This is a genomic window from Candidatus Enterococcus murrayae, assembly GCF_017315985.1.
GTDB classification, from domain to species: Bacteria; Bacillota; Bacilli; order Lactobacillales; family Enterococcaceae; genus Enterococcus_A; species Enterococcus_A murrayae.
Genome location: NZ_JAFLVR010000020.1, coordinates 57,397 through 172,739, shown reverse-complemented (window position 1 = coordinate 172,739; position 115,343 = coordinate 57,397). Strand labels below are relative to the sequence as shown.

At 41.3% G+C, this 115,343-nt stretch carries 116 protein-coding genes (2 of these 116 only partly in view); 27 read left to right on the top strand and 89 right to left on the bottom strand.

Annotated elements, in window-relative coordinates:
* On the bottom strand, positions 1-291 hold the 5' portion of the coding sequence (locus tag JZO85_RS09055) for a cyclic nucleotide-binding domain-containing protein (protein WP_207108187.1). It extends 390 nt beyond the left edge of the window; only the first 291 of its 681 coding nucleotides appear in the window; the start codon lies at positions 289-291; its stop codon lies beyond the left edge, outside the window.
* A 194-nt stretch (positions 292-485) separates the two neighbouring features.
* On the opposite strand from JZO85_RS09055, the gene JZO85_RS09050 reads away from it, so the two are divergent.
* The 6 genes from JZO85_RS09050 to JZO85_RS09025 all read left to right on the top strand — a co-directional run bounded on the left by JZO85_RS09050 (position 486) and on the right by JZO85_RS09025 (position 6,241).
* Positions 486-1,415, top strand: a complete 930-nt coding sequence (locus JZO85_RS09050; RefSeq protein ID WP_207108186.1) for a phosphate/phosphite/phosphonate ABC transporter substrate-binding protein — start codon at positions 486-488, stop codon at positions 1,413-1,415.
* 59 nt (positions 1,416-1,474) lie between these two features.
* Positions 1,475-2,266, top strand: a complete 792-nt coding sequence (gene phnC, locus JZO85_RS09045; RefSeq protein WP_207108185.1) for a phosphonate ABC transporter ATP-binding protein — start codon at positions 1,475-1,477, stop codon at positions 2,264-2,266.
* The gene (gene phnE, locus JZO85_RS09040) at positions 2,238-3,017 is read left to right on the top strand and encodes a phosphonate ABC transporter, permease protein PhnE (RefSeq protein ID WP_207108184.1); all 780 of its coding nucleotides are present in this window, start codon (positions 2,238-2,240) and stop codon (positions 3,015-3,017) included. Before phnC ends, phnE (JZO85_RS09040) begins: the two co-directional genes overlap by 29 nt.
* The gene (phnE, locus tag JZO85_RS09035) at positions 3,014-3,796 is read left to right on the top strand and encodes a phosphonate ABC transporter, permease protein PhnE (protein WP_207108183.1); all 783 of its coding nucleotides are present in this window, start codon (positions 3,014-3,016) and stop codon (positions 3,794-3,796) included. Before phnE (JZO85_RS09040) ends, phnE (JZO85_RS09035) begins: the two co-directional genes overlap by 4 nt.
* 2 nt (positions 3,797-3,798) lie before the next feature.
* Positions 3,799-4,602 carry a metallophosphoesterase family protein gene (locus JZO85_RS09030; protein ID WP_207108182.1) on the top strand — a complete coding sequence of 268 codons (804 nt, stop codon included), beginning with the start codon at positions 3,799-3,801 and terminating at the stop codon, positions 4,600-4,602.
* Positions 4,603-4,693: 91 nt separating this feature from the next.
* A complete protein-coding gene (locus JZO85_RS09025) occupies positions 4,694-6,241 on the top strand; it encodes a bifunctional metallophosphatase/5'-nucleotidase (RefSeq protein ID WP_207108181.1) in 1,548 nt (515 codons plus the stop codon).
* A 54-nt stretch (positions 6,242-6,295) separates the two neighbouring features.
* On the opposite strand, the gene JZO85_RS09020 is transcribed toward JZO85_RS09025, so the two are convergent.
* The 4 genes from JZO85_RS09020 to JZO85_RS09005 all read right to left on the bottom strand — a co-directional run bounded on the left by JZO85_RS09020 (position 6,296) and on the right by JZO85_RS09005 (position 11,013).
* Positions 6,296-8,011 (bottom strand): ABC transporter ATP-binding protein, encoded by a 1,716-nt coding sequence (locus JZO85_RS09020; protein WP_207108180.1) that lies wholly within the window; start codon positions 8,009-8,011, stop codon positions 6,296-6,298.
* A 34-nt stretch (positions 8,012-8,045) separates the two neighbouring features.
* Entirely contained in the window at positions 8,046-8,441 is a 396-nt protein-coding gene (locus JZO85_RS09015) for a hypothetical protein (RefSeq protein WP_207108179.1), read from the bottom strand.
* Between the two features lie 77 nt (positions 8,442-8,518).
* Positions 8,519-9,457 (bottom strand): alpha/beta fold hydrolase, encoded by a 939-nt coding sequence (locus tag JZO85_RS09010; RefSeq protein ID WP_207108178.1) that lies wholly within the window; start codon positions 9,455-9,457, stop codon positions 8,519-8,521.
* A 104-nt stretch (positions 9,458-9,561) separates the two neighbouring features.
* On the bottom strand, positions 9,562-11,013 hold the full coding sequence (locus tag JZO85_RS09005; RefSeq protein WP_207108177.1) for a sensor histidine kinase: 1,452 nt from the start codon (positions 11,011-11,013) through the stop codon (positions 9,562-9,564).
* A 227-nt stretch (positions 11,014-11,240) separates the two neighbouring features.
* Between JZO85_RS09005 and JZO85_RS09000 the strand changes: the two genes are divergently transcribed.
* Positions 11,241-12,143, top strand: a complete 903-nt coding sequence (locus JZO85_RS09000) for a hypothetical protein (RefSeq protein ID WP_207108176.1) — start codon at positions 11,241-11,243, stop codon at positions 12,141-12,143.
* 60 nt (positions 12,144-12,203) lie between these two features.
* Here JZO85_RS09000 and pnuC read toward each other — a convergent pair whose 3' ends face one another.
* From pnuC to JZO85_RS08940, 12 genes are all read right to left on the bottom strand, one after another.
* Positions 12,204-12,947, bottom strand: a complete 744-nt coding sequence (gene pnuC / locus JZO85_RS08995) for a nicotinamide riboside transporter PnuC (protein WP_207108175.1) — start codon at positions 12,945-12,947, stop codon at positions 12,204-12,206.
* Between the two features lie 55 nt (positions 12,948-13,002).
* Positions 13,003-13,710: a deoxynucleoside kinase gene (locus JZO85_RS08990; RefSeq protein ID WP_207108174.1), complete on the bottom strand. Its 708-nt coding sequence runs from the start codon at positions 13,708-13,710 to the stop codon at positions 13,003-13,005.
* Positions 13,711-13,989: 279 nt separating this feature from the next.
* Complete coding sequence (locus JZO85_RS08985) at positions 13,990-14,994, bottom strand: SIS domain-containing protein (protein ID WP_207108173.1); 1,005 nt, start codon at positions 14,992-14,994, stop codon at positions 13,990-13,992.
* Between the two features lie 19 nt (positions 14,995-15,013).
* Positions 15,014-16,069: an SIS domain-containing protein gene (locus JZO85_RS08980; RefSeq protein ID WP_207108172.1), complete on the bottom strand. Its 1,056-nt coding sequence runs from the start codon at positions 16,067-16,069 to the stop codon at positions 15,014-15,016.
* A gap of 15 nt (positions 16,070-16,084) precedes the next feature.
* Positions 16,085-16,912 carry a PTS system mannose/fructose/sorbose family transporter subunit IID gene (locus JZO85_RS08975; RefSeq protein ID WP_430732913.1) on the bottom strand — a complete coding sequence of 276 codons (828 nt, stop codon included), beginning with the start codon at positions 16,910-16,912 and terminating at the stop codon, positions 16,085-16,087.
* Entirely contained in the window at positions 16,896-17,684 is a 789-nt protein-coding gene (locus tag JZO85_RS08970) for a PTS mannose/fructose/sorbose/N-acetylgalactosamine transporter subunit IIC (RefSeq protein WP_207108171.1), read from the bottom strand. Before JZO85_RS08970 ends, JZO85_RS08975 begins: the two co-directional genes overlap by 17 nt.
* Before the next feature lie 20 nt (positions 17,685-17,704).
* Positions 17,705-18,175, bottom strand: coding sequence for a PTS sugar transporter subunit IIB (locus tag JZO85_RS08965; RefSeq protein ID WP_207108170.1), 471 nt, complete (start codon positions 18,173-18,175; stop codon positions 17,705-17,707).
* A gap of 25 nt (positions 18,176-18,200) precedes the next feature.
* Positions 18,201-18,620 carry a PTS sugar transporter subunit IIA domain-containing protein gene (locus JZO85_RS08960; RefSeq protein ID WP_207108169.1) on the bottom strand — a complete coding sequence of 140 codons (420 nt, stop codon included), beginning with the start codon at positions 18,618-18,620 and terminating at the stop codon, positions 18,201-18,203.
* Between the two features lie 80 nt (positions 18,621-18,700).
* Positions 18,701-21,472, bottom strand: coding sequence for a sigma-54-dependent transcriptional regulator (locus JZO85_RS08955; RefSeq protein ID WP_207108168.1), 2,772 nt, complete (start codon positions 21,470-21,472; stop codon positions 18,701-18,703).
* Between the two features lie 305 nt (positions 21,473-21,777).
* Complete coding sequence (locus JZO85_RS08950; protein ID WP_207108167.1) at positions 21,778-22,434, bottom strand: ABC-2 transporter permease; 657 nt, start codon at positions 22,432-22,434, stop codon at positions 21,778-21,780.
* Between the two features lies 1 nt (position 22,435).
* Entirely contained in the window at positions 22,436-23,281 is an 846-nt protein-coding gene (locus JZO85_RS08945; protein WP_207108166.1) for an ABC transporter ATP-binding protein, read from the bottom strand.
* On the bottom strand, positions 23,281-23,655 hold the full coding sequence (locus JZO85_RS08940) for a GntR family transcriptional regulator (RefSeq protein ID WP_207108165.1): 375 nt from the start codon (positions 23,653-23,655) through the stop codon (positions 23,281-23,283). Before JZO85_RS08940 ends, JZO85_RS08945 begins: the two co-directional genes overlap by 1 nt.
* Before the next feature lie 195 nt (positions 23,656-23,850).
* On the opposite strand from JZO85_RS08940, the gene JZO85_RS08935 reads away from it, so the two are divergent.
* Positions 23,851-24,705 carry an RNA polymerase sigma factor gene (locus JZO85_RS08935; RefSeq protein ID WP_207108164.1) on the top strand — a complete coding sequence of 285 codons (855 nt, stop codon included), beginning with the start codon at positions 23,851-23,853 and terminating at the stop codon, positions 24,703-24,705.
* A complete protein-coding gene (locus JZO85_RS08930; RefSeq protein ID WP_207108163.1) occupies positions 24,695-25,387 on the top strand; it encodes a DUF2461 domain-containing protein in 693 nt (230 codons plus the stop codon). Before JZO85_RS08935 ends, JZO85_RS08930 begins: the two co-directional genes overlap by 11 nt.
* 115 nt (positions 25,388-25,502) lie before the next feature.
* Here JZO85_RS08930 and dhaM read toward each other — a convergent pair whose 3' ends face one another.
* The 7 genes from dhaM to glpO all read right to left on the bottom strand — a co-directional run bounded on the left by dhaM (position 25,503) and on the right by glpO (position 32,291).
* Positions 25,503-25,871, bottom strand: a complete 369-nt coding sequence (gene dhaM / locus JZO85_RS08925) for a dihydroxyacetone kinase phosphoryl donor subunit DhaM (protein ID WP_207108162.1) — start codon at positions 25,869-25,871, stop codon at positions 25,503-25,505.
* Positions 25,864-26,442 (bottom strand): dihydroxyacetone kinase subunit DhaL, encoded by a 579-nt coding sequence (dhaL, locus tag JZO85_RS08920; RefSeq protein WP_207108161.1) that lies wholly within the window; start codon positions 26,440-26,442, stop codon positions 25,864-25,866. The genes dhaM and dhaL overlap by 8 nt, the downstream gene beginning before the upstream one ends.
* Positions 26,443-26,515: 73 nt before the next feature.
* Positions 26,516-27,499: a dihydroxyacetone kinase subunit DhaK gene (gene dhaK / locus JZO85_RS08915; RefSeq protein ID WP_207108160.1), complete on the bottom strand. Its 984-nt coding sequence runs from the start codon at positions 27,497-27,499 to the stop codon at positions 26,516-26,518.
* Between the two features lie 47 nt (positions 27,500-27,546).
* Positions 27,547-28,074, bottom strand: a complete 528-nt coding sequence (locus tag JZO85_RS08910) for a GNAT family N-acetyltransferase (protein ID WP_207108159.1) — start codon at positions 28,072-28,074, stop codon at positions 27,547-27,549.
* Positions 28,075-28,133: 59 nt separating this feature from the next.
* The gene (locus JZO85_RS08905) at positions 28,134-28,856 is read right to left on the bottom strand and encodes an MIP/aquaporin family protein (protein WP_207108158.1); all 723 of its coding nucleotides are present in this window, start codon (positions 28,854-28,856) and stop codon (positions 28,134-28,136) included.
* Between the two features lie 96 nt (positions 28,857-28,952).
* A complete protein-coding gene (gene glpK, locus JZO85_RS08900) occupies positions 28,953-30,461 on the bottom strand; it encodes a glycerol kinase GlpK (protein ID WP_207108157.1) in 1,509 nt (502 codons plus the stop codon).
* An 18-nt stretch (positions 30,462-30,479) separates the two neighbouring features.
* Positions 30,480-32,291, bottom strand: a complete 1,812-nt coding sequence (gene glpO, locus JZO85_RS08895; RefSeq protein ID WP_207108156.1) for a type 1 glycerol-3-phosphate oxidase — start codon at positions 32,289-32,291, stop codon at positions 30,480-30,482.
* Between the two features lie 358 nt (positions 32,292-32,649).
* On the opposite strand from glpO, the gene JZO85_RS08890 reads away from it, so the two are divergent.
* The 3 genes from JZO85_RS08890 to JZO85_RS08880 are packed head-to-tail and all read left to right on the top strand — an operon-like array spanning position 32,650 to position 35,530.
* A complete protein-coding gene (locus JZO85_RS08890; protein WP_207108155.1) occupies positions 32,650-33,333 on the top strand; it encodes a response regulator transcription factor in 684 nt (227 codons plus the stop codon).
* The gene (locus JZO85_RS08885) at positions 33,330-34,766 is read left to right on the top strand and encodes a sensor histidine kinase (RefSeq protein WP_207108154.1); all 1,437 of its coding nucleotides are present in this window, start codon (positions 33,330-33,332) and stop codon (positions 34,764-34,766) included. The genes JZO85_RS08890 and JZO85_RS08885 overlap by 4 nt, the downstream gene beginning before the upstream one ends.
* Positions 34,767-34,825: 59 nt before the next feature.
* Complete coding sequence (locus tag JZO85_RS08880; RefSeq protein ID WP_207108153.1) at positions 34,826-35,530, top strand: hypothetical protein; 705 nt, start codon at positions 34,826-34,828, stop codon at positions 35,528-35,530.
* A gap of 130 nt (positions 35,531-35,660) precedes the next feature.
* Here JZO85_RS08880 and JZO85_RS08875 read toward each other — a convergent pair whose 3' ends face one another.
* From JZO85_RS08875 to JZO85_RS08825, 11 genes are all read right to left on the bottom strand, one after another.
* Positions 35,661-37,457 carry a heavy metal translocating P-type ATPase gene (locus JZO85_RS08875; protein ID WP_207108317.1) on the bottom strand — a complete coding sequence of 599 codons (1,797 nt, stop codon included), beginning with the start codon at positions 37,455-37,457 and terminating at the stop codon, positions 35,661-35,663.
* Between the two features lie 238 nt (positions 37,458-37,695).
* Positions 37,696-38,385: a response regulator transcription factor gene (locus JZO85_RS08870; protein ID WP_207108152.1), complete on the bottom strand. Its 690-nt coding sequence runs from the start codon at positions 38,383-38,385 to the stop codon at positions 37,696-37,698.
* A gap of 11 nt (positions 38,386-38,396) precedes the next feature.
* Positions 38,397-40,964, bottom strand: a complete 2,568-nt coding sequence (locus JZO85_RS08865) for a sensor histidine kinase (protein WP_207108151.1) — start codon at positions 40,962-40,964, stop codon at positions 38,397-38,399.
* 69 nt (positions 40,965-41,033) lie between these two features.
* Positions 41,034-41,564 (bottom strand): potassium-transporting ATPase subunit C, encoded by a 531-nt coding sequence (locus JZO85_RS08860; RefSeq protein ID WP_207108150.1) that lies wholly within the window; start codon positions 41,562-41,564, stop codon positions 41,034-41,036.
* A 13-nt stretch (positions 41,565-41,577) separates the two neighbouring features.
* Positions 41,578-43,608 carry a potassium-transporting ATPase subunit KdpB gene (gene kdpB, locus JZO85_RS08855; RefSeq protein WP_207108149.1) on the bottom strand — a complete coding sequence of 677 codons (2,031 nt, stop codon included), beginning with the start codon at positions 43,606-43,608 and terminating at the stop codon, positions 41,578-41,580.
* Between the two features lie 15 nt (positions 43,609-43,623).
* Positions 43,624-45,300, bottom strand: coding sequence for a potassium-transporting ATPase subunit KdpA (gene kdpA, locus JZO85_RS08850; RefSeq protein WP_207108148.1), 1,677 nt, complete (start codon positions 45,298-45,300; stop codon positions 43,624-43,626).
* Positions 45,301-45,501: 201 nt separating this feature from the next.
* A complete protein-coding gene (locus JZO85_RS08845) occupies positions 45,502-45,906 on the bottom strand; it encodes a pyridoxamine 5'-phosphate oxidase family protein (protein WP_207108147.1) in 405 nt (134 codons plus the stop codon).
* Positions 45,907-46,045: 139 nt separating this feature from the next.
* Positions 46,046-47,293, bottom strand: a complete 1,248-nt coding sequence (locus tag JZO85_RS08840; RefSeq protein ID WP_207108146.1) for an MFS transporter — start codon at positions 47,291-47,293, stop codon at positions 46,046-46,048.
* Between the two features lie 93 nt (positions 47,294-47,386).
* Entirely contained in the window at positions 47,387-48,157 is a 771-nt protein-coding gene (locus JZO85_RS08835) for an HAD family hydrolase (RefSeq protein WP_207108145.1), read from the bottom strand.
* 281 nt (positions 48,158-48,438) lie between these two features.
* Positions 48,439-48,840 carry a VOC family protein gene (locus tag JZO85_RS08830; protein WP_207108144.1) on the bottom strand — a complete coding sequence of 134 codons (402 nt, stop codon included), beginning with the start codon at positions 48,838-48,840 and terminating at the stop codon, positions 48,439-48,441.
* Between the two features lie 130 nt (positions 48,841-48,970).
* Complete coding sequence (locus JZO85_RS08825; RefSeq protein ID WP_242550282.1) at positions 48,971-49,945, bottom strand: AraC family transcriptional regulator; 975 nt, start codon at positions 49,943-49,945, stop codon at positions 48,971-48,973.
* A 140-nt stretch (positions 49,946-50,085) separates the two neighbouring features.
* On the opposite strand from JZO85_RS08825, the gene JZO85_RS08820 reads away from it, so the two are divergent.
* Positions 50,086-52,122, top strand: coding sequence for an FAD-dependent oxidoreductase (locus JZO85_RS08820; RefSeq protein ID WP_207108142.1), 2,037 nt, complete (start codon positions 50,086-50,088; stop codon positions 52,120-52,122).
* 119 nt (positions 52,123-52,241) lie between these two features.
* Here JZO85_RS08820 and JZO85_RS08815 read toward each other — a convergent pair whose 3' ends face one another.
* The 5 genes from JZO85_RS08815 to JZO85_RS08795 all read right to left on the bottom strand — a co-directional run bounded on the left by JZO85_RS08815 (position 52,242) and on the right by JZO85_RS08795 (position 59,084).
* Positions 52,242-53,666, bottom strand: a complete 1,425-nt coding sequence (locus JZO85_RS08815) for a glycoside hydrolase family 1 protein (protein WP_207108141.1) — start codon at positions 53,664-53,666, stop codon at positions 52,242-52,244.
* Positions 53,667-53,857: 191 nt separating this feature from the next.
* Positions 53,858-54,601: a MerR family transcriptional regulator gene (locus JZO85_RS08810; RefSeq protein ID WP_207108140.1), complete on the bottom strand. Its 744-nt coding sequence runs from the start codon at positions 54,599-54,601 to the stop codon at positions 53,858-53,860.
* 10 nt (positions 54,602-54,611) lie between these two features.
* Complete coding sequence (locus JZO85_RS08805) at positions 54,612-56,585, bottom strand: HelD family protein (protein ID WP_207108139.1); 1,974 nt, start codon at positions 56,583-56,585, stop codon at positions 54,612-54,614.
* A gap of 257 nt (positions 56,586-56,842) precedes the next feature.
* A complete protein-coding gene (locus JZO85_RS08800) occupies positions 56,843-57,814 on the bottom strand; it encodes a glycoside hydrolase family 43 protein (protein WP_207108138.1) in 972 nt (323 codons plus the stop codon).
* 13 nt (positions 57,815-57,827) lie between these two features.
* Positions 57,828-59,084: an oligosaccharide MFS transporter gene (locus tag JZO85_RS08795; RefSeq protein WP_207108137.1), complete on the bottom strand. Its 1,257-nt coding sequence runs from the start codon at positions 59,082-59,084 to the stop codon at positions 57,828-57,830.
* Between the two features lie 222 nt (positions 59,085-59,306).
* On the opposite strand from JZO85_RS08795, the gene JZO85_RS08790 reads away from it, so the two are divergent.
* Together JZO85_RS08790 and JZO85_RS08785 are read left to right on the top strand one after the other, a co-directional pair.
* Positions 59,307-60,200 (top strand): ArsR/SmtB family transcription factor, encoded by an 894-nt coding sequence (locus JZO85_RS08790; RefSeq protein WP_207108136.1) that lies wholly within the window; start codon positions 59,307-59,309, stop codon positions 60,198-60,200.
* A 177-nt stretch (positions 60,201-60,377) separates the two neighbouring features.
* Entirely contained in the window at positions 60,378-60,971 is a 594-nt protein-coding gene (locus JZO85_RS08785) for a histidine phosphatase family protein (protein WP_207108135.1), read from the top strand.
* Positions 60,972-61,080: 109 nt separating this feature from the next.
* On the opposite strand, the gene JZO85_RS08780 is transcribed toward JZO85_RS08785, so the two are convergent.
* Genes JZO85_RS08780 through JZO85_RS08770 form a run of 3 tightly spaced genes read right to left on the bottom strand, consistent with a single transcriptional unit; the run spans position 61,081 to position 63,055 of the window.
* Positions 61,081-61,956 carry an aldo/keto reductase gene (locus JZO85_RS08780; RefSeq protein WP_207108134.1) on the bottom strand — a complete coding sequence of 292 codons (876 nt, stop codon included), beginning with the start codon at positions 61,954-61,956 and terminating at the stop codon, positions 61,081-61,083.
* Between the two features lie 17 nt (positions 61,957-61,973).
* Positions 61,974-62,453 carry a cyclophilin-like fold protein gene (locus JZO85_RS08775; protein ID WP_207108133.1) on the bottom strand — a complete coding sequence of 160 codons (480 nt, stop codon included), beginning with the start codon at positions 62,451-62,453 and terminating at the stop codon, positions 61,974-61,976.
* A 41-nt stretch (positions 62,454-62,494) separates the two neighbouring features.
* Entirely contained in the window at positions 62,495-63,055 is a 561-nt protein-coding gene (locus JZO85_RS08770) for a DapH/DapD/GlmU-related protein (RefSeq protein ID WP_207108132.1), read from the bottom strand.
* Positions 63,056-63,179: 124 nt separating this feature from the next.
* Between JZO85_RS08770 and JZO85_RS08765 the strand changes: the two genes are divergently transcribed.
* Entirely contained in the window at positions 63,180-63,662 is a 483-nt protein-coding gene (locus JZO85_RS08765; protein ID WP_347401795.1) for a LysR family transcriptional regulator substrate-binding protein, read from the top strand.
* A 52-nt stretch (positions 63,663-63,714) separates the two neighbouring features.
* A complete protein-coding gene (locus JZO85_RS08760) occupies positions 63,715-64,332 on the top strand; it encodes an isochorismatase family protein (RefSeq protein WP_207108130.1) in 618 nt (205 codons plus the stop codon).
* Positions 64,333-64,461: 129 nt separating this feature from the next.
* Here the strand turns inward: JZO85_RS08760 and JZO85_RS08755 are convergent, their stop codons facing one another.
* The 24 genes from JZO85_RS08755 to JZO85_RS08640 form a co-directional block, all read right to left on the bottom strand.
* On the bottom strand, positions 64,462-65,241 hold the full coding sequence (locus tag JZO85_RS08755) for a histidine phosphatase family protein (RefSeq protein ID WP_207108129.1): 780 nt from the start codon (positions 65,239-65,241) through the stop codon (positions 64,462-64,464).
* A 2-nt stretch (positions 65,242-65,243) separates the two neighbouring features.
* The gene (locus JZO85_RS08750) at positions 65,244-66,692 is read right to left on the bottom strand and encodes a family 1 glycosylhydrolase (protein ID WP_207108128.1); all 1,449 of its coding nucleotides are present in this window, start codon (positions 66,690-66,692) and stop codon (positions 65,244-65,246) included.
* A gap of 3 nt (positions 66,693-66,695) precedes the next feature.
* Entirely contained in the window at positions 66,696-68,540 is a 1,845-nt protein-coding gene (locus JZO85_RS08745; protein ID WP_207108127.1) for a beta-glucoside-specific PTS transporter subunit IIABC, read from the bottom strand.
* A gap of 1 nt (position 68,541) precedes the next feature.
* Complete coding sequence (locus tag JZO85_RS08740; RefSeq protein WP_207108126.1) at positions 68,542-69,402, bottom strand: PRD domain-containing protein; 861 nt, start codon at positions 69,400-69,402, stop codon at positions 68,542-68,544.
* 272 nt (positions 69,403-69,674) lie between these two features.
* Positions 69,675-70,055: a hypothetical protein gene (locus JZO85_RS23120; protein WP_242550281.1), complete on the bottom strand. Its 381-nt coding sequence runs from the start codon at positions 70,053-70,055 to the stop codon at positions 69,675-69,677.
* Positions 70,056-70,248: 193 nt separating this feature from the next.
* A complete protein-coding gene (locus JZO85_RS08730) occupies positions 70,249-71,670 on the bottom strand; it encodes a PASTA domain-containing protein (RefSeq protein WP_207108125.1) in 1,422 nt (473 codons plus the stop codon).
* On the bottom strand, positions 71,663-72,337 hold the full coding sequence (locus JZO85_RS08725; protein WP_207108124.1) for an ABC transporter ATP-binding protein: 675 nt from the start codon (positions 72,335-72,337) through the stop codon (positions 71,663-71,665). The genes JZO85_RS08730 and JZO85_RS08725 overlap by 8 nt, the downstream gene beginning before the upstream one ends.
* A gap of 12 nt (positions 72,338-72,349) precedes the next feature.
* Positions 72,350-73,822, bottom strand: coding sequence for an ABC transporter permease (locus tag JZO85_RS08720; protein WP_207108123.1), 1,473 nt, complete (start codon positions 73,820-73,822; stop codon positions 72,350-72,352).
* Between the two features lie 53 nt (positions 73,823-73,875).
* Complete coding sequence (locus JZO85_RS08715; protein ID WP_207108122.1) at positions 73,876-74,547, bottom strand: ATP-binding cassette domain-containing protein; 672 nt, start codon at positions 74,545-74,547, stop codon at positions 73,876-73,878.
* The gene (locus JZO85_RS23115; RefSeq protein WP_242550280.1) at positions 74,544-75,809 is read right to left on the bottom strand and encodes an ABC transporter permease; all 1,266 of its coding nucleotides are present in this window, start codon (positions 75,807-75,809) and stop codon (positions 74,544-74,546) included. Before JZO85_RS23115 ends, JZO85_RS08715 begins: the two co-directional genes overlap by 4 nt.
* A 53-nt stretch (positions 75,810-75,862) precedes the next feature.
* Entirely contained in the window at positions 75,863-76,957 is a 1,095-nt protein-coding gene (locus JZO85_RS08705; protein WP_207108121.1) for a sensor histidine kinase, read from the bottom strand.
* A complete protein-coding gene (locus tag JZO85_RS08700) occupies positions 76,948-77,616 on the bottom strand; it encodes a response regulator transcription factor (RefSeq protein ID WP_207108120.1) in 669 nt (222 codons plus the stop codon). Before JZO85_RS08700 ends, JZO85_RS08705 begins: the two co-directional genes overlap by 10 nt.
* 293 nt (positions 77,617-77,909) lie before the next feature.
* The gene (gene hxlB, locus JZO85_RS08695; RefSeq protein ID WP_207108119.1) at positions 77,910-78,488 is read right to left on the bottom strand and encodes a 6-phospho-3-hexuloisomerase; all 579 of its coding nucleotides are present in this window, start codon (positions 78,486-78,488) and stop codon (positions 77,910-77,912) included.
* A gap of 135 nt (positions 78,489-78,623) precedes the next feature.
* Positions 78,624-79,376: an SDR family NAD(P)-dependent oxidoreductase gene (locus tag JZO85_RS08690; protein ID WP_207108118.1), complete on the bottom strand. Its 753-nt coding sequence runs from the start codon at positions 79,374-79,376 to the stop codon at positions 78,624-78,626.
* A 63-nt stretch (positions 79,377-79,439) separates the two neighbouring features.
* Positions 79,440-80,084 (bottom strand): ribulose-phosphate 3-epimerase, encoded by a 645-nt coding sequence (gene rpe, locus JZO85_RS08685; protein ID WP_207108117.1) that lies wholly within the window; start codon positions 80,082-80,084, stop codon positions 79,440-79,442.
* Positions 80,085-80,119: 35 nt separating this feature from the next.
* Complete coding sequence (locus tag JZO85_RS08680) at positions 80,120-81,373, bottom strand: PTS transporter subunit IIC (protein WP_207108116.1); 1,254 nt, start codon at positions 81,371-81,373, stop codon at positions 80,120-80,122.
* Between the two features lie 165 nt (positions 81,374-81,538).
* Positions 81,539-81,835 (bottom strand): PTS sugar transporter subunit IIB, encoded by a 297-nt coding sequence (locus JZO85_RS08675; protein WP_207108115.1) that lies wholly within the window; start codon positions 81,833-81,835, stop codon positions 81,539-81,541.
* Between the two features lie 15 nt (positions 81,836-81,850).
* The gene (locus JZO85_RS08670; RefSeq protein WP_207108114.1) at positions 81,851-82,318 is read right to left on the bottom strand and encodes a PTS sugar transporter subunit IIA; all 468 of its coding nucleotides are present in this window, start codon (positions 82,316-82,318) and stop codon (positions 81,851-81,853) included.
* Positions 82,319-82,559: 241 nt separating this feature from the next.
* The gene (locus JZO85_RS08665) at positions 82,560-84,617 is read right to left on the bottom strand and encodes a PRD domain-containing protein (protein WP_207108113.1); all 2,058 of its coding nucleotides are present in this window, start codon (positions 84,615-84,617) and stop codon (positions 82,560-82,562) included.
* Positions 84,618-84,892: 275 nt separating this feature from the next.
* Positions 84,893-85,879, bottom strand: coding sequence for a tagatose-bisphosphate aldolase (lacD, locus tag JZO85_RS08660; protein ID WP_207108112.1), 987 nt, complete (start codon positions 85,877-85,879; stop codon positions 84,893-84,895).
* A 15-nt stretch (positions 85,880-85,894) separates the two neighbouring features.
* Positions 85,895-86,821 carry a tagatose-6-phosphate kinase gene (gene lacC, locus JZO85_RS08655; RefSeq protein WP_207108111.1) on the bottom strand — a complete coding sequence of 309 codons (927 nt, stop codon included), beginning with the start codon at positions 86,819-86,821 and terminating at the stop codon, positions 85,895-85,897.
* A 12-nt stretch (positions 86,822-86,833) separates the two neighbouring features.
* Positions 86,834-87,349 carry a galactose-6-phosphate isomerase subunit LacB gene (lacB, locus tag JZO85_RS08650; protein WP_207108110.1) on the bottom strand — a complete coding sequence of 172 codons (516 nt, stop codon included), beginning with the start codon at positions 87,347-87,349 and terminating at the stop codon, positions 86,834-86,836.
* An 18-nt stretch (positions 87,350-87,367) separates the two neighbouring features.
* The gene (lacA, locus tag JZO85_RS08645) at positions 87,368-87,796 is read right to left on the bottom strand and encodes a galactose-6-phosphate isomerase subunit LacA (RefSeq protein WP_207108109.1); all 429 of its coding nucleotides are present in this window, start codon (positions 87,794-87,796) and stop codon (positions 87,368-87,370) included.
* A gap of 34 nt (positions 87,797-87,830) precedes the next feature.
* Positions 87,831-88,607, bottom strand: a complete 777-nt coding sequence (locus JZO85_RS08640; RefSeq protein ID WP_207108108.1) for a DeoR/GlpR family DNA-binding transcription regulator — start codon at positions 88,605-88,607, stop codon at positions 87,831-87,833.
* A gap of 155 nt (positions 88,608-88,762) precedes the next feature.
* On the opposite strand from JZO85_RS08640, the gene JZO85_RS08635 reads away from it, so the two are divergent.
* The 3 genes from JZO85_RS08635 to JZO85_RS08625 all read left to right on the top strand — a co-directional run bounded on the left by JZO85_RS08635 (position 88,763) and on the right by JZO85_RS08625 (position 91,195).
* Entirely contained in the window at positions 88,763-89,254 is a 492-nt protein-coding gene (locus JZO85_RS08635) for a PTS sugar transporter subunit IIA (RefSeq protein WP_207108107.1), read from the top strand.
* Between the two features lie 41 nt (positions 89,255-89,295).
* Positions 89,296-89,598 carry a PTS sugar transporter subunit IIB gene (locus JZO85_RS08630; RefSeq protein ID WP_207108106.1) on the top strand — a complete coding sequence of 101 codons (303 nt, stop codon included), beginning with the start codon at positions 89,296-89,298 and terminating at the stop codon, positions 89,596-89,598.
* 136 nt (positions 89,599-89,734) lie between these two features.
* Positions 89,735-91,195, top strand: coding sequence for a PTS galactitol transporter subunit IIC (locus JZO85_RS08625; RefSeq protein ID WP_207108105.1), 1,461 nt, complete (start codon positions 89,735-89,737; stop codon positions 91,193-91,195).
* A gap of 43 nt (positions 91,196-91,238) precedes the next feature.
* Here JZO85_RS08625 and JZO85_RS08620 read toward each other — a convergent pair whose 3' ends face one another.
* From JZO85_RS08620 to JZO85_RS08565, 12 genes are all read right to left on the bottom strand, one after another.
* Positions 91,239-91,991, bottom strand: coding sequence for a DeoR/GlpR family DNA-binding transcription regulator (locus tag JZO85_RS08620; protein WP_207108104.1), 753 nt, complete (start codon positions 91,989-91,991; stop codon positions 91,239-91,241).
* Between the two features lie 140 nt (positions 91,992-92,131).
* Positions 92,132-93,814, bottom strand: a complete 1,683-nt coding sequence (locus JZO85_RS08615; RefSeq protein ID WP_207108103.1) for a lactose/cellobiose PTS transporter subunit IIB — start codon at positions 93,812-93,814, stop codon at positions 92,132-92,134.
* Between the two features lie 24 nt (positions 93,815-93,838).
* Positions 93,839-94,159, bottom strand: coding sequence for a PTS lactose/cellobiose transporter subunit IIA (locus JZO85_RS08610; RefSeq protein ID WP_207108102.1), 321 nt, complete (start codon positions 94,157-94,159; stop codon positions 93,839-93,841).
* A gap of 86 nt (positions 94,160-94,245) precedes the next feature.
* Positions 94,246-95,646 (bottom strand): 6-phospho-beta-galactosidase, encoded by a 1,401-nt coding sequence (gene lacG / locus JZO85_RS08605; RefSeq protein ID WP_207108101.1) that lies wholly within the window; start codon positions 95,644-95,646, stop codon positions 94,246-94,248.
* A gap of 21 nt (positions 95,647-95,667) precedes the next feature.
* The gene (locus JZO85_RS08600) at positions 95,668-96,504 is read right to left on the bottom strand and encodes a PRD domain-containing protein (RefSeq protein WP_207108100.1); all 837 of its coding nucleotides are present in this window, start codon (positions 96,502-96,504) and stop codon (positions 95,668-95,670) included.
* Between the two features lie 415 nt (positions 96,505-96,919).
* The gene (locus JZO85_RS08595) at positions 96,920-97,672 is read right to left on the bottom strand and encodes a DeoR/GlpR family DNA-binding transcription regulator (protein WP_207108099.1); all 753 of its coding nucleotides are present in this window, start codon (positions 97,670-97,672) and stop codon (positions 96,920-96,922) included.
* Positions 97,673-97,815: 143 nt separating this feature from the next.
* Positions 97,816-98,526, bottom strand: a complete 711-nt coding sequence (locus JZO85_RS08590; protein ID WP_207108098.1) for a GntR family transcriptional regulator — start codon at positions 98,524-98,526, stop codon at positions 97,816-97,818.
* A 42-nt stretch (positions 98,527-98,568) separates the two neighbouring features.
* Positions 98,569-99,471, bottom strand: coding sequence for a class I mannose-6-phosphate isomerase (locus tag JZO85_RS08585; RefSeq protein WP_207108097.1), 903 nt, complete (start codon positions 99,469-99,471; stop codon positions 98,569-98,571).
* 72 nt (positions 99,472-99,543) lie between these two features.
* Positions 99,544-100,353 carry a PTS system mannose/fructose/sorbose family transporter subunit IID gene (locus JZO85_RS08580; RefSeq protein ID WP_207108096.1) on the bottom strand — a complete coding sequence of 270 codons (810 nt, stop codon included), beginning with the start codon at positions 100,351-100,353 and terminating at the stop codon, positions 99,544-99,546.
* A gap of 14 nt (positions 100,354-100,367) precedes the next feature.
* The gene (locus tag JZO85_RS08575; RefSeq protein ID WP_207108095.1) at positions 100,368-101,213 is read right to left on the bottom strand and encodes a PTS mannose/fructose/sorbose/N-acetylgalactosamine transporter subunit IIC; all 846 of its coding nucleotides are present in this window, start codon (positions 101,211-101,213) and stop codon (positions 100,368-100,370) included.
* Positions 101,214-101,822: 609 nt separating this feature from the next.
* Positions 101,823-102,320 carry a PTS sugar transporter subunit IIB gene (locus tag JZO85_RS08570; RefSeq protein WP_207108094.1) on the bottom strand — a complete coding sequence of 166 codons (498 nt, stop codon included), beginning with the start codon at positions 102,318-102,320 and terminating at the stop codon, positions 101,823-101,825.
* Positions 102,321-102,395: 75 nt separating this feature from the next.
* On the bottom strand, positions 102,396-102,806 hold the full coding sequence (locus JZO85_RS08565; RefSeq protein WP_207108093.1) for a PTS sugar transporter subunit IIA: 411 nt from the start codon (positions 102,804-102,806) through the stop codon (positions 102,396-102,398).
* Positions 102,807-102,959: 153 nt separating this feature from the next.
* Between JZO85_RS08565 and deoC the strand changes: the two genes are divergently transcribed.
* Together deoC and JZO85_RS08555 are read left to right on the top strand one after the other, a co-directional pair.
* Positions 102,960-103,661: a deoxyribose-phosphate aldolase gene (gene deoC, locus JZO85_RS08560; protein WP_207108092.1), complete on the top strand. Its 702-nt coding sequence runs from the start codon at positions 102,960-102,962 to the stop codon at positions 103,659-103,661.
* A gap of 12 nt (positions 103,662-103,673) precedes the next feature.
* Positions 103,674-104,543, top strand: a complete 870-nt coding sequence (locus JZO85_RS08555; protein ID WP_207108091.1) for an SDR family oxidoreductase — start codon at positions 103,674-103,676, stop codon at positions 104,541-104,543.
* A 143-nt stretch (positions 104,544-104,686) separates the two neighbouring features.
* On the opposite strand, the gene JZO85_RS08550 is transcribed toward JZO85_RS08555, so the two are convergent.
* From JZO85_RS08550 to JZO85_RS08530, 5 genes are read right to left on the bottom strand one after another with little or no spacing between them, the layout of a single operon-like run.
* On the bottom strand, positions 104,687-105,439 hold the full coding sequence (locus JZO85_RS08550) for a class II aldolase/adducin family protein (RefSeq protein WP_207108090.1): 753 nt from the start codon (positions 105,437-105,439) through the stop codon (positions 104,687-104,689).
* A 17-nt stretch (positions 105,440-105,456) separates the two neighbouring features.
* The gene (locus tag JZO85_RS08545; protein ID WP_207108089.1) at positions 105,457-105,723 is read right to left on the bottom strand and encodes a hypothetical protein; all 267 of its coding nucleotides are present in this window, start codon (positions 105,721-105,723) and stop codon (positions 105,457-105,459) included.
* Positions 105,724-105,751: 28 nt separating this feature from the next.
* Positions 105,752-107,143: a PTS transporter subunit IIC gene (locus JZO85_RS08540; protein ID WP_207108088.1), complete on the bottom strand. Its 1,392-nt coding sequence runs from the start codon at positions 107,141-107,143 to the stop codon at positions 105,752-105,754.
* Positions 107,144-107,179: 36 nt separating this feature from the next.
* A complete protein-coding gene (locus JZO85_RS08535) occupies positions 107,180-107,479 on the bottom strand; it encodes a PTS sugar transporter subunit IIB (protein ID WP_207108087.1) in 300 nt (99 codons plus the stop codon).
* 46 nt (positions 107,480-107,525) lie between these two features.
* The gene (locus JZO85_RS08530) at positions 107,526-107,984 is read right to left on the bottom strand and encodes a PTS sugar transporter subunit IIA (RefSeq protein WP_207108086.1); all 459 of its coding nucleotides are present in this window, start codon (positions 107,982-107,984) and stop codon (positions 107,526-107,528) included.
* Positions 107,985-108,278: 294 nt separating this feature from the next.
* Between JZO85_RS08530 and JZO85_RS08525 the strand changes: the two genes are divergently transcribed.
* A complete protein-coding gene (locus tag JZO85_RS08525; RefSeq protein WP_207108085.1) occupies positions 108,279-109,040 on the top strand; it encodes a DeoR/GlpR family DNA-binding transcription regulator in 762 nt (253 codons plus the stop codon).
* Entirely contained in the window at positions 109,037-110,008 is a 972-nt protein-coding gene (locus tag JZO85_RS08520; RefSeq protein WP_207108084.1) for a 1-phosphofructokinase family hexose kinase, read from the top strand. Before JZO85_RS08525 ends, JZO85_RS08520 begins: the two co-directional genes overlap by 4 nt.
* Before the next feature lie 137 nt (positions 110,009-110,145).
* Here JZO85_RS08520 and JZO85_RS08515 read toward each other — a convergent pair whose 3' ends face one another.
* Both JZO85_RS08515 and JZO85_RS08510 read right to left on the bottom strand, forming a co-directional pair.
* Positions 110,146-111,006 (bottom strand): AraC family transcriptional regulator, encoded by an 861-nt coding sequence (locus tag JZO85_RS08515; protein WP_207108083.1) that lies wholly within the window; start codon positions 111,004-111,006, stop codon positions 110,146-110,148.
* Between the two features lie 267 nt (positions 111,007-111,273).
* Positions 111,274-111,636 (bottom strand): MoaF-related domain-containing protein, encoded by a 363-nt coding sequence (locus JZO85_RS08510; protein WP_207108082.1) that lies wholly within the window; start codon positions 111,634-111,636, stop codon positions 111,274-111,276.
* Between the two features lie 152 nt (positions 111,637-111,788).
* Here JZO85_RS08510 and JZO85_RS08505 point away from each other — a divergent pair, with 152 nt between their 5' ends.
* Positions 111,789-112,643, top strand: coding sequence for a hypothetical protein (locus JZO85_RS08505; RefSeq protein WP_242550279.1), 855 nt, complete (start codon positions 111,789-111,791; stop codon positions 112,641-112,643).
* Between the two features lie 325 nt (positions 112,644-112,968).
* Here JZO85_RS08505 and JZO85_RS08500 read toward each other — a convergent pair whose 3' ends face one another.
* On the bottom strand, positions 112,969-113,439 hold the full coding sequence (locus tag JZO85_RS08500; protein WP_207108081.1) for a VOC family protein: 471 nt from the start codon (positions 113,437-113,439) through the stop codon (positions 112,969-112,971).
* A gap of 11 nt (positions 113,440-113,450) precedes the next feature.
* Positions 113,451-113,867 carry a GNAT family N-acetyltransferase gene (locus JZO85_RS08495; RefSeq protein ID WP_207108080.1) on the bottom strand — a complete coding sequence of 139 codons (417 nt, stop codon included), beginning with the start codon at positions 113,865-113,867 and terminating at the stop codon, positions 113,451-113,453.
* Positions 113,868-114,058: 191 nt separating this feature from the next.
* Between JZO85_RS08495 and JZO85_RS08490 the strand changes: the two genes are divergently transcribed.
* Together JZO85_RS08490 and JZO85_RS08485 are read left to right on the top strand one after the other, a co-directional pair.
* Positions 114,059-114,679, top strand: a complete 621-nt coding sequence (locus tag JZO85_RS08490) for a dehydroquinate synthase/iron-containing alcohol dehydrogenase family protein (RefSeq protein WP_207108079.1) — start codon at positions 114,059-114,061, stop codon at positions 114,677-114,679.
* A 49-nt stretch (positions 114,680-114,728) separates the two neighbouring features.
* On the top strand, positions 114,729-115,109 hold the full coding sequence (locus tag JZO85_RS08485) for a MerR family transcriptional regulator (RefSeq protein WP_207108078.1): 381 nt from the start codon (positions 114,729-114,731) through the stop codon (positions 115,107-115,109).
* 53 nt (positions 115,110-115,162) lie between these two features.
* On the opposite strand, the gene JZO85_RS08480 is transcribed toward JZO85_RS08485, so the two are convergent.
* On the bottom strand, positions 115,163-115,343 hold the 3' portion of the coding sequence (locus JZO85_RS08480; RefSeq protein WP_207108077.1) for a glycoside hydrolase family 13 protein. The gene runs 1,487 nt beyond the window's last position; 181 of the gene's 1,668 nt are visible here — the last part of the coding sequence; its start codon lies beyond the right edge, outside the window — the gene reads right to left on this strand; the stop codon is at positions 115,163-115,165.

Sequence of the window (115,343 nt, the reverse complement as noted above, 5' to 3'; positions counted from 1 at the left end):
ACTGCTTTTGGGCAGCAAGCCCCATAGAGAAGACGCCTCGCCAAGCGGTGTAGCAGGCTTGGCATAGTCGATACAAATATTTTGAGTATCCGAGGAATAGGAATAAACCATTACCGTTCCATCTACTAAAAAGTACAGATAATCAGAAGTCGTTCCCGTTTGAATGAGGTGCTCTTCCTTTTCGAAATACTGCAAAGAAGCCATCGCCAAGAAATCTGAATCCATATAATCCTGCAAATTATGCATCTCAACGTAGGCAGACAGCTGTTCCGTGTCTTGAATTTTTTTCATGAAAAAAGTCACCTCTAAAGAGTTTTTCTTTATTATAGCCTAGAATGTTTTTAGTCTCAATACGAACGATTTTTATATTTATATGTAAATTGTATGTAAAAGTTGTGTAAAATAGGACGTGCGTCACTTCATTATTTTTTATTCCTTGCTATGATTTAGACGTAATAGAAATTACATCCAACAGGAGGAGAAAAATGCAGTTAAAACAGTTAGCAAAAGGGTTTATCGGAGTGATGCTACTTACGGCTTTAGTTGGTTGCGGCTCTGGTAAAACAAACAGCAGCTCAGAAAAGGACAGCAAAGAAAAATTGGTCGTTCAGTTCGTTCCGACAAACAATGACGGCAGTATGGAAGCAAAGGCAAAACCATTTGCTAAATACCTGTCAAAAAAATTGGACCGCGATGTAGAGGTTACTTTAGCTACTGACTATTCAACCATTGTTGAAGCCATGTCTTCTGGGCAAGTAGATATCGGTATCATGCCTCCAGCAGCCTATGTTCAAGCAAAAGATGCTGGCGCTGCCGAAGCGATTCTAACGTCACAGCTAGGTGACTACGATCAAGAAACTGGCCTGCCGTTGAAAGATAAATTGACGAATACCTTTAAAGGCGAAGTTTTGGTTCGTGCGGATAGCGGCTTGAACAAATTGACGGATTTAAAAGGCAAAAATATCGCTACATTGAGTCCAAACTCAGCCAGCGGTTATATTTATCCTGTAGCTGAATTAAAAAATGCTGGGATTGATCCAACAGCGGATACAAAAATGACAACCGTCAATGATATCCCAAGTGAGATCACTGCCGTATTGAATAAGCAAATGGATGCTGCCTTTGTTTTTGAAGGAGCAAGAAACGTATTTGCCTCAAACTTCTCAGACAATGATCTATTCAAGGATTTAAAAGTATTGTACTTAACTGAAGGCGATATTCCCAATGACGCCATCGCGGTTCAACCCGATATGTCAAAGGATTTGAAAGCAAAAATCAAAAAGACCTTCCTTAATATGAAGGATGACGAAGACGGCTCTGAAGCCATGTCTTTATGGGGTCATCAAGGCTATGAAGAAGCTGCCGACTCTGCCTATGATACGATCAGAGACTATACGAAAAAAGCAGCGGAATAAAACAACAGGAAGTGTCAGCAAGTTTATTTTGCTGACACTTTAAAAAATGGAGACGGATCATGATAATTTTTGACAAGGTTTCAAAGGTGTATCCGAACGGCGTTGTAGGTCTGAAGGATATCAACCTAACAATTGAAGATGGCGAATTTGTTTCCATCATCGGTTTGAGCGGTGCCGGTAAAAGTACTCTTTTACGCAGCATCAACCGTTTAGTTGATACTACTAAAGGAGATATCCGTATCAATGGCACCTCTATTACAAAAGCCAACAAGAAGGAATTGCGGCCGATCCGCCGGCAGATCGGCTTGATCTCACAAAGCTTCAATCTTGTGAAGCGCAGTACGGTTCAGAAAAATGTGCTCTCTGGCAGATTGGGCTATTATTCGACTTGGAAAAGTATTTTTGGTCTCTTCACCAAAGAGGATTATCAGCAAACGAAGGAAGCACTGGAAACGGTCGGCCTATCGGATAAATTACAAACACGCAGTGACGAGCTTAGCGGCGGACAGCAGCAGCGGGTTTCGATTGCTCGAGCTTTAGTACAGCAGGCTCCGATTATTTTGGCAGATGAACCGGTCGCTTCGCTAGACCCTATCACTACTCAAAAAGTCATGCAGGATCTGAAAAAAATTAATCAAACAATGAACAAAACCGTAATCGTCAACCTTCATTCAGTGCCGCTGGCGCGTGAGTTTTCCACTCGGGTCATCGCTTTGAATGCGGGTCAGGTCGTTTTTGATGGAACACCGGAAGCTTTGACGGACGAACGGCTGAGTCAGATTTACGGCAAAGCAATTTTTGAAGAAAAGGCAGGCGAATTTGATGAGCTTGAAAGAGACAGTTCACTTTAAGTGGTATAAGCACCTGCTCATTCTTCTATTTCTATTTGCCTGTTTTCAAGGCAGTGCCTGGATAACGGCAGCTGAATTTTCGCAGGTTTTTCAAAATTCTAGTCAGATGACCGCCTTCTTATCGCGGTTTATCCATCCTGATTTCAGTTATTTGCCTAAATTAGTCGAACCGATGATCAAAACACTGCAAATGTCGCTTTTGGGAACTGTGATTGGGCTGGTTTTTGCGATCCCTATCAGCTTTCTAGCAACGACTGTCGTAACTGAAAATCGTTGGCTATCTACGATTTTTCGTTTTCTGCTGGGCTTGGTTCGCACCATTCCTACCCTGCTTTTGGCTGCTCTTTTTGTCGCAATTTTCGGTATCGGTGAAGCAACAGGCGTATTGACGATCGCTGTATTCACCTTCGGCATGGTGTCGCAGCTAATGTTCCAAGCAATTGAGACGATTGATTTCGGACCAATCGAAGCTGCGGCAGCAGTTGGTGCGAATAAAATGCAGATCGCTGTCTGGTCGATCGCCCCGCAGGTATTGAGTCAATTTGCCAGCTATGCTTTTTACGCGTTTGAGGTCAATGTTCGCGCCTCTACCGTTCTTGGTTACGTTGGTGCTGGCGGGATCGGAGTAATCCTGAATTCCTCATTGGCTCTGCTGAATTACGAACGGGTGTCGATTATCATTCTGACGATTTTGATTACTGTCGCACTCGTGGATAAATTGAGCGAGCAGGTTAGGAGGTCCCTTCTATGATGATTCGTGAGATGAGTAGAAAAACGATCCTTTCACTGATCGTCGTAATTATTCTTGTTATCCTTTCAGCAATGACGCTTGACTATTCGGGACTGCGTACTTTTTCACCTTCCATGGGAATGGATGTTTTACGCGGCTTATCTCAACCTGATTGGGGATTTCTCTATGACGGCAGCGGCGAAGACTTGCTGAGTCTGCTGTTGCTGACGATCGGCATTGCCTGCTTAGGAACGATGATTGCCACCGTTTTAGCTATCCCCATCACGTTAATCAGTGCAGTAAATCTATGGCAGGCGCATCCTTGGGTCACTAAGTTAGGGAAATTTATTTGCAATGTGCTGCGTGCCTTCCCTGAGCTGGTTTTTGCCATTATCTTTGTGAAGGTCGTTGGGCCAGGACCGTTTGCCGGTGTCATGGCGATCGGTGTTCATCAAATTGGAATGCTGGGAAAATTATTTACTGAAGAAATGGAAGCAATGGACGAGCGTCTGGTGGAAGAAATGCATGCCGTAGGAGCAAATTTTTGGCAGACGATTTTTTATGTACGTGTTCCCTATCTGATGCCTATCTACTCTTCCCTGGCGTTAAATCATTTTGAGATTGCTGTCCGCAGTGCCGCAACACTTGGGCTAGTTGGAGCTGGCGGAATTGGCGCGCCATTGATTTTCGCGATTCAAACGCGTTCGTGGAGCAAGGTCAGCATAATATTGCTCGGTGTTGTTGTTACCGTGTTTATTTTAGATCAAATAACCGGAATCATAAGAAAGAAATTGAGATAAAAATGAATATATTGCATATATCAGATATACATTTTCGCAGAAAGTATGAGGCCTGCGATGAAGGCTATAAAGGGATGCTCGCAAAGATGCAAAATCCGCTTATTCCGTTGGAGCAATGCTTGAAGCAGCTTCAGCAGCAAACAGTGCTGGATCTAGTGATCATTAGCGGTGATTTAACCGAGGATGGCGAGGTAGAAGATTATCGCTATTTACGGGATTGGCTGAAAAATTTTTTAGGAGACACCAAAGTCGTTGTTACTTTAGGAAATCACGATATCAAGGAACATTTTCGAGTCGGCTGGTGTAATGAACCAGCCTCCGCTGAGCCGTATAATCAAGTAGAATATCTACCTGACTTCACCGTGATTGCTTTTGACAATTCATGCTATGGGCATGCGGATGGTATTGTGGATGAGCAGCAATTTCAGTGGCTGGAAAAAACGTTGGAACGGGAGAAAAACCAGCCGATTGTTTTAGTAACCCACCATCATTTGCTGGCACATCAAAGCAGTATTCCAGAATGGCCGGGAGCTGAACGTTTCCTGCAGCTGATCGCTCCCTACAACATTAGCTGCATACTAAATGGTCACACCCACCATACTTTTAACGACGACATCGCCGGTATCCCCTATTTTACAGTGTCCAGCATGTCTTTTGTCGGCGAGGACGAAGGGGATGGTCTTGTACGGTTTGAAGAACGTCACGGCTATAATCTTTACCACCTTCAACAGGGTCGAGTGACGCAGCAAACAACAGAGAATTTTCTTTCAGGCCATGTTCTGAAGACTCTTGATATGAGTAAATAATCAAGTTGGAGAAGAGACCGAACAGCGACAGCTTCTTCGGTCTCTTCTGTATTATTGTAAAAAAACTACTATGAAGAAAGGAGAAGCCAAAATGAAAATTACTTTTCTTGAAACCAGCGATATGCATGGCTATGTTTCTCCCACAGATTATTCTGGTAAAGAGGCGTTAGCCCTTGGCGCGGCTAAAATATCCGCAAAATTGAAAGAGCTTCGATCAAAAGCGGAAGGCCCAGTGATTACGATTGAGAATGGCGATTTCATACAAGGCTCCCCCTTGAGCTACTACCTGGCCAAAGAAAAACATTCAGCCAAGGAACTAACCGATCTGATCAATAGGATGCATTATGACGTTCAAGTCATCGGGAATCATGAGTTTAACTACGGAATTGACTATTTAAAAGAAGCGATTGAAAATTATACTGCGCCTGTTCTAGCGGCGAATGTCTTAAATCATACAGGCCAGCCGTATTTCGGCAAGGCCTATACGATTATCGAAAAAGCTGGAATAAAGATCGCTGTTTTGGGACTAACTACGCAGTATATCCCCCATTGGGAAAAACCAGAAACCCTTAAAGGCATGGTTTTTGAAAGCATCGTTGATACTGCAAAGAAGTACATTCCTCTCTTGAAGCAGCAGGCAGATTTGGTCGTGGTCAGTTATCACGGCGGTTTTGAAAAGGAACTCTCCACGGGTGAGGCGACTGAAGCACTGACTGGTGAAAATGAAGGATATGCCTTACTGCAGGAGGTTGCTGGAATTGATGCCCTTTTCACTGGGCATCAGCACCGAACCATCGCGGCAAAAATCAACGGCGTTCAAATTGTGCAGCCGGGGTATCGAGGAAATCATATTGGAGAAATTCAGTTAACGGTAGAAAAAAATGGCGATCAGGCTGTTGTCGTTGACAGCTGTGCCGCGCTGCATTCTGTGGAGGCGGTGAAGCCTGATCCTGAAATTCTCTCAGTGATCAGACCAGTTGAAGCAGAACTGGAAAGCTGGCTGAATCAAACTTTAGGTGAAGTGTCAGGCGATATGCGCATTCTCGATCCAATGCAGGCACGCATTGAGGAGCATCCATACGTCGAGTTTATTAATCGCGTCCAACTATTCGCCAGCGGTGCAAAAATCTCTGGTACAGCGCTCTTCAATAATGATGGAAAAGGATTTGGCAAGACGATTACGATGCGGGATGTCATTACCAACTACATCTATCCCAACACCTTAGCGGTCATTAAAATCAATGGGGCCGAATTACGATCCGCACTGGAGCAGACCGCGAATTATCTTGCGGTGGAAAATGGTCGGATCGTGTTCAATCCCGCGTTTATCCATCCTAAACCACAATATTATAATTATGATATGTATGAAGGCATTGATTACACGATCGATATGAGCCGGCCGGCTGGTCAGCGGATAACACGGCTTGACTTTCAAGGCAAGCCAATTACTTTAGAGCAAGAGCTAGAAGTTGTGACGAATCAATACCGCGCGATCGGCGGCGGAAATTATAGGATATTCCGTGCAGAAAAAATCGTGCGGGAAATCCCAATCGATATGACTGAACTTATCGCAGAATACTTAAAAGCCCACCCAGTCATCAAAGCAGAAGTGAATCATAACTTCCAAGTGCGCCTGTAAAATTAAAAACGGTCAGTCGTAATCTCCCACAGGATTTTATGACTGGCCGTTTTTTTATTTTCTGAATTGTGCATCATATAATTGGCGGTACGTTCCACCTTTTGCCATTAATTCTTCGTGAGTCCCCTGTTCGAGGATTCCTTCAGAGCTAACAACGACGATTCGGGTCGCATGCTTGATCGAAGCTAAACGATGGGCAATGATCATGGTGGTCCGTCCTTTTGCTAAGGAATTCAAGGAATCCTGAATCACCTGTTCTGTTTCCGTGTCCAAAGCGGAGGTCGCTTCATCTAAAATCAGAATCGGCGGATTTTTCAGAAACATTCGAGCAATCGCCACTCGCTGCTTTTGTCCTCCGGAAAGCTTAACGCCGCGTTCACCGATCTGGGTATTGATTCCCTCAGGCATTTTATCTAAAACACCCTCCAGATGGGCCAATTTGGCTGCCGTCAGGATCTCTTCTTCACTGGCGTCCAATCGACCATAAGCAATGTTTTCGCGAATGCTTCCTGGAAACAGGAAAACATCCTGCTGGACGATCCCGATTTGATTTCGCAAGGAGGCTAGTGTCATTTCTCGAATATCTAGCTGATCGATAGTGATTCGTCCATCCGTCACCTCATAAAAACGCGGCAGCAAATTACACAAGGTGGTCTTTCCAGAGCCGCTTTGCCCGACAAAAGCTACGGTTTCGCCTGTTTTGATGGTCAGATTCACATGATTCAATACTTTTTTTCCATCCCCATAGGAAAAGGATACGTTCTCATAATGAATATCTCCTGATAACTGTGTCACCTTCACCGCATTTGGCTGATCGACAATCGTGGGCTTTTTATCTAATTCCTCTGTGAGCCGTTTGAATCCTGCGATCCCCTTTGGATAGCTTTCGATCATAGTGTTGACCTTTTCGATCGGACGAACAAAAACATTCGCAAGGAGAATGAACCCGACAAATTGACCGTTCGTCAATTCCCCTTTGATCACATAATAAGAGCCAAAAATCAGTGTGAACAAATTGATTAAACGAATCAACAAGTAGTTATACGCTGAGCTGACGGCCATTATTCGGTAAAATAGAATCTTTGATTTTCGATAGGCCTCACTTAACCCGCCAAATCGATGGTATTCATACTCCTCATTAGCAAAGGATTGTGTTACTCGAATCCCACTGACAGAAGCCTCCACTCCCGCGTTAAATTCACCTAAATCCTCATAAATACGCGTATTTACATTGGTCATCTTCTTATTGAAAAAGACTAAAGCAACCGTGATTAGCGGCAATACGGCAAAGGTTGCGATCGCTAATTTTACATGTGTGTTGAGCATCAGCAAAAACGCCCCCACCAATGTCATCACTGTAATAAAAACATCCTCTGGACCATGATGAGCGACCTCTGATATTTCAAACAAATCGGTGGTCAAACGACTGATCAGCTTCCCAGTTTTTTGGTTGTCATAATATTCATATGGTTGAGTTTGTAAATGGGCAAATAATTCCCGGCGCATATCCGTCTCAATATTGACCCCCAGCTGATGACCAAAAAATACGACAATATATTGCAGGACCGTATTTAATACATAAAATAGAAAAAGAGCGAAGCAGGCCAGTAGAATGACACGAAATTCCTTTTGCGGCATGATCTTATCAATCACCTGATTGACCGCAACTGGAAAGGCCAGCTCTAGCAGACCCGCAAATACAGCACAGGTAAAATCTAATAGAAACAATCCTTTATAAGGACGATAATAACTAAAAAAACGCTTTAACATTGTTGAAACTCCTTTATGATCATTCAAAATTCGGTTACAGGAAGCTGAGCGAGGCCACCTCCACCCACTCATTCTCCAGCCAGAGACTCACCTCATCAAAGCAAAAATTCTCCTTTGACGGCTCCTTAAATAAAATAATCTTGATCTTTTTGTTATGAATAAGATTTTGCATCAGACAATAGGTCAGTTCGGAAAAGCTTGCCGCACCAATACGACCTGACACACCATTTTTATCTTGATTGAATAAAAAAAAGATATCGGCTGCTTCAATATTTTTAAAGAAGCTCGTCAAAATTTGAGGGTACTCTGCTGTTAGGTTCTGACTGAATCGCGGATAATCAATCACGTCAACTCCTTTATCCTTAAAATCTTTTTGCAGCTGCAGATAGTCTTCTTGAAAAACAGTACTGCCTGAAATAATAGCTTTCATCGACTCACCTTTCCTTGATACAGTTTAAAACAAGTAGACCATCACAAGAGGATCACGTATGAAAGCTCTGGGATGACTTAGGAGAATTTCTCCGCTCGATTGGTTTTGTCAATAAAATCAAGAATCGCTTGATTAACAAAATCTCCATTACCCTCAATCGTATGTCCACCGGTCTCACAAATCGCGGTATCCGCATCAGTTACTCGTTGAATGACTTTATCTATCGCTTCATAGTTTGCCATGGGATCATCTTTTGCATGGCAAACTAAGACTGGTACATTCAGCTGCTCTAACGGATAGTCCTCGTAGTTTAAGGTCATATCTGTATTAGTGATTTCACTATCTGCCTTGACTCCTTTTCGTCTTGGTGTTGCAGGCAGCATCGTTTCAAAAAGAGTATTTGTCACAACTCTTGAACCCATCATGTGATTGAAAATAAAGCCAAAATGTTTCATCGTAAACCACATGATAAAGTCATTCACGATAATTGGCGGGGGACCTTGTAGGCCCATCGCCTTCACCTCATCTGGTGACCTCTTTTTATCAGGTGCTCCGGAAGATAAAAGGATGATGCCTTTTACTCGATGCGGGTGCTCCAAAGCCATGCGCAAGGTTGCTGCTCCACCTGCTGATGTTCCCAAAACATAACTTTTTTCAATTTTTAGTTGATCCAGCAGTTCTACAAAGGCCTTAGCCTGATTTTTCGGTGTGGGTTCCTGAGGCAGCTCTGTCCCTACATAGCCGAAACGTGAGGGGGAAATTTTTCGTTGTCGATCTCCTACTACTTGCCGCAGACTTGTCAATCCTTGATCATAGCCGCCAAAAATTCCATGAGAGATGATCATCGCTTCACCAGAACCTTCATCCAGATAGGTCATTTTCCCAAAGCTAGTATTAATGGACTTCACCTCATAGTGATTCAAACGCTCATAGGCAGCTTTAATGTCACTTCTAAATCGATAGCCTTCAAAACAGATGAACGCAAAAAGTACAATTAGTAATAAGTATACTGACACACCTTTTCTCCTTTTTTCCCATTTTTATAAGTATAACAAATATCTAGTAAACATTTTATCGAAAAAAAACTGCTGATAATCATCTTACCAGCAGCCTTTATTATTTAACCTTCTTTAGGAAATCGAACAGTAAAGGTCGTGCCCTGATCCTTCTCACTAAAAACATCGATTGAACCTCTATGCAATCGCACCAGTTCCTTCACGATCGATAAACCAAGCCCTGACTCCCCTAATTTTGTGTTTTTTCGGGACGGATCTGCTTTAAAATAGCGATCCCAGATATTTTTTTGCTCCTCTTCCGTCATGCCGATGCCATTGTCCTCAACGGAGATGAGGACATCTGAATCTGTTTCCTTTAAAACTATTTTTATTTCCCCATTTTTGGTAAATTGAATCGCATTTTGAATGATGTTCACCATGATCTGAATAAACCGATCATGATCCGCGTAAATAGCAACCGTCTCCTCATTTAATAAAACAATCTGATCATTCATTGACTCTGCCTTTTTGCCTAATTGAGCGATGATATTTTTGATCGCTTCTGTTCCATTAAACGTAGTAGCAGATAGTGTAATTTGCTGACTTCGAATATTTTCGAAGTCTAGATTTTGCTTCACTAATCGAATCAAGCGGTCCGTTTCGTTTTGCATCAATGAAACAGCTTTTTCTTTTTGGCTCTCTGGGATCGCCCCATACTCAAAGCCCTCCAATAATCCTTTGATTGTGGTCAATGGTGTTCGCATTTCGTGTGAGGTATTCGCCATAAACTGTTTCCGTAATTCTTCCTGCCGAATAATTTCCTTTTCATTCTCCTGCAAAGCGACTGCCATTTTATTAAAATCATGCGCCAGCTCGTTGAATTCGTCTTTATTGTCCTTTTCCTCGATCTCGATTTCGTAGTTTCCATTCGCGATCTGATTGACTGCGCGTTTTAAGTCATTTATTTTCTTCACCTGTCTAGCCGCAAGGCCAAAACTGATCGCTCCGCCAAACAATGATGAAATGATAAATCCTTTTAATAAATTATCCGAAATCAGTTTTTCACTAGCTGATTTTGATGCAATGAGTACGCCGTTAAATTCATTGGAAACAGAGCGATTCGAAAGAACATAGGAGGTCTGATTAGGCTTTCCATCAAGATCATACTTGATGGTTTTAGAGATGTTTCCCCCTTGTTTGAGCTGTTCCCATTCCCAATCATCTAATAAGGATTTTTGAAGCTCCTTGTTGTTCTTTGGATAAATAATATTTTTTTGACTATCAATGAATACAAACTTGATCTGTTGATTCGCTAATACTTGCTCTGCATTAAACAGATAATAGGGTAGTATCTCTTCCCTGCTTAAGTTGCCATAGGGTTCGGAAAAAGAATCGGATAAATCTGTATGAAAACCATTTAACGTGGCATTGACAGATTTTATATACTTCATCATCTCATTATAGTTCTGATCAGCTAATGTCCGCTTATTAATATTCGTAAATGATACATTGATCAAAACCAAGGTTAAAATAATAAGCAGCCAAAAAGCTAATAACTGCTGATACAAATATCTCATAGGAAGCCTCTTCTATTCAGTTTATTGATTACCCTTACAATAACTTATTATTAAATTAAAATCTCATAGTTCATTGAATTTTCAAAGAATATTCCTATTTAAATAATACCTGTTCTCTTTTTCGTCGGTCAATGAGCAGCGATTTGGTTATCGGCCAAGTTCAACTGTTCTAGTCCACCATAGAATGCTACACTTATAGCAACTAATATGGATTTTGAGGTGTCGATATGATGTTTAATGAAGCAGAATTGGATTCTGCCTTGCAATTAAAAAAAGCTGTACGTGCTCAAACGCCGCTGGAATCAGCGGAAATTCACTCCTATTTAGCAAAATCAGAAATCATCGCCGCGATTTTAGCAGCCCCTTACCGGACAGATACCTTCACCGGTTTACGCAAGCTGGAGTTTTTGCTGGCTGAACTTTCTGAGATACCTGCTTTTGAGTGTTTGGATCAAGTTCAAACGATGCTTGAGACGCTTCATCACTTTGTGGATACTCCGGATGGCTTTTCACTAACGGGGAAAAACGATGGCATTTTGGCTTGTCATCATGCAATTTGTACCCTTATTTTTCTGCGGGCTGGAAAAAAACAATGGGCGGAAAAGGGCCTTCAATGGATACTTACCTATTTTCCATTCGATAAAAATGAACCCTCCAGTTGGCATGGAGCGGACCTTTTTCAGCGGTTTGGCGGATGTGTCGGCAAATCACCTTGTTATGACGGTCTTGTAAAATCAGTTAAGGTGCTTTCTGAATACTCGCAAAAATATGGTGATTTCCCTGGACTTCAAGCAAAATTACAGCAGGGACTGGACTATATCCTGAAGCATCGTGTGATTTTTCATCAAAACAACCAGGACTATTTATATGAGGATCTGATCACACTCTTTTATCCCTACCCCTATCGGACAAATATCATAGAAGTATTAGGAGTTATGAAAACAGAGAAGCTGTTAGGGCAGCCTGAGTGTCGCGAAGCCCTAGAATATTTGAAGGCAAAGCAAACTAAACAAGGCTGCTGGCAAGCGGAAAAGATTTTTATGAAGAGCTCTTGGGTAGCCTTTGATCCGGTAAAGAAACCGGGAGCATGGATTACTGACGAAATTGAATGGCTTTTATCCGATGAATGATCGCACAAAAAAGAGACTTTAATGACGTGAAAATAGTCATTAAAGTCTCTTCTGTTCAAGCTAATGGCTTAAATGATAATATTCCTCTTCCATCCGCTGCATTCTTTCCCGTTCCTTCTTGTTGTACCACGGAGACACAGTGAAGGCTAAAACATCATTGATCAAATAGACCGAGCTGTTTACAAACATTGCCAAGCTTGCCGAACCGTGTCTGAAGGAAATGTACCAAAGAACCATCTGAGAAAGACCTGAAGCCAGCCACCAAAAATATTGATTATTGTAACGCAGGAAGCTGATAATTCCTGCACTTAAACTAATTGAAAAGGCGATGGCATCGATCCACGGGCGAGGATCGTCGGTAAATCTTTGGATCAAATAGCCAGAAACAAAGTAGACGATGATCGTACTGATGAGTGCGACGAACCATGTTTTTCCAGTAAACCTACGGATTTTCGACGCCATGTTGTGGTTCCATTCCTTGCTTAACAGTACGGGAATATCCAATGTGATCATATACGCGATCTGTTCGCCGATACTCAAATAATTCTTGGCTGAGTAGCCGACATAAATGAAGCAAATCGCGGAAATAATTCCTAAAATACCATTGACCGATTTCGCTGCATTAATAGAAAGAATACATAATACCCCTAAAGTCGTTCCGATAAATGTGATCACCGTGAGCAGTGTGATCGGCTGATTGACTAAGGTCATCACCTGGCAGCCTAAACTAAAGAAAAATAAATAGTAATTTTGTTGTGGCCAGCCTTTTAATTGGTGAAGTAAAAATTTGAAATAAGTGAACATAATTGGCTCCTTCTAGAAAACGGTCGTTCTTTATTTGTTCAAAAAAATTGAAATACTAAAAAATGCCTTTTTCAATCGTTTCTTTTGAATAATAGTTTGAGTTTTGGAACTCAAGCAGGTTTAATTTGTTCGTTTCTTCCTTGATCTGCTTAATAACTGCCTCCGCTGCCTGCGGATCAGCTACAAAATCATAGCGATCCCCATCGATTTGGATTTTTGGACAGATTTCAAAGCTGTCATACCACTTCTCATATCGTTCATTGACCATTCGATAATAGTCGAATAATTCAGGGTTCGCCGCGATTTGTTCATAGTCGCGTCCGCGTTTTTCGATCCGCTCCAGCATCACGTCAAAGGAAACTTTGATATGGACCAATAAGTCAGGTCTTTTTTTAGGTGCTGTATGCTCTAACTCCTTCAGCATCGTGTCTAACAAGTTGTCGTATTGCAGCACCTCCTCTTGACTTACTCGGCCAAGATCCGCATTTAAATGAAAAAGCAGACTATCCTCATAAATCGAGCGATCCAGCACGTTATCGGCTTGCTGCAAGGCATCTTTCATAGCCAAGAAACGTTTATTTAAAAAGAATATCTGCAACAGAAACGTATATTTTTCCGGATTTGAGTAAAACAATGGCAGTACTTCGTTATCGTCCACGTTCTCATAAAATGGTCTTGAGTTCATTTCCTGTGATAACATGTCTGTCAGACTGCTTTTCCCAGCTCCGATCGTACCAGCTATCAATAGCATCGTTTCATCCATCCCTTCATAGTAAACTAAATTTTTCTTTCAAATCCTTGATAATAGTACTCCTAAATTTTTTCATTGTAAAGACTAGATTTTGTGTGTTTTTCGTGATAAGACAAAATACAACACAATATATTGTGTTTTCGGATTTACGAATATGAAGGTGATTACTTTACTGATTTGTAGAGTAAATAAAAAAGTCAAACGATCAAAATACTTTCAATAATGAAAGTGAAATGACCGTTTGGCTTTCTTTTTGTTAAGTATTTTTGAGAAATACTTTTGTATTGTTAATTAATAATCAAACTGACGGTAATAACGACGAATATCTAAAGGATGACAATTTAACTTTTCAACATGCGCATCAATCCGTTGAGTCACACAATGCATCAATAGATGCGGTAAGACTCTGCCGCGATTTTTTTCGCTGATCCCTTCAATTGGATAATCCTTTGAATCGATAAACGTGTAGTTTCCACAAATGCGCGGCAATAGATTTTTTACTCGTTCTGCCAATGGACGCTGTTCGTCTTCTCCTAGGAATAAGGTTACAGGAGTTGTTTCATCAACGATCTCCAACGTGCCGTGCAAGAATTCTGCAGCATGGATTGACTTAGAACGAAGCCAGCTTTGCTCTTCCCAATAGCACATCGCATAAGAGTAAACCGCTCCCCATTGATTTCCGGCTCCGATAAAATAGTGCATGTCATCGTGACGATGTTTTTCTGCGAATTCTCGTCCGAAGTCCTCCGCTTGTTTTTCTGCTTCAACCAAGCCTTTAGGTAAATATTGTTCTAATTCTGCATAATATTCAGCATAGTCAGGGAAATCTCCATTTTTCTCCAGCAAACGATCTGCAGCCATAAAGAATTTGATTTGTTCCGTTCCCGGTGCTGGATAAGTGATCACATGGTCACAGCTTTCTGCCAAGCTCGTTCCTGCTGTGTCGATGAAGCCAAGTAATGTTGCTCCGACTTTTTTCATCTCAGCGACTGCCTTCACAACTTCTTCGGTTGTTCCTGTCACAGATGAAAGAATGACCAATGAGTCTTTCGTCAGTCTGCGATTTCCAGTTGTATAGTATTCTGCAGCATGCTGTACATAAACAGGCAGATCACTGCGTCCGTTCATATAGGTAACCGCCTGCATAGCTGAAGCGTAGGTTCCGCCAATTCCTAAATAGAAGATATTGTCATAGCCCTTTTCCCAAACCTCATCAATAATTTTTTCTACCTGCGGACGTAATTCCAATGCGCCTTGAATATCCTCAATCTGCTGCTGTTCATTAAATTTTAACATGTCTAAAACTCCTTAAATTTTATATTTTGCTTTTTAAAACTGAGTCAAAATCATCAAAAATCCGTTTACTCAAATCAATTCCTTTTGCCGTAGCTGTACGATAGGCCAGCAGCTGGAATGGAATAATTAATAGTAATGGAGAGAAGCACTCCGAAAGAGTGACATCTAAGCCCAGAACATCCTTGTCAGCACTTTTATCCGTCGTTATCTTCAACACTTTTCCAACATAGCTGTCCATGTACTCCGCCAGTGCTTGTGACCGGCTTTGATTCACACTAGGTGTCTCAATGAAGAATAATGTATGCGCCCAATCAGCCTCTAAGTAAGGACCATGCATATAGGACTCCAGCTCAAAGCCTTGACTCGGACGCCGAACAGTTTCTGTGAACTTCGTCTCAAATTCCTTCGCTGTTCCCCAGTTTGGACCATAGCCTAATGCGACAAATCGGCCGCCCAGCTTTAATAGGTTCTCTTGCTGTTCAAAAAAGGCATTGGATTTATTGATGACCGTTTCAATCTGGCTGATTGCTTCCTGCAGCTCTTGTGTCAGCTCGGATAATCGCTGTTCATCGATCAGGTTCTTTGAAATCCCCACTTTAATCGCAAGCAGCATCAGCTGTAATAAGGTTGCTGAAAATCCTTTAGTGACAAAACCGACTGTTTCGATTCCCATATTCAAATCGAGCACTTGATCAACTACTTGAGCGATCGGACTTTCTAAGTCACTAGTTAAGACAAGCTGTTGAATGTTACGATCACTGAATTTTTTCATGGCATCAATCGTCGATGCACTTTTTCCACTTTGAGAAACACCGATGATTGTGTCAGTTCCGCTGATCAGCCGGCCGTAATGGTTAAAATTGTACGGCTCTTCAATTACAATAGTGACATCAGCGATCCTTTCAAACGCCAGCTTGGCGGACAAGCAAGCATTATAGGAGGAGCCTGTAGCGAGAATCGTCACGGTGTTCATTTTTGCCAGTTTATGATCACTTGAGAAATCATAGTCGTTTAAAATTTTTGTTAATGCTTCCTGCTCTTGATTGATATAATCAAGCATGGTCATTGCTGCCATCTTATCCCTCCATTTCTAAAAGAAGCCGATCCATGAACCAAGGATTCCAAAAAGAGCCAAGCCAAGTAAAATCGTCAACGCCTTTACTTCCTTTTTAAGCAGATAGAATACTGCTCCGAAAGCCCCAAGCGACAAGATTCTTGGTACGATATCATCAAAAATACTTTGAACGGTCACGGCATTTTCCCCAGAGCCGATTTTCAACGGGATATTAATATCGATCATTGATGCAGTCATTCCGCCAACAACCATTAGCCCGATGATTGACGCTCCTAACGTCAAGCTGCCCATCATACCGTTTTCCTGGATTTTCTTTAAGAATCCTGTCCCCAGCTTATACCCCCAAGAGGTTCCAAAATAACGGAATAGCAAGTGAGGAGTATTAAAAATCAGGACGAACAAGATGGGTCCCAAGATGTTTCCCTGCATGGCTAGAGAAGTTCCTACCCCCGTAGCGATCAGGCGCAAGGTGCCCCAGAAGAATGAATCACCAATACCTGCCAGTGGTCCCATCAATGATGTTTTGATATTATCGATGGTTGAAACATCGAAATTGGCGTCATTCGCATTTTCCTCTTCCATCGCCGCGTTGATCCCTAAAATCAAGGTCACGATATGCGGTGTAGTATTAAAGAATTCCAAATGTCGTTTCAACGCCCCAGCCATACTTTCTTTCGTTTTGTACAGCTTCTTCAAAATCGGGATCATCGCGTAACAATAAGCAAGATTCATCTGACGTTCATAATTCCAGGAAAACTCCATTTGGAAGGACCGCCAAAATACCTTCTTCAAATCCTTCTTAGTGATTTTCAACTCATTATTCTCATTAGAAGTCATCATCATCAACTACCTCCCCTGTTGAAGTTTGAGCACTATTATTCTGCCCACCGCGCACATTCATAATATTCACCACAACTACCGCTACAATTGCTCCAAAAATCGCGATTCCAGTTACCGGAATTTCTAAGTAGGCAGCTAGAGCAAAGCCTAAGAAGAAGTATGGAGCAACTTGTTTGTTGATCAAAAGACGCGCCAGCATCGCGAATCCTAGTGCTGGGATCAAACCAGTAGCCACTGACAGTCCATGCTGAATAAAGTCAGGAATCATGTCCAATAAATTACCGATTGTTTTACTGCCTACCATAAATGAGATCATAACGACTAAGCCCAGCATCAAGGAAAGGCCGAAGCCGGCCGTTAAATGCATCCGTTCGACCCCTTTGTAGTTCCCATCTTCAGCGTATTTATCAGCCTTTTGGTTCATGATTGGAATCAAAATTCCAAGATAGATATTTTTCAAAATCAATGTCAGCGTCGCAATTGGCAAGCCCAGCAGCAACGCTGTCTCTGTCCCGGCACCAGCCGTGATGGCAAAGGCCGTTCCTAAAACGCCGCCTGTAACAACATCTGGAGGAATCGCTGCTCCTACAGAGAAAGAACCAATGAATGCTAATTCCAATGTTGCTCCCATAATAATTCCAGCCTTTATATCGCCTAATACGATTCCGGTAAATAAACCTGTAACAATTGGACGAGACAAAAGGGAGGTGCCTAATGCGTACTCAGACTGAGCGATAAATGCAACTAACCCAAGTAAAATTGCTTGAATGAGCATATTTTTTCAACCTTTCTTTTTTAAAGAACTTCAGTAACAGCCACTTTTTTATCTGTCGGAACTTGTCGAATCTCTACTTCCAAACCCTGGTCCACCAATTCCTTCAGCAGAACTTCCTCTTCAGGCAAAACATTGACTGCTTTTCCAATGCTCCGCGTGCCCTCTTTGGCTTTGATTCCGCCTAAGTTGATTTTTTGAATGTGGGGATATGCATCGGCTAATTTTTTTGCGTCAGCAATTGATTCCACTACGATAAATAATTTATATTTATCTGTTACCCCGCTTTGCAATGCTGCGATGGAATCCTCAATATTTTTGATCACTAATTTTACGCCCTGCGGTTTTGCCAGCTTGATAGTGGTTTTGCGCAGCTCATTTGTTGGTACATCATCATTTGCAATCAGAATGCAGTCTGCTCCTAAACCTTGCGTCCATGAAAATGCCACTTGCCCATGAAGTAACCGATGATCCACTCTTGTCAATAAAATCATTTTTATCCCTCCATTTTCTATTGCTTTAAAATTCCTCTTCTTCTATTTCGCCGCTAATTAATTGATTGCAAAATTGAATCGTCTGCTTTGATGTTTCCAGTGATGCTTCAATCAGCTGAGGAAGTGATTCAGCATTCTTGAGCTGCATGGCCAATTCAACCAGAAATGGCAAGTTCATCCCTGCAACTAAATAAAAATTTGAACGATCCATATGTGCTAAAAACTCATTATTCACACTGCCGCCGAATAAGTCCGTTACGACAACCAATTCATACTCACGGTAACGCTCCAGCAGGCCATTTACTTCTTTTTCTAAATCAAAGCCTTCGGTCAAATAGCAATCCAACGTTTCGATCTTGATAGGGTTTCCGCAGATCAGCCCCAAAGAAGAATGGATTCCTGACGCTAACTTCCCATGTGATGCTAGAACCAGCATTCTTTCCACTACTTTTCACCTCTCAATCTTCTCTACACTTAAATAAAAGCAAGCGGTGTGCCAACTTTAGTGGCGCACCGCTTGCTTTTTTAAAATTCTTCATCTTTCATCGTGGTATCTGCATTCTTATAGACAATATCAAAAATGTAGGCGATCTCAGAATCAGGGATCGTGACACTATAATCCTTTTCAATGACACTAAAAGCTTGTTTGATAATTTCCAGCATGTCTTTTTGACACTGATACAAATCATGATAACCCTCATAGGTTTCAATCGGAACATTTCGAATCAAACGCTCGATTAAACAGCTGACATGAACATACAGCGCCAGCTTCTTAGCGTTAGAAAGCTGGATTCTCCCAGCTAACTCCAAATCCCGCATAAATAGATCGATCTCACTCATGACCTTATCCGTATCCAGGATCGTGACAGAATCAATCACCTTCTCCAGAGAAAAATTGCGGATCACATTCCTATTGAAAATCTGATTTTCTTCTGCGGTCATCACTGGGGCTAACCATTCAGTCAAGACCTTCTGTTCATCTCCTGAGATCAGCTCTTCTAAGGACAGGTAAGGCATTTCTGGAATCAGCGGGTCATCTGTTCCGATGATCCCTAGCACGTCATAGACAGAAAAGACAGTCTCTTCTGATTTTTTCTCTTCCAATACGCGATATTCATATGGCAATATCTTTAATTCACATGTGCTGGGCAGACTTTTTTCGAGTAAATGGCAAATCTGGGTTGCTGTTCCAATCCCCGTTTGGCAAGTCGTCAATAATGCTTTGGTTCGATTTTCCTCAGGATAAATAATTTCCCAATCAAAAACGGCTTCAGCCGCTGATTTACTTGCCAGCTCATTCAAGGTGCGCTGATGCTTGATATTTTCTCCGATAGCAATCGCTAACGGTGTCGTCACATTGTTCATAATCACGATTGGAACATTGATTTGTTTTGGAAAATATTGATAAATTTCCTTGAGACTGCCCATATCTACCAGAATGACCAGCCCATTAGAGATGTCGTTGTTTTCGCTATAATCCAAAATTTCTTCGGCGATTTGCTGAGGAGTTACATCTAAAGGCATATCAAACGATTCAAAAATATCATTTTCTAAAAAACGATTCGCCACATTGGCAATACTGCTGGCAGTCGCATAGCCATGAGCGACGATTACGGCTTTCGCCATACCCTGTTCCTTCGTCCAATCCGCTTTCTTCAAATACAAGGTCAAAACGATTCGATCCATTGCTGATACCTCGATATCTATTTTTGGGCGGCACAATTCCAAGATACGCTCCACATAATGATAACTCGCTGGATAGGCCTCGGATATCTGTCGTTCCAGCTGACGGATCAGCTCCATGATTTGAATGTCCTCTGATAGCCAGCGATTAGAGCCTCTTTGGAACAAGTAATAGCCGACAGCATACACACTGTTTCCGTTGAACTTGACCTGGTAAGCACTTTCCATTTGCCGAAAGGTTTCTCGAACATACTGTGTTAAGTACAGCAGCATCTCATGCTTTTGCTGGCGATCTGTTTCAAAAAGCAGATAGTCGAACAATTGATCCACGATTTCTTTTAGCTTCAAGTGACAATCAGTCAGCTCTCCTTGAGATTTCTGATATTCCAGAATCACTTTAGTAAATGAATCTTCCACTCTTTTTTGACTTTGAGTATTTGCCAGCATCAAGTTATCTAATCTGGACTCACTTGTGATCACCACTTCTTCTGGCAACGAGGTCTGCAGATTCTGACTGCTTGCAGAGAGTAACGATTCAGGCAGGTGATAAATCGTCAGCTTGATTTGCTGCTGATCATTGGCTTCGGAAAGGGCCTGTGCTGCCATTACCTTGATAATATTTTTTAACTCACCGATGTTCCCTTTAAAGCTTCCGCTTGCTAACAATTCAAGGGTTTGTCCAGTAATCATCAGTTGTCGTTTGATTTTCACCTGCTCGTTGATTAAGAAGGAATAAATCAATTCCAGGCGTTCATTCCTGGCCCTTTGCTGTAATGAAGGAATAGTTACTTGGATAGGAATCCGTCGAATAAACGTATTCAGAAAATTACTAGTCAGCTCCTCCGTCGTCGCAAAAAATAGCCTCGTACTTACAGTAATCGGATGAGCAGTATCCCCCATTCGATAAATTTCTCCTTGATCCAAATAAGTAAATAATTTTTCCTGCCCTTCAGCATTTAAACGATGGACCTCATCCAAAAATAAAATCCCGCCATCGGCTGCTTCAAAAGCGCCTTTACGATCCGACTCGGCCCCGGTATAGGCACCCTTCACGCTTCCAAAGAGATTGCTGGTCAACAGCTCGGGGTTATTGGCATATTGCGCGCAATTTAACGTAATGAATGGGGCATCTTCGGGCAGAAGCTCATTTTGAATACAATAGTGATGAATTAGCTTGACCAAATAGCTCTTTCCCGTCCCGCTTTCACCATTGATCAAAACCGGCAAGCCGCCATCCGGATAATTGAGAGCTGCCTTGATCTGCTCAATGACGCGATTCAAGCTTTTATCATGCCCGATCAGCAAAGAAAAGAAGTCCTGCTCCTTACCAAACATTGGCTGTTCCGACAAAATCGTCTGAACGCTTTCATAATAATTTGCCCTCAAGCTAAAAAATTGCTTTTCAAAGGCCCCCTTATGAAAATAATAGACTGGACGAGAATTTATTTTTACAAGTTCCCCGCTTTCGGTCAGCTGATTTAAGTACTGACTCACCGTATTTCTTTTTACGCTAAAAATTTCAGCGAGCTTAGAAGCGGTGAACAATTCGCTAAGGTCCTCTAAATTGAGAAAAGCGGTTTGATTTTTTAAATAATTCAATAATTCTTCTTTCATGCCATCTCCCCCTTCTCTTTATAATAAAAAAAGCAAATATAAAGTCAATCCTAGTTTTTCCTTTTCAACAGCTTTCTTACTATATTATTAGGCAATAAGCATGCCAGACACTGTCCGTAGCTTGATTCGTGATTCTGTACAGACTATTTCGATCAGCTTCAACAGTTTAGCGGCCTTCCTGAACTGTTGAAGAAAGTGTTGATGAAACAGTACCATCAATGAAGCTGCCTTAAAATTGTTAAAAAAATAGGAGTAATCATCTTCAAAATGATCACTCCTAAACTTTTTGTTGACTCCATGTGCTGCTAAAACTCTTTCTTTCCAAGGATTCTAAATGATAGAAAATAGGAAAGAATACATAGAATCCCTGCAGCTGTTGTTCCTGCTGCCAACATCAGCCATAGCGGTGCATTAGTGATACGTTGTAAAATCATGTCGATATCAATGCTAAGTCTCTCAACCAATGATCTTCCTAAGAAAGCGAAAAAGAAAATTACACCCATCACGAGAATCATAATCATTCTGCTCTTTTCTTCCCCAAACTTAAAATATATTGGCATCATCAAGCTGATATAGAACAAACCAGCGATAAAAAGGCTGAACAATATAATACTGAAGGCTTCAAGATTGACCGACTTTCCTTGAATTCCAGTCATAATAAAAACTATTGCTATCGATAACAATAAAGCAACAATCGAACCGATAATTGCCAACGAGTATTTTTGGACAATATATTTTTTTCGAGAGATTGGTAAAGTAAATAGAAAAGTCAATCCATGGTTCATCTCATCATAAGTAACTGTAGTAAAAATCAATGTTACAAAGAAAAAGAGCATCAATGATGGAACAATCGACAAACTTTCGAGATTATAAGCGTTCATCACAGTCAGAAAAATGATCGCCAAAAAGAATAATTTTTGCTTTGCGAGCAAGCGGAGATCCTTAATATATAAACCTTTCATTCTAATTCCCTCCCATCAGCATAAGGACGATTTCATCGATATTGGCCTTTTCTATTACAATGTCTGGATAATTTTCATGATAGAACCGTCGTTGCTTCGTTAAGCAGCGATAACCGAAGCTAGCAGGTAGTGCCTTTTCAATATGCGCCTTATCCAGTTCATAATATTGATCGGTCGTTAATTTCAAAATACCATAATCATCCAATAATACATCAGTATCCTCATTAAGGACGATTTTTCCTTGATCAATAAAATACAAGGAATCACAAAGTTGTTCTAAATCCGTTGAAATATGCGAGCTAATCAAAATACTGCGAGATTCATCCTGCTCCAGATACTCTTGCAGCAGGGTTAAGATTTCTCCACGAGCAATAACATCCAAACCGGCTGTTGGTTCATCTAAGATCAGCAGCTCTGCATTATGACTGATCGCCACTAAAATATTTAGACGAGCCTTCATGCCAGTGGAAAATTCTTTTAGCGGCTTATCTAAAGGCAGCTGAAATTCAATGCATTTCTCCAGAAAAAAAGCTTTTTCAAATTGAGGGTAAAAATTTTTAAGCATCGAAATAATTTCCTTAATGGAAAAAAACTCATTAAAGCTCGAATCTGCTAATGAAACGCCTAAACGTTGTCGATCTTTGGCAGTAACTTTATGAATCGGTTTTTCGAAAAGTTCTACTGTTCCTCCCTCATGAGTAACTAACCCCAAAGCGATTTTAAAAGCGGTACTTTTTCCTGCACCATTTCGTCCAACTAAACCAACGATTTCACCTTTCTGAAGTGTCAAAGAACAGTCTAATCTGAAATCTTGATAGTCTTTTTTTACATTTTTTAGTGTAAGCATTATGATTCCTCCAGTATTAGTTCCATAAGTTCCTTCAACTCTTGATCACTTAATCCAACCAAACGTGCTTTCGTGATAATTCCTTCAAGCTCATCCTGTATTCCTTTAAGCTGCTCTTCCCACTTTAACGATGGATCTACTCCGCAAACAAAGCTTCCCTTCCCATGTACAGTTGTAATCATTCCTTCTTGATCCAAAGCATCATAGGCTTTTTTTACTGTGAGTGCACTGATTTTCAGTTCTTTCGCCAAAGTTCGTACAGATGGCAATGAATCGTTCTCTTTCAATTCTCCCTGAATGATCGCCGCTTTTACTTGTTCTACTAACTGTTCATAGATGGGGGTCATTGACGAGTGCTGAATAATTAGTTTCATGAGAATCCACCTCTTCATAAACAGTGTATAACAGTATATATCAGTTTGTCAATATTGAAATGAAGCGATTCCCCACCATCATTTGAAACATTTTATAGAAAGACAGAACAGGATCTGCCAAAATAGAGCTAGAAAATTAAATTTCCTGTCACACTTACTGTTTTAATTTGTCTAATTAATAAAGGAGGTTAAAAAATGGATATCGACCAAGAGAAACGATTCGTCCACTCTTCATTGAATGGAGATGCTGACTCTTTGACAGAGTTGCTAAATGAAGTAAAAGACAGCGTGTTCAATCTTTCCCTGCGGATGTTAGGAAATGTCTTTGACGCTGAGGATGCTACGCAAGAGATTTTGTTAAAAGCTATTTCAAGCCTCTCCTCCTTTAAACAGCAAAGTCGTTTCAGTACCTGGGTGTACCGGATTGCGATCAATCATTTAATAAACGATCAAAAAAAGCGTACCTTTCGGGAACAGTTGACTTTTGACGTTATGCAAAAAGACCTTGAGCGACCTATACCAGCTTATGATGAGTCCTTCAATGAAATCGAGCAAGATGAGCTAGCTCAAGAATTGAAACTCTCGTGTACAAACATCATGCTTCAATGCTTGACTCCACAAGATCGTTGTCTCTTCATTTTAGGAACGATGTTCAAAATGAACAGTCAATTCGCGGGTGAACTCCTACAGATGACTCCCGCTGCTTATCGAAAAAGGCTTTCCCGAATCCGCGAAAAAATGGGGAATTTTTTAGAGACCAACTGTGGGCTTGCTGGTGGGAGATGCGACTGTAAAAAAAGAGTCCCCTTCGCTCTTCAGCAGAAGCGGGTTCAGCCATCGCGGCTCGACTATTCAACCATGATACAGCTGGAGCAAGCAGAGATTCTTCAACAGAAAAGCAATATGGAGTATCTAGATGAGCAAACGCTTCTATTTGAAGCACTGTCTCATTATCAGTCCGCGTTTGATCCTCAGCAGTTTTTAAAAGAATTATTGGTATCAAAGCAGTTATCAGAATTAACGAAGGAGAATACGGTCTATGACATATGAAAAAATGTTTGATTACTTATCTAATTTGGAAAAGAATAATAACCGAGATTGGTTCCATGAAACAAAGCAAGAACGAACGACAGTTATTGAAGCGTTTAATCAATTAGTAGATGCCTTGTCACAGGCGCTTCATGAGAAAGATCCAGAAATACCGCTGATTCCAGCAAAAAATCTAACCTTTAAACTGAACCGCGATACACGCTTTAGTCATGATAAAGCACCTTATAATTCCGTTTTGCGGGCACATATCGGTCCCAAGGGCAAGCTGCCGATTCCCTGCGGCTATTTCCTTTTCCTAAAACCAAACAACCAATCTTTTTTAGGCGGCGGACTATTTGCGGATATGTTTTCAGAAGCTACTGAGCTTATTCGTCAAGCACTGTTGGAACGCGAAGCAGAATTTCTATCGATCATCGAAAACCCCACTTTTAAGAAATATTATCGCGTAATGGGTAAGCAATTAAAACGGATGCCGCGGGGATATGAAGCTTATGCGGATTCGCCTGTTGCTGAGTTCTTAAAATACAAGAGCATGTATTTGGAGCTTTCTTTGACTGATCAGGAAATTCTCACGTCAGATAACTTTATCACTGAAACCGTCGAAAAATTTCTATTAATGAAAGAATTCAATCAGTTCCTAAATACGGCGCTAGTGGATTTCCATTTTCCAGAACGTAAATAAGAAAAGTCGAACGCTCATATACTATCGTAATCGATAGAAATATAAGCGTTCGACTTTACTTTTGTTAAGTATTTTCAAAAAGACTTTAAATATGGTAAGCGAATTCTGTAAAAGTTTATTTTATTTTTAACTCAGCTAATTGCTTTTCAATCTCTGCTTCCTCTGCATCGGCCGCCAATAATGCACAAGCAGTATAAGCGCTTTCGACCAAAGCTGTATCAAACAGTGTCACTTTTTTGTCTGTCATTTCGATGGCCATTTCCAAATTCATTTTTGCACTGCCCAAATCATAAAAAGCTAACAACTCATCTGCCGAATTTTCTTCGATTGCTTGGGAAATTCGCTCCATTGAAGTTCCGACGCCGCCGTCCTCTAGGCCTCCCGCTGTAGTTACAGGTACTCCTTTAGCGACTTCGCCGATCAATCGCTTCAGACCTTCTGGTATTTCTTTCGTATGTGAAACTAACACAACACCTCTAGTCACTGAAAACACCTGCCTCAATCATTGACTCAAAGAAATACGCAGACGACATCGCACCTGGATCAATATGGCCAATCGAACGTTCGCCGACATAAGAAGCTCTGCCTTTGGTCGCTTTAATATTTTTTGTTTGTTCAACTAATATTTCTAGTGTAGCTGGATTTAAAGTACCGTTATTCAAATTTTCTACTGCCGGTACCCATAAATCTAACATCGTTTTTTCACCAACGGTTGAATTTCCGCGTTTTTCGATTCCGGCGATAGCCGCGTTCAACAGTATTTCAGGCTCACTTGACTCTTTGCTGGCCTTCATCATTTCCATCATAGCCGTTCCATAAAGAGGACCGGATGCTCCACCAACCTTGCTGATCAATGCCATCGCGGTCGCTTTAAAAATATCCGGTAATTCTCCAGATAGATCCGCCGCCATCACCGCATCCATGCCTCGAGCCATGTTGTTTCCATGGTCGCCATCACCGATTGGTGTGTCTAGCTCGCTTAAATAGTCCTTTTTGATTTGAATCTTTTCATTGAATAGTTCCAACGTTTTGCGCAAATTTTCTGGTGTAAACATAGTGGGCCTCCTTGAATACTCTTTTCTTCAGCTTGCGATTCCTTTAATTTAGCCAGCTCAAAAGCTTAGTTTTTTACCAAGCAATCGTGTGAACAGGCTCATTTAATAAACGTAAGCGCTCTTCGTCTAATTTGATCATCGTGATGGATGCTCCTGCCATTTCAAGCGATGTCATATAATTGCCGACTTTATTGAATGTCAGCTCGATTCCATCTTCAGCAAGAATGTTCTTTGCATCATTAAACATAATGAACAGTTCCATTAATGGAGTAGCACCCATACCATTGACAAACAGACCGTATTTATCGCCTTTTTGCCAATTGAATTCTGCTTTTAGCTTGCCAATAATCTCTTTTGCGATATCATAAGAAGGTTTAACTTTTTCTCGACGATAGCCGGGCTCGCCATGGATACCGACACCAAATTCCATTTCATCGTCCGCTAAAATAAAACCAGGCTTGCCTACTTCCGGAACAGTTGCTCCAGACAAAGCAATTCCGACTGTTTTAATATCTTTGACTAACTCTTTTCCATAGCCGGCCAGTTCAGAAACCGATTTTCCTTCACGAGCTAAACCACCTAAAATCTTATGAACCAACACCGTTCCAGCCACTCCGCGGCGGCCTTGTGTATAGGTGCTGTCTTCAACTGCGATATCATCATCGACTAATACAGAATCTACTTCAATATCATCCATTTCAGCCAAATCCTTAGCCATATCAAAGTTCATGACATCACCTGAGTAATTTTTAACGATCATCAAGGTTCCTTTTCCTTTATCCGTGGCTTTGATCGCTTCATGGATTTGATCTGGCGTTGGGGAAGTAAAGACCTGTCCGCAAACGGCCGCACTCAACATCCCATCGCCGACAAAGCCAGCATGAGAGGGCTCATGTCCGCTGCCGCCGCCGCTGACTAAAGCAACTTGATCAAAGTCATCACTGCGGGCAACAACTAATGTTTCAGGGACCTGCTTCACATAATCTGGATAAGCGCCAACCAATCCGCTGACCATTTCCTCTACAACATTTTTCGGATCATTGATTATTTTTTTCACTTGCACTTCCTCCTCAGTTCTCTTAAGTTTTTTCCTTTATATTGTTTTTACGTGTACTCTTCTCTAAGCAATCCATAGACAAGTGTGTCTTGCCAGATTGGTGTGCCATCCTCTGCTTTATTAAAGAAGAGATTCTTTCGCAAATGCCCTTCTCTTTTGAATCCTAATTTTTCTAATAACCTCCAAGAAGCCTGATTATCCGGATGACACTCCGCAAAAATCCGATGAGCTCCTTGTGCGAAAACTTGATCGATCAGCCTCGAAGCAGCCTCATAGCCATAGCCTTGATGCTGAAAGTCATAATGAAAGACAAAGCCCAGTTCCCAGCTATCCTGAACAACCTCCTCAAGATAGATGTTTCCGATTACCTTATTCTTCAAGCAAACCGCCCAGAATTCATCAGACTCGCTATGACTTTGAGCGATTTCAATACTCTGCTGCTGATTGATCGGTCCGTAAGGCTCATATTTAACAACGCGTGGATCTGACAGATACTCTAACAGATCCGGCCAATCACCTGGTACAAATTTTCTAATTATTAGTCGTTCTGTTTCTATTGTTTTCGTCCCTTTCATTTTACTTTATGTTTAAAGCACATTAGGGTAATAGACTGATTTCTATTACCCCAAAAGATTTACATTGGTAAGATCATAAACAACAATGCGGCTAATATACCGCCAATAATTGGACCTACAACTGGAACCCAAGAGTAGCCCCAATCAGAACCGCCTTTATTGGGAATTGGCAAGAAAGCATGAGCGATTCGCGGACCTAAGTCTCGAGCTGGGTTGATCGCATAACCAGTCGTACCGCCCAGAGACAATCCAATAACTAAAATCAAAATACCCACAGCGATCGGATTTAATCCGTCCCCAAATTTACTCATGCCAAACGCTAATAAAGCGAATACCAGCATGAAGGTTCCGATTATTTCACTGATCAGATTGGCACCTAGACTGCGGATTGCCGGACCTGTAGAAAATACACCTAGTATCGCCGCTTGATCGTTCGTTTCCTTCCAATGCGGGTAATAATGGATATAGACCAGAACCGCACCGATGATCGCACCGATCATTTGACCTAAAATGTATGGAACGACCATGTCCCAACCAATCTTTCCAGCAATTGCCATACCGATCGTCACTGCGGGGTTCAGGTGTGCAAATGACATGTAGCCTGCCGCATAAGCTCCAATTGTAACGGCAGCGCCCCAGCCTAATGTAATGGCGATCCAGCCCGCACCTTCCGCTTTGGTTTTACGCAAGCTTACACCTGCCACGACACCATCACCTAATAATACTAAGACCATTGTTCCGATAATTTCTCCAATAACCTGCGTTGACATACTCGTGTCCATAAACTCATCCCCTTTAATTTTTGGTGCTATGTCAGCTGCACAATAAATTTTTTCTCTCATAAAAATTTAGTTGCGTTGTGCAGCTGACTGATTGCCTTATTTTTCTTTTGGTTGATGTTTATATTGCATCGTCGCTTGAACGGCCTCTTGCCAGCCTTTATAAAGATCGTCTGTCACTTCTTTATCCATTTCTGGTTCATAACGTTGACCATCAGAAGCGAATTTTTTGATTTCATCAACATCTTTCCAATATCCTACTGCCAGACCAGCTAGATAAGCCACACCTAAGGCTGTTGTCTCAAGATATGGAGCTCGCTCTACTGGTGTCTGTAAAATATCTGCTTGGAATTGCAGTAATAGATCATTTTTCGACGCGCCGCCATCAACACGCAATAGCTTGATATCTGTACCAGAATCCTTGTTCATTGTTTTCACCACATCCGCCGTTTGATAAGCCAATGATTCAAGGGTGGCACGAATGAAATGTTCCTTTGTTGTTCCACGAGTCAATCCGAAGATCGCACCACGTGCCTGCTGATCCCAATAAGGTGCACCTAGTCCGGTGAAGGCTGGAACGACATAAACATTTTCACTGCTGTCTACCCGTTTTGCATAGTCTTCTGACTGTGGTGCCTTTTGGAACATCCGCAAGCCGTCACGCAGCCATTGGATTGCAGAACCTGCAACGAAAACACTTCCTTCTAATGCGTAGGTGACCTTGCCGTCGATGCCGTATCCGATCGTCGTCAATAATCCGTTTTCAGAAAGAATTGGTTCTTCCCCAGTATTCATGACAATAAAGGCACCCGTTCCATAGGTGTTTTTAACCATTCCTTTGTCAAAGGCCAACTGTCCAACTAATGCTGCCTGCTGGTCCCCCGCCATACCGGCAATTGGCACCTTATTTCCGTAGAAATGATAGTCTGCCGTATGTCCATAAATTTCTGAATTGGATTTCACTTCCGGTAATATTTCTTTTGGAATATCCAAAAGGTCTAAAATTTCTTGATCCCATTTCAAATCATAAATATTGTACATCATCGTCCGACTGGCATTGGTGTAATCAGAAACATGAGCTTCTCCGCCCGTCAGCTTCCAAACAAGCCAGGTGTCAATTGTTCCAAATAGTAATTCCCCGTTTTTCGCCCGTTCGCGTGAGCCTTCAACATGATCCAAGATCCATTTCACCTTTGTTGCTGAGAAATAGGAATCAATCAATAGCCCAGTTTTCTTTTGAATCATTTCTGAGTGGCCTTGTTCTTTCAATTCATCGGCGATATCACTAGTTTGTTTGGATTGCCAGACGATAGCATTGTAGATTGGATGTCCGGTTTCTTTTTCCCAAATGACTGTTGTTTCACGTTGATTGGTAATTCCGATCCCTTCAATTTGATCTGGTTTCAGTCCACCTTCAATTAGCGCACCTGCGATAACTGATTGAACAGAATTCCAAATCTCATTTGCATCATGTTCTACCCAGCCTGGTTTTGGAAAATGCTGTGTAAATTCCTTTTGTGATGAACTTACTTCCTTACCAGCTTTGTCGAAAACGATTGCCCTGCTTGACGTTGTTCCTTGATCGATTGACATGATATAAGACTCCATGTTCCCACTCCTTTTATATTATATTTGGTGCTTTTTTAAATCCGTTAATTGTGTTTCTTTGATTTGCTGCTCTAATTGTGATTGATAGCTTTTCTTCGTTTCAGCCTCCCAATCAAAATAGTCTGCCATAGCATCAACCACTGCATCCTTAATTTCCATTAAGCGGTGACTGATAAACAGCATATAGTTTGTCCGGCGTAATAAATAATCGACCGGTGTTAGCGTCATCTCAGCCTCCATGGCGTAGCGTAACGACATAGACTCTGCCAATGAGAGACCTTCAAATGGCCCTTGATCCTTCAAGGCAAAAACTTTTTCTGCGTTTGATCCATAAAGCTCTGCTAAGAACTTCGCGTCTTCCGCACTTAAGCCCTGCTCTTCACCCTTTTTAGCAATTTTCGCTAATTCTTCATCGACATTTTTTGGATCGATTTCTCCACCAGAGACTGGATAATTTTCAGAATCGATCAATTTAAAATTACTGTCAGACAATAAAGAAATAATTTTCTTCATTGCCCCAGTGGCCATCAAACGGTAATCCGTCAGCTTTCCGCCAGATAGAATCAAAAGGCCATCTTTTGCGATAGTCAAATCACTGCCGCGTGAAACAGCCGATGGATTGTCTTTCGGTTCTTCTTTTGCCGCATCACTGATTGTTTTTTCTACTTCCGGACGGGATTGTTTTCCATTGGCATAGTCTCCAGCCGCGCGAATGATTTTCTCAAAATTCTCATCGCTGATTTTTTCCTTTTTCGTTCCGTTATAATCGCCGCCTGCATTACTAATCAGAGGTCGTAACCCTGCCCACGCAGCTTCGATATCATTGATTGTCAGATTTGCTTCAGGATAACGAAGATTAACGATTTTCAATAAATAGTCAACGTCCTCTTGCTCGACGGTTGGATGGTTGAAATCTCCCTGATAATCCGTATCAGTCGTACCAAAATAGGTTTTGCTTTCTCTAGGAATAACAAAAATCATTCGACCATCATTTTCACCCGTATCAAAATACGTTGGTTGAGGAACCTTCAGCTTTTCGCCATCTACAACTAAATGGACACCTTTGGTTGGTCTCATGTGAGGCTTGTGGTCGATTTTATCGTCCAGCTTATTGACAAAATCAGACCATGGTCCAGCAGTATTGATCACTAGTCTGCTTTTGATGGTGATTGTTTGATCACTCAATAAATCTTTGGCTTTTACACCGGATACTTTTCCTTGCTCGTCATGATCAATTTCTTCAACCTTCATACGACTAACAGCGATGGCACCATCTTCGACTGCTCGCTTGATATTTTCAATTACTAAACGAGCATCGTTATTACGATAGTCTAGATAAACGCCTCCACCTAATAACCCTTCTGATTCTAACTGCGGTTCTCGTTCTAAAATTTCTTCCTTCGACAGCATATAGTTGGCATATTTACCGCCGGTGATCCCTGCTAAGTGATCATAAAGATCCATTGCTACTTTTACAGAGAACATATTGAAGGTGGAACCTGGTTCATCAAAAATCGGTAAAATCATTGGATCCGCTTTCGGAATATGCGGCGCAACGCTTTGAATAATCGCCCGCTCGCTTACTGTGTCCGCTACAACCTCTACATCAAAGGTTTTTAGATAGCGTAATCCCCCATGCACTAATTTCGTAGATCTGGAAGATGTCCCTTCAGCAAAATCCTGCATTTCTACTAACGCGACAGATAGACCCGAAGCCGCTGCCTGCAATGCGACTCCCGCTCCTGTGATTCCGCCGCCAATGATTACTAAATCAAAGGTTTGATCTTCCAAATTTTGAATCATTTTCGATCGTTCTCGAAAAGAAAACATAGATAAACACCTCATTCCTTTTTAAATAAATCGGTTGGTTGAATCGAATAATGAGCTCTGAAATAAACATCCCCTTTTATACGAAGAATAGCTTTAATCGAACTTACAAAATCAGTGTATCATAACAAAAAACGCTTTCAAAAAATTTGGATTGTAAATTATTGCTCAATTGCCGCGAAAGACTGTCTTATTTTGCTTACCTTATTTTTTTAGCAATAAATCGCGGATATTTTCTTATATGATTATGTATTTGTACAGAGACTACGCTATCTTATCCTATTTTCTTTTTGGGACTCCTTCCATGAAAGAGTTGCGATATAATGAATAGACAGACACCCTTTTGAAAGGAAGGCCCGATATGAAACTATTGATCATCGAAGACAACACACAAATCGTGGATGTTTTGAATCGTTACTTGAAGGAAGCTGGTTATGAGACAGATGTTGTTTATGACGGTAAAGATGCACTTCCTTACTTTGACAGTCATCCCGTCGATTTTATCTTATTGGACATCATGCTCCCGCATGTAAATGGGTTTGAGATTTGCCAACAAATTCGTGAAAAATCTACGGTTCCCATCATTATGATCACGGCTAAATCGGAGGATGCAGATCGTATTTTAGGTTTAGAGGTAGGTGCGGACGACTATATCATTAAACCCTTTTCACCAAAAGAAGTCTTGTATCGAATCAAGGCGATTATGCGGCGCATTGATTTTGAGAAAGAATCTATGATAAAGCAGCTGACTTTAGGATCGATGCGCCTGCTTTTGGAAAATCGTCAAGCTGTCGTCCAGGATAAAGAACTCAAATTGACTAAAAAGGAATTTGAATTACTGGTTTTATTTGCAAAATATCCAAACAAAGTCTTTACTCGCGACAATCTGCTAGACACTGTCTGGGGTTACGATTATTACGGTGACAGCCGCACAGTAGATAGCCATATTAAGCGTTTGCGGGCAAAATTGAAAAAAGCTGGCGTTAGTGACTGGCAGATCGAGACTGTTTGGGGCGAAGGTTACCGAATCGAGGAATCCACATGAAAAAAATTACGATTCGACTGATCCAGCAATTTGTGGGCTTATTACTGATTTTTGCTACAATGAGTGCTCTTTTCTTCGGCATTCTTTTCGCGAAACAAACAGAGGATCTGCATCAGGAGGAAATGACGCATCGAAGTGAATTGATTAGCGCCACCCTTTCAGATTATTTTACTAATGGATCTCGCACAGGCCAAAAAGGAGGCGGTGGCGGATATGGCGCCTTTTTGCGCTTTATCAATCAAATAGCTGGTGAGAATGTTTGGGTACTGGATTCAAAAATGAACACGATCATTAATTATCATCACGAGGATTCAATCAACCAGGAAAGCCCTCCTGATGAAGCTAAGAGCATTATGGCGAAAACATTTGCCAGCAAACAAACACAAGTGACAAAAAAAAGAAATCTTTTTCAATTACAAGAACTAACGATTGCCACTCCTATCTTGTCTGAAGGCTCAGTCAAAGGTGTTGTGCTGATGTATTCAAAAGTAGATGCTATTCATAAAAATCAATTATCTGGCTATTTTATGCTGCTAATCAGTCTTCTTGGGGCTGTCATCCTTGCAAGTATCCTTGCCTGGCGTTTATCTAAGCGTTTTGTCAGACCAATTGAAACTATGCGAAATTATGCCGGGGAGCTTACAAAAGAAAACTATCACGAGAAACTCTCTATTCAGACCAAGGATGAATTGCAGGAACTTGGAGACCAGCTCACTCTACTAAGTCAACGATTAGCCGAGGCAAAATCCGCTCGAGAACGCAAGGAACAATCAGAGAAAGACTTTCTTTCGCAAATCTCTCATGAGCTTCGAACACCTGTCATGGTAATAAAAAGTTCGTTAGAAGCAATGAATGATGGGTATCTAAGCAGCGCAGAAGAAACAGAGTATCTACAACAGTTATTAAAGGAAAGCACAAATCTAGAAAGGCTCGTCAACGATCTATTAGAGCTAAGCCGTCTGCAGTCTACGGAGTTTCAGCTGCAAAAGGAATTGGTCAATCCTTTAGACTGTATTAACGACGCGTTGCGAAGTTATCGAATCGTTTTTAGTGATAAGGAGCAATCTGTGCAGCTAATCAATCAGCTTACGCAGCCTAAAATGATCGATGGAGATTACATGCGCATTACTCAAGTGATCAAGATATTACTGGATAATGCCAATAAGTACTCCCCTGAAAAATCTGTGATTAGACTCGTTATTTCAAATGAGGAGGAAACGTTGAACATCTCCCTTTCTAATCAGCTGCTTGCTCCAATACCTGATACGGATCATCTCTTCGACTCTTTCCATCGTCAACACCAGAACTACAAAAATGGGACTGGACTTGGCTTGTCGATTGCAAAACAGGTCATTCGCCGCCATCATGGTCAAATTACGGCAGAGGCTGATGAAGAACATTTCACAATCAAAATTTTTCTTCCTTCTTTTTAATTGCCATACTTTTGACACATTCTCTTCCTATACTATAGTTGAAAAGGAGGAGATCATTTATGATGAAGCATAAAAAGGGAATGACTTCCGCAGCTTTGCTCTTTATTGGAATGCTTAGCTTCGCGACTTTACGTGCGGATGCTGCTGTTTCTGGAGAAGGTGTTCAAAATTTACGCTATTGTACGATCAATAATATTTACAAAGCGCCTAGAGAAGATTGTCCATTGCGTCAAAATCATATTTTGAACGGCTTTGATCAAAGAAATGGAACGGGTGCACAGAACGGCTACGGAAATGGAAAACAGGATGGCACTGGACAAGCGAACGGACCAAGAATTCCTAATTGTCCAAATTATGAGGAAAAGCAAGACAACGCCACCACAAACACTCCACAGCCGAAGCCGAATGCCGCTGAAGCGACAAATTACGCTGTACAGCCACAAGACGGCACCGGGAATCAATATGGACAGCAAAACACTGATGCTGTAGATCCACAACAATTCGCCGGGAATGGTTATGGTAGTGGAGACAATTATGGTCAAGCTGGGGCTAATCAGCAAGCCAATAATGAGACTGCACTTTATGATCAAAATGTGGGCGGCGGACAACAAAATAGCGAAAATTCTGCTATTCAACCAAGTACTTATACTCCACAAGCAGGACAAAATCAGCAAAATGGTGCTGGTCGTGCTGGAACACATCACGGATTACGCGATGGATCAGGTGCCGGCGGACAAAGAGGCCGAGGCGGACATTGTTATTAGCATGTAAGAACTTACTAGATAAAATCGGAGCAATTGGAAAATAGATCGAAAACGTTAATACAATAAAGTGCCATGCTTAGTCAATCAGACTGAACATGGCACTTTTTTTAACTATTCTTCTGAGAAGCGTTTAGCGATCTTTTCTTGCTCTCAAAGCAGACAAAATTGAAACTGTATCGATGACTTCTTGCAGGGCAGCTCCCAGCAAAGCTGGAATTACACCAGTACTTGCAATCAGCATCAAAACGACACATATCACGATACCGATCAATACGGATTGTCGAGCAATTCGCATGGTGTCTTGAGATAAACGAACAGCTTCTGAGACTCGACTTAAGTCATCTTTCAGAATTACTGCATCGGCGCTCTCACTGGCAGCCGTTGACCCGTGAGCCCCCATAGCGATACCGATATCGGCAATCGCCAAAGCTGGTGCATCATTTACCCCATCACCAACCATGATAGCTGGCCGATCGGTTTCATCCAAATCTTTTAAAACATTGATTTTCTCTTCTGGTAAGCATTCTGCATGGACCTCTGAAATGCCTACTTCACTAGCAATTTGATTGGCAATGGATTTATGGTCTCCCGTTAACATAATAGTCTTATTTATGCCTAATTCGTTCAATGCTTTGATTGTATCAGCAGATTCTTTACGAACAATATCCGTAAAAGTAATATATCCAATATATTGATCCTCTAAAGAAACATAAACAGCTGTTTGCTGATTGCTTAATTCGATTGTTGACCCAACAAATGAAGCCTTTCCGACACGAATTTTTTTCCCGTTTACGTCAGCCTGAATCCCTTGCCCTGTAATCTCCTCCAGCTTTGATACAGGATATAAAGTGTCGCCCTTTTCTTTCGCATAAGCGACGAGTGATCGAGCCAAAATATGACTAGATTCTTGTTCGCCACTAGCTGCATACACCATCAGTTCTTCTTTGGAAAAATCATTAGAAGCTACCATAATTTCTTCCACCGAAAGCTTTCCTTCTGTCAATGTGCCAGTTTTATCAAAAGCGATACTTTTTGCTCGCGCTAATTTTTCAATTGTCGTCCCTGTTTTCACAACAATCCCATTTCGACTTGAACGGCTCATCCCAGCGACTAGTGCTACAGGGGCTGCTAATATCAATGGACAAGGAGAAGCCACTACCAGCACTTCGGCGAAGCGAACAGGATCCTTTGAGACAAACCAAGCGATGCCGCCAATTAAATAGGCAATAATTGTGAAGGGAACCGCATATCGATCGGCTAAACGAACAAAATGAGCTGGCTTCGCCTCTGATTCCTTAACTAGCTTTACTAAGGTTTGATACTGGCTATCCTTTGCGGCTTTTGTCACTTTGAAGCGCAAAGCCGCATCTCCGTTAATGGAGCCAGACATCAGCTCATCGCTGACTTTTTTCTCAATTGGCTTAGATTCTCCTGTTAATGAGGACTCATCCACAAAGGATTCGCCCATAACTACCCGCCCATCGACGGGCACTAATTCACCAGGCTTTACCATTATCATGTCACCAACTTGGACCTCTTCCACCGCCAAATCACTGATCTCTTCACCTTCGATGCGATGAGCGATTCGCGGTGAATTATCCAAGAGGGAACGCAGCTCCCTGCTTGCTTGATGGCTGGCATAATCTTCCAAGCTGTCTCCACCAGTCAACATAATCAAAACCATCAAACTTGCCCAATATTCACCAACTAATAAAGTAGCGACGATCGCGGTGATCGCCAAAATATCTACCCCATATTTTCCTGAACGTAATGTCTTGATCATTCCAATCAGCATAGAGATCGTCATGATCCCACCCACAATTGCAACTAACCAAAAAGCTGCTTGATTCTGTTGAAAACCAAACTCCAATACCAATGCAATGATTCCTATTACTACCGTGGATAAAAATTTCTTTGAATTACTCATCATCATGCGCCTCCATTTATCTTCAAAACTAGATTAGCACGTGGTAGTTCTAATTGAAAATAGAAACATCTAAATGATAAAGATAATCATTAACAACAAAGATATTCTTGTTTCAATTTACAATAATTATAATTAAATGCTTTCGTTCTTTTTCAAATCTAACCTTAATTGGGAGAATTAGTGATGCTTAACTATTTTTGAACAAAAAATGCCGACCTGAGTGGTCGACATAAAAAAATTATTCTGAACGATGGTCACGCAGCCGATAACCTACTCCGATTTCGGTAATCAGATACTCAGGCTTCAACGTGTCCTGCTCAATTTTTTTTCGAATATTAGACATGTTTACTCGCAATGTTTGAGAATCCTCACTGTAAGGTCCCCAAACCTCTGTCATCAAGGCTTGATAAGTGACCACCTTGCCTAACTGATGAAACATTAATGCTAAAATTCGGTATTCATTTTTAGTCAAATGAATTTCTTTACCTTTTTTGTAAACTAGCTGTCGCTCAAAATCAATTTTTAGCTCTTTATTTTCTACAACCGCTAGTGCTTCCGTTTGAACATTTTGATGGCGTAAAGCTGTACGAATACGTGCCAATAATTCATTTGTACCAAACGGTTTTGTTACATAGTCATCCGCCCCTAAGTCCAAAGCCTTCACTTTCTCTTCTTCATTGTTTCTCGCAGAAATAATGATAATAGGCAGATACATTCGTTTGCGAAGGATCTTCAACAGATCAATGCCATCAATATCTGGCAGCCCTAAGTCTAATAACACTAAATCAATCGATGTGGTCTGCAATGCGGTCAAGGCCTCCATTCCATTACTGGCGATCGTCAATTGATAACGTTCTTGGTCCAAGACAACTTCCATAAAATCTGTAATATTCGGATCATCTTCAATCAATAAAATGGATTGCTTCATACAATGTCCCCTCACTTCAAATAAATTCTAACGAGTGTCTTGCCTTCACCGACGGTCATTTCCATTTTGCCATTATGGGCATGAATAATCGTTTTTACAATACTTAACCCAATGCCCAAACCATTTTTTGAATCAACGGGTACTTCATTCGTACTGGTTAAATTTGACTGAATCTTTTGAAATTGTTTCAGTGGTATCTCTCCGCGATTTTCAATTTCAAAGACTGTTTGTTCCTTTTCTTGATAAACGGTCAATTTGACCAGTTGGTTCTTTTCACCGTGTCGAAAAGCATTTTCAACGAGATTGAATAGCGCTTGTTCGATCAAAATGGGATCTGCTTGAATAAATATGACCTCTTCAGGAAGATGAATCTCAACCTGCCCATCGGGATAAACCTTCTTTAAGTGCTTGTAAACAGCTTCGATAATCTCTTCTACGGGTTCAGCAGTTTTTGTAACCTTCATCGTATCCATATTGATTCGAGTGATGGATAATAAATTTTCTACCATTCGAATCAGCCATTGGGACTCTTCCTGGATATCTTTTAACAATTTTTGGCGGGTTTCTTCTTTTAAATCCGTCCCGATACCTAACGTCTCGGCGATCCCAGAAATAACCGTTAACGGTGTTCTTAAATCATGCGATACTGCACGCAACAGGTTGCTTCGGACCTTTTCACGCTCGTTTTCCAATTCTACCTGCTCTTTTTCCTCCTTCAATTCAGTTTGTTCTAAAATTACAGCGATTTGGGTCAATACCAGCTTCAGATAGTTTAGCTGATCATTTTCTAGCTCAAGGTTCGCATTTCTTTCAATACCTAATACGGCCAACGTTTTTCCACTTGCGACGATCGGCAGATAAAAGCCTTTGGCGCCGATCAATGTATCTGTGCCGTTACCAGCTTCTTTTTGATTTTTCGCAGCCCAAAAAGCAACAGCTGCCTCATCCTTTTTATCCAGAACGGATTGCTTATTTGATACACAATGAACGCTCTCGACCTTTGCTCGGGGATCAAAAATAATTACTTCTCGATCCAATAATCTGGATAAATAAGTAGCAGAAATATCGAGTATCTGTTTTCGACTTTCAGCTAACACATATTGCTTATTCAATTCATATAAGATTTCCATCTGATGTTCTTTTTCCATTGAGCTGTCTGCTTGTTTTTTCAAACGAACCATCAAATTACTGATCATCAAAGCGACGACAAACATTATTAATAAAGTAATCGGATAGCCCTGTTTATAGACTGTCAGTGAGTATAGCGGCTCGACAAAAAACCAGTTGAAAGACAGCACACTTAAAATAGAAGAAAGAGCGCTCCAAAAATAGCCAGATGTTGTCCGAGCGACTAGTAGGATGAAAAAAATATAGACCAGCATCAGATTTTGATCGCCAACGTGAAGGTATTGCATCAATTCTGTCACAATGGTCGCTAGAAATACGCCTCCCACCGCAATGCTCAGATCTTTTCCGCCCCCTTCAATGACTGTTCGTGTCTTAAAGAACCAAGATTGCTTTTCTTCATTGAAAGGAATCAGATGCAGCTCGGTATCATTCAAGCGTTTTAATAAACGATCATCGAAGGCTTCAGTAAAGATCTTCTCATACCATGGTTGACGCAGATTTTTCCCCATAATGATATCTGTAACACCAGTCATTTTGGCGAACTCGACAATCGTCTCAAAGCTATCGTCTTCTTCAATACTTATTACCTCTGCCCCTAGCTTATCTGCTAATGGAATATTAGTAGGTGTATCCTCTTGTGTCCGAATCTGAATGACTGTCCACTCCGCCCCTAGGCCTTGAGCCAAACGAGCTGTCCAGCGAATACACTTTTCTGTCATTCTTGGGAAGGCATCATTCACGACTGTCAGAAGTTTGCTTTGTATTCTTAACGTTTTCCCACTGATCCGATTAATATGATCCGATGCACGTTGGATCGCAAGTCCCCGAAGTTGATCCAGCTTTTGCGGGATGAAGAAGTGCTGCAACGCACGTTTAGCATTTTCATTGGCATAGATTTTTCCTTGCTCTAGGCGCTCTATCAATTCATCCGGCTCTACGTCGATTACCTTGATTGTGGCCTGCTGCAGAAAAGTATCCGGAATCGTTTCCTTGACCTCGATTCCGGTAACTTCTTCAACGATGTCGTTTAAACTTTCGATGTGTTGAACATTGACGGTAGTAAAAACATCGATTCCAGCGTTCAACAGCTCATCGACATCCTGGTATCGTTTACGGTTTCGAGACCCTTCCGCATTGGTATGAGCCAATTCATCAATCAAAACGATTTCCGGTTTTTGTTGAATGATTTGATCAATATCCGGCTCGGTCAAAACCATTTGCTTATAGAGAATTTTTTTTGGAGGAATTTGGGGTAATCCTTCCACTAATCGATTGGTATCTGGACGATCATGCGGTTCAATATAACCGATCACCACATTTTTTCCCATCAGTAATAATTCATGAGCTTCTGCCAGCATGCCGTAAGTTTTTCCAACACCCGCAGCAAACCCAAAAAACACCCGCAGGCGCCCACGATGCCTTTTCACCCATGGCTCTTCTACTGTTTGCATCAAGGTTCCTCCTTTCTTTGCAGGCACAATAATTCTCTAACCGAAAAACGATTAGAGAATTATGGACTATCATGCTTCTAGTTTATCTAATGCTAGGTTCAACTGCAAAACATTGACATAGTATCGCTCAGAAAACCAATCCTTTTGACGATGTTCAGCAATAATTTTTCGAATTGATCCTTGAGATAGTCCCCGCACTTCGGCAATTCGAGCAACCTGGAATTCTGCCGCAGATAGGCTAATATCCGGGTCAACGCCACTGCCCGATGCTGTTACAAGGTCATTTGGAACATTCTTTTCGGTCGGATTTTTTGCCAGTTCAGCTGCTCGGCGACTTTCAACTAGCTTCTTTTGTTCTGGTGAAGCAGGGGATAGCTGGGTGACTTTCTCACTGCGTCCAGAAAAATATTTCGGTTGTTCAAAGGGCTGCCCAATCAATTTTGACCCAACGGTTTGATTATTCACGGTAATTTGGCTTCCATTGGCCTGATCTGAAAAGAAAAGCTGTCCAATACCAGTAACTGCAACAGTGTACAGTCCGCCAAAGACGATCAAGCTCAACATCAAAAATCGTAAGCTTCCTAAAATACTTTTTTTCATTGTCCTGCTCCTTCTATAAAATAATCAATGAGAGGATCATATCAATCACCTTGATAAAAATAAACGGTGCGATGATCCCGCCTAATCCATAGATCAGTAGATTATGTCGTAAAATCTGACTAGCCGGTTTTTCTTGATACTGCACCCCTTTCAACGCTAAGGGGATTAAGGCAATGATAACTACGGCATTATAAATCACGGCCGACAATATCGCAGTCAACGGACTTCCTAATCCCATAATGTTTAATCGATCTAATTGCGGATAAATACTGTAAAACAAGACCGGTATTACCGCGAAATATTTCGCAATATCATTTGCAATACTAAACGTAGTTAAAGCACCGCGAGTCATTAATAGTTGTTTACCGATCTGTACGACCTGCAGCAGCTTAGTCGGACTGGAATCCAAATCGATCATATTTCCTGCTTCTTTGGCGGCTTGAGTTCCGGTGTTCATTGCCATTGCTACATCCGCTTGAGCCAGCGCTGGCGCATCATTGGTGCCGTCACCAGTCATAGCGACCAAATGTCCTTTTTCTTGATAGTCACGAATCAAATCCATTTTATTTTCAGGGGTGGCTTCAGCTAGAAAATCATCCACACCCGCTTCCGCTGCGATCGCTGCTGCCGTTAACGGATTGTCTCCGGTAATCATGATAGTTTTGATACCCATCTTACGCATATCCGCAAATTTATCCTTTACGCCATTTTTCACGATATCTTTTAAATAAACGACACCCATTACACGATCATTTTTTACTACCACCAAAGGAGTTCCGCCTGCGCGAGCAATTTTAGCAACAATATCGTCACATTCAGGCGGATAGGCTTCTCCTTTGGATCTCACGTATTTTTTCATCGTGTCGGCTGCGCCTTTACGGATTTCATCTCCGCGATAATCAATTCCGCTCATTCTAGTTTTAGCACTAAAATCGATAAATTTAACCTCTGATTGCTGAAATTCTCTTTCTCGCAAATTGAACCGTTCCTTCGCCAAAATTACGATACTCCGGCCTTCTGCTGTTTCGTCTGCCAAAGAAGACAGTTGTGCCGCATCGGCCAGCTGTTCGTCACTGACACCATTAACAGGCAAAAACTCGCTTGCTCGACGGTTTCCCAATGTAATGGTTCCTGTTTTGTCTAGTAAAAGAACATCCACGTCCCCTGCCGCTTCGATCGCACGTCCACTCATGGCGATGACATTTTCTTTCGTCAAGCGACTCATTCCTGCGATACCGATAGAAGAAATCAAGGCACCGATTGTGGTTGGCGCCAGACAAATTAAGAGTGCAATCACGATAATCATGGATAGGGCTTCCCCTTTCCCGGACAGCTGACTGCTAAAATCAGTAAATGGAACAAGTGTAATTGATACAGTCAAGAAAATAATAGTCAGGGTAATCAAGAAAATCTGCAATCCAATCTCATTCGGTGTCTTTTTTCGCTGAGTTCCTTCTACCATAGCGATCATCTTGTCCAAGAAGGATTGCCCATTTTCCGAAGTAACGCGTATCACTAGGTAATCGGAAACAACGGTGGTTCCGCCAGTCACTGCGCTGCGATCTCCTCCAGATTCACGAATTACTGGAGCGGATTCACCGGTAATAGCACTTTCATCAACCGAAGCTGCACCATCAATTACATCACCATCCGCTGGAATTTGCTCTCCCGCACGTACATACACCAAGTCGCCGCGCTTCAAATCAGAGGAACGCAATTCTATGAAATTCTCTTCTTTGATATCTTCTAGCCCTTTTATTTTATAGGTCATTACTTCCTTTTTTGCCTGCTTCAAACTATCTGCCTGCGCTTTTCCCCGTCCCTCTGCCACAGCTTCAGCGAAATTAGCAAAGAGCAGCGTCAGCCAAAGAAAAATCGTTACTGAAATGCTGAACCAAATAGGAACATTTACTGGATAAAAACATAACACCGTCGTGATGATCGCTCCAAGATAGACCACAAACATGACCGGATTTTTGATTTGTTGGCGCGGATCCAATTTTTTAAATGATTGACCCACGGCCCATTGATAGATTTTCTTCATTTTCATTCACTCCATCTATTTCATCGTAAAGAATTCTGCAATCGGACCAAGCGCCAATGATGGCAAGAAGCTTAAAGCCCCGATCACCAAAATAACAATAATCAACATAGAAACAAATGTTGGACTAACCGTCGATAGCGTTCCAGAGCTTAAAGCTGCTCTTCTTTTACCACCCATATTTTCTGCTAAGAATAAAATTGCAAAGATCGGTAAATATCTTGAAACAGCCATTAATAAGCTTCCTAAAATATTTGTGAACGTCGTATCTGCTAGTAAACCGCCAAAGGCACTTCCGTTATTGTTCGCTAATGACGTTGCGCCATAAAGCAATTCACTAAATGCGTGCGGGCCTCGATTTGTCAGCCACGTCATTATCTCTGGATGCAAGACCAAGGCCATCGCACCAAATAGAGTCAGCATCAAAGGGGTTAAAATGACGAGACTAGCCATCTTGATATCATAGGCTTCAATTTTTTTCCCCAAGTATTCGGGTGTTCGTCCTACTAAAAGACCAGCGATAAAGACGGCCAGCAATAAAAAGGCCAGCATCCCATAAAGTCCGTTGCCGACTCCCCCGAAGATAATTTCACCAAGCTGCATCAAAAATAGCGGAATCGCACCGCCAAGCGGCGTAAAGCTATCCAACATTGCGTTTACAGAACCATTAGAGGCCGCCGTCGTTGCTACTGACCACAGACTGGACCAGCCGATACCTAGCCGAATTTCTTTTCCTTCCAGATTCGTTGCGCCGATAACCTGCGAAAATTGTGGGCCGTAATACTCACTAAAGCCGACTCCAATGAAAGCAATCAAAAGGAAAAATAAGGAAACAATCATAATCGTTCGTCCCTGCTTCCAATCTTTGACCCAAAAACCAAAAGCAAAAATCAAAGCGGCTGGGATCAGCAGAATTGCGATATTCTCTAAAAAGTTAGAAAGCAGCGTCGGATTTTCAAAGGGATAAGCCGAGTTGGCGCCAAAGAATCCGCCGCCATTTGTTCCTAACTGCTTGATTGCTACCTGACTAGCGACAGGTCCTAAATAGAGCCACAGACTTTTTCCTTCCAAGCCCTGATAGCCAACTCCTGATTTAAATGACTGAACCGTGCCCTGCGAAATTAATAAAACAGCAAGAATTAGTGACAGCGGCAGCAATATATAAATTAGACTACGTGTCAAATCTTGCCAAAAGTTTCCTAGGGCCTTCTTTTTTACTTGTGAAAGTCCCCGCAGCAAGGCCGCTAACACAGAAATTCCGACACCTGCCGAAATAAAGTTTTGTACTGTTAGGCCAAACATCTGTGACGCATTTGATAGCGTTGTTTCACCAGCGTATGCCTGCCAATTGGTATTGGTCACGAAGCTGACTGCCGTGTTTAGTGCTAATGGCAATGACAAATTCTCTACTGCTGCTCCCCCTGGTAAAAAGTGCTGCGTCATTAAAATAATGACTAATAATATAATTGAAGAAATACTTAACAGCACCACATTCATAGCATAACGTTTCGCAGACATTTCTTTTTTACTGATTGGACCGATTGCTTTGTAAAAGAAATGTTCCACCGGTTGTAAAAAGCGTACGCCTTTAGGAATCCTTCCCTGCATAATTTCTTTAATATACCACCCTAGCGGCAATGCTATTATTAACAAAATAAATAGGAAAAATATTCCTTGATAGATTACACTGCTCATAGCTCTTCCCCCTTAAATAAAAACCAGAAAAGATAGATCATTAATAAGAGTCCGATAATTCCTAAAACAATCGTCATTTCATTTCTCTTCCTTTCACATCGTTATCCTTTACCTTGTAAGCATAAAAAAAAAGACCTAAAGATAGTGTGAAACTTGCACGCATTTCTTTACACTATCTTTATATGGTCTACAATTGTTGATCTAAAAGGATGTCGTCTGAAAATTTCGATAAAACTCCCCTGTTTTTCCTGTGAATTTTAGTACAGTAAAATCTGGTAATCCGCCGCCTTTTTCATAATAAATCTGATACTCATCACGCCAGAAAGCCTGTTTCTCAGCCTCCTTTGAGACTACCTCCATCTCACCCATCAATGTTACCCCGGTGAAAGTTAGCGGATCATAAAAATAGAGACAGGCTTTAGCATTATCCAAAAATTGTTGTACTTTTCTTGACGATGTATTTGTATGCAAATAAAACCGATTTTCTTCTACCTTAATTGGCTTCAGCATCGCTCGAATCATTGGATAACCCGCTTCTGTTACAGAACCAAGAAAACAAAGGTCGCTACTTTCAATCAATTTAGTGATTTCTTTATCATAATACATATGCTGCTCCTTTAGCTTTTTATTCAGTATTTCAAAAATCAAACGAAAAAACAAGACAAGCATTAACTTTCCATCTAAAACAACGCTATTTATCGTAGAAAAAAAAGCATCAGCTTTATAGAGCTGATGCCTTTGCTGATTACTCATTTACTGTTTTGTATATATCACTATCTTTGGTTTCTTTGAACAACTTGAAGCATATAAAGGAAATCACTAATACTAGTCCGCTGATTAATAGTAAGGGAATAAAGATCGAAGCGCTGTTCTGTTTGAATAATAACCCCATTAGTAATTGTCCTAATGGAACTGCACATTGACAAACCGCGATCACAGTCGCCATGATTTTACCTAGATTTTCTTTAGGTGTGATTCGCTGAATCAGTGAGATCATATAAACTGAAATGGCGCTGAGCATCATTCCGATCACGATTTCCATAAGAATGACAATCATAAAACCGATTGTTGTTCCCGTCAAACTCAGCATTATGTTCATGATCAGCAAAGCGATCCCTGAATACATAAACACGCGATAAAAATTATTGAATTTCAAATTTTTTGTTAGTGGTCCAGCAAACACCGCACCGATAATACTAGACAAACTGAAGACGGCCATTCCGACCCCATACATCGTATCATTTACCTGCAAGGTCATCCGCAGAATCACTGGCAAACCAACAATGAAGAATGAAGTCAGTACAAAATTGATAGCAGCTGCCATAATTATCGTCTTAAAAATCACACGGTTATTCTTCACTTCATGGAAGCCATCCTTCAAATCCCCGGTCAAGATTTCTAGGATAGTTCCAGGTGTTTGTTCCCGTTTTTCAAATGGAATCTTCAAAAAGCTCTCGATTAATGCGGCTGCAGCGAAAAAGATAATACTGCTGCCGACTAGCACATTCGCCCCGACCAATCCATAAAAAATACCTCCAATAATTGGTGCAATGACATTTGATAATTGCAAAATCCCATTAGATAGACCATTGATTTTTTCCAGGTCCTTTTCTTCTACTAATAATGGAATACTTGCCCCAACAACTGGTGTGTCAAAGCTTCCCACAATTGCCAAAATGAACAGTAAAAAACCGATGGCTAGAACCGATTGGGAGGTTCCAATCACAAAAAAGAGGAATCCAGCAATAATTGCATTCGCAACATCCATCAGCACCATCAAGTTTTTTCGGTTAAACCGATCTGCGATGGCTCCGCCAATTGGAGCAAATAATACAGGAATGCTCGAAATTGCTAAAACTGTCGCAAATATATCTGCTCTTCCTGTCACATCTAATACAAACAACGACAAAGCAAATCGTAAGATAGCCCCACCAAACACCGAAATAAATTGACCCAACATCAAAAACGTAATATTTCGTTTATTTCCCTTCACACGCTTTCCAACTCTCTATTAATTGATAGTTTCATCTTAACGAATTCTTAATATGAGAGCATCAGTCTAAAGTCTCATTCTTTCCTCATACTTCTAAGAAATCAAACCGTAATGCTTTAATCCCTCCAGTACGCCATTCTCTGTTTTAGCTATATAGGATGCTTGTTCCTTTAATTCCTCGGTCCCATGATGCATAGCGATTCCATGATCCACTAATTGAAACATACTTAGATCATTGTTCTGATCACCAAAAGCATATGTTTCCATCTGAATGCCTGCCATTGAGTTCAAAAATATCTGTATCGCAGCTCCTTTTGAAACATTTTTAGGCAATACATCGATTGCCAAAGGGGCAAAACGAACCGTATCTGCCACCATCCTTAATTCCTTGTTCACTTCTTTTTCCAACGCTGCATTTACGTAAAGATTCATAAAATTGACTGGATTATTTTGATAAAAATCAGCCTCTACAGGCACCTCTTTGATTCCCATATACGTCACGTGCTCCTCCACTATCTCCGAATAATTTGTTATGGCAAAGCCTTCTTGATTAAAATAACCAGCAGAAACTTGATATTGATCAGCGATTTGCAGAATCGTTTCGATTTCTGTTTGTGAAAATTTAGCATCCAAAAGAGTTTTTCCTGCTAACCGAACGTAACAACCATTTGACAAAATAAAGTGCTCCACACACAACTGTTTCAGCAGTTCCTTCACTTCGTAATAGCTGCGACCCGTAGCGATTACTGGCAGAATACCCTTTGCTCTCAATTCACTAAAAGCTGCGATCATTTCTGGTTCTACTTGCAGCCCTCCTCCGCAGCATAACGTTCCATCCAAATCAAAAAAAGCCAACTTCTTCATAAATACCCTCCATTAAAAATTGATTTATTTGAATGATGCACAAACCGACCTGCAGACACGCAAAAAAAGAGGAAAGTCAGTGCATCACAAATACACTGAACCTTTCCCCTCGGATCTTTTATATCAATAGGTGCCTTTTACATATGGTAAAAGATGAAGCCCTCGGTCACGATCCTCGTTTGAGTGGAACCCTAGCTCCAATTTTCCAGTTCGAAAAAATCATACCATATTCTGAAAGTGCGAGGCAACTACTTAATGTATAGAACATCAACCGCTTCTATTTAAGAAACGGGCATCCAAACAGGCTCGAACTGATTGCCATCTAAATCTGTTACTTCTAAGCTAAACATCTGATCTTCTGGTATTCCCATATCAACAGAAAAATAATCGCCGCCATTCGCCTTTGCCGCCTCTGCTATTTTCCTGACAGCATCCGCACTCTCAACAGAAAACGCTGTGAGTGTACCGCTCTGACTCTTCGTGTCTGCAATTTTTTTGTTCTTCAGGAATAAGTTATAAAAATCGTATTCCAGCAGCATAATCCAAAATGTATCATCCCAAACCATTGAGCTGGAACGCTCGTTAGAGAAATCTTCATTCTTCTTAAAGCCTAGCTTTTCATAAAAAACGGTCGAAGCTTGCACATCTTTCACTGGATAATTGACAAATACCATCGTTGACATATTGCTCACCCCTATAAATTTTCTTTCATTATGCAAGAATGTTGAATTCAAATCAAAGAAAACGCTTGTATAAAAGGTAACGAAAAACAGCTGTGCGAAATCATTTCGCACAGCTGCTGCCTCTTCTATATTATGGAAAGAATTTTTCTAGCAACGGACATTTTCTTTCTGCTGCTTCGTTTGATTTCGCCATTGCCTGGACTTTTTTGCGGTAGCGGATCGGTGATAGATGATACTTTTCCTTGAAACGTTTACTAAAATACGAAGAATTATTATAGCCGCAGTGAAAGGCAATGGCTGTAACCGGACTAGTGGTTTGATACAAGCGGATTGCAGCAGCAGTCAATCTTAAATCATTCAAATAGTGACTAAAAGACAAGTCAGCAATTTGAAAGACTTTTTGCAAAGTGCGGATCGATGTTTGACAATGCTCCGCGGTCTGCTCAATCGTCAAATCAGCATCCTGGAGGTTCTGTCGCATAAAATCCGTCGCACTCACCAAGAGCTCATTATAATTTTGACTGTCTAAAAACGGCGCGGTCTCGGAGAGCCATTCACAAAAAATCTGCAAGAAATGTTTCAATAGTAAGCGATTCTCTTCTTCCGAGCAATAGGAAAATTGTTCCGCGATTTGAAAGATCATCTCTAGTAATTCCCGCCCCATCCCTCTTTGGGCGTCAATCGTTTTACTGGTGGTTGAATCGGCTAAGATTTTCTCTGTTTGACAATCCTGTTGAATGAATAGATTGATTCCTTCTGTCCTTTTTTCGCGTTGATAGTGGCTTATTCCACACAGATCAAAGATACCAATCGTATAGTCTTTTAGAATGCTCGTGTTTTTTCCATCTGAATGACGTTCAAACCCATTTCTGATAAAACGAAAAGCCAAATAACCTTTTTGATCCTTGGTACATCGGGTAAAAACACCTTGAGAACGATCGACAATACTGTGTGTTAATACTAGGCGGTCTAATTGATAGATTCTGGAGACGGACAGGGTTTCTTTTGGACTATTGATCGTGTATTGATAGTTCAACTGAGACAAACCATTTGAATAATCCTGCGATTTGGAAAACTGAGTACATTGAGTTCCTCTTTCTGTCATCTGCTTTTCCGCTCCCCTCGCGTAATAGTTATATTCCTCGGGCGCTAAAATCATAGTCTTCTTTATCAGATATTCTATACTTTAATTATACTATTTGATCATATTTTCACAACATCATTTAACAAAGGAGGATTTGCTGTATGTCATCAAAATTTAAACATTTGTTTTCCCCTTTACAAATTGGTTCTGTTGAAATTCCCAATCGGATCGCTATGATGCCGATGGGTGTCTTCTCGCCTCGTTTACTAAGTACCGAGACTGTCGCTTATACAAAAGAAGGTGCCGATTACTACATTGAAAGAGCAAAAGGCGGTACTGGGCTGATCATTACTGGTCTGATGCCCGTTGTATCAAACATGGGCTTTTGTATTTTAAATAATCCAGAGGGCTATGTTAGAGAGATGAAGTATTTGATGGATGGCGTTCACGAAGCCGGCGGAAAAGTATTCGTCCAATTGACTGCTTTGACTGGTCGCGCAAATCACGGATTAGTCGGTATTTGTCCTGCCCCTGCTCCGATCCAAAATGTTTGGGACCCTACCAAAACAGATCGCGGCATGTCAAAAGAAGAGATCAAAGAGTACATTGAGAACTTTGCTAAGGGCGCTAAATTGGTTCAAGAGGCGGGCGGGGACGGCGTTGAGATTCACGCAGTTCATGAAGGCTACTTGCTGGATCAATTCGCAATCTCCTTCTTTAACCGTCGAACGGATGAATACGGTGGTTCACTGGATAATCGTTTACGGATCATCAAAGAGATTGTCGAAGGAATCAAAGAAGCCTGCGGACAAGACTTTCCAGTTTCGATGCGCTACAGCGTGAAGAGCTATGTTAAAGACTTTAACCGCGGTGCCATTCCCGGTGAAGCATTTGAAGAAAAGGGACGTGATTACGAAGAATCCTTTGTTGTCGCGAAGAAACTAGAAGAATTTGGCTATGATATGCTGAATTGCGATAACGGCAGCTACGATTCCTGGTTCTGGGCGCATCCCCCTATGTATATGCCAAAGGCCTGCAATTTAGAAGATGTCATGAAGGTGAAAGAAGTCGTCTCTATTCCGGTCGCCTGCGCAGGAAGATTTGATGATCCTTCGCTCGCAGATCAAGTAATTGCTAATGGAGAACTGGATATTATGGGTATGGGTCGTCCACTGTTGGCTGATCCTCAAGCGCCAAATAAATTTGCGGAAGGACGTTTAGATGATGTGCGTCCGTGTATTTATTGTCATCAAGGATGTTTAGGACGGATTTTCCAATTCAAAGATATTTCTTGTGCAGTCAATCCGGCTTGCGGTCGTGAAAAGAGCTATGCCTTGACTCCTGCTGAGACAAAGAAAAAAATCTTAGTCGTTGGCGGCGGAATTGGCGGAATGGAAGCTGCTCGCGTTGCAGCCATTCGCGGACACGCTGTTGATTTATTTGAAAAAACGGATCAGTTGGGCGGCGTCTTTGTAGCGGCAGCTACGCCCGATTTTAAAGAAGATGATCGACAACTGCTGGCTTGGTATAAGAAGCAAATGAATGATCTAAAGGTGAACATCCACATGAACAGCGAAGTGACTGAGGCTCAGACGAAGGGCTATGATGAAATCTTCGTTGCCACTGGAGCAAACGAACGTCGCTTAGATACACCAGGATTTGACGATAACCATGTGTCCTATGCCATCGAGGCGCTGCGATACAAAGAGGTTGAAGGTGAAAATGTTGTCATTGTCGGCGGTGGGCTGACTGGTTGTGAAATTGCTTATGACTTAGCGAAAAAAGGCAAAAAAGTCACGATCGTGGAAGCCAGCGAAACGATTCTGAATGCGTTTGGCTTATCTGCGGCAAACTACAATATGATGATGGAGCTTCTAGATTATTATCAAGTGACCGTGTTGAAAAATTCAGTGGTCGATAAATTTGCAGATGGGGTCGCTTATGTGACTGAGACAGTCAAAAATTATCCGAACGTCGCTAATCGTGCCCAGCATATGTTTGCTCTAGGTGTACAGGGGATGCCAAAACTACATGAAATCCCAGCGGACGATATCGTTGTATCTGTTGGGTACACATCCGATGATGCTCTTTATCAAGCAATCCAGGCTGACAATGTCCATCTGATCGGTGATGCCAAGAAACCAACCAATGTTATGGACGCCATTTGGGCAGCCTATGAAGCAGCAATGAATGTATAGCATTATTTAACTATTTAACGTCATTGCTAAAAATACTTTACAAAAATAAAGCCGAACGGACTTTTACAATTATTTTCAATAGTAAAAGTGTCGTTCGGCTTTTCATTTGATCCTACTCCTTATTCAGAAGCTAGCTCTTCTCCATTGGTCGCAATCACTTTTTTATACCAATAAAAACTGTCCTTGCGGCTACGATCAAAGCTGCCGTTTCCTTCGTCATCTTTGTCGACATAAATAAAACCGTAGCGCTTCGACATTTCTCCTGTGCCGCCAGAAACCAGATCAATACAACCCCAAGGTGTGTATCCGATTAGATTCACCCCATCAGCGATCGCTTTGTCCATTTCTTCTATGTGGCGACGGAAATAGTCGATTCGATAATCATCGTGAATCGCCCCATCTGCCTCAACCTTATCAACGGCACCTAAGCCGTTTTCCACGATCATTAATGGAATCTCGTAGCGATCATATAATTCGTTTAGTGTAAAACGCAGGCCAACCGGGTCGATCTGCCAGCCCCATTCACTCGTTTCCAGATAATTATTTTTTACACCGCCAAATAGATTTCCGCCGACACGATCACCGCTTTCATCAATATTTGCTGTGACGCAGCTCGTCATATAGTAAGAGAAGGTATAGTAATCAACTGTTCCTTCTTTCAAAATCTCCTCATCGCCAGCCTCAATCGTCAAATGAATGCCATGCTTCGCAAAATAATTCTTCATGTAATAAGGATATTTGCCTTTTACTTGCACGTCACCGCAGAACCAGTTCAACTTTTTAACCAGCTCTTGGCTGGCTAACACGTCCTCTGGTTTACAGGTCAACGGATACATCGTCATATAAGCCAGCATACAGCCGATTTGGAAATCCGGATTAATTTGGTGTCCGATTTTCACTGCTTTTGCACTAGCTAGGAACATATGATGCAGAGCCTGAAAACGACGCTCCTCATTATCCTCTTCATCTAAGATACCTAATAGGTTTCGACCGCCTAATGGCAGCGTGCCAAAATTGATTTCATTAAAGGTTAGCCAGTACTTCACTTTATCTTTGTAACGTTCGAAGAGTGTCGTCGCATAGTTTACGAAAAAGTCGATTGTTTTACGATCGAAAAAACCGCCATAATTTTCTGCCAGCGCATAGGGCAGCTCGAAATGACTGATCGTCACTAATGGTTCAATGCCATATTTTTTGTATTCGTCAAAAACTCGATCATAAAAAGCCAGTCCCTCTTCATTTGGTTCAGCCTCATCACCTTTGGGAAAAATCCGTGACCAGGCGATACTCAAGCGAAACACCTTAAAGCCCATCTCCGCAAACAATGCGATATCTTCTTTGTAGCGATGGTAAAAATCAATCCCATCATGATTAGGGTAGTAGCCATCGGGTTCGATCGTTGGTGTCATCACACGATGCTTATGAAGACCTCCAGCACGCATATGGTCTGGAATACTTTCACCCTTTCCGCCAATATCCCAGGCACCTTCGCATTGATTGGCGGCTGTTGCTCCGCCCCACAAAAAATCTTTAGGAAATGTCATTCACTTCGTCCTCGTTTCTTATTATTTTGGGTTGATCGCTTTTTAAAACAACAAAAACCCGTCAACAAATAAAGCGTTCCACACGCTCGATTTATCAACAGGTTTAGCTTGCTTAATGCAATCACTATCCATTTGTATTCATTTCTACAAGAATTATAGCATTACGCCTTCAAAAAATGCAAACGCTTTTTCTAATTAAAAAAACGGTTCTGCATTTCCTTCACTCGTTGCTTCAATTCACCCGCATTATCTTTCGCCTTTTCTAGCGAATCAATCAAATTGTCGCAGGCTGTGAGGATACTGTCATCCGGATCGGTTGGATTCAATAACGTTTTGATATCCTGCTTTTCCTGATCGATCGCATTTAGCATGCGCAAAATGGCTGCCAGTGAATATTTGGCTGATCGCAATGTTCGAATGATCTTTAAACGTTTGATATCCTCTGCATCGTAAACACGATAATTATTTTTACTTCTTTTAATTGCAAGCAATCCGTTGCGTTCCCAGTTGCGCAAAGCCTCCGAGGTTACACCGAGGTATTCAGCCGTTTCGCTTCTAGTCAGAAAGAGGTCCTCTTCTTCCAACCTGCCAGCGAGAAGATTTTCTACTACCTTGATTACTTCATGGGCATTAGAAATCTCCTGATCTACTAACTGGAGATAACGATCAAGTAAAGCTTGTGCCTCGGTGAAATCATAGCGGGCAACCGCCTTGACCATATCCACCATGATCATGCGCAGGCCGGATTGTAAAACCTCGATCTGAAAAGCGATCTGAGCAATTTTGATCGTTTCAACATGGTAATCAGTAAAAACACGATACCCATTGTTCGCTCTGGGAGGAATGGGTATCAGCTCCCATTCCTCGTAACGACGGATCGTATTCGGATGTAAACCAACGAGGGCTGCCACCTCAGAAGTGCTGTATGTTTTCATCTTCATTCCCTCAATCATTAACTAAAAGTGTCAGTTCGTGCAGTGCTCTGGAACAGCTTGTATAAAGTCTGGTGCTTTTCTCACTTAGCTGACTCCTACGAATATCTGGCAAAATAACCTGATCAAATTCCAAGCCCTTCGCAAATTGCGTTGTTGTTAGAATGATTCCCTCCGCAATTTTTTTCGTCTCCTTTTCGAAGCGAACAAGGGGCTCATTGGGCAGTGCTGCTTCGATTTTTGCCGCTGCCTGCCAATCTTGACAAATTATACCACAAGATTTATGGTCACTTTCTTTGAAGTCTGCGATTTTTTGCTTCAAAACTTCTTTTTCGTACGAATGAATCTCGACTGCTTTTCCATGTCGCTCGACAGGTTGAATCTCCTGCGCGTCGTCAATAAATTGTTTGGCAAAGGTCATAATCTCAAAGCTGGATCGATAGCTCGTCATAAATTTCAGCAGTCGTACATTGGGCAGTACAGATTGGATCTCCGTTAAAAAATCTGTATCCGACGAAACCAATGATTGATGAACGTCTCCGCAGATCGTCTTTTGGCAAGGAAATAGTCGATCGATCACTGAAAGCTGCAGGACAGAATAATCCTGCATTTCATCGATCACTAAATGCTTGACCTGTTTATTGGGCTTGATTCCTTCAATCATTGATTTGAACAATAAATAGGGAAATAAATCAGAGTAATGAATCGTATTCCGCTCTTTCGCAAATTCCAAGCTGTTCGCTGCGAGAAATTTATAATAATCTGCTAAGCTGCCAGTTATTTTTACGTTTTTCTTGAACTGCTGCTCAAGCTGTTTTGAGAATACTTCCCGCTTCGGCTCCGAAACGCGTTTGCTTAGAAGTGCGGAAACCTCTTGGATAAGTTCGAAGAGGCTTTTATCCGTCTGCTGATCGACCAATCGTTTGACTTCTTCAGGAAAGATTCGCTGATCGGCGATGGTGATTTCCGTTGAGAATAATTGAGCTTTCAATTCTTCAAAATAATCCTTCAGCTTAGTAAAAAAGTCTTTAGATTGTTTGTAGCGGTAATTTGCTGCCAGCTTCGAATCCGGGTTTTCCAAAGTTTCCTTTAGCTCATCCTGACGATCAGTTACTTGATAGTTTTCCTCAATAAACAGCATTCCTAAACGAACAATATCCACCTGCGGCAGATCATCTTCTCCCAGCTCAGGTAAAACGGTTGAGATATAATCCGCAAATACCTGATTAGGTGAAACGATCAAAATATCAGCAGACGACAATTCCTCTTTTTTCTGATAAAGCAGATAAGCCATGCGATGAAGAGCGATCGAGGTTTTGCCTGATCCAGCGGCACCTTGAATTACTAAATTTTTCGTCTTTGTATCGCGGATCGCCGCATTTTGCTCCCTTTGAATCGTATGGATGATCGTCTTCATTTCATTGGAGGTGCTTTTCCCCAGCTCTCTCATGAGCAATTCATCATTAACAGCATCGTTTGTATCGACGATAAGCTCGATTTTGCCATTTTTGATTTCAAATTGCCGCTTCAAGCGCAGCTGTCCAAAGAATTTCTGATTATGCGATTCGTAATAGGCATCCCCAAGAGAAAAATCATAGTACATTGAGGAAATCGGCGCCCGCCAATCATAGATTAATTGTTCTCCATATTTATCCGCAAAGCCGTAGCGGCCAATGTAAAAATCTTCCGTTTCGTCCTCCTCGTCAAATTGAAAAGCAATCTTGCTGAAGTACGGTGTCGCTTTCTGATAGTTCAGCTTTTTCAATACATTTGCTTCCAGTACACTTCGACTGTCGAGATAATTCAAATTTTGATGATGATTGTAGACTTCATATTTGTCCAGCTCATTTTTATAGTCGATCGTATAATGCTTCAGCTCTTTGTAATTCTTCTCGTTTGCCTGTAGGGCTTCTTCTACTTCTACGATCTTTTCTTCGAGCTTCGCCGAAACCTCTGTTAAATAGTTCTCCTCAGTCATTGAATGCATACAATCCTCCCCTTTCATCAGTCCTTATCTTAACAAAGCGATTCAGGGTTGGTGTTATAGTGGAGGGTTTATAAATAAAAAAACAGCCGATAAAGTGCCTATTCGACAATAACAGGTTTTATTTGGAATTGTATAGCGGGATGATTGATAGTCTTCAAATGATAACCACTGTTTGATTTTCCTCAGAAACGACAATAAAACAGACCTGAAGTGTCAACAGGTCTGTCATAAGCTTGAGAATGAAATTTCTTGCGGATTTATTTGACTAATTCTTTTTCCTTGTATGGAGCGGGTTCGCCAAATTGCGGAAAGCCTTTTTCATCCCATGAAAATACTTGAGCATTCGCATGACGATTTGGATTATCCAATGGATCCCCTGCCTTGTTCTTCTCAGGACGCGCATGGAAAATCAACACATCCTCGGTATCCGCCTCATTTCTAGTAAATGAGTTATGGCCAGGACCATATTGTTGGTTCTGCTCGGAGGATACAAATACAGGTTCTTGGCTCTTATGCCACGAAAAGCCGTCCAATAGATCACTGGTGTCATCTGCCCAGAGTAAGCCCATCGCATAATTTTCATCTGTCGCGCTTCCCGAATAAGTGATGAAAATTTTGCCATTTCGCTTGATCACAGCGGGGCCTTCATTTACCCAAAAGCCGATTTTCTCCCAATCATACTCTGGAATCGTCAACAAGGTTTGTTTTCCTATTAATGTCCACGGATTCGCCATTTCAGAAATGTACAGATTTGAGTTTCCGGGTATACGCGGGTCCAGCTGTGCCCACACATAATAAAGCTTGCCTTGATGCTCAAAGGTTGTTGCGTCTAAACTGAAGCTTTCAAACTGTGTGACGATCTGGCCTTTTTCGACCCATTCCCCTTCAAAAGGATTCGCCTGTTCATTTTCTATGACAAACATGCGATGATGATGGTGCTGATCCCGAATGTCAGAATGGTCGCTTGCAGCAAAATAGATATACCATTTTCCTTGGATATAGTGGATTTCCGGTGCCCAAATCAGCTGGCTCATGTTCCCCGTTTCGTGAGCATGCCAGATCGTTACCGCTTCTGCTGAACCGAGCTCATTCAGTGATTTGGCTCTGCGCAGCTCCAACGTTTGATAGCCGGGAACAGAGCCCATAAAGTAATACCAACCATCCTGATGCTTATAGACCCAAGGGTCGGCTCTTTCTAAAACGATCGGGTTATTGTAGGTGTTTTGCATGTGACTTCCTCCATTATCTGATTTCAACCGCGTCTTCTGCGGCTGTGATTGTCTTTTCAGTTTTCTTATCATTTTCTAAAGTAAAGATACTGATTATCGTAATGACTAATACGATACCAGCTAATAATAAGTAGGTCTTGTGAAAACCAATGCCATCGTATAAGCTTCCTGAGATTGTTGAAAAAACGAAGACAGATACTTGTTTGGCAAAATTCGAGCCTAACATATAGATTGTTGCATATAATTTTCGGTCAAAGGTATGAGAAATATACTTCATAATTGAAACAAGCAGCAACGGCATTTCCAAACCTGCCAAAATACGGAAAAAGATCAGGAATGGATAGCTCGGTGAGAGAGCGCTACCAAAAATACGTAAAAATGTAATAAATCCAAAGATGATTAATCCTCGCTTAGCGCCGATTTTATTAATGATATAAGGCATTGGTATCATAAGTAAAAGTTCTAATCCCACTTGAGCGGACGCCATGTAGCTATAAATGATCGTTCCGTCATTTCCGTTTTCAAAGAAGCTCTTGAAATAAACAATAAATTGTTGATCGAATACATCATATAAAGCAGCTGCGCCAATATAAAACAAGGCCAAGGCCCAAAAGTTCTTCAATTTAAAGATCGAGAAAATCGTTTTTCGGTCTAGCTTCGAGTCTTCTGTTGTCTGAGTCAAATCCTCTTCAGTCACATCTACTTTATCGAAGAAAATGACTAAAATAGACAAAATTGTTCCAGCAACAGAACAGGCCCAAAAAATCGCTGTCGGATTCCAAACAAACAGTCTGCCGGCAATCAACGTCGCTACGATTCCAGCCAGCGAACCGCCCATGCGAGAATGCCCGTATTCGAAATTGTTGACCCAGCTTGCACGCTCGATGTATTGTTCAATGACACCAACACCGCCATTTAAAACAAAGCTCAGATACAATCCTGCCGTTAAGATGCCTAGATATAAATTGATTTCCAACAATGGCAGCATCAGCCATTGGAAAAATGGTCCGATAAAGATCGCACTGAGCGAAATAGCGGCTAATAATGTCTTTTTGAACTTCAAACGGTCAGAAAGAATCCCGAATATTGGTTGAAAGGCCAAAGAGATTCCCGCCATAACCGAAAACAACAGCCCAGCCGCTGTTCCTCCTAATCCGGCGACCTGCTCCAACCATAAGGTCAGATAGCCATAGACAACAGCCCAAGAGAAGAAATACGCAAAGTGACTTCCAGCAAAACTCCAAAAATGCTTTTTTTGATTGTTTACCATAATAATCTCCCTTAACATTTACATTAATCAAACAAGTAAATAGAAAGCGCTTTTCTTTTACATTCCCATCATAGATCAATAAATATCTAAAGTCAAACATAAAATTATTAATCTAAATTACAAATCCATTGCCTGATTAATGTTTTTATTAACTTTATCCCATTGATTTTTCGCTTTCAAATTGTATAATTAAGGTAATCGTTAATTCAAAGGAGATTTTTTATGCAGCTAGATATTACTCAAGATTCTCTTCCAGTTTATGAAGCACTAGCCAGTTCGGTTCGTTTAACTATTATTCAGTTGCTCTCTAAAAAGAAGATGAGTGTAAAAGAAGTCGCTTCGGAGCTTGGACTCAGCAGTGCAATCGTGACCATGCACATAAAAAAACTAGAAAACGCCGGTCTTATCACTACCGATCGTCTGGGCCGCTCAAAAGTTTCTAGCTTGAAGGTCGATTCTATTACGATAAATTTTCCAAAAAAAATCTACACGGCCTACAATACACTTGATACGTCGATCCCGATTGGTCAATACACAAATTTTTCGATTGTTCCCCCCTGTGGTCTAGCTACTTCAGAGGATTTCATTGGGATCAATGACCATCCAAAATATTTTATGGATCCTTCAAGAATGAATGCTCAAATTCTCTGGTTTACCCAAGGCTACATCGAATATCAAATTCCTAATTTATTAGAGGATGATCAAAAGCTGGAAATGTTGGAAATCTCCATGGAGATCGCCTCCGAATTTCCTTTTTCAAACAATAACTGGCCATCCGATATCTCTTTTTCACTAAATGGGAAGGACTTGGGAACATGGACCTCACCTGGAGATTTCTCTGATACTCGCGGAAAAAATAATCCCTCCTGGTATCCAGATAATTTGAATCAGTACGGACTGCTTAAAACGATTCGAATAATGGACCATGGAACTTACATGGAGGGTGAGCCCTTGTCTGCCACCAAAATCAGTGACTTTCATTCATCAGACACCCAGCTTTGGACTTTGCGGATCGAAGTCAAATCTGATGCTGCCAATGTTGGCGGCTGTACAATCTACGGGAAAAAATTTGGTAATCATGAACAGGATATTGATTTCAAACTATTTTACAGCTAGAATTGAGCTCAGCTATTAGTGCAAGATGGACCTGCCAAAGATGTTGACAGGTCTATCTTTTTGTAATAATTATTTTATGTAAACCTAATCAATCACCGTGCACTTCTGGAAAAACAGAGGGTGCATTCTCAAATTGACGTTGATAGTATTTAACGAATCGATAAATTGGAGGTAAAAATGAAAAAGCAGCTATTCTTAATGAGGCATGGAGAAACACTTTTTAACCAATTAAAAAAAGTTCAGGGCGCCTGTGATTCGCCTTTGACCGAAAAAGGGATCGTGCAGGCCCACCAAGCACGAGAATTTTTTCAAGAAAATGGGATTCAATTTGATCACCTCTACTCTTCTACTCAAGAACGTGCTTGTGACACCTTGGAGATCATAACGAATAATAAAAGCTACCAACGCTTGAAAGAACTGAAGGAGATGGGGTTTGGCTCCTTCGAGGGCGAGCAGCAATTTTTACAACCGCAGGGAAAGGAATATTTTGAGAATTTTTATCTGCAATTCGGCGGCGAATCCATGGCGATGGTCCAAAAACGAATGACTACTGCGCTGTATCAAATCATGGCGCAGGAGGATCACCAAAATGTCTTGGTGATGTCTCATAATGGAGCTTGCATCAGCTTTCTTCAAACGATCTGGCAAGGCGATGAAGCCGACCTCATTCGTTCGTTTCCAAATTGTGCGATATTTATATTAACCTATGAGAATCACACATTCTGTCTAGAAGACATCATTGATCCGTCAATTAAAAAAAGTATTCTATAGAACAAAACATAACAGAATTAAAGTCATTTTGAAAAATACTTAACAAAACGAAAGCGAATGGCCTTATTACTTTCATAATCGAAAGTAGTAAAGTCATTCGCTTTTATCATTATTCTTTTCGATCGCCTAATACCTTTTTAAAAACAGGCGTATCATTGTTTTTTCCGTAATCAAAATCACTACTTAACGCCTTCAGCGTCTCCATATCCTCTTGTGAAATTTGAAAATCAACATCCGCGTTATTAGCCATGTGTTGGCGATTCTGCGTTTTTGGCAACGGTAAAAGGTCTAATTGCAGGCAGTAGCGAATAGCCAGCTGCGGGATCGATACCTCGTATTTTTTCGCCAAAGCTGTAATCGTTTCACTCTGAAGCATTGCACCATGGGCGATTGGTGAATAGGCTTCTACCAGCAAGTTATTTGCTTGAGAATAATCGATGACCTCGAAGGGTGTTTGGCCAATGTGGGCGAGCACTTGATTCACCATTGGCTTGATCGTAGTATGTTCTAATAGATTCTTTAAGTCCACCACTTCAAAATTGGAAACACCAATCGCTCGCAGCTTTCCAGCCTGATAGGCTTCTTCTAACGCTTGCCAAGCGGCTAAATTGCCTTCAAAATAATGATTGTCGCCTTGGAAATCTACCCATGGCTTCGGACTGTGAATGATCATCAAATCAATATAGTCCAAGTCTAGTTTTCTTAGTGAGTCATCGATGGCCTTGACCGCACCTTCATAATCCTTGATTTCAGCAGCAAGCTTCGTTGTAATAAACAACTCCTCTCGCGGCTGAGTGCTGGCTTTGATTGCGGCTCCTACGCCTTCTTCGTTTTCATAGGCCTGTGCAGTATCAATATGACGATAGCCTACTTCGATCGCTTCTAAGACTTTTTCAGTTACTTGGTCATTCGTGATTTTCCATGTTCCATAGGCAATTTTTGGTATTTTGACTCCGTTTGTTAATGTATAGGTTTCTTTTAACACATTTATTCCCTGCTTTCTTAATTGATTCTTTCGACTTCTACTTGAGCGTTTCCTAGCTGCTCAATCAGCTGTTGATTATTGACGATCCGGCCAACTCTAGTATAAGAGTAGCTTGTATCAAAGGACTGATAGAATACCACAAGGGTCCTTTCTCCATAAAGCATAATGTCTCCTGCTTCGATTTTGCCAACTCTTTTGGCCTCACTAGGAAGGTTTTCAGGCAGGTCATAATATTTTTCATTTTGATGCAAATCCTGCATCGTGAATTTCTTCGGCAATAGTTGTTGCAGCTTTTTTACGGTTGGATTCGTTTCCCATTCTATTTGCAGTTCGTTCCCATTCACCTGCAGTCGCAGCATGTCTACACGTTCCTCTTTAGTCCTCTCGGTTGATTGATCATAGGTGGAATTTTCTGTTGCAGAGCAGGCGGACAATATGGCAAGACCGCTCCAAAGCAAGCCGATAACAAGCAGCATTCGCAAAAACTTCACTCTCATCCCTCCTATGAACGAACCTTTGTTTCACTTCTTTTCGCAAACTAGATTTCCTTAATAACTTTAGCCGGTGTACCAGCTACAATCACATTCGCAGGGACCTCCTTGGTAACGGTTGAATCCGCAGCAACGATCGCATTTTTACCAATCGTTACTCCTGGCAAAACGGTGACATTTGCCCCTAACCAAGCATTTTCTTCAATGTTGACTGATGCCGCGGTTACTCCTCTGCGTTTTTTCGGATCTATCAAATGATTGACGGAAATAATCCGGCACATTGGACCAATCAAGACATGATCTTCAATCGCAATACCGCCCAAATCAACAAAGGTGACATTTTGATTGATGAAAATGTCCTTGCCAAATGAAATATGCTTGCCGAAATCCGTATAAAAAGGCTGAGAAATCGTCACAGAATCATCGATTTTCTTCTCGGTGATCTCTTCTAAATACGCACGGACCTCTTGGGGCGTATGATATTTTCCGTTCATTTCCATAACGAGCCGCTCATTGTCGGCCTTCAGCACATGAATCTCCTCATAGAGGTCGGAGCCAGGCAAAATCTCCGCTCCTTGGATCTGGGTTAACAGCTCCTCTTTGCTCATCGTCTCATTCCTCCTCTAGTTGCTGAATCTAGTATACTTCGTTATACTTGCGATGAATAATACTTATATTGCATAGCTAACTATCGATAATAACTATGGGAGTGATTAGGATGTTAAGGATAAAATTGATATGGGCCTGTTGGATTTCGGTCTGGTGATTGATCCGGTGGAAAAACAAAAATATGAGTATCTCCCACTCCCGATTTCTGATCGCTGGGGCATCCTTATTAATGAGAATCATGCCTTAGCCTCTAAAGCTTTTGTGACACCCAAGGACTTGACCGATCACGCATTATTGATTTCCAATCAAACACTCGTGAACAATCAGCTGTCAGAATGGCTGGGAGAAAATCTGAGTCATTTCAAAATTGCCGGCAGCTATAATCTGCTTTATAATGCCTCCTTATTAGTCAAAGAAGGAAACATTGTGGCCTTTTGTATTGATGGAATTATTAATACAAAGGATAGCGGCTTGGTTTTTGTTCCGCTTAAACCAGCCCTAACCGCCAGAATCAATATTATCTGGAAAAAGAAACAGATTTTCTCTAACGCCGGTACGCTCCTTCTTGAAAAACTAGCCAGTCATACCAAAACGAAATCTTCGTGATTTTTTCTATTCCGCGTTACAATGTGGGCATTAGATCAAAGGAGTGGATAGAATGACTAGCTATGCAAAAAGAACGGAAGACGAATTGCTTTCACCAGAAAATACTGTATTGACTGTAATTGATTACCAGCCAACTCAAATCAACTCGATCAATTCCATGAATCGTTCAGAACTGATCCGCAATACGGAGATTGTTATCGAACTTGCCAAGCTTTATCATATCCCAATTGTTCTTTCGACGGTCAATGTTGAAAAGGGCTGGAATACCGATACGATCCCTGTATTGAAAAAGGCTGTCGGCGAAGATGTCCCCTCGTATGACCGCAGCTCGATCAATGCTTGGGAGGATAAAGAATACAATGAAGCCATCAAAGCTACTGGTCGGAAGAAAATCCTGATCCTTGCTTTATGGACAGAGGCCTGTCTGACCTTCCCAACATTGGATGCTTTAAAAGAGGGCTATGAAGTGTATCCGATCGTTGACGCTGTTGGCGGAACCTCGCCAATCGCCCATGAAACTGCGCTGCGGCGTGTCGAACAGGCAGGGGCTCAATTAACCTCCATCGCTCAGCTGGCGTGTGAATTGCAGCGAGATTGGAATCGGGAAGAAACCGTTCCTGGATTTGACGAATTAATGACAAAATTCGGTGCATTTTCTAATTTGCGTTAGGCAAGAAAAATAAAGCGATAAACCATAATACTTTATATAAGAAAAGAGAAACGCCGATAAACTTTAAAAATGGAAAGTTTATTAGCGTTTCTCTTTATTTTTGTTAAGCTTTTTCAGTTCGTACTCTTTTTATTCAATATACTGTGTATCACCGACTTTATCTAACGTGTACTTGCCGTCTTTGTATGTTAACGTGGTCACGCTGCAATTATCTAAAATCTCTCCGTTGTACTCTTCAGGAACAAGCAGTTCTAAAATCGTTGGGATCATACTGCCGGAGGAAACCACCATGACATTTTTAGCCTTTGCCTTCTTTGCGTCTTTGATCACAGTTTTCATTGCAGCTTTCCCGCGAGTTGTAATTTCATCATAGTTTTCCGCTGCTTTTAATGGATCATTTGCTGCGATTGCATTGGCAATCCCGTCGTCACCGATTTTTTCGACTAACTTCTCATAGTCTGACCAGTTTTCATCCAGCTTTAACCCATTTGCTTCAAAAATGGGTTCCCACATTTCCTTGTCCGTCTTGCCTTCATACCCGCCATAATTCCATTCCTTAAAGCCATCATGTTCTTTCAACACTGGCTTTTTCTTATCGCTTTTTGAAAGAATCAGCTTCGCTGTATTGCGTTGGCGACCTAAATCACTGGAATACGCTAAATCAAATTTGATATCCTTCAAACCAGTTCCCAACTTTTTCGCTTGGCTGATTCCTTTATCCGTCAGAGGGGAGTCCGCGAAGCCCTGTACTTGCCCAGTTGTATTGAAAAAAGTCTTCCCGTGACGAATCAGATAGATCGTGATTTCATCATTTTTCTTTGCTGCTTCTGCTTCCTGACCTTTTAAAAATCCACCCATCAATGTAAGTCCCAACAAACAAGTCAACAATGTACCGAATACTTTTTTCATTTCTATAACTCCTCCCCATTGGTTTCGATCAGATGTTGATACCAATAAAACGAATCTTTAGGTTTTCTAGATAAATCACCCGTCCCATCATCGTGTTTATCGACATAAATAAACCCATAGCGTTTTTTCATCTCCCCAGTCGTCGCACTCACTAGGTCAATCGGTCCCCACATCAAGTAGCCAAAACAATCAACTTTGTCTTCCTCTACAGCCTTTTTCAGTTCACTTAAATGCTTCTGTAAAAAATCAATCCGATAATCATCATGAACCACTCCGTCTGATCCAACCTCATCCGCTGCTCCTAGACCATTTTCACAAATGATGATCGGCAATCCATACCGGCGATAAGTATAGTTCAACAAGTATCTTAAGCCGATTGGATCAATCCCCCAACCCCACTTACTTTTTTCAAGAAATGGATTTTGTACACCACCAAATAACGATCCTTCATCCTCTTCGCCGCCTTCATACATCGCAACAGCGCTCATGTAATAATTCATTCCAATAAAATCAAGCTTACCTTCCGTAAAAGCCTGCTTATCCTCTTCCGTAAATCCAATCTCAATACCCATATCAGCATATTCTCTTAATTTGTACGCTGGAAATTCCCCGTTGCACATAGCATCGATCTGATAAAAATCACGATCCATTTCTTTAAAAGCATTCAACACATTGATCGGATCACAATTGATTGGATAAGTCGGAGTAATCCCAAATACACAGCCGACTTTACTTTCTGGATCGATCTCATGGATCAGTTTCGTTGCTTTGACACTAGCTAAGGTCATGTTATAACCCAAAAGTGCCAAGATTTCTTTCTTATTTCCCTCTAATTCACTATATTTTAATCCTGCCAAAATATAGGTAAACATATCCGAAGCTTCTGTTTGCGGATCAATATGGTTCATTTCATTAAAGGTCACCCAGTATTTGACCTTGCCCCTTAACGCATTAACCATCGTACCCACAAATCTCAAATAGAAATCAACCACCTGACGATTTTTCCATGAACCATACTTAGTTACCAAGTTCATCGGCAATTCAAAATGATACATAGTCACGATCGGTTCAATTCCATTCTTTAATAATTCATCCACTACACTTTGATAATAGGCTAAACCTTCCGAGTTGGGTGTATCCTCATCTCCGTTCGGATAAATCCGTGACCAATCAATCGAAATTCGCAGGCTTTTAAACCCCATTTCGCCAAAGAGTTTAATATCTTCCTTGTAACGATGGTAAAAATCGATTCCCTCATGAGAAGGGTATTGTCTGCCAGCTTCAATCGTTTTTGTATATTCTCTTGGTGTCGTGGCAGATCCTGAAGTCGCAAAATCCATTATTGCGGGTCCTTTACCGCCTTCCTGCCAAGCACCTTCTAATTGATGAGCAGCAATACTGCCACCCCATAAAAAATCTTTAGATAATTTTGTCACGTTCTCAACCTCCATTATTTAGACTACGACTGTTAAACAGTCCTCTTCGTTATTCAAGCTCGGATCATTTGATGGTAAAACATCTAAATAATCTGCTGTATTCGTAATGACCGTAATTACGACTGGATCATACCCTGCATTTCTGATTTCGGCCATATTCGCTTTCAAAATGGCATCCCCTGCTGAAACTTTATCGCCTTGTTTAACAAATGACTCAAAGTGTTTTCCATCCAGCTCGACTGTGTTGATGCCAATATGAATCAATATCTCAACGCCGTATTCCGTTTTGATTCCGATCGCATGATTGGTAGGGAATAAACTTACGACCTCCCCATCAACAGGTGCATAGATCGTATCTTCCTCAGGTTCGATTCCTAAGCCTTTTCCTAAAGCAGATGAAGAAAAAGCCTTATCATTGACCTTGCTCAATGCGACATTTGTTCCTTTGACAGGTGCTTTAACTAATAATTTTGTAACTGCTTCTTCTCCTGTTTCAACTGACACTGCCTGTTTTTCTTTTACTTTGTCATCATCGGGAATACCTAAAACAAATGCCGCGATTCCTGCGCCGATAAAACCAATAATGACTGCAATCACCATCATATAAAAGTTTGAGTAATTGTCTTTTCCAATAAATGAAGCAAGACCAAACAAACCAACAGGAGCGTAACCTACGACTTTCATTAACCCGGCAAATAAACCTCCTAGCCCCCCGCCAATCATTACAGCGATGTAGGGACGACGATATTTAACAAATACCCCATAAATAGCTGGCTCAGTTACACCCATGAAAGCACTAAAGGCAGTTGTACCAAATAGCTGCTTTTGCTTTTTGTCCTTCGAGCGGAAGAAATAGCCCATAACCGCACCACATACAGCAATATCTGAAATAATCCATGCAGCAGTAAAGACCGGATCGTAGCCTAATGTTGCATAAGAGTTCATAAAGATCGGAATAATAAAGTTTCCTGCTCCAATTGTGATCAGGAACGGCTGCAAAGCCGCATACAACATCACGACACTCCAGCTTCCAAATGTATTTCCAATAAAGTCAAAAACGAAATTTAAACCATCACCAATATACGTTCCCAATGGTCCGAATAAAATCAAGGTGATTGGTAAAGTAATAATCAGTATCAGGACTGGATTAAAGAAGTATTGCAGTGCTTTGGGAATGATTTTCTCCAATGCTTTCGTTAAGTACTTCATGAAAATGATACTCAGAATAATCGGGAAGAATGAGTTTGAATAGGTTGTCTCAGGTAATTTTAGCCCAAGAAAATCTAACCCTTTCGCACCGTTGATAGACTCGGACATCAGTGTCAGCGCGATTACGACCGCCAAATACTCATTCACACCTAATTGACGACTAAATGAAATCGCAATCAAAACTGGTAGGAAGAAAAACACAGATTGGCGAATCGCATCTAAAATCAGATAGGTGGAGCTTTCTGCTGATACTAATCCGGACAATGAGATCAGTGATAAAATTCCGGCCAACAAACCGGCAGCCATTATCGGAGTTAGGATTGGACCCATTGCTTCAGATAAAATGCGCAAGGCCATCGTAACAAATTTTTCTTTTTCACCAGATTCACTTTTAACGTTTTCTCCGCTTAAACCCAAAATTTGATTCATCTCCGGACGAATATCTTGGACCTGTGTTCCGATGATCACTTGATAAGCTACATCATTAGAAACTACATCGATTACGTCTGGCAAATCCTTGATTTCTTCGGTTTTGGCAATACTGCGATCTTTTAATTTAAAACGTAAACGCGTCATACAATTCGTTACACTTTGAATATTTTCTTTGCCGCCGACCAACTCGATCAGCTGGTGGCAAAATTCTTGATAGTTCATTTTAGTTCCCCTCTTCTCGTTTTGTAACACGCTGAATGTGAAGCATCAGATAGGCTTCTTCATCATCAGAAAGCTCCTTTTCAAATGCGTCTCTAACATAAATGCGTATTTTGTTCACACAGCTATAAGCTTCTGGATAAAGTTTACGAATTTGTCGATTGAGCTCAGTCTCATTTGACGTAAATGCCTCATTCTTAAACATCCGTATAATGAAATATTGGAGATGAGTGACTAGACGAATGTAATTGATACTTTCCTCTTCAAAATCTAATCGGAAGTGATACTTAATAATGGATAAAATGTCACGTACAGTTTCCATCATTCGCATCATATTATCCTCTTCACTACCCTTTGTTTGGAGATTGATAAAATGTAACGCGACAGAAACTGCTTCCTCATTTGGACAAGCCATGCCAGTTGCTTCTTCAATCAATTTCACAGCATAAAGTCCAATTTTATAATGGTCTGGATAAAACTTTCGAACCTCCCAATCTAGTGGACTTTTAACGATCTGTTCTTTCTGCAATCGTTTTATCGCAAAATCAATGTGATCCAGCAACGCCAGATAGAGATAATCGGAAACATTCTTCTGAATGACTTTTTCACCATATTCGATTGTCTTGGTTACAATCTGTAGGTATTCATCTTTGGTGTTTGAAAGTAAATAGCTGAAATGCTCCAATTTATCATGTGAATCTAGTACGTATGTTTTTTGAATGTCTTTTTCTTTAATGCTGTCGCCAACTTTTCGTTTAAAAGCGACTCCTTTCGAGTAAACGATAATTTCATTTCCACGTGTTTGGGTATTGCTCCCTTTTTTTACAATAGCTACATTGTTGTTCAAAATTTGACTGATTATCATGCTTTCCCTCCTTTCAAACAAAAAAACCCAAATTACCTAAGGATAGTGTATTTATCCTAAGGTAATTTGAGTTCTGCCTGCACAATCAGTAACATACTCAAAGCAGCAACTACCACCGTTGCTTTGATTTAAGTTTTCTCACCCTCATTGTAAAGGATGATTTTTGCTGTGTCAACGCTTTCTTTTATTTATGTTCCTCTACAACAGAGGGAATTATTTCAGAAAGCTTGTCTATCTATTGTTTTAAACTCTGAAATAAGTCATTTAATTACTTACGGTAAAACCTCTATTTTATCACTCAGTCTGAACACCCTTAATCGAGAGTCAGCGGGAGTTTTCTTTTTCAAATGCTCTCCAGACAATGATGCTGGTGCCTTCAATGGGTCTTGCTCCAGCTCTTTAACTGTTTTTTTGCTTGACTGATTTACTTTTATTTCTGAATAATTTTTGGTCTCTTCAGAAGATTTCTCGGCTTCTTTTTTTCGTGTGCCTGTTTCCGGCAAAACTTTTCTGCTGACAAATGTTACCTGCAGCTCCGGCTGGTAGAAATGCTGATAAACGAAATAGCCTCCCACACTGCTCAATAGCAGCAATACTGAAATTAGCAACGTCCCTCGGCGAATTCGATCTTGCTCTTCTGTTGTTCCTTCCATTTATAAATCCTCCATTTTACAAAAACAAATAAATGATATTTATGATTGATTTAATATTAATATAATTCCTATTATAACACAAATAATTATGTTTAGACGAACACAAATAAACCCATTCACAAAACTATTGAATGGGTTTATAAAATTTATTTCTTTTTTCGGCAATAATAATATATCTTCTTACGATCTGCGCCTATTCGCTAGGGGTTTCTTGATTCTCTCCGCTGTCGCTTCCGCCTCCATTATTGTTGTTTGGGAAGCTAGTCGGCGCTGATCCTAGATTGCCTAAGCTGATGTCGATCGAAACAGTCAGATTCAACGGAATATAATCACTGAAATGACTCATTCCCACGACAGTCCCTTTAGGCTGATCAGAGTCTACACGGCGAATGACATAATTGATATTTGCTCCTTTTGATTGGAATTCATCGTGGAAGTATTTCTGCAGTCCGCCTTCCACCATTGTTCCTCGCAAATCCTTCATGTAGGGACGGCCTAAAGAATAGTAAACTTTGATCGTTAAATCATCCTTCGCACTCAGGACCTTTCCCGCTTCAACACTTTGTGAGACTAATTGACCATATGGCAGGTTTTCTGTATAAACGCCCTTTGCCTGCACCTGTACACCCTCCAAAGCAGTACCAGCATCTTCCAAGCTGTAATCTGAGAAATTCGGAACAACATAGCCTTTACCTAAGGACACAGTCACGCTCATTTTATCCTTTTTCGCGATCTTTTCATCTTTTGCGATGCTTTGCTCCATGATGCTGTCTGCGGGTATTTCATTGGAGGTTTTTTCCTCGTAGGTCAAATCGATTTCATTGTTCTTCGCCCAGGTTTCCACCTCACTACGCGGCTTCCGTTGAAAATCCGGTACCTTGATGTCTTTTTGGTACGTCTGCTTTCCTTTTGAAAAATAAACCTTGGCCGCATCTTTTCGTTTATAGGTTTCTGGCGTTACCTCTGCGTTAGCAATCTCTGCTCGAAGCGGGCGGCCTTTTTCAACAGTATCGCTGTATTCTTCAATCAAGGAAAGATTTTCCGCTTTGTTCTCTTTGATCCATCTCTCTGCCTGCTGCTTGTTCATTTTCATAAAATCCGGAAGCGGCAGCTTTTCATCGGGATCCGCGCCTAAGCTGTTGGTCACATTCAACACACCGCCCTTTTTAACACGCGAACCGGCTTTTTCTTCTTGAGACAAAATCGTATTGGCATCCTTCCCTCGATCGTAAATTTGCTTGATCTTAGGCTTCACCTTGTTCTCTGTTGCCCAAACCTGAACATCCGTCAGATTCTTTCCGATGAAATTTGGCACTTTAACGTGTGTCTGCTGATAATAGAACACCCCTAGCAGCACACACGCCGCAATAACTGCCAAAATTATCAAGCGCTGCTTCCGTTTTTTTTGTTTTTGATAGGAAGGATCGATGCTGTCCTTCAATCCAGGATTTCTTCGCTTTATTTGCGCCTCAGGCGGTTCTTTTCGTTCCTCTAAGGAAGGGGCTTTTTTTGGTGGCGGCTGCTTTTCTTGTTTAGGCAGCTCCTTGCGCGGCTCCTTCTCTTCCTTTCGACGATCGTAATTATCGCCATTGAAGTTCGATAGAAAATCACTCATACGGCAACAACTCACCTTGATTTAAATAGAAGGTCTCATCGGATTGTTCCGCGATCTCTCTTGAATGGGTCACCACGATCACACATTTATTGTGAATGGCAGCCAATTCCTTAAAAATCGTTACGATCTCTTCTTCCATCCCCACATCCAGATTTCCTGTCGGTTCATCGGCTAGGATAATGTCCACATTGGTCGCCAAAGCACGGGCAATCGCGATCCGCTGCTGTTCACCACCGGAAAGCTGGTTTACCAAACGATCCGCCTTGGCCTTATTAATTCCGATATAATCCAAAAGATTATAGGCGATCTCAATCGTGTCCTTCGGCATTTCGTTATCCGTGATCGACATCGCAACCAAAACATTCTCCAATCCCGTCAAATATGGAACTAAATTGTAGTTTTGAAAAATGATACTGACATCATCCCGACGGAAGCGTTCATGACCGATTTTCTTAATGTCTTCTCCGTTATATAAGATTTCACCGGAGCTGGGCGTATCCAATGCACTGATCAGCGATAAAAAGGTGGTTTTGCCTGAACCTGATTCGCCCAAGATCGTATAAAAGCGCCCCTTTTCAAATTTCACTGACGTGTCTTGCAGAATCATGCGCTGCTTTCCACCATCTTGATAGAAATAACTTAACTCTCTTGCTTCTAAAATTGTCATTGTCATACCCCTTTACATCATGATTTTCTTAGGATTAAGCCGCATTACATAGGTTAATGGTAAGATAGCGGCCAATAGAATTGTACCAATACCGGCAATTAAGAAAGTGGCGATATACGGTAAGGTAAAACGTACTTCATAATTGCTTAGGACGTCCTGATTCGATAGTGACGAGCCTAAAACAGATACCCCGCTCATCGAAATCATTTGATTTCCGACATTTTGGGCCGCTTGATCCAGCGTATCGCCGGCGATCAAGGATTCCGAAACCATTTTTCCTAAAACATTCCCCGATATAAGAGAGATCAACAATGCGGCAACACTGATGACTAATAATTCAGCAACCACCTGTTTCATGATATTCTTTCGATGTTCGCCTAAGGATAGATAAATCCCCCATTCATGGCGACGATCCTTCATGAAGAGTACGACTACTAGTGAAATGATCAATAATGAAGCCAAAACGGCCAATAGTACTACATAACCAGAAATTTTAGAAAGACGCTTCACACTGGCGCCTACTTTGTCAAATTCATCAGTGGAAGCGACAGCCTTGTATCCACTCGGCAGTAACGGCTTGATTTCTGCTTTAAAGGCATCAACATCATCTGGTGATTTCAGTGTGAAGATCGGCGCTACTTCCTCGCTCATTTCCTTTTGCGATTCAGCCGGCAGGTTCTCAGCTTCGATTTTATTGACTTCTCGAACGAGACCGTTGGAAACAAAAGCCGTGTTATACAGCTCCATCTCGGTAATCTGCTGATTCATGGACTCCTGACCGCTCTGTCCATCGCTTTTCTTTTTATCCAATTTGATGGGTTCAAATAGCCCCACGATTTTCACAGCATGCTCAGTCGAATCCTGCGAATCCATCGTGCCGTCTTCTTTTGGTGCCAAACTCAACGTATCCAATACCATTTGATCGCCAACCGAGAGGCCATTTTCATCCGCAACCTTTTTTGAAATCAAAGCAACTGGTTTTTTTCCAGACAGCTCCTCTTTTGTCAGCATTCGTCCATCGACTAATTTGACCTTCTTATTTTTGAAATCCATCGGCTCGGTGCTGTTGCTGCCCTTTAAGGTCATTGATTTGAACGGCGTGGAGAATTGCATATCTCCCTGCTGCTTCAGCTCATAGGTCTTGAAATTCTTTACAGTCAAGTACGCAAGATAGCTATAATCATAATCCTTTACGTATGGAGAGCTGCCCATTTTTTTGATTGTTTCCTCTTTTAGGCTTTCATGCTGCGAGGTGGCTTGAACCTCTCCGTTTTCATTTTGTTCTAATATTTTATCCAAATCTAGTTCGGGAGCGACAGTCGCTCCTAGCTGCTGCTTCATTTTTTTCTCAACATTTGCCGTTGATTGCTGAATCGCAATCGCTCCGGCAATCACATTGCCTAAAACAAAAATGACCGCAAACAGGATCAATGATTTTCCTTTGCTTCTAAAAATACTACTTTTCGCTCGTTTCCAATAATTCATCTTCGTATCCTTCCTATTTAAAGAACTTGGATGGTTGGAAAGCGAGATCTTGCCTAAGGGTGTTGTTCCTTAATAAAGAGTAATTTTCCTCCATTAAGACCCCATAGTTCATCCGCAAATTGGACCGATTGTGTTGATTGAGTGGTAAAAATTAAACACTTTTCCTGCTGTAGGCAGTGGTTTCTAAGAAGCTCCATGGCAACTGGCACTCCGCATTCGCTGAACACTTTTTCAGGCTCATCGATTAAAATCAGCTTGGCATGTTGCTTAGCAAGCAGCTTCGCTAGGGCCACTAATTGACGATTTTTTTCTGATAATCGATTTGTCGGAGTCTTCAACTGATTTTCCGCCAGCCCTACAGCTAGCAGGATTCTTTTCAGCCGCTCCTTCTCAAGCTTGGCACCAGAAAGCAAGACTTCCATCTCCAGATTCGCTAAAGGGGAATCCTTTAATAAGCTTCCTGCTTGAAAGATGCACGCCGTCTCACGGCCACGGTAAATGTTTCGCTCAAGAGAGGCGATTTCCTGACCTGAAACTGTCAGAGAGCCTTTGGTGCAAACCGCCAGGCCGGCAAAAAGAGCCAATAACGTTGATTTTCCGCTGCCTGGGTTCCCAAAAATCTGGTAGCTTTTTCCTGTTTGAAAGCTTCCGTGAATCCCGTCCAGCGTTTTTATTTCTGAACGCTCATAACGATACTCAACATTTTTTAAGACCCATTCAGTCATCTTCTGGCCACCTCCTGTAGCGGATCACGAATGATCTGAGTGATTCGGAAATTCACCAGCAGAAGCATGATCAGCAGACCAACACCTAAGAAGAATGCTCCAGCGTAATTCTGCCAGCTCACCCAAGCGTTTTGCTCAAAATGAGGCAATAGCCAGTCTACAAAAGGTTCCTGCTGGGCCAAGTTCTTCTGAAGCTTGAGCAGCCATTCTCCCGTGATCCAGCGGCTGAGCTGTTGAGAAGTAAAAAATGCACTGAGACCAATCACTATAACAATGACCAGATATTCCAGCGAACTGCTGAAGGACAAAACTCTGCGATCCAGCCCCATCAAGTGCAGCGTATAAAAATCTTTTCGCTGTTTGATATGGTACTGATAAACAGCAGCGATCAGAACTACTCCCAAAATTAAGGCAACGATTAGCCCATTAAACAGTAAGTCCAACGTGTCTTTGGTTGTCTGAAGCAATCCCTGCGACCAGCTCTGACTGATCAGCGAATAGTTTTTGAAAGAGTCCATTTTTTTAAAGTCTTTTACAAATTTTTTTATTTCCTTTTTACTGGTCAATTGGAACATCACACTGGAAAAAGGCTGCATGATATTTTTCTGTAGCATCGTTTCTGTTTTCCAGTTGATCAGCAGTGTATTGAGCGTTGCCAGCTGTTCCGTTGTTGAATAGTTCGCAATTCCTGCGATTCTGACCTTTTGCTCCTGGCCCTTTGCGCCGAGCTGGATGGTATCATTCACCTTGAGCTTATTGGCATTTGCCAATGCTTCGCTGATGACACACGTTCCTTTTTCCAGCGGGACCGTTCCCTGAAGCTGTTCTTTTTTATCGGTTAAAAGTGTTTTTAAAGAGTCATCGTCCAGCATCGTCACCGGTAGATAATTTCCGTTGTTAGCCTCCGACGAAAAGCTATAATACCCAACAGCTGTTTGATCCTGCTCTGTCGGTTGGGCTATAGACGATGAGATGATGCTTTGACCGGTTAGTTGACTCCTCTTTACGTAAGGCAAATGTTTCAATTGTTCATAATCGGTTGTATTCAATTTGTTTGCTTGTCCTGTTTGATTTAAATCCTGAACGCCCTTTACGACAGTCGCTGCTTGATCGCGATATTCTGTAAAATAAATCGTCGCCCTTCGATAGATCTGCAGCATTGAGAAAACAATCAGCGTAAGCAGAAAAATGAAACAGCTGAGCTTCAAGTGACTGAAGCGGTTGCGCTTAAGATTTAGCCAAGCATGTCGGATGATGATCATCGCTTTCTCTCCTCCTATGAGCGTATCGTAGCAAATTCTCTGTTAACTGAATGTTAACCCACACTAGGAAAACTTAAATAAAACGTCGAACCTAGTTTTTCCATACTTTCTAAGTAAACAAACCCGCGACACAAATCACAGACGTGGGACACCACTGACAACCCGATCCCGTAACCGTCTTGCTTCAAGCCGTTGACTCGGTAGTGATGGGAAAAAATCTCTGACTGTTTTTCTTGAGGTATCCCAATTCCCTGATCCCTCACTTCAATAATGACACTTTCGTTTTGGTTTGTGATCGTCACGGTTACCAGCTTGCCCTCGCCATATTTGATCGCATTGTCCACCAAATTGGAAACCGCGCGATAAATCCAACGATCGCGTCCTTTGATCAGCGTGGAGGCCTCCTCATCAAACTGAAACAAAAGATTCGGGTAATTCTTTTTATAGGCATCACAAACCTCTGCACAGACTAAAGAAACATCTACGACCTCTTCTCCAAGATCACTCGTATTGTTCGATAAGGTCAAAATATCATCGATACTGTCGGTTAAACGATCTAACAGTGCTAGATTTCCTTGATTCGCACTTTGACGCTCAATTTCAAGATTAGTGCGCAAAATCGCAATGGCATTCTTTTGTTCATGGGTCAAATAGCTATTCAAGCGGCGATAATCCTCCAGATGGCCGTCAAATTTATCCTTTAATTTGTTGAAGGCTTCACTAAGCACCTCATCTTTTACGGTATTTTTAGGCAATTGATCAATAAACGTTAAGTCATGAGTGATCGCCACTATTTGATTGCTGTAAATTTTGCGTAATACTAGCCAGAGCAAAAAGGTCAGCAATAAAACTGCCGAACAAATCACCAGCACCATCGCCGGTAAATACTTGAACAGCTCATCTCGATAAGCCTTGTCCAGCATTGAAATGTTCATAGTTTCACCGTTTTTTGACTCTGAGACATCCAAGTTTGTTTTTGACTGGACCGTCGCCTCTTCTCCCATGATATAAACATTCTCACCCAACGCAGAAGCAAAGCTGATACTTTCCACATTGTTTCGCAAAAAGAAAAAGCTTCCCAAAATCACTCCGGTTACCAGCAATGAGAACGTCAGCATGGTAATCGTCATTTTAAAATTCAGTCGCATAATTGATACCCCTTTGCTCGGATCGTTTTTAAGACTTCTTTCTCCGCAGCTTCAGCCAGCTTCTTTTTCAAGCGAGCCAGATGAACGCGCAGGACGGATGAAAATGGATCAAAATCTTCATCATAGACATGCTCGGATATTTCTTCAGAAGAGACAACGGCCGGATAACGCTGCGCGATGCACAGCAAAATATCAAATTCCTTCGGCTTCAATAAAATTTCCTTTTGCAGATAGCTAGCCTTGCGCGAAACAGGATCAACCATCAGCCCGCCGATCGAAATCTGCGGCAGCGCGCGGCCATGATACCGTCTAATAACTGCCCGCAGACGCGCTTTCAGTTCTAATAGCTCAAAAGGCTTGACTAAATAGTCATCGGCACCAAAATCTAATCCCTTCGCCCGCTCTTCGATCTCATCGCGAGCAGTAATAATAATCACCGGACTTTCAACCTCGGATTCCCTTAAATGCTGCAAAACTTCTAGCCCATCCTTTTTAGGCAAATTCAAATCCAACAAGATGCCATCGTAGGCATTCACGAAGGCCTTTTCTTCTCCCAGCTCACCATCATAAGCTAGATCTACTGAAATATTCTCTTGCTCCAGGCCCTTTTTCACTGACAAAGCCAATTCACGATTGTCCTCAACTACCAATACACGCATCTATTCTCACTCCTCAATTGGATAAAATGATCGTTCCTATTCTTTTTAGAATAGTACAGCTTCTTTATGAATGTCCATTTTATTTTTGTGAAGATTTCAAGATTTTCGCCAAATAGCCGAAAAAAGCTGAAGGCTAAAAAGCATATAATCCCGAAAGCCATTTTGAGAAAAACTTAACAAAATGAAAGTAAAACGACTATATTCTTTCCATTTCGAAAGTATATAGTCGTTTTGCTTTATATTCTTATTATGCTTACGGTAAAGAGTTTTTCTAGTTTCGTCTCAAAAGCTTTCTATTCAAAATCCGCGTGTCGATGAAACATGGTCTCAGATGTCTCGCCTGTAGCGTCCATCAAATTCTTTACCAAGCCATCGAATGTTAGAAAGGCCAGCTGTTCAAACGCTGAACCCATTGGCTGCGCAAAGGTCTCCCCACGCTGGTTTTCTTCCTTCGTTGTTCCTGGAAGGACCAGCACCACATCTGCTAATCGGCCGATTGTCGATGCGCGTTTCATTGTCACCAATGCCAAATCCACACCGCTTTGTTTCGCCTTTTCAGCTAAGCTTTTCAAGCTGCTGGTTTCTCCAGAACCTGAGCAGATGACTAAAAGATCACCTGGTTTGGAATGAGGAGAAGTGATCTCTCCCACAATACTTACTGAAAAGCCAAGATGCAGCAATCGATTCGCAAAGGCCTGGATGGCGATTCCAGAACGTCCCGCTCCATTTAGAAAGATGTGACTGGCTTTTTTGAGTTGAGCAATGAATTGCGCCGTCTCATTCGCATCGATTTTCGCTGCATTTTGAGTCAATTCATGTAAAATCGCTAGCGTATAATTCTTCACGTTTCCCCTCCTAAAATTTAGTCTCATTCAATAAAACACTTTAAGCGAATCGAAAAAATACTTTACGAATGTTAAGTATTTTGTGTTTTTACTTTCAATTATTAAGGAAAAAACAGAATCGACTTATCATCATTTTTGTGAGCCGATTCTGTGATTCTACTTTTAGGCGATCGTTCTGCCGCCATCCATTAAAATCGTTTGTCCTTGAATGTATGAATTCGCCGGATCTGCTAAGAAAACGGCAAGATTCGCAACATCCTCTATCGTACCAAGACGACGAACAGGAATCTTTTCGAGAACGGCATCTAGGCTTTCCTGTGTAGGATAGTTCACCCGCATCATTTCACCAGTATCGATCAAACGGGGAGCGATGGCATTTACGTTCACACCTTTAGGTCCAAGTTCCTTTGCTAATCCGCGAATCAGTCCTTCGCCGCCGGCTTTAGAGGCTGGATAGGAAACACCGCCGCCGGTTCCGCTCAGCGCTGAACCCGAACTGATATAAACAATGGCTCCGCTATTTGTCAAAAAATCATTATAAAAGGCCTTAACTGTATTGAACAATCCCGTCAAGTTGATATTCAAGGTCTTGCTCCATTCTTCAAACGAAATATCATTCATCTTATTCGCAAAAGCAACACCCGCATTCAACACTAAAATATCGATCCGGCCGAACACTTCAAACACCTGTTCACGAGCAGCCTCCAATGCCTGAGGCTGGGAAACATCTGCTTTGATAAATAGGGATTTCACATATTTTGCCGAAATTTCTGCGGCTGTTTTAGTTCCTGTTTCCTGATTATAATCCACGATTACCGTGTGTGCGCCGGCTGCCGCAAACTTTTCTGCGATCCCCTTGCCGATTCCATGCGCGCCTCCAGTGATCAGCGCGACTTTTCCTTTAAAATTTTCCATTTTATCATTACTCCTATGACTGTAGTCTTCTGTCTAGTGAAAATGAGCAGCTCTCGATTCTTTTCATTGGACGGCTTTTTTTAATTCTTCATATCGCGCTTTTTTATCCTCTGAAAACAGCGCACCACCAACAACAATTAAATCAGCACCTGCTTCAGCACATTGCTTGGCTAACTCTTTATTCACTCCGCCGTCAACTTCGATCAGAATATTGCGATCACCGATCAGCTTTTTTGTATTACGAATTTTTTCCAAACTTTTTCGAATGAAGGTCTGACCAGGCTGTCCGGGATTGATAGTCATAATCAGGATATAATCGATCTCCTCTAGCAAATACTCCAATGCTGCCTCTGGTGTACCAGGATTGATCACCACCCCAGCTTTTCTTTTCGCCTTACGAATCTTCTGCAGAATCGAATGAATATGCGGCGTCGCCTCATAGTGAACAGAAATCATTTCTGCCCCTGTCTGAATCACATCCTCCAGATGATCGTTTGGCTGTTCTACCATCATGTGAACATCAAAGGTCATTGTAGAATGCTGCTTCATCGCCGCAATTTGATTGGGACCAAAGGCGATATTTGAAACAAAATTACCATCCATCAAATCTACGTGTAAAATCTCCGTCTGCTCCGCTTCTAGAAAATCAATCTCGTCTTGTAAATGCAGTATGTCAGCACCAAAAATCGAGGGTAAAATTTGTGTCATCTCTCTTCTCCTTTTTCGTCTTATGTCCTGCTGCTCTAGCCAAAGATCGTACTCAGCCAGTACATCAGGATACTCCAAGGACCAGTCAATACAAAGTCAGTGCCTTGTCCTTTCAACCCAACGCCCGCGCCATTCAGCATTTCTGTAGCTCCAGGCGCCACGTAGCCCCCCAGATAGAGAATGATCACGCAGAACAAAACAGTTGTGATGATCGATCGCAGCAGATTCCCTTTGCTAGCCATAACAGTCATAACCGACATATAAATAATCGACATAAGGATACCAATCGGGAAAGTTTTCACACCTGGTAATGCAAGCGCACATAGCATCACCAATGGAATCGAGATTACTGTAACTGTTGTTGTTGTCGGATCTCCTAACCCTAAGGCAACATCCATCCCGATATTCAAGTCAGCATCTTCACCCATTTGTTTTTGCATAAAGTCCTTCGCCGCTTTCCCAATCGGCGACAAGCCGTCCATTAAAACACTTACTACTCTAGGCATCAGAACCATGACTCCGGCTACGCCCATCCCCATTGGAATAATTTCGGTAATTCCCTGACGAGTCAACAGCCCTAAAAGAACCCCTACGATCGTTCCGATAATCACAGGCTCTCCCATGACTCCGATCCGTTTGTTCACACCCTCCAAGCTGATGTCCAGTTTATTTAATCCTGGAATCAGATCGATTATCTTGTTCATTAACCAGGCAACGACAAAGGTCCAGCCTGTATGAATGATTGTTGTACAAGTCGTGCCCTCTAATCCATAGTATTCTTGCCAAATCGGTGCCACCCAGTCGCCGACAAAAAGAGCCAGAACTGATAGAACAACCGTCACGGCGAGTCCAATAAAGAAGTTATCAAAGATGAAATAGGCTAACGCCCCCGGCACAAGAAAATGCATGTAGTTCCAGATGTCGACATTCAATGTCTTGGTTAATTTCAAACGAACCAACAATAGATTCAATACTAAACCGATTGGGATCGCTAAGCCGGCAAACGGAGCCATCCAAGAAGCCGCACCAACAGCTGGCCATCCGATATCAGTGATCGTAAAGCCTGACCCCATCTTTGAATAATACGCGACTGCCGGATCCAGTGATGTATTCAATAGACCGACAACTAAAGTCAATCCGATAAAACCGACACCAACCGTTAGTCCTGCTTTGACCGCATCTCCTAACTTCATTCTGAAAACCAATCCTAAAATAGTAATAATGATCGGTAAAATTGCTGAGGCACCCATTCCCGTGATGGTCTGTACAATTTCAATTAATTTATCCATTTTATTCTCCCTTCAATAGCTCCAGCTGCTCCTAATTCATCTATGCGTTTTCCAAAAGTACATCGAGGTACTTTTCAGCTCAAATATGTTAAAATTAATACAAGTTCTATAGAGGTATGCCGTTCCGCTTCGTTTCTCAGGCAAAAGCGGAACAGTGTGCCTTTTTTATGCATTTTGAATTTCTTGTAATTTTTCCACTAAAGTCTTCTTCAACTTCGCCTCATTAATCCCTGTGACAAAGCCCATGATACTCAATACCGGCACTGCCAGCTCACCTTTGAAATTGTTAGTCGTCAAAACGATATCGGCATTCTGACTTTGGGTGGGTAATTCTGTCATACTGCATTTACTTAAGCTGATGGGAATATTGTGCTCTTTACATAATGCCTTCACCTCATCCGCTGCTACTGTTGATGTTGCGACGCCGCTTCCGCATGCGACTAAAATAGTTACTTTTCTCATTTCTATCTCCTCCTCTTAATTGCCTACAGTGACACCATTAATAACATCCATCATTTCTTCAGATGTCTTCACCCCTTTAATTTTTTTAACAAATTCTTCGTGTTGAATAACTCCTATGACCTGCTTTAAAATCTGCAAATGCTGCGTGCCATCATTCAGACCTAAGAAAAAGAATAGATCAACCTTGATTTCCTCATCGGCATTTTCCATTTTCTTCATTTTGATCGGCTCCTTTAACGTAACGATCGAAATGAATGGTTGCTTGACAAATGCTGAATCACCATGCGGGATGGCAACCGTATGTGTCTCTAAATCTAATCCGGTGGGATAATTTTCTTCTCGTTCCACGATAAAATCATAAAAGCCTTCATTTACATATCCCTTTTCAAGAAAAAGAGCAGAAAGCTCTTTAAACAACTCGATTCGATCAGAAACGATTAAGTTAAGAAAAATCAAGTCCTTCTTCACATAATCCGTTAGCATGAATCCTCCTCCTTTAATAACTATTTGAGTTAGCGGCTAACTCCTTGACTAAATCATAAATGCTTTAGAGCATTAATTCTATCGACGTTTTGTCCAAAAATTGTTCATTTGAGACAGGTGATTGTGATGAACAAAAAAAGTTAACGATTTTAAGGTATTTTGGGAAAATACTTAACAAAAAGAAAGCCAAACACCCCTATCACCATCGTTTTTGATAGTATAGGACCATTTGGCTTTCTATTTATTGCTCCTCTTGATTGGAGGAAAAGTCTTGAAGGGCTTCTTTTATTTTCCCTTCATCTTCTAATTCGATCAGCTTTTCAATGAACTCAGCATCCTTTGCCATGCGATTGATGTGATACAAAATCGTCAAATGACTCGTTTTATTCGGTGTTGTCAAAAGAGCGACTACATGGAGCTTTTGCTTTTGATACAGCACTCCTTGCTTCAGCACCACAAAACATACACCCAATTTTTGTTCGATTAGCATGGGATCTAAATGAGGCAATACGATCCGCTGCCTCAGCACGATATACGCTGGCTGATCGCGATATTCCTTTAATAAGGCCTCGGTGTACTCCGAAGAAATGATTGCTTGGTCAATCAAGCATTGGCTGGCTTTGCACAAAATCTCTTCCCACGAGACCGCCTCTTCAATATAGAGAATGCTTTCTTCCTTAATGACCTGCGACAACTCATTTTTAGCAAGCATATCCTCCTCATTCAGACCGCTTTGTTCACCTAATAAAAGCGAATCCAATGCTTCAAGAACCGTTGCCTCTACTTTTTTATTTACAGGAACGTACTGCTTGACGACAGCGAGAATATCTGTCGAACGAATTCCAGAAAAATCCAATTGATATAAATCCTTGATTACATCCTGCCGCAATCTTAGCTGCTCCCCTTTATTGAGGATCTCGCTGATCAGATAAACCTTCTTTTCTGATTCCACCGGTACTGTTGAAAATACGATATCGTGGGGCAACACAAAGCTTTTATACTCACGAACTGAATTGGTCGGATAGAATAAAAATTCAGGAAAAAGCTCTTTTAAATTTTTTTCAATCAGCTTGGACATCGAGATGCCATTGGGACATAAAATCACCGCCTTCACAACTTTTTCTTCCAGCTCATTATGGTCGTTGCCAATCAAATGCCCCCCAACAAACAAAGTAATATAGGCAATTTCCTCATCGCTGATTTCGGTATCGAAAAACTCTTCCAGCGGCCCGATCGAACGACAGACAAAATCATGAAGAACCTTGTATTCTGTCCGAATCTTTTCATACAAGACATTTTCCGTTGAAAGCTCATACTTGATCCGATAATAGGCCGGCTTAAAATGGTTCAATAGCTTTTTCAGCAAGTCCTTTTTATCAGACAAGACTAGAAACGTATTGGTTTCAAATTCAATCAAAAACTCCCATAAAGAATTCGCCAGCAGCGGCAGCTCTTTTTCTGAGACCATTCCTTTGTTACGAACATTTGAGCTCAATAATTGAAGTGCAATAAAAATTTTTTCATCCTCAGGCAATTCTGGAAAATCAGTAGTTATATAAGATAGGGATTGATATTCTTTCGTATGTTCAATCTCATCACGCTCGCTGATTCTTGAACCATCGATCAATTGCCCTCGCTCAATGCGAGTAAATAATGACGCGATAAAATAAATTAGCGGATAAAAATCTTCATCGGTGTATTTGGCACCGATGTATTTCTCAATTTTCAGCACATCGTTCTTAACCTGCTCCAGATTTTTTTTCGAGCCCTCCAGCCACTCCTCTGTGACCTTTTCTCCATAGTATTTATATATCTTAGTGATGGAATGAAATAACACAATTCTTTTGTTCCACTCACTTCCTAAAATGACATACCCTTTTTTTCGAGAAAATTCGATCCTTAGATGATGCTTCGCCAATAGCTCTTTGGCTCTTTTTATATCTGTCAATGCAGTATTTTTACTGATTTGCAGTTCAATACAAAAATGATCCAAGGACAACTCCTCTGTGCGAATCAAAATCATGATTAAAAGTAAAAAAACACGATCTTCTTTAGAAAAAACAATATCCCGAATCGATTGTTGGATCGATAAATACTCGGCAGCTGCGTTTTTCGCATAGTAGCAGCCTTGGCGTTTTTCTATGACAGGCAATTGATTCTCCAGCAATTTTTCATTGATGGCTTCAATACTATAAGATAATTGTCTCGCTGAAAGATCAAACAGCTCAGACAATTCCTCTTCCTGAATGCTTCTTTTCTTGATTAATTGCTGTAAAATTTCTAGATTACGATCACTCACAAGAAACAACCCCCTTCATCAAAATAATAAGCGCTTTCGAAAAGAATTGCGAATTTTTTTCGCACAAAAAATGTTTTCGCGAAAGTATTGATTGGGATGAACCTTTTATGGTACGACCATCACATTTTCATTAATAAGGAGCTTTCGAAGAGGTGTTTGTTGGACACATGAAAAACCCAGACACGAAAGCTCCTTCAGCAAAGTGTCTCTATCAGACATTTTGCCAGAGTTTAGGTATCTGGGTCTTATTTGATAAAATTAGCCGGAATTTCTTTTTAAGACAAAGCGGCAGTCAGTATTTCCACTGGTGTGGCGGTTTCTTTCAACACCGCATTTAATTCTTCAATGTTTTTACGTCCTTGTGTATTCATCCATTCAATCGCCGCTTCTTTACCATCCGCGATATAGCTTTCTACTCCGTCAGCCCATGTGGCACGGCCGCAAAGTACACCATTGAAGGTTGAGCCCGCGTCTTTTGCAAAGCGCAGCGTTTCCTGGAACAGCTCAGCTTTTACACCAGCACTCAAAAAGATGAATGGCAAATTCGTTGCTTCGGCCTGCTCCTTGAAGAAGTTTGCGGCTTCTGCTTTGGTATACACGACTTCACCGGCAGCGTAGCCTTCAACGTAATTCATATTGACTGGCACTTCTACTTTTAAAACATCTACACCATAACGCGGATCAGAAAATTCCTTCATCATTTCATTCACCTTATGCGGTTTTTTTAGTGCATAGGCCTTCGAGCCTGCGTCAGAGATATCCGCATCATATGAAACCAGCTCTAGGAAAAATGGCAGGTTCTCTGCCTGACATTCTGAACCGATGCGCTCGATGAAGGCATGCTTTTGATCGTTGATTTCTTTTGCTTCATCCACATCATAATAAAGCAAAAATTTGCAGGCATCGGCGCCAGCTTCCTTTAGGCGTTTGACTGACCAGATCGATAATAAATCCGGTAACCGGCCAGGAGTTGATGCGTCATAGCCTGTTTTTTCATAGGCTAATAATAGACCGGCCGTTTCTGCTCGTACACTCGCTGCGGGTAATCCATATTCCGGATCTAGCAAAATCGATGACGCGTAGTTGGTTAATTGAGAGGAGACAAGTTCCTTAAATTCGATGATCTCTGATTCTTCGGCAGCGCTGCCCTTGAACTTCGTGATCATTTTTTTCAATGCTCCCCGCTGGTCGATTGCTAGCGCTCCGATCACTCCCTCTTCATTGCATAATTGCTTGATAAATTGCCGCTTTTCTTCGTTCATTTTCATGCCCTCCTATTAGACTTCCGCTACTTCAATTTGTTCGAATAATGAGTGATATTTGGTAAGATTCACGTGTCCCGTTGTTGCTTCTTCGGCATTTAACATTCCTAAAACGTTGCCCTGCTTTAACACGTCTTCAGCAGACCGCTCTTTTTCAAGCGCCGCAGTTAAACCAGCCACCGTCGCATCGCCAGACCCGACAGGATTTGCCACTGTGATTTCAGGAATGTTGACACGATAAAATCTATCGCGGTGCTTTGCAAACGCGCCCTCACCACCCATAGAAACGACGATCCATTCGATCCCCGCAAACATCGGATCAGACAACGCCGCTTTTAATTCTGCCGCATCGCTAGAAACACTTCGACCTAGTAATCCTGCAAGCTCTTCGGTGTTCGGCTTGATCAAGCGAGGCTTGACCTCACCAGCGAGTACTTCCTTCAAAGCGTCGCCGGAACAGTCTAAAACCACTGGTTTTTCCCGACATACCTGCAGCATGCGGCTATAAAAATCTACCGGTAATCCCTCCGGCAGGCTGCCGGAAATAGAGATAATATCTGCTTTTGCCGCTAAGCGTTCGAAATGCTGAAGAAATTTCGCCGCTTCTGCTGCAGAAATAATTGGTCCACTTTCTAGAATTTCCGTCTGCTGCCCCTCGTGCAGCACAGCGATGCAATTCCGCGTCTCCCCGCTGATCGGTAAAAAGTCATGAGAAATCCTATTCTGATCCAATTCTTTCTTGATTTCTTCTCCTAAAAATCCTCCGATCAAACCACTGGCAGTCACCTCGGCCTCTAATTGTTTCAAGATACGGGTCACATTCAACCCTTTGCCCCCAGCTGTTTTGCGAACATTTTTCACTCGGTTAACTGTATCCAGCTTAAATTCTGCTAGTGGATAGGAAATGTCGATCGAAGGATTCATCGTAATAGTTAGAATCATTTAACCGCCCTCTTAATCGTGGTATTCGCCGCGGTCCCATTTTTCGATAAATTCATCGAAGAAATGCGGATCGGCTTGATCAGCGCTGGCTTTTTCGACATGATCAATCTTAGCGATCAATTTTTTGTTTTCTTCCGTTTCTTGATACTCTGCTTGGATAAAGGCCTCCAAAATGTCACAGATCAAGAATTCGCCGGTGATTCGAGCGCCAAAACCAATCACATTAGCATTCAATTGCTCCTTCGCGTAAATCGCGGTGGTCATGTCCCGCACCAAAGCACTGCGAATCCCAGGAACCTTATTGACCGCATTGTTAATCCCAACTCCGGTACCACATAAGCAAACACCTAAATCTGCTTCACCATTGGTTACAGCTTCCCCGACTTTTTTCCCATAAATCGGATAATGGGTTCGAGTAAAGTCATACGTCCCCATATCCAATACTTCATGTCCCTTTGATTTTAAGAAATCTGATACAGCCATTTTTGTATCTGTGACGATGTGGTCACAGCCGATTGCGATTTTCATTCTATTCATCCTTTCTGATTACGCCATTTTGTTTAGCATATCGACCCGAATTTGATGACGGCCGCCATCATAGTTCGCCTGTAAAAATTCTCGAACGATGTTTAGTGCCAGCTCATCGCCGACGATTTTTGAACCAAGAGTGATCATGCGGGAATTGTTGTGCTCCCTTGTCATATAGGCACTGCGCTCATCAGAGACCTCCGCTGCCACCATCCCTTTTACCTTCACCGCGGTAATAAAGCTGCCGGCACCATAACCATCGATCGCTACTCCTAAGCTGCCCTCGTTTTCATTTAAATCATTGGCGATCGCCAACGTGGATTCCACAAAATCCTCCGAAGCAGTTTCACTTTTGTCTACTACAGTAAATCCTTTATTGATCAGATCTTCCTTAATGACTTCCTTGAGTCTCATCCCATCACTGTCTGAACCAATTACTACACGCATTGCTATTTCCTCCTCCTAATAAAGCTTGCTTATTTTATTGAATAATTTTGGTGTATTGCTGATAATAACTCTTCAGCTCTGCTGAAAGAGTAGAATCCGTAAATAGTGCATCAACCTTGCGCAGATCATAGAAATTATAAAAATCGCTATGATCGAACTTGTTCGCATCAGAAACCAAACATTTTTCAGCGGCATTGTCCAACACAATTTTCTGCAGCGTTCCTTCTTCAATACTGAAGTTGGACACCTCTGGTCCTTTTAAACCATTGACACCGACAAAGGCCTTCTTGATCCCGATTTTCTGGACTGCCTCATTGGCGATCGAACCGACAAAAGCACCAGTCTTTTCACGGTAGAGTCCACCGATCAGGTAAAGTTCAAATCGTTTGGTTTCACTTAATAAATTGAAAACCGGCAAACTGTTGGTCACAATCCGCAATGAAGACGATTCGATGTATTGAGTCATCAACTCAATCGTCGTCCCGGAACCAAGGAAGATCGTGTCATCTTCTTTAGTGATGTAGGCCGCCGCATTTCTTGCGATATACTCTTTTTCTCTGGTATGCAGCTTCTTTTTTTCATTATGGGAAAGTTCGTTTGTTTCTATAGAAGATGTGAAAACTTCCTGATTGTTTATTTTCTGTGCGCCGCCATGAACACGCAGCAGCTTCTTCCTTTGAGCGAGCTCTTCCAGGTCTCGCCGAATGGTCATATCAGAAACATCTAATACTTCCTGAATGAACTTCACTGTGATCGTCCCATAGCGATCGCACATGGCCAAGATTGATTGTTGACGCTCTGTTTTCAGCATAGGTTGTCCCTCCACACACTTATAATAAAACATTATCAAACATTTTTCAACAGTATGTGTTTATTTATTTTCGTTTTGTGTTGACAAAGCAAATGTAAGCGATTATACTCAACGTGTAAACAAACATAAACAAACTAAGAAAGGAGCTGTTCTGTTTGAAAAAGCTTTTTTTTAGAGAAACAACCTATGTTTCCAACCAGGACACACAAGAAAAAGTTTTCGAAGAAGTTTATTTGGATCTGTTAAACAAACAGTTAGTTACTGAGGATTTTTTGGGGAATCTTTTAGAGCGGGAAAGAAATTATCCGACTGGCTTGGATCTTTCTCCTGTTTCTGAAGGATTGCCTGACATAGCGATCCCTCATACGGAAAGCGAATATGTTAAAACAACCCGAATCATTCCAATCAAATTGAACAAAGAGATCACATTTCACAATATGATCTCGCCTAGCGAGCAACTCTCTGCCCGTTTCTTATTTATGATTTTGAACGAAAACGGTGAAGCACAGGCCGGTATGCTGGCTGATATCATGGATTTCATCAATTCAGTCGATAAGGCTGAGCTCTGTGCGTTTTTCAAGCTTGAGGAAACAGAAGCGATCTATCAGTTTTTAGAGGAACACTTTAACATGGAAATTTCTGCATAATTTGCAGGATAAAAAATAATTTTATTAAGGAGAGTACAATCATGATCAAAATTTTAGCAGCCTGTGGTGCAGGAGTGAATTCAAGCCATCAAATCAAAAGCGCCTTAGAAACCGAATTGAGCAACCGCGGCTATCAAGTGACCTGCGATGCCGTAATGATCAAAGACATCAATGAAGACATGCTTTCGCATTATGACATTTTCGCGCAAATCGCTAATACTGACTTAGGCTTTGACGTAAATATTCCTATTGTTGATGCAGGTGCAATTCTTTATCGTATCCCTGCGATGGCAGAGCCTGTTTATCAAAGTATGGAGAGCGCGATCCAATCGCTGAATAAATAATCGAAAAATGGCTCAATGAACCCACTTCCTCAGCCTATCACCTTGAAGATCGATTCATTGAGCCAGATACAGCTAATCAAAAAACGTCATGTGGAAGACTAGAGAATTTCCACTAGTTCCAAGAAAGGACAAACGAATGAGTACAATTATTGATATCGCCAATCAACTGTTTACTCCTCTAATTAATTTAGGGGCGGCACCATTAATGACCATCGTACTAACTGTTATCGCCCTATTTTTTAAAGTGAAACCGTCACGCGCCCTAGAAGGTGGGATCAAACTTGGGATTGCCTTAACTGGGATCGGAGCTATTATTGGAATTTTAACGACTGCTTTTTCAGACGCAATGACCGCTTTTGTTGAACGTACAGGAATTTCTTTGAACATCACAGATGTAGGCTGGGCACCATTAGCAACCATCACCTGGGGCTCCCCCTACACTCTTTACTTCCTATTGATTATGGTGATCGTGAACATCATCATGTTGGCAATGAAAAAGACCAACACCCTGGACGTAGATATCTTTGATATTTGGCATTTAGCGATCGTCGGCTTGTTCGCCATCTTCTGCGGTGCAAATCTGTTCATCGCCTCTGCTTTGGTTATTTTCATTGGGGTTCTTAAAATCTGGAACTCAGATTTGATGAAGCCGACCTTCAATGATTTATTGAACGCACCTGACAGCAATCCGATGACAACAACCCACATGAATTACATGATGAATCCAATCATCATGGTTTTTGACAAAATTTTTGATAAGGTCTTTCCTTGGCTGGATAAATACGACTTCGATGCCGCTAAATTAAACAGCAAGATCGGCTTTTGGGGATCAAAATTTGCGATTGGTATCTATTTAGGTATTTTCGTCGGGCTATTAGCTGGACAAACACCAACCCAAATTTTCTCACTCGCCTTCACTGCCGCGGTTTGTTTGGAATTGTTCTCTTTGATCGGCGCTTGGTTCATCGCTGCCGTCGAACCGTTATCTCAAGGGATTACTGACTTTGCCAACAAACGTCTAAAAGGCCGCACCATCAATATCGGTTTAGACTGGCCTTTCCTCGCTGGTCGCGCAGAAATCTGGGCAGCGGCTAACGTTTTAGCTCCAATCATGCTATTGGAAGCCATCATTTTACCAGGTAATAAATTATTGCCGTTGGGCGGGATCATTGCCATGGGTGTTACACCGGCACTGCTGGTAGTCACTCGCGGAAAATTGATTCGAATGATCGTCATCGGTGCAATTGAGTTGCCGTTGTTCTTATGGTCCGGAACATTGATCGCTCCTTTTGTCACTCAAACAGCCAAAGCTGTCGGTGCCTTTCCATCAGGATTAAGCGAATCTGCGATGATTTCTCATACGACCATGGAGGGCCCAATCGAAAAATTCTTAGGCTACTTAGTCGGCAATGCTTCTCAAGGTCAAATTGAATTTGTCCTCTACGCTGCTTTAGCACTGGGCGCTTACCTGTTGATCTTCATCTGGTATGCTCGTCAAATGAAAAAACGCAATGCCGCTTATGCAGCAGAAAAAGAAGAAAAAACCGCTCCGGCATCAGCTAAGGGCAACGTTGCTTATGCTGCTGAGGCAAAATAAAACAAACAAAACCCGGAGAAACGAAATCTCCGGGTTTTGCTTATTAAACGATAGATGTTTCCACATTCTCAAGTTTTTCATAGTACTTCTGTTCGTGCTCATCGGTAATAACTGCCGTCACATCTCGCAGACTATAATTGACAGAAAAATCTCTTTTCCCTATTTTTGAATGATCGATCAGCAAATATCGCGCATCGGATTTGTTTAAGGCAATCTGTTGCGTCTGCCCTTCTTCAAATGTCGATGTCATGATCTTTTGCCCATTTACCGCGTTGCAGCTGACAAAGGCCTTTTGAAAGTACATGCTCTCTAACGATTGATCCGCAATTTCGCCAACCAAGCACTGCGTTTTCTCCCGCAATTCCCCACCTAACAGATAGAGCTTCCAATTTTTTTTGTGCTTATTCAACTGATCGAAAACCGGTCGACAATTCGTTACAATCCGCAGAAAATCCGCCTGAATACACTGAGCCAGTAATTCGATGGTTGTTCCAGGCCCAAGAAAAATAGTGTCGCCATCATTAATTAGTTCACTCGCTCGGCGCGCGATCCTCTCTTTTTGCTCATGATGGATGATTTTTTTGTCAATATGAGAAAGCTCCTCCTGCAGGTAAAAATTTTGTAATTTTGCCCCGCCGTGAAATCGTTCTACCAGTCCTTGTTTCTCTAATTCAGCTAAATCACGTCTGACCGTCATATCAGATACTGCTAATTTCTCCATGACCTCGCTGCTTTGAACTCGCCCCTTAGGTCCAAGCAGCAACATGATCGCTTGCAATCGATCTGTTTTTAACATCCTTATTCCTCGCTTTATAATCAACTGTCGGCTTGGTCTCAAGTTCTTCAGCGATATTGTTTATAGTTAAACAGATTAGTAGACCAATTTTGAAAGTCTATAGCGAAAGCTGCTTCGACTATAAACTTCCAAAATAAGTATTAAATCTCTGCTAAAACAAAATCAACAGCGCCCTTTGGATCACGCGTTAATTTAATATACTCTGCGCCTTTTGTTGCTACGACCTTCACGCCAACTTTCTCCGCATCCTTTTGAATGTCCGTTAAGTAAGAGTTGACCTGCGGTGCCAAGACAATCAAATCAAAATTTTTCATAATATCATAATGCGAACCGTAAGCGCCAGCTTGTGCTTGAATATTCGCGCCTGTTTCCTTCGCGCCTTCTTCTAAGGCATTGGCTAGCATCGCGCTCGTACCAGCACCGGCACATAGCACCAACACTCGCTTGCCATCGCCTATTTTCTCGATCGTATCCTCTGCCAACGCCTCCACAACAGCTGTTCCCGCATCTTGCATCGTTTCAATGCCAGCAGCTTCGGTAGCCTCCAGCTGCGTATTTTTACTCTCCTCTTCAATCAGTACTGCATCATACGCCTTAATGAACGGTAAGTAAATCACTGAATCCACAGCGATCAGCACGAGTGCTAAAACGATCGCCATCACACTGACTCCGGTCCCCAGGACTAACCCGATTGGTGCCGGCGTGGCCCATGGCAAAACATACATAAAGCTATTCATGCTTAATACATCAACAAAGAATTTAAAGATCCAGACGTTAACAATCGGTGCCAATAAAAATGGAATAAAGAAATACGGATTTAAAATGATCGGCGCCGCAAACAAAAGCGGTTCATTTACTGCAAAAATGACAGGAACGAACGAGGCCTTTCCTACGGCTTTCAGTTGTTTAGAACGAGCAAATAGTAAGAATAAGAACGGAACTACTAACGTCGCACCGGTACCACCCATTGTTCCAACGAAATTTCCCATACCAACAGTCAAAACTTTGGAGGCCTGTTCGCCGTTTTGGAATAGCATCAAATTCGTTTCAACATTCGCATAAATAATCGCTGCGATCGCCGGCTCCACGATTGACGGACCGTGTACCCCAACGAACCAGAATAATGCCATCGCTCCCCAAATAATGGCGATTCCTAGATAACCGTCTGCTGCTGTAAATAGCGGCTGCAAAGCAGTAATCGCTGTATTAGCAAACGAACCTTGAAAGACATTGCGGAACAGCAAATCAATCAAAACGGCTCCAAACACTGCAAAAGAGAAGGGAATCACATCACGAAACATTTGCGAGATCGTCCCAGGAACTTCCTTCGGCATTCTGATCGTAATGTCGCGCTTGATACAGAATTTATAGACATTTACTGTGAGAAAGGCGGCAACGAATGAAGCCAACAGTCCTTTTGTTCCCATAAAATCACTGGCAAAGCCGCCGTCGATCTGCTCTACGCTCAGCATGAAGAAACCAGCGATCGATGCCAACATAACAGACACTTCATTGATATTCTTCCCATCTTCCAACCGACGATTTATCGATCCCGCTAAACAACGTGCCGTAGTCGCAGCTACTAACAAACCAACGATTCCCATTGAATAGCCATAGACCTTCCACAGCCAAGTCGAGAATGCTTCTGGTAAAGTTACTCCGAAAACTTCAGGAATTGCAGCGATCATGATAAAAATACTAGAAAATAAAATGGCGGGCATGGCTGTTAAGAAGCCGTCTCGTATAGCACCTAAATAAATATTTCGGGAAATTTTTTCAAAAAATGGTTTTCCTTTTTCGATTTGTTTAATAATTGCATTCACCTTACTCCATCTCCTTCTTCATTTTTACTTTTGATACTTCTCCTTATAAAGCTCAATAAAATCCTGTACTAAATCTCTTAACAATAAAGTGGTCATTAAATGATCCTGTCCATGGATAAAAATAAATCCAATATCCAAGTTGCTGCCGGCCGCTTCATCCGCTAATATTTTCGTTTGCGAATTATGCGCCAATTTCAGATTTTCATCAGCGTCCTTTAATGCGTCTTCGACATTTTCAAATTTCCCCTGACGCACCTCGCTTAGCAGCTTCATCAATGTGCTTCTCGCGTCGCCTGAATAGGCCACGATTTCAAAGCCTAACATCTGTAATTCTTCCTTATTCATACTCTTTCCCTCCTACAGCGATGTATCCCTTTTCATTTCAATTAGCCGATAGATGCAATCAATCGCTGATTCCATCTATCGCTTTACTAAATAATCGTTTTCGTTTCACTAACAAATTTATACCAATAGGCTGATTCTTTCGGATAACGCTTTTGTGTTTCAAAATCAACATAGAATAAGCCATAGCGCTTATTGTATCCATTGGTCCAAGAGAACATATCCATCAATGACCACAAGAAGTAGCCTTCTACATTGACTCCATCTTCGATTGCATCACTTAATGCCCCTAGGTATTGACGTAAATAATCAATTCGCGGCGCATCCATGATGACCCCATCCTCGAAATCATCCTTGTACCCCATCCCGTTCTCGGTGATATAAATTTTCTTGTAATGCGGATAATCCTTTTTGATTCGCATCAAAAGATCATACAACCCATCAGGATAAATCAACCAATCCCAATCGGTTCTCGGAATATCATCGCGATAAACGCGTTCAGCGATTCCGTTCACCCGGTACACCGAAGTTCCTTTGTCGCCAGTCCCATTGTGATAAATTTCATTCGGCCCTTTATATGCTTTACAAAAATGACTGTGATAATGATTGATTCCTAGAAAATCATTGCGATGAGACGCTTTTTCCATCTCAATGTAATCCTCTTCTAAAAACTCATATGTTGCACCTTGCGCTTCACAAATTTCGTCTAATGCCCCCAGCAGCTCCTCCGTATAGCGACCAAGATAAGTAGCCTCCAGTAAAAATCGGATGGACAAAGCATCTTCTAAAAATGCCGCATGCTTGTCTTCTTCAGAATCTGAATTCGCGTATTTTGTTTCTAATGAATGGACGACGCCGATTTCTCCAGCATACCCATTCTCTTTAAAAATGTTCACGGTTTTGGCGTGAGCCACCATCATGTTGTGAAGACACATAATGATCTTTGTAAAATCAAATTTGATCCCTGGTGGGAAAACACCGAGTAAATACTGATTCGTAGCGACGGGATAAATTTCATTAAAGGTGCTCCAATACGCCACTTCAGTAAATTCTTCAAAGCAGAATTTTGCATAATTCGCAAACGCGTCAATATTGTCGCGATTTAGAAAATCATTTTGATCAAACAGAGCTTTTGGTGTATCAAAATGATGCAGTGTTACAAATGGAATAACGTGGTGCTCCTGACACTTTTTAAAAATTGCATGGTAGTAATCAATTCCCTCTTGATTCGGTTCACCTGTACCCTTTGGAAAAATGCGACTCCAAGCAATCGACAGACGCAAGCCACTTACCCCGAACTTCTCACATAATTCAATGTCCACTGGATATTGATGATAAAAATCACTCGCTGGATCGGGACTGAAGCGGCCCTGTTCAGCTAAAAAATCATCCCAGGCTACTGCGCCTTTTCCGCCTTCTTTGGTTGCTCCTTCACATTGATAAGCAGCTGTTGCTCCGCCAAAAATAAAATGTTCTGGTAATTTCTTCATTCGTTTCTCTCCTCCATCAAACTAAAGTAATCGTTGAATATGAATCGTAAAATAAACTTTTTCTCCAGCATGTAGCTTTAATCCCGTATTCTCTACAATGATCCGATACATTTCCTCTGCCACACTGTAGGCATCTGGGTAATCCTTTTTCAAGTCCTCTTCCATCTTCTCCGCAAATTCATCGACTCTTTCCTCTTCCGTTCGTTCCAGCATATAGCGTAAATGAATCATCAGGCGATCATAAAAATTTTGCGTTTTTTCTGTTCGAACAATGTTTCGTTTTCGTAAAGCTTCTTCAATGATCTGCATGACACGCTGCTGCTCTTCATACGCATCTGCCGGCGTTGTGACAGGCTCCGGCGTTTTTCCTTGAGCATTGATAAAATGAATACTAATGTTTTTTAGCTCATCTTCTGGAAAAGCGATATCTAACCGCTCTTTGATGATTCGCAGGCCATCTTTAGCAATCTGATATTCTTTGGGATATTGTTTACTAATATCCGGTAAAAGACTATTTTGATATTCTCCCTTCATCAATTTCTTGTAATTCCAATAGATGTGATCTGTTAATGTGACATAAATATACTCTTGAACAGAATACTGATAATTATGGATAGCGTTTTCAATAATTTCATAAGCGGTTGTAATAAAATCCAACGGAACATCCTTTAATAAGAAAGAAAAATTTTGTTTTGATTCTTCACTCTTTAGTACAAACAGATTTTGAATTGCATCCTCCGACAGCAAGTCGCCCTTCTTCTTCTGAAAAACCAGTCCCTTTCCCATTGCAATCGCCTGTTCATGATTCTTTTTTACGATGGCAATGTTGTTGTTCAACACCTGAACTACTCTGTACATTTTTTTCACCCCACTTCTACAAAAAAAACCGCAAACAACCGATTGATAGACCAATCAGTTACTTGCGGTTTTTGCCTAATTCAATAGTAACAATCCACTAATATTTCGATTTCACTAATAGAATAGCACCTTAAAATACATTTGTAAACACTTTCAGACAAAAAATGTTTATTTTTTTTAGCTAAGAGAGTCGCTTCTCAAAGCAAAGCCTATAGAACCGTACAAAATCCTCTTCTAACAAACCGCGAGAATGAGTGAACGGGTTGACATTCTCCGCGCCTAAACAATCACAAAACAAACATAAACAAACGGAATGTACATGAAAATTTTGTTCCTCCATTGTATGAAAGAAAAGAATTGCTGGAAAAAACCTTTGAAATCTTTTGATAGAAGTTTCAAAGGAGCAGATAGCTTTCTAAACAATATACTTTTCTTCTTTTTCAATTTTTTCATAATGCTTCTGTTCGTCTTCATCTGTAATTACCGCGGTAACTTCTTGTAAATTATAATAGACAGAAAAATCTTTCTTTCCAATCTTTGAATGATCAATCAATAGGAAGCGTTCAACAGAATTATTCAAAGCGATTTGTTGCGTCTGACCTTCTTCAAATGTGGAGGTCATGATTTTTTGCTCATTGAGTGCATTGCAACTAAAAAAGGCCTTGTGGAAATTCATGTCATTTAGCGATTTATTTGTAATTTCACCAACAAAACATTGGGTCGTCTCCCGCAGCTCTCCGCCTAATAGATAAATTTTCCGATTTCCTTTATGCTTGTTCAATTCTTCAAACACCGGCAGACAATTCGTCACGATCCGTAATGAATCAGCTCGAATAATTTTTGACAATAATTCAATCGTCGTTCCTGGACCAAGAAAAAGGGTGTCGCCATCATTGATCAGCTCATTAGCCTTTTCGACAATACGCTGCTTTTCCTCCTGGAGCATGATTTGTTTTTCCGTATGTGAAAGCTCAACGTGACGATAAAAATCCTTTAATTTCGCACCGCCATGCACCCGCTCTAATAATCCTTGTTTCTCTAATTCATCCAGATCACGTCGAACAGTCATATCGGAAACCGCTAATTTATCCATGATATCGCTCACTCGTACCGTTCCGCTTACTTCCAATAACGACATGATTGCCTGAAATCGATCCGTTTTTAACATTTCATCCCCTCTTTTCTGTTTAAGACTATCAAATTCTTAAGTAAAGTGCTAGAGTGATTTTTCTTGCAGTACATTTCTTTAAAGTTCAAATGAACACACGATCTCTTCAAGGTTTCACAGAAAATAGGCCTTGAATTCAAGGCCTATTGTGCTAATTCAAAAACAAAGTAGTTGATGTCCCCGCGATATTTTGATATCGAGTATTCTACAGGCACTCGATTCTCAGAAAATCCTTGCGTATGAAAATAGAACATCGGATCGCCCTCTTCAACATCTAACAAATCACTAATCGTTTCGTCTGATTTGATGACCTCCAATTTTCTAGTGACGGTTCTAATCGGATAGCCCATCTCTTCAAAGACCTGATACATTTTTTCTTTGGTAAAATCAACCTGCTGAAAATCGGGAAACCGTTCATATGGTATATAACTAGTCACTAGAACAACCGGCTTCACCTCAGCGTAACGCAAACGGGTTAACTTATAAACCGCGTCCCCCTGCTTCAATTCTAAATTTTCAGCGACTTCTTCACTAGCCGCGACTTTTTGGAAGTTTAAGACTTTTGTTTTAGGGATGATTCCTTTTCTGCTCATCTCTGAATCAAAACTCTCAATCACATGGGTGAATTCCTGCTGGATTTTATTTTTTTTAACGATTGTGCCTCGTTTTTTTCGTTTCTCCAAATACCCCTCATCCACCAACGCCTGTACCGCTTGACGAACAGTCGGCCGGCTAACACTGTATTGCTCAGCCAGTTCCATTTCTGTGGGAATGAGATGATTTTCTTGGTAATCGCCATTTTGAATTTTTTCCAGTAAGTCCATTCGAATTTTTTTATGCAACGGGATATTCATAAGCTACCTACTCCTCAATTAATTGTGTTTATTATACCATAATTATTCTTCCCAATAACGTATTGGTGTAGCCAAAACGGCTTCAGCAGTTTCCGGCAGCTCAATCATTTCATCTTTTAATAGAACAATACTTTGACCCGTCTGACACGTTTCTCCGGCAATCGTCAGCTGGCCAGCTATAATTGTCAAAATACTGGCTATTTCCGATTTGTTTTCTACGATTTGTTTTCCTTTCAAGTGTTGAATACTGAATTCTCTTTGGGCAAATATGTTGCCTGGCGGAAAGGTTCGCTTTTCTACTTGTTTTTCAGGATGCAGCGTTTCAATAGCCTTTTCGATATGAAGCGGCCGTTTTTTTCCATTCTTATCTATCCGGTCGTAGTCATAAAAACGATACGTAATATCTGACGATTGTTGAATCTCATAAACCAGCGACCCCTTTGTCAAAGCGTGAATCGTACCTGAAGGAATATAGATCAACTCATGCTTGGCAACAGGATACTCTTTTAGAATTTTTGTATACTCATTTTTCTTCGCTGCTTCTAAAAGAACCGATTTTTCAGGAACTTGCTGCTCAGCATAAATCCAGCCTTTTTCAGGAGGCTGAATGAAGTACCACGCTTCACTCTTTCCATATGGCAGCTGTTCCACACTTTGAGCATAATCATCAGTAGGATGAACCTGAATACTGAGGTTTTCATCACAGGCTGTAAACGAAATAATCAGAGGGTACACGTCACCTGCCTTCAGACCAAATCTTTTTGGATCCTCTGCGATTATTTCACTAAATGTTTTTTCTTCGTTCACTACAGGACAATCGATCTCAGATACACCGCTTGCTGAATAGACAGAACCGATCTTATCTATCTGCTGATTACCGTAATAATCATGCAGTCGCGGTGTCCCCCATATGCGTTCTCGTGATTCTGGTTTTAAAATATACATGATGCTCCTCCTATGCTCTTCATTATTTTGTAAAGAAAAGAAGACGCGTTTCATAAGAAACACGTCTCTTGTTTAAAACACACCAATCACAACACCAATGGCAGAAATAACCGTCAAAACAAGGATCACTTTTGTAGCTGTCATCTGTTTAGATGTCAGTAAATACCAAGCCAGCAAGACCATTACTAAAGGCAAAACATTAGGAAAAATCCCATCCAAAACATTTTGCAGCTTTTGCACCTCATCACCCATCGGAATTTTTATTTTAGTCGTCAACGCGATGTTGGACGCTGCCAACCCGCCTACTACCATAATCCCTAAGATATTGAACGCATCAGTAATTCGTTTCGCATTCTCTCCGATAATCACATCAATCGCGCTTACGCCTAAACGATAGCCATTCATAAAGCACAAGTAAGATATCAATGGACCAATAATTCCATAGCTTACAATGTAAAAGATTGGCCCTAAAGCATTTCCTCCAGCAGCTAGTCCCATCGCGATAGAAAGCAATATCGGCACGATGATTCCTTGGATGATCGAATCACCGATCCCTGCCAACGGTCCCATTAAGGTCGTTTTAATATTTACCGGCATCTCTTCTGGGACATCACCGCCAATAGCGATCTCCTCTTCTAATGATGCGACGATCCCGTTTATCAATTGTCCCGTCTGCGGTTCAGTATTATAGAACATCGAATGCCTAAGGAGCAATCTTCGCTTAGCATCAGCATCATTTTTATAGTATTTTTCGGCAAATGGCAAATACGAATAGGCCCAAGCATGCGCTTGCAATTTTTCATAACTCATCGATGATAAATGAGTAAAGCCCCAACGTTTCCATATTTGACGCAATTCTTTTTTCGTTAATCGATTCTCCATCTATTTTTCCTCCTTTAAAACAGGTCGTCGTCCTCGTAAGCTGCTTCATTTTGCTCAACTGATCCATTCGTCGTAGCGACAAGCTTGCTGTCGCCGCTGGATTTTCCGGTGCTTAAATAAACCACATAAGCCACCATCGCCGCAAGAAAAACTAAAGCAATCATGTTTAGCTTCGCAAAGGCCATTAAAACAAAGCCAGCGAAAAAGAACACTAAATGAACCTTTTCTTTGACTACTATCCCCATCAGCATCGCAATTCCTAAAGCTGGCAACACGCCTCCCAGAACTGAAATAGTATCCGTAACAACCTGCGGCACATTGTTTAATAGCCAATCAACTAAGCCGCGGCCGAAGAAAATAGCCGCAAAAATTGGAACTGCTCGAAGAAAGAAAGTGGTGATTTGCGGATAAGCAATATGATTAAGCATAATCCCTCGATCATCATTTGCTTCAGCTGCATTTTGTGCCCGTGTATTCCAAAAAGAGTACAACGCCATACGTGTATTGTAAAAGATAAGTCCAAAGGTTTGACCAATTAGAATCGATAGTGTCACCGCAACCGCAGGTTCTCTTGTTGTAGCCAGCGCAAGCCCTATTCCACCATACGCAGCATAAGTGATCTCACTATTTGTTGCGCCGCCGGTTGATAAGTTCGCAATGAACACCGCCTGCACGGCTAATCCGCACAACACTCCTGCTTTAATATCGCCAAAAGCAATCCCCACCAAAAAACCTGCTACCAGAGGGCGTCCTACAACATAAAAGCCACCACTCATTCCAAATAACCACGGGCTTTCGATCGCCCCTAAATAACAAAAAATTCCGGTTAATAACGCTGGTAAAAACAAACTGCCATCCATCTTTTATCCTCCTTATTCCTATTAATGTATTCATTTTTCAAAATTCGAAAAATGAGTTTGATTTTCATGCCGTATACCATTCCACTAGATGCTCTGTTTTAGTGGGATAATCCTTGCGTTTTTGTCTCTTTTCACTGTGTTAACTGCGAAGAGTGGAACTGGCATCCTTATTCCTATTAATGTATTCATTTTTCATAAACCGAAAAATGAGTCCGATTTTCATGCCGTATACCATTCCACTAGGTGCTCTGTTTTAGTGGGATAATCCTTGCGTTTTGTCTCTTTTCACTGTGTTAACTGCGAAGAGTGGAACTGGCATCCTTATTCATATTAGTGTATTCATTTTTCATAAACCGAAAAATGAGTCCGATTTTCATGCCGTATACCATTCCACTAGGTGTTCGTTTCTAGTAGGATACTTTTTTGTGTTCTGTTTCGCTCCCCTTTGTTAACTGTGAAGAGTGGAACTGGCATCCTTATTCATATTAATGTATTCATTTTTCGAATTTTGAAAAATGAGTTTGATTTTCATGCCGTATACCATTCCACTAGGTGTTCTTTTCCCTTGTGTTACTTTTTGAGTTTTGTCGTTTTTGACAAACACTCTAACTAATTTGTTAATGAATCATACTTCGCCTTCATGATTTTCCATGGCTTCGATTCGTCATCCGGCAAAAGCTGGAAGCCGATTTCAATGCCTTGCTGCTCCATATAATCAAACGCCTCATAATCTTTTTCATCGATAGCCACTGTTCTGCCTAAGACCTTTGCTCCTTCGCGGGTATTCATTGGTCCGACATTTAATTTCCCGCCAAAATCTACGCCCAATCGTACAAGCTCCGCAAAGGTTTGGGGGGAATTGCTGATTAAGAAGAAATCCTTTGTCGAATCTTTTCCTTTCGGGATACTTTCTACCGCTTGCTCTGTAGTGTAAATCCCTAGCTTCAAGTTCCCGGCTGCAGCCTTAAGTACCTTTTTCCGCAGCTCATCCTGCGCGATGTCATCACCTACTACCAAAATCCCTTGTACGGATCGCGCTTTTGTCCACCTCGTAGTAGTTTGGCCATGGATCACACGATCATCGATTCTTGCTAAAGTGATTGTCATAATTGCTTCCTCCTAAATTGAAATAGTAAAAAATAATTCCTATCTATAACATTCAAAGAATGCTTCGATTAACGCTTAAAACTCTATATCCTCTTCAAAGGTGTCATTAACGACTCCTTCGATGCCGCCTCTTCCCATTTCTATGGCGATTTCTGTGATGGCTTGCAGGTCCTTATTTGATAGATTAAGACCGGCTTCAATAACCATCGGCAGGTTCATTCCAGCAACTAGCTGTACCCGATTTTCGTTTGATAAATAGTATTTGTACGCTTCGTTATATGGAGTCCCTCCTTTAATATCCGTCAAAATCAAGACATCCTCCGCCTCTAATCCTGTTAACACCTTGTTCAACCGTTCAGAAAAATCTTGAATACCCGTATCTGTCAAACTAACTGCGGCAATATCTTTGTTTTCCCCAGCGATCATCTGGTAGCTGGAGATGAGCCCTTGGCAGAGCTCTCCATGACTTAATAGTAGTAGTTTCATTCTTTACTCCCTCTCTTTATATGTAATTACATTTTATTTTATGTCATAACTATAATTCCTATAGTAAGCGTTGTCAATAGTTTTTTTATCATTGACAAGCGAATAAATATGCTTTACTATTCTTTATGTAATTACATATACAGGAGGGATTTTATGAAAAGCTACACGATTGACCAATTAGCTCGTTTTATCGACCACACAAACCTAAAACCAACTGCCACTAAAGAGGATATGAGGATTTTGTGTAATGAGGCGAAAGACTATCATTTTAAAATGGTCGCAATCAATCAAGTTCAATCTGAATTATGCAGCCGCCTGCTAAAGGCAACTGATGTCAATATCGGAGCGGCAATCAGTTTCCCATTGGGGCAAACTTCAATCGAATCAAAGGTCGCTGAAACACAGGATGCCATCAAAAATGGTGCGACGGAAATCGACTACGTTGTCAATATCACCGAAGTAAAAGAAAAGAACTGGGCCTATCTGCAAACTGAAATGGAACAAATTGTATCCGTTTGCCAAAAAAATAATGTAATTTCCAAAGTGATTTTTGAAAATGCTTATCTTGAAGATGCTGAAAAAATCGCTTTATGTAAGATTGCCAAGACTGTAAAGCCCGACTTCATCAAAACCTCGACTGGCTTTGCTCCATCTGGGGCCACTTTTGAGGATGTCAAATTAATGAAAGAAAACGTTGGACCAGATGTAAAGGTGAAAGCTGCGGGCGGTATCCGTGATGCGCAAACCTTCAAAGAAATGATCGCTTGCGGTGCAGAACGCATTGGTACCAGCTCAGGTATTCCTATTATTGAAAGCCTAAAGAAAGAAGCGGTTGATGGAAAAATTACTATCTGAGGGAGTAAGAAAATGAAAAAAATCGCGATTACAGGGGCTAATGGGTATTTAGCTTCCCTGATCCAATCGGTTAATCAAACTCATTTTGATTTTATCCCAATTACTCGAAAGGAAGTTGACCTAGCCGATCCTGAAGCAGTAACTCGCTTTTTTGAGCGCTTGGACTATGATTTCGTCTTTCACGCTGCTGCTCGAACACAAACTTCTGATTGTGAAGCAAATCCACACGACACGCATAAGGTGAACACGGAGAGTGCGATTACTATTGCCAAAGCTTGTCATAAAAAAGGCGCACGCTTTATTTTTTTAAGTACCGAACAGGTCTTCAATAATCGAACCGAGAACCTCCCCTTTAAGGAGGATACGCTTGTTAACAGCAGCTCCGTCTACGGGCAGCAAAAAATCGAAGTCGAGAATTTTTTAATTGAAAATCAGATAGATTCCGTGATTCTACGTCTTTCTTGGATGATGGGACTCTCATCCCCTGGTATCAAAAGCAGTCCCAACATCCTCACCAATGTAATGAAGGCGATGTTTTTTCAAAAGCCGACAATGTTTACTGTCAATGAGTGTCGCGGGATGACCTACGCGAGCAATTTAGCGGAACAATTCGACAAAATCATTCATTTGCCAAAGGGCATCTATCACTTTTCTAGTCAAAATGAGCACTCAACTTATGAAGCTGCAAAGAAAATTGCTTCGATGCTCGGCTTTGACGACGATAGAATCGATCTGTATATCTTGCCGGATAACTCACGCTATGCTGATCGTTTTAGGAATTTGCGTTTAGCCACAAATAAGATTGAATCCCATGGTATCAATGGCTCTACTTTTGAAAATGATGTCCATAAGTGCTTGTCTGATTTTGGCTGGCTAAATTAAGCCGCAAACCTGACCAAGCCGCCTTGAAAAAAACATACGCAAAAAGGCCGAACGCTCCTCCACTTTCATAATTGAAAGTAAAAGAGCGTTCGGCTTTCATTTTGTTAAGTCTTTTTGAAAAAGACTTTACGTTTGTTCTCTTTTTAGTCTCCGCCCGCAAACACCTCATCGCGATTGTAGATCGGGCTGTGATCCTTCAGATCTTCTAGCGTACCGACTTGTTTGCCTTTTGAATAGTAGCCATCCAATAATCCCAACGATTGGAAAATCGTTTGTTTGTATGCAATCTCTGCATTCCATTCCGTTGTATCCAGAATTTGCAAGGCTTTATGGATCGCTTCGATCCCTGTTTCACCTGGAGCGCTGATCAATACACCGTGACTGTTCAACAGCAGCATATTAGGCAGCTCAAGCTTCTCTTTTTCCATATAATTCGAGACCAGCTCTGCTAACTCAGGCGAGCAGTTCGGCTCAAAGCCAAGTACCGGAACATACCCGATTTTTTGTGTAGCTTCTGTTAGGTTTGGCATATCTAGGCCAGCTGTAGCCCAAAACATTGAATTTGGGGCATGGGCATGCAAGACCGCTTTGATTTCAGGATTGGTATCATATACCGCCTCATGTAAATTGATTTCTCGTGTCAGCTTTCCAACACCGTCAATCACTTTTCGCGTATGAGGCTCCACCACTAAAATTTGTGCCGGTGAAACTTCGCCCAGATAGGCCTCCGACATCATTGTTGGTGTCATAATAATGTATTCTTTTCCGTTTTTATCTGTCGTTTTAAATGAAAAGTTGCCTCCTGCGACATTTGTGTTCTTTCGTGCAAAAATTAATTTCACAATCCGCGCTAAATCTTCGCGCTCTCTTTCAAAAATCATCCGTCCATCTGACATAGTCGAGACCACCTTTTCTATTTTTTGAATATTTTCTTACTTTTAATCGCTGTTTGTGCGGCACTTCTGACCTGCATCGCTTCCTGGTATTTTTGCCTGCGACGTTCATCATACTCCTTGAATAGTATGGGGTTGCCATATTTATAAACAAGGACCGCTAATCCAATGGCGATAAAGTTAAAGACCAGTTGCTGGGTCATGAAGGCTAGGATAAAGCTGATGACCGCAAGAAACAAGACAGCGAACCATTTGGTTTTTTCTTTATGCTCTTTTCTATTCTTCATTTACTTTACCTGCCTTCAATTATTTTTATTACCCAGCCACTTTCATGCCTTTGACTTTTTTATCTGCTGCTTCTTCATATCTTTGGCTAGGAACTTTTGCTTTTGTCATGTATTTATACAGCCAGACAAACATTCCGACAAAGACGATCGCACCAACAATCCCTAAGATGTTGCCTTTAAACGCTTCTGCAAATAGGATTCGGAATTCGGGTCCTTCAATAGAAGACCATGTGATTTGCTGCCCTTTTTTGATTCCTTCAACCGCTCCTGTCTTATCAGCCAATCCTGTCAAGATAGGTGTTAAATATGTTGCTGCATAAAGATAGATCGGCATTGAGATGACACCCATGATCAGCATTCTGACCAGGTTTCCGCCTGTTAGCAGCAAGCCGCCTACAGCGATGGAATAATTGATGATCCCCGCCAACGGTAAGACTGCGTTGCCTGGCAAAATGATCGCATAGCCGATAAATACAGGGACTAACAGAATCGCAGTAACCCAAATTTCAGAGCGCCCCGCTAAAACCGGCCAGTCTAACCCAATGTAAACTTCACGATCCTTGAAACGTTTCTTCATCATTTCAGACATAGCATCTGCCAATGGAGAAAGTGATTGCATAAACATTTTAGAGATCATTGGGAACAGGGCCATCGCTGTCGCAATTTGAATCGCCAAATTCAATGAACCTGACACTCCATAAGCCGCCGCTAATCCAAGTCCTAAACCAATGATAAAGCCCATCACAGAATTCTCAGAGAAAACCCCGATTTTTTTCTTCAAGGCTTTTGTATCTGCTCGTCTATTAAAGAAAGGAATCTTATCCATGATCACATTGATCGGCAATAATAGAACCGCCGAAATATTCATCAGGTGAGTAACCGTTACCAAAGGAATGCCGGTCAGGTCTTCAATATGACGTTGGAACATATCCCCCATTTTTAATTCCAAAATAACCTGAACGATCGCCGTAGCGAATCCAGCCAGTAAGCTGCCGCTGATAAAGTAGACAAGATAAGCTGTCAAAGCCTTTCCCCAAACATTCCACATATCGACGTTTAATGTCTTCGTCCAATTCAAAATCAGCATCACAAAGTTCACGCCAAGAACGACCGCGAAGAAAACAAACGCATATGACCAAGACCACGTGATACTCGCCGCTCCTGTCCAGCCTAAATCTAAGGCTGGCAAATTAAGTCCTGTATTTTTCGCTAATGCTTCTGACGCTGGACTTACAGCATTAGACATGAACCCAATGACCATCGACATCCCGGTAAAGGCGATCCCTAAAGTAATCGCTGACATAAATGCCTTTTTGAACTTCATCCCGGCAATAAGTCCTAAAATCAAAATGATCAATGGAACGAAAATAGCTGAACCTAACCCTAAAATATAGTTAATAATATCCTGAAATATTTGCACACTTCCCACTTCTTTCCTTATTAAATTTTCTGTTCCTTATTCAACTAATGCTTTGATGTCATCGTAAATCTGATCCGCACCCATCCCTGTTAAAAATGGAATACCCGGAAATACCTTCACACCAAGCTCCTCAGCCTTTTCCAGCACTTCATCATCTGGCTGTGCAACATAAACATAAATACCCGTAGATGGCAGTTCGCTTTGAATCGATTTGTAGTCGACTGCCTCGACTGGGAAATCGATGCCGTCATCTTCCAATAACCCGGCGATCTTACTAGCAATTGTTTGACTTGTAGCTACTCCGCTTCCACATGCAACGATCAATCTTCTTTTCATTTAAACTTCCTCCAGCTTCTATAAATTCATTTATTAAATCTTCTGCTTAAATATGTTGTGTAAATAATTGATAGATGTTCTTTTCATCCTGTTCCTGCATAAATGCTTGAACGAACTCCTCTTTCATAAATAATTCCATAAACGCCTGCAGCAGTCCGACCTGTCCTTTAGGGTCCTTAATCCCAAGAAAGAACAAATTTTTGACCCCCATTTCTTGACTGTCTCCCATTTGCTTGACCTTCACCTCATTTTTCAGCCGGGCAATATAAACAAAGGGCTTCTCAATATATTCAGGATCCGAATGCGGCAATGCAATATTCAGATGCTGCGTGATCAGACCTGTTGGAAATCGTTCCTCCCTTGCAGTGATACCGTTTAAATAGCCGTCGTTGACAAATCCTAGTTCTTTTAGGTGATCCGCAACCTGTTCAAATACACGCTCCTCACTCTCTCCTTCTACCTCGAGACTAATCAACTGCTGATCAAACATTTCTTTGTAGTCCACGAATCGTCTCACTCCTCTCAATTTCCTTTTTGAAACATTTTGTTAAACTTTGTTAAGATGTGTTTTACAATGTAAATATACAACGCGCAAAAATGTTTGTCAACGCTTACTTAACATTTTATTTCACTTCAGAACAATTGCCTTCTAATCTCATTTCGATATTTTAACAAACTTTAACATAACTGAACATTTAATCCTTGCTTTTTCTTTCTTTAAATGCTATTAATTAATGTATAAACATCGCCGAGTACGATTCGGTTTATTGTAAGAGCTTACTTAATTAGAGGTGATTTCATGTTAAAAAAAGAGCGGCAGGAAAGAATTTTGGATTTGTTACATGAAAATGACTACTTATCCATCCCAGAAATATCTTCAAACTTAGGTGTCTCCGATATGACGATTCGAAGAGACATTAATGAACTTGCGGAACAATCCTTATTGGTAAAAATTTATGGCGGGGCGCAAAAGCTTGAAAAAATTGAGCAGGAACTCTCCACTCAGGAAAAAATCGATACCAATGTTCCTGAGAAAAAGTTTATTGGAAAAGTAATGAACAGTATCATTTCGGATAACGACACGATCTACATCGGGGCTGGAACAACCATGCTCCATGCTTTGCCAGAAATCAAAAAAGCAAACTTATTTGTGATCACAAATAGTCTGTTGGCTTTTAATTATTTGATTTATAACACGGATTATCGTGTGTTGTTGACTGGCGGAGAATTTTCGCGAACCACAGAAGAGTTTTATGGCGAAATTGCCGAAAAGAGTTTTGACAACTTGAATATCGATATCGCCTTCGCAGCGACCAATGGGGTCTTTGACAACAATGTCACTACGGCAAATTCAATCGAAGGTTCGATTCAACGCGTCGCCTTTGCCCATTCACGCAAAAAATGTGTTGTCGCCGACAGCTCCAAATTTAATCGATCCGATGTCTACACCTTCTACTCTCTGTCTGATGTTGATTACTTAGTGACCGATGATCAGCTTTCAGAGACGACTTTTGACTATTATAGTTCATTTACGAAAATCATTAAGGAGGAACAGGAATGATTCTGACGATTACCTTGAACCCCTCAATGGATTATAATTATCTAGTTTCTTCGCTAAATTTGGACCAGGTAAATCGTGTAGAGAATCCTCATACATCCATCGGCGGAAAAGGCATTAATGCCGGCAGAGTCATTGCTCAGTCCGGTGAAGAAGTGGTACTAACAGGGATTTTGGGCGGTCCCGTTGGGAAGATGATCCTAGACACGCTGATCGCCGAAGAACGTTATCAGCTTGAGTTTCTTACTGTTGAAGGAAACTCGCGAAATGCGATTACAATCATGCATGATGGGAACACTCACACAGAACTGGTGGAAAGAGGGCTTTATCTCTCGAAGGAAAATCAGCAGCTTTTCTTTCAGCATGTTGGTGATCTCCTAAAAAAATACGCCATTGATGCCATTTGTATTTCTGGTTCAGTAAACTCAGATGATGCGCACTTTCATTTGCATCTATTGGGCTTTATTCGGTCGATTGTAGGGGAAGATTTCCCAATTTTGATGGATATTTCCGGTGATCAGTTGAAAAATGTTTTGAGTCAACAAGCAGTTCGTCCAAGCTTTATCAAACCAAACACCCATGAATTAGAGGAGCTGGTTGGAAGTGCAATCCAGACAACCGAAGAGCTCGTTACAATTTTACATGACCCGCTTTTTGACAATATTGAAACGATCATGATTTCCCAAGGCGGAGATGGCGCGATTGTCAAGCATCACTCAATGATTTATGACGTACAGATCCCTGAAGTAGCGATCGTCAATACGACGGGCTGCGGCGATTCCACTGTTGGAGGAATGGCCTTTGCGATCAGTAAGGGCTATACATTTGAGGCTGCGATCAAATACGCTATGGCCTGCGGAATATCCAATTCCTTATTTGAGACAAACGGTACGATCGATAAGAATCAGGTGCTCAAATATATTCAAACTATCCAAATAACGGAAATCAAAGAGCTGAGTATAAACAGCTAACTCAAAAGCCGTTTTGAAAAATACTTTACAAAAAGAAAGCCAAACGCCCTTATCACTTTAAATTATTAAAGTAAATAAGCGTTTGGCTTTCTATTTATATTCTGGACTTCAGTTGATCAGAAGATTCTTACATCCTTCTACTTTTCCTTCACAGCTATCCAAATCTCGCTGCTGCACTTTTCTAAGCCTTCAGCAAAATTCGAAAAAGAGATTTCTGGTGCTTGAACGAGTTCATAGTCTGAAGAAGGAAGCCATTCAGAATAGATTTTTCCCCAAGTATCCTGTAACGTTTGCGGAAAAGGACCTTTATTAGGAAAAATGGCCCATGTCTGTTCGGCGACTTGGAGCTGCTTCAAATCATCAAAAGGATTTTCCTGCGTTGTCGCAAAGCCGATGAAATGAGTCAGTGTCCCTTTTTCTTCCATCCGTTCTCCATCGAAAGCGTATGACGCATTCAGCACCTGATGAGGATACAGATCCCCCAATTCATGCATTTCTGTCTTTTGTTTTTCTGTAATCTCTTGAGCCAATGTCTGGATTGCCTCGTTTACGCCTTCAAATTGCAGCGGAACTTGCTTAGAAACGCCAACTAAATGGAACGCATCCTTTTTTTCAATTTTAAAATCCATTGAAACTCCTCCTTTAATGTCCATATAGAATGAGCGCTGAGGAAACGATTTTTGTTGGTGATTTTTTATCACCTCTGACGGCAAGAAGCCTGACCATTCTCGAAAGGCTCGGGAAAATCCTTCTACCGATTGATACTGATAGTTGAAGGCTACATCCGTTACCGACGCGCCGTTGACCAGATCGGTGTTTGCTTGTGCTAACCGCCGATTTTTGATGTACTCAACTAAAGAAATCCCCGCGATAAAAGAGAACGTTCGCTTCAAGTGGTATTCTGATATACCTACCGTTTTCGCCGCCTCTGATAATGAAAGCTCTTGTGTCAGATGGGCTTCAATATACGCCATCAACTGATTTAAATCTTTGATCATTTCCTTCACCTCATTCATGGATTCATCTTACTCAGAAAAGCATCTCACAGCTTGATAATTATCAGACCAATAATATCGATTGTATCACACGTCATGGAGTGAACTGGGATACTACTTTTTTCGAAAAACAGCTTTCTTAAAAGCCATTTTGAAAAATACTTTACAAAAAGAAAGCCAAACACCCTTATCACTTTAAATTATTAAAGTAAATGAGCGCTTGGCTTTCTATTATATTTTGGGCTTCAGTTGAAGCCTAGTGATGAAGTCTCACGCAAGAGCTGTATCCGGCTCACCGTTTTCTAGAATGAAATGAAACGGTCCTTCATGAACAAATGGTCTCCTTCCGCCGCGATAACCCTCATCTGTAAAAGTCATAAAACTTTTCACGTAGCTGTTAGCAGTGTCCAGCGTATAGGAAACGCATAAGCCCGACTCCTCCACCCAATCAATGGAAAAAATACCGCCAGGATACTCTTCAATATGGATCGTTTCCACATCCGTTGCTCCTGCATCTTCTTTTCGAATCGAGGTCCAACGCATTTGATAGTCCTCTAAAAAATCAAGCCGAAATTGTAGTCCTGAATCAAACATTACTTTAGCAATTTTACCTTCCAATGGATGCTTTTTCATTTAGGCACCTTCCTCTTACATGTTAGTAGATAATAATCTATCTCTAACATACAGGTTTTAAAAGTGGATTGCATCCCCTCTCAGGATTTTTTTAGAATCCGTTTTCAAACGGCCGCTCATTTGAGATAATAGAGTGAAGGAAGAAGGGATAGATGATGGATCAGGCGTTAGAATTACTTATGAATAGAAACATTGTTGAAGATCCGCTCGATTTGCTTAAGCAGTCAGTCATCGTGCAGAAATATACTGCGATGTCCAATTTAAACCCTTTAGGTAAAATTTTTGCTTTGATTGGTTTGGCAGAAATTCCCTATGCTGAGAAGTTGCCGATGACTCAAATGTTGATTTCTTATATAAACCAGCACTTAGCAACACCGGAGGGCTTTTCGTTTACCGGAAAACTGGAGGAGATCGTCCCCTGCTATAATGCGTTGCTGTTTGAAGCCTACTCTCGATTGGGTTTAGGCAAATCCCCAGAAGCACAAAATGCTCTTGCTTGGATAAAACAGTACCAAGTCTTTGACCGTAAGCAAAAAACAACCTGGCCCCACAAAGGGATCTGCAAGTTTGGCGGCTGTATGAACCATGTTCCTTGCTTTATCGGCATTGGAAAAACCCTTCGTGCATTGCTAACTTATCAAGAAAACGTCGATGCTTCGGATGAGAAGGTCAATGAAATGATTCACTTAGGTGTTGATTACATGCTTCAGCACAAAATGTTTCAACGGCTTTCCAATGGTCGCCCCATCAGTCCCCATATTACTGATAGTATGTTTCCACAAAGCTACCATCTTTCATTTACCGACTTGATCTATATTGTTCAAAAAGGTCAATGTACTGATGATCCGCGAGCACAGGATTTACTGCAGCTGCTCAACGAGAAAAGGAGCAAAACGGGCGGCTGGAAAATCGACTATATCTATAAGTATGCCGGCTATCTTCCGTTTGATAATCGCCGCAAAGATTCCGAGTGGCTTTCCTATCTCTATGCATCTAAAAAACCTTAGAAGTTGGATTCAGAAAAAAAGCCAAACAACGATTATACTTTCATTTCGTTAAGTACAATCGTCGTTTGACTTTCATTTTGTTACGTTTATTTGAAAATGGCTTTTGAATCACTTACTTTTCCTACATTGTAAAAAAATATTTTTCTTTTGTACTGCCAATTTCCAGTAAATTCCCTTCTGGATCAGCAACGTAAAAATTGCGTATACCAAATGAAAAGGTGATTGGTTCGCCCATCGGAAATTGGACCTCTAGCTTTGAGAGCCACACCTATTCTTGCTTTCTTTCCCTTCACTAGATTCTACTCCTTTGCCAATCAAACAGTGATTACTGCTTCAAAACATTTTCGATATAGCCAACATCCACACCTGTTCGATTTGCTGTTTCCTCGATCGTCAAACCAGAATCAAGGAAGCGTCTGACTACCATGGTGATACTCTCAGATACCTCAATAATGTGCTTATCCAAATCATAGAAACGCACAGCTCGTTGTCCCCAGCTATGCTCCAGCAGAGGATGCAGATAAAGGATATCGCTTCGACCATCCAGCAGTTTGATGAAATCATCCATGTTATCCGTCTCAAAGTACAATTCGCTGGCATTATTCTCAAGCACGACTTCCGTTGCTTTTTTATGAATAAATTCCGCCCAACTATCCACCGTTTGTAAAAATAATCCGCCTGTTAATTGTATATGCTCACCCGCATCTACCATTACTTCCAATCCTAAAACAGAATGATAAAACTCTTTGGCCTTTTCAATATCTGCCACTGCGATCAATGTTCCTTGATAGTTCATTCTTCTCCTCCTTAAATTCCTTTGATAAAAAACATCTCCATCGGCTGCTGATAATCAGGAACCGAGATCAGTAAACCACCGGCATCCTGATAACCTAATTTGCGGTAAAAGTGCTGGGCCTGCTCATCTACTTGAGTCGAGGTCATCAGCATTTTATAGCCCCGCTGCTGCATCTCTTTTTCCCAAAATATCATTAATGCTCTACCATAGCCTCTGCCTTGGTATTCTTCGGCCACATACAGCATCGTACAGAAAGGGTGCTCGTCCCAGAAAAAATTGTATCTCATTAGTCCAACGGCCACACCGTCGACCGATAAAACGTACCCGAGCTTTTCCCGAACCTTCTGATCAAATTGCTCCTTTGGCAAATGCTGATCTAGCGTGAACCAAAATGCGCGATCTGATTCCTGCACAGGACGAATCTCCAATTCCCCCACCTCCCGATAGTTTCTTTTAGTATAGCATTCCACTACACAAAAAAATCAGTTAACTTTCACTCTGACTGATGCTCATTTACCTGTTGACTTAGAGTATACTCAAAGTATTAAGCTAAATTTATCCAATAAATAATATGCAACAAAACAATTTACCCTAAAAAAATCAAAAAGGAGTGCTTATTATGCAGCAATTACTATACTACCCTCACACAAGTCCGAACCCTGCAAAGGATTATCAGGAGGAAGCCATCGCAAAAAAGAATACCTATTTTATTATGCAGATCGCTACGATGTATGTGACAAAGCAGGAACATTCACCGGTCATTGACAAGCTTTACGAAGCGCTGCTCCACAACCTGATAGACACTGTCTCTTATCGTGAACCGAACAATTTAATAGAAGTAATCCGCTATTCACCACGTATTCCAGAAAGGTATACTGATTTTTCAGTACTGAAAATGGCCCATGAACTCAGTGTGTATTTTGACCTATCTCCTGTTTTCGCATTAAGTATTGTTTGGTCAAACTGGGCACGCGCGGTTTATCAGAAGCGCTTGAAACGCTTTGTGGCATTTGCTGTCAATAGTATGAAAATCGCTCCTTGCGAATGTGCTGAAGAAACCGCATTAAAAGGGATTCATGCAATGGAAAACTTTTTACGCGCCGCCCACTTGCCGCTAACTTTTGAGGAAGTCGGTATTTTTCCAACGGATAGTGAGATCAACAAGCTAGCGGAAAATTGCCTCCCCAAAGGAGAAGAAGCGGCTAAAACAATACAGCTGATTCTAAAGTGTTCGCAATAACCGCACCCCAACATCTGTTAAAATAGAAGTGACAAAGGAGGAGAAAAAATTGTCCTACAAAATAAGTGATATTTCTAAGAAAACAGGCCTTAGTGCCTATACATTAAGATTTTATGATCAGAAAGGGCTGCTTCCTTTTGTGGCACGAGATGAACATGGCCGCCGCTATTTTGACGAGAAGGATCTGGAGTATTTATCAGTTATCACCTGCTTGAAGAATACCGGGATGCAATTAAACGACATTAAGCAATTTGTCGAATGGTCGATGGCTGGTGATCCAACCTATGAAAACCGACTTAATTTCTTTACGGAACACAAGAAAGAGGTTGAAAAGCAATTGGCACAAACGCAGGCATACCTAGATAAAATTGATCGAAAAATTGCCAAATACAGCCGACAGCATGAGGCCGTTTTGGAGAAAAATAAGTAACTCATGTACAAATCAAAATGGGTAGCGAAGAATTCTTCGTTACCCATTTTGATTTATTTCAACGATGTTCGCCTAACGATAAAGGCTTCATACGGGGCCAAATCTTCCATTAAATCGCTTCGTTCTGAATTATTCTTAATTTTGAACTCACCGACCAGCTCAGTCAGTTCTTTCGGAATCTTTTGATATTCCTCTGACATATTGGCAAGGATATACCAGTATTCCTGTTCTAAT

What these genes read in the sequence shown, in the direction of transcription:
- JZO85_RS09050 (WP_207108186.1), top strand. Translation starts at nt 486, where the DNA reads ATGCAGTTAAAACAGTTAGCAAAAGGGTTTATCGGAGTGATGCTACTT.
- phnC (WP_207108185.1), top strand. Translation starts at nt 1,475, where the DNA reads ATGATAATTTTTGACAAGGTTTCAAAGGTGTATCCGAACGGCGTTGTA.
- phnE (WP_207108184.1), top strand. Translation starts at nt 2,238, where the DNA reads ATGAGCTTGAAAGAGACAGTTCACTTTAAGTGGTATAAGCACCTGCTC.
- phnE (WP_207108183.1), top strand. Translation starts at nt 3,014, where the DNA reads ATGATGATTCGTGAGATGAGTAGAAAAACGATCCTTTCACTGATCGTC.
- JZO85_RS09030 (WP_207108182.1), top strand. Translation starts at nt 3,799, where the DNA reads ATGAATATATTGCATATATCAGATATACATTTTCGCAGAAAGTATGAG.
- JZO85_RS09025 (WP_207108181.1), top strand. Translation starts at nt 4,694, where the DNA reads ATGAAAATTACTTTTCTTGAAACCAGCGATATGCATGGCTATGTTTCT.
- JZO85_RS09020 (WP_207108180.1), bottom strand. Translation starts at nt 8,011, where the DNA reads ATGTTAAAGCGTTTTTTTAGTTATTATCGTCCTTATAAAGGATTGTTT.
- JZO85_RS09015 (WP_207108179.1), bottom strand. Translation starts at nt 8,441, where the DNA reads ATGAAAGCTATTATTTCAGGCAGTACTGTTTTTCAAGAAGACTATCTG.
- JZO85_RS09005 (WP_207108177.1), bottom strand. Translation starts at nt 11,013, where the DNA reads ATGAGATATTTGTATCAGCAGTTATTAGCTTTTTGGCTGCTTATTATT.
- JZO85_RS09000 (WP_207108176.1), top strand. Translation starts at nt 11,241, where the DNA reads ATGATGTTTAATGAAGCAGAATTGGATTCTGCCTTGCAATTAAAAAAA.
- pnuC (WP_207108175.1), bottom strand. Translation starts at nt 12,947, where the DNA reads ATGTTCACTTATTTCAAATTTTTACTTCACCAATTAAAAGGCTGGCCA.
- JZO85_RS08990 (WP_207108174.1), bottom strand. Translation starts at nt 13,710, where the DNA reads ATGGATGAAACGATGCTATTGATAGCTGGTACGATCGGAGCTGGGAAA.
- JZO85_RS08985 (WP_207108173.1), bottom strand. Translation starts at nt 14,994, where the DNA reads ATGTTAAAATTTAATGAACAGCAGCAGATTGAGGATATTCAAGGCGCA.
- JZO85_RS08980 (WP_207108172.1), bottom strand. Translation starts at nt 16,069, where the DNA reads ATGGCAGCAATGACCATGCTTGATTATATCAATCAAGAGCAGGAAGCA.
- JZO85_RS08975 (WP_430732913.1), bottom strand. Translation starts at nt 16,912, where the DNA reads ATGATGATGACTTCTAATGAGAATAATGAGTTGAAAATCACTAAGAAG.
- JZO85_RS08970 (WP_207108171.1), bottom strand. Translation starts at nt 17,684, where the DNA reads ATGCTCATTCAAGCAATTTTACTTGGGTTAGTTGCATTTATCGCTCAG.
- JZO85_RS08965 (WP_207108170.1), bottom strand. Translation starts at nt 18,175, where the DNA reads ATGATTTTATTGACAAGAGTGGATCATCGGTTACTTCATGGGCAAGTG.
- JZO85_RS08955 (WP_207108168.1), bottom strand. Translation starts at nt 21,472, where the DNA reads ATGAAAGAAGAATTATTGAATTATTTAAAAAATCAAACCGCTTTTCTC.
- JZO85_RS08950 (WP_207108167.1), bottom strand. Translation starts at nt 22,434, where the DNA reads ATGAAAGGTTTATATATTAAGGATCTCCGCTTGCTCGCAAAGCAAAAA.
- JZO85_RS08945 (WP_207108166.1), bottom strand. Translation starts at nt 23,281, where the DNA reads ATGCTTACACTAAAAAATGTAAAAAAAGACTATCAAGATTTCAGATTA.
- JZO85_RS08940 (WP_207108165.1), bottom strand. Translation starts at nt 23,655, where the DNA reads ATGAAACTAATTATTCAGCACTCGTCAATGACCCCCATCTATGAACAG.
- JZO85_RS08935 (WP_207108164.1), top strand. Translation starts at nt 23,851, where the DNA reads ATGGATATCGACCAAGAGAAACGATTCGTCCACTCTTCATTGAATGGA.
- JZO85_RS08930 (WP_207108163.1), top strand. Translation starts at nt 24,695, where the DNA reads ATGACATATGAAAAAATGTTTGATTACTTATCTAATTTGGAAAAGAAT.
- dhaL (WP_207108161.1), bottom strand. Translation starts at nt 26,442, where the DNA reads ATGTTTACACCAGAAAATTTGCGCAAAACGTTGGAACTATTCAATGAA.
- JZO85_RS08910 (WP_207108159.1), bottom strand. Translation starts at nt 28,074, where the DNA reads ATGAAAGGGACGAAAACAATAGAAACAGAACGACTAATAATTAGAAAA.
- JZO85_RS08905 (WP_207108158.1), bottom strand. Translation starts at nt 28,856, where the DNA reads ATGGACACGAGTATGTCAACGCAGGTTATTGGAGAAATTATCGGAACA.
- glpK (WP_207108157.1), bottom strand. Translation starts at nt 30,461, where the DNA reads ATGGAGTCTTATATCATGTCAATCGATCAAGGAACAACGTCAAGCAGG.
- glpO (WP_207108156.1), bottom strand. Translation starts at nt 32,291, where the DNA reads ATGTTTTCTTTTCGAGAACGATCGAAAATGATTCAAAATTTGGAAGAT.
- JZO85_RS08890 (WP_207108155.1), top strand. Translation starts at nt 32,650, where the DNA reads ATGAAACTATTGATCATCGAAGACAACACACAAATCGTGGATGTTTTG.
- JZO85_RS08885 (WP_207108154.1), top strand. Translation starts at nt 33,330, where the DNA reads ATGAAAAAAATTACGATTCGACTGATCCAGCAATTTGTGGGCTTATTA.
- JZO85_RS08880 (WP_207108153.1), top strand. Translation starts at nt 34,826, where the DNA reads ATGATGAAGCATAAAAAGGGAATGACTTCCGCAGCTTTGCTCTTTATT.
- JZO85_RS08875 (WP_207108317.1), bottom strand. Translation starts at nt 37,457, where the DNA reads ATGAGTAATTCAAAGAAATTTTTATCCACGGTAGTAATAGGAATCATT.
- JZO85_RS08870 (WP_207108152.1), bottom strand. Translation starts at nt 38,385, where the DNA reads ATGAAGCAATCCATTTTATTGATTGAAGATGATCCGAATATTACAGAT.
- JZO85_RS08865 (WP_207108151.1), bottom strand. Translation starts at nt 40,964, where the DNA reads ATGCAAACAGTAGAAGAGCCATGGGTGAAAAGGCATCGTGGGCGCCTG.
- JZO85_RS08860 (WP_207108150.1), bottom strand. Translation starts at nt 41,564, where the DNA reads ATGAAAAAAAGTATTTTAGGAAGCTTACGATTTTTGATGTTGAGCTTG.
- kdpB (WP_207108149.1), bottom strand. Translation starts at nt 43,608, where the DNA reads ATGAAGAAAATCTATCAATGGGCCGTGGGTCAATCATTTAAAAAATTG.
- kdpA (WP_207108148.1), bottom strand. Translation starts at nt 45,300, where the DNA reads ATGAGCAGTGTAATCTATCAAGGAATATTTTTCCTATTTATTTTGTTA.
- JZO85_RS08845 (WP_207108147.1), bottom strand. Translation starts at nt 45,906, where the DNA reads ATGTATTATGATAAAGAAATCACTAAATTGATTGAAAGTAGCGACCTT.
- JZO85_RS08835 (WP_207108145.1), bottom strand. Translation starts at nt 48,157, where the DNA reads ATGAAGAAGTTGGCTTTTTTTGATTTGGATGGAACGTTATGCTGCGGA.
- JZO85_RS08830 (WP_207108144.1), bottom strand. Translation starts at nt 48,840, where the DNA reads ATGTCAACGATGGTATTTGTCAATTATCCAGTGAAAGATGTGCAAGCT.
- JZO85_RS08825 (WP_242550282.1), bottom strand. Translation starts at nt 49,945, where the DNA reads ATGACAGAAAGAGGAACTCAATGTACTCAGTTTTCCAAATCGCAGGAT.
- JZO85_RS08820 (WP_207108142.1), top strand. Translation starts at nt 50,086, where the DNA reads ATGTCATCAAAATTTAAACATTTGTTTTCCCCTTTACAAATTGGTTCT.
- JZO85_RS08815 (WP_207108141.1), bottom strand. Translation starts at nt 53,666, where the DNA reads ATGACATTTCCTAAAGATTTTTTGTGGGGCGGAGCAACAGCCGCCAAT.
- JZO85_RS08810 (WP_207108140.1), bottom strand. Translation starts at nt 54,601, where the DNA reads ATGAAAACATACAGCACTTCTGAGGTGGCAGCCCTCGTTGGTTTACAT.
- JZO85_RS08805 (WP_207108139.1), bottom strand. Translation starts at nt 56,585, where the DNA reads ATGCATTCAATGACTGAGGAGAACTATTTAACAGAGGTTTCGGCGAAG.
- JZO85_RS08800 (WP_207108138.1), bottom strand. Translation starts at nt 57,814, where the DNA reads ATGCAAAACACCTACAATAACCCGATCGTTTTAGAAAGAGCCGACCCT.
- JZO85_RS08795 (WP_207108137.1), bottom strand. Translation starts at nt 59,084, where the DNA reads ATGGTAAACAATCAAAAAAAGCATTTTTGGAGTTTTGCTGGAAGTCAC.
- JZO85_RS08790 (WP_207108136.1), top strand. Translation starts at nt 59,307, where the DNA reads ATGCAGCTAGATATTACTCAAGATTCTCTTCCAGTTTATGAAGCACTA.
- JZO85_RS08785 (WP_207108135.1), top strand. Translation starts at nt 60,378, where the DNA reads ATGAAAAAGCAGCTATTCTTAATGAGGCATGGAGAAACACTTTTTAAC.
- JZO85_RS08775 (WP_207108133.1), bottom strand. Translation starts at nt 62,453, where the DNA reads ATGAGAGTGAAGTTTTTGCGAATGCTGCTTGTTATCGGCTTGCTTTGG.
- JZO85_RS08770 (WP_207108132.1), bottom strand. Translation starts at nt 63,055, where the DNA reads ATGAGCAAAGAGGAGCTGTTAACCCAGATCCAAGGAGCGGAGATTTTG.
- JZO85_RS08760 (WP_207108130.1), top strand. Translation starts at nt 63,715, where the DNA reads ATGACTAGCTATGCAAAAAGAACGGAAGACGAATTGCTTTCACCAGAA.
- JZO85_RS08755 (WP_207108129.1), bottom strand. Translation starts at nt 65,241, where the DNA reads ATGAAAAAAGTATTCGGTACATTGTTGACTTGTTTGTTGGGACTTACA.
- JZO85_RS08750 (WP_207108128.1), bottom strand. Translation starts at nt 66,692, where the DNA reads ATGGAGGTTGAGAACGTGACAAAATTATCTAAAGATTTTTTATGGGGT.
- JZO85_RS08745 (WP_207108127.1), bottom strand. Translation starts at nt 68,540, where the DNA reads ATGAACTATCAAGAATTTTGCCACCAGCTGATCGAGTTGGTCGGCGGC.
- JZO85_RS08740 (WP_207108126.1), bottom strand. Translation starts at nt 69,402, where the DNA reads ATGATAATCAGTCAAATTTTGAACAACAATGTAGCTATTGTAAAAAAA.
- JZO85_RS23120 (WP_242550281.1), bottom strand. Translation starts at nt 70,055, where the DNA reads ATGGAAGGAACAACAGAAGAGCAAGATCGAATTCGCCGAGGGACGTTG.
- JZO85_RS08730 (WP_207108125.1), bottom strand. Translation starts at nt 71,670, where the DNA reads ATGAGTGATTTTCTATCGAACTTCAATGGCGATAATTACGATCGTCGA.
- JZO85_RS08725 (WP_207108124.1), bottom strand. Translation starts at nt 72,337, where the DNA reads ATGACAATTTTAGAAGCAAGAGAGTTAAGTTATTTCTATCAAGATGGT.
- JZO85_RS08720 (WP_207108123.1), bottom strand. Translation starts at nt 73,822, where the DNA reads ATGAATTATTGGAAACGAGCGAAAAGTAGTATTTTTAGAAGCAAAGGA.
- JZO85_RS08715 (WP_207108122.1), bottom strand. Translation starts at nt 74,547, where the DNA reads ATGACTGAATGGGTCTTAAAAAATGTTGAGTATCGTTATGAGCGTTCA.
- JZO85_RS23115 (WP_242550280.1), bottom strand. Translation starts at nt 75,809, where the DNA reads ATGATCATCATCCGACATGCTTGGCTAAATCTTAAGCGCAACCGCTTC.
- JZO85_RS08705 (WP_207108121.1), bottom strand. Translation starts at nt 76,957, where the DNA reads ATGCGACTGAATTTTAAAATGACGATTACCATGCTGACGTTCTCATTG.
- JZO85_RS08700 (WP_207108120.1), bottom strand. Translation starts at nt 77,616, where the DNA reads ATGCGTGTATTGGTAGTTGAGGACAATCGTGAATTGGCTTTGTCAGTG.
- hxlB (WP_207108119.1), bottom strand. Translation starts at nt 78,488, where the DNA reads ATGAGACTAAATTTTAGGAGGGGAAACGTGAAGAATTATACGCTAGCG.
- JZO85_RS08690 (WP_207108118.1), bottom strand. Translation starts at nt 79,376, where the DNA reads ATGGAAAATTTTAAAGGAAAAGTCGCGCTGATCACTGGAGGCGCGCAT.
- rpe (WP_207108117.1), bottom strand. Translation starts at nt 80,084, where the DNA reads ATGACACAAATTTTACCCTCGATTTTTGGTGCTGACATACTGCATTTA.
- JZO85_RS08680 (WP_207108116.1), bottom strand. Translation starts at nt 81,373, where the DNA reads ATGGATAAATTAATTGAAATTGTACAGACCATCACGGGAATGGGTGCC.
- JZO85_RS08675 (WP_207108115.1), bottom strand. Translation starts at nt 81,835, where the DNA reads ATGAGAAAAGTAACTATTTTAGTCGCATGCGGAAGCGGCGTCGCAACA.
- JZO85_RS08670 (WP_207108114.1), bottom strand. Translation starts at nt 82,318, where the DNA reads ATGCTAACGGATTATGTGAAGAAGGACTTGATTTTTCTTAACTTAATC.
- lacD (WP_207108112.1), bottom strand. Translation starts at nt 85,879, where the DNA reads ATGAACGAAGAAAAGCGGCAATTTATCAAGCAATTATGCAATGAAGAG.
- lacC (WP_207108111.1), bottom strand. Translation starts at nt 86,821, where the DNA reads ATGATTCTAACTATTACGATGAATCCTTCGATCGACATTTCCTATCCA.
- lacB (WP_207108110.1), bottom strand. Translation starts at nt 87,349, where the DNA reads ATGAAAATCGCAATCGGCTGTGACCACATCGTCACAGATACAAAAATG.
- lacA (WP_207108109.1), bottom strand. Translation starts at nt 87,796, where the DNA reads ATGCGTGTAGTAATTGGTTCAGACAGTGATGGGATGAGACTCAAGGAA.
- JZO85_RS08640 (WP_207108108.1), bottom strand. Translation starts at nt 88,607, where the DNA reads ATGCTGAAAACAGAGCGTCAACAATCAATCTTGGCCATGTGCGATCGC.
- JZO85_RS08630 (WP_207108106.1), top strand. Translation starts at nt 89,296, where the DNA reads ATGATCAAAATTTTAGCAGCCTGTGGTGCAGGAGTGAATTCAAGCCAT.
- JZO85_RS08625 (WP_207108105.1), top strand. Translation starts at nt 89,735, where the DNA reads ATGAGTACAATTATTGATATCGCCAATCAACTGTTTACTCCTCTAATT.
- JZO85_RS08620 (WP_207108104.1), bottom strand. Translation starts at nt 91,991, where the DNA reads ATGTTAAAAACAGATCGATTGCAAGCGATCATGTTGCTGCTTGGACCT.
- JZO85_RS08610 (WP_207108102.1), bottom strand. Translation starts at nt 94,159, where the DNA reads ATGAATAAGGAAGAATTACAGATGTTAGGCTTTGAAATCGTGGCCTAT.
- lacG (WP_207108101.1), bottom strand. Translation starts at nt 95,646, where the DNA reads ATGAAGAAATTACCAGAACATTTTATTTTTGGCGGAGCAACAGCTGCT.
- JZO85_RS08600 (WP_207108100.1), bottom strand. Translation starts at nt 96,504, where the DNA reads ATGTACAGAGTAGTTCAGGTGTTGAACAACAACATTGCCATCGTAAAA.
- JZO85_RS08595 (WP_207108099.1), bottom strand. Translation starts at nt 97,672, where the DNA reads ATGTTAAAAACGGATCGATTTCAGGCAATCATGTCGTTATTGGAAGTA.
- JZO85_RS08590 (WP_207108098.1), bottom strand. Translation starts at nt 98,526, where the DNA reads ATGAATATCCCGTTGCATAAAAAAATTCGAATGGACTTACTGGAAAAA.
- JZO85_RS08585 (WP_207108097.1), bottom strand. Translation starts at nt 99,471, where the DNA reads ATGTATATTTTAAAACCAGAATCACGAGAACGCATATGGGGGACACCG.
- JZO85_RS08580 (WP_207108096.1), bottom strand. Translation starts at nt 100,353, where the DNA reads ATGGAGAATCGATTAACGAAAAAAGAATTGCGTCAAATATGGAAACGT.
- JZO85_RS08575 (WP_207108095.1), bottom strand. Translation starts at nt 101,213, where the DNA reads ATGGATGGCAGTTTGTTTTTACCAGCGTTATTAACCGGAATTTTTTGT.
- JZO85_RS08570 (WP_207108094.1), bottom strand. Translation starts at nt 102,320, where the DNA reads ATGACAATCACTTTAGCAAGAATCGATGATCGTGTGATCCATGGCCAA.
- JZO85_RS08565 (WP_207108093.1), bottom strand. Translation starts at nt 102,806, where the DNA reads ATGAAACTACTACTATTAAGTCATGGAGAGCTCTGCCAAGGGCTCATC.
- deoC (WP_207108092.1), top strand. Translation starts at nt 102,960, where the DNA reads ATGAAAAGCTACACGATTGACCAATTAGCTCGTTTTATCGACCACACA.
- JZO85_RS08555 (WP_207108091.1), top strand. Translation starts at nt 103,674, where the DNA reads ATGAAAAAAATCGCGATTACAGGGGCTAATGGGTATTTAGCTTCCCTG.
- JZO85_RS08550 (WP_207108090.1), bottom strand. Translation starts at nt 105,439, where the DNA reads ATGTCAGATGGACGGATGATTTTTGAAAGAGAGCGCGAAGATTTAGCG.
- JZO85_RS08545 (WP_207108089.1), bottom strand. Translation starts at nt 105,723, where the DNA reads ATGAAGAATAGAAAAGAGCATAAAGAAAAAACCAAATGGTTCGCTGTC.
- JZO85_RS08535 (WP_207108087.1), bottom strand. Translation starts at nt 107,479, where the DNA reads ATGAAAAGAAGATTGATCGTTGCATGTGGAAGCGGAGTAGCTACAAGT.
- JZO85_RS08525 (WP_207108085.1), top strand. Translation starts at nt 108,279, where the DNA reads ATGTTAAAAAAAGAGCGGCAGGAAAGAATTTTGGATTTGTTACATGAA.
- JZO85_RS08520 (WP_207108084.1), top strand. Translation starts at nt 109,037, where the DNA reads ATGATTCTGACGATTACCTTGAACCCCTCAATGGATTATAATTATCTA.
- JZO85_RS08515 (WP_207108083.1), bottom strand. Translation starts at nt 111,006, where the DNA reads ATGATCAAAGATTTAAATCAGTTGATGGCGTATATTGAAGCCCATCTG.
- JZO85_RS08510 (WP_207108082.1), bottom strand. Translation starts at nt 111,636, where the DNA reads ATGAAAAAGCATCCATTGGAAGGTAAAATTGCTAAAGTAATGTTTGAT.
- JZO85_RS08505 (WP_242550279.1), top strand. Translation starts at nt 111,789, where the DNA reads ATGATGGATCAGGCGTTAGAATTACTTATGAATAGAAACATTGTTGAA.
- JZO85_RS08500 (WP_207108081.1), bottom strand. Translation starts at nt 113,439, where the DNA reads ATGAACTATCAAGGAACATTGATCGCAGTGGCAGATATTGAAAAGGCC.
- JZO85_RS08490 (WP_207108079.1), top strand. Translation starts at nt 114,059, where the DNA reads ATGCAGCAATTACTATACTACCCTCACACAAGTCCGAACCCTGCAAAG.